At 62.9% G+C, this 111,732-nt stretch carries 102 protein-coding genes and 1 pseudogene (2 of these 103 cut by a window edge); 52 read left to right on the top strand and 51 right to left on the bottom strand.

Annotated elements, in window-relative coordinates:
• The 6 genes from ACZ9XP_RS09240 to aroG all read left to right on the top strand — a co-directional run.
• On the top strand, positions 1-503 hold the 3' portion of the coding sequence (locus ACZ9XP_RS09240; protein ID WP_147686355.1) for a YggS family pyridoxal phosphate-dependent enzyme. Its footprint begins 190 nt before the window's first position; the window shows 503 of its 693 coding nt (coding positions 191-693); its start codon lies off the left edge, out of view; it ends in the stop codon at positions 501-503.
• Positions 504-554: 51 nt separating this feature from the next.
• Positions 555-1,355, top strand: a complete 801-nt coding sequence (gene proC, locus ACZ9XP_RS09245) for a pyrroline-5-carboxylate reductase (protein ID WP_465188313.1) — start codon at positions 555-557, stop codon at positions 1,353-1,355.
• Between the two features lie 2 nt (positions 1,356-1,357).
• Positions 1,358-1,939, top strand: coding sequence for a YggT family protein (locus ACZ9XP_RS09250; RefSeq protein ID WP_147686351.1), 582 nt, complete (start codon positions 1,358-1,360; stop codon positions 1,937-1,939).
• A gap of 66 nt (positions 1,940-2,005) precedes the next feature.
• Positions 2,006-2,311, top strand: a complete 306-nt coding sequence (locus tag ACZ9XP_RS09255; RefSeq protein ID WP_147686349.1) for a c-type cytochrome — start codon at positions 2,006-2,008, stop codon at positions 2,309-2,311.
• A gap of 215 nt (positions 2,312-2,526) precedes the next feature.
• Positions 2,527-2,937, top strand: a complete 411-nt coding sequence (gene dksA / locus ACZ9XP_RS09260; RefSeq protein WP_026107763.1) for an RNA polymerase-binding protein DksA — start codon at positions 2,527-2,529, stop codon at positions 2,935-2,937.
• 132 nt (positions 2,938-3,069) lie between these two features.
• The gene (aroG, locus tag ACZ9XP_RS09265) at positions 3,070-4,143 is read left to right on the top strand and encodes a 3-deoxy-7-phosphoheptulonate synthase AroG (RefSeq protein ID WP_147686347.1); all 1,074 of its coding nucleotides are present in this window, start codon (positions 3,070-3,072) and stop codon (positions 4,141-4,143) included.
• A gap of 92 nt (positions 4,144-4,235) precedes the next feature.
• On the opposite strand, the gene ACZ9XP_RS09270 is transcribed toward aroG, so the two are convergent.
• The 9 genes from ACZ9XP_RS09270 to tkt all read right to left on the bottom strand — a co-directional run bounded on the left by ACZ9XP_RS09270 (position 4,236) and on the right by tkt (position 13,605).
• Positions 4,236-5,030, bottom strand: a complete 795-nt coding sequence (locus ACZ9XP_RS09270; RefSeq protein WP_147686345.1) for a TIGR00266 family protein — start codon at positions 5,028-5,030, stop codon at positions 4,236-4,238.
• Positions 5,031-5,086: 56 nt separating this feature from the next.
• The gene (locus ACZ9XP_RS09275) at positions 5,087-5,245 is read right to left on the bottom strand and encodes a hypothetical protein (RefSeq protein WP_170253684.1); all 159 of its coding nucleotides are present in this window, start codon (positions 5,243-5,245) and stop codon (positions 5,087-5,089) included.
• 84 nt (positions 5,246-5,329) lie between these two features.
• Positions 5,330-6,394 (bottom strand): class II fructose-bisphosphate aldolase, encoded by a 1,065-nt coding sequence (gene fba / locus ACZ9XP_RS09280; RefSeq protein WP_147686343.1) that lies wholly within the window; start codon positions 6,392-6,394, stop codon positions 5,330-5,332.
• Positions 6,395-6,475: 81 nt separating this feature from the next.
• Positions 6,476-7,108 (bottom strand): LysE family transporter, encoded by a 633-nt coding sequence (locus ACZ9XP_RS09285; RefSeq protein ID WP_147686340.1) that lies wholly within the window; start codon positions 7,106-7,108, stop codon positions 6,476-6,478.
• Between the two features lie 101 nt (positions 7,109-7,209).
• Positions 7,210-8,025: a hypothetical protein gene (locus ACZ9XP_RS09290; protein ID WP_465188314.1), complete on the bottom strand. Its 816-nt coding sequence runs from the start codon at positions 8,023-8,025 to the stop codon at positions 7,210-7,212.
• A gap of 13 nt (positions 8,026-8,038) precedes the next feature.
• Positions 8,039-8,854: a hypothetical protein gene (locus ACZ9XP_RS09295; RefSeq protein ID WP_147686336.1), complete on the bottom strand. Its 816-nt coding sequence runs from the start codon at positions 8,852-8,854 to the stop codon at positions 8,039-8,041.
• 188 nt (positions 8,855-9,042) lie between these two features.
• A complete protein-coding gene (locus ACZ9XP_RS09300; protein WP_147686334.1) occupies positions 9,043-10,215 on the bottom strand; it encodes a phosphoglycerate kinase in 1,173 nt (390 codons plus the stop codon).
• Positions 10,216-10,387: 172 nt separating this feature from the next.
• The gene (gene gap / locus ACZ9XP_RS09305; protein WP_147686332.1) at positions 10,388-11,401 is read right to left on the bottom strand and encodes a type I glyceraldehyde-3-phosphate dehydrogenase; all 1,014 of its coding nucleotides are present in this window, start codon (positions 11,399-11,401) and stop codon (positions 10,388-10,390) included.
• Positions 11,402-11,613: 212 nt separating this feature from the next.
• Entirely contained in the window at positions 11,614-13,605 is a 1,992-nt protein-coding gene (gene tkt / locus ACZ9XP_RS09310; RefSeq protein ID WP_465188315.1) for a transketolase, read from the bottom strand.
• A gap of 312 nt (positions 13,606-13,917) precedes the next feature.
• Here tkt and ACZ9XP_RS09315 point away from each other — a divergent pair, with 312 nt between their 5' ends.
• The gene (locus ACZ9XP_RS09315) at positions 13,918-14,652 is read left to right on the top strand and encodes a BPSS1780 family membrane protein (protein ID WP_438697880.1); all 735 of its coding nucleotides are present in this window, start codon (positions 13,918-13,920) and stop codon (positions 14,650-14,652) included.
• Between the two features lie 92 nt (positions 14,653-14,744).
• Here ACZ9XP_RS09315 and ACZ9XP_RS09320 read toward each other — a convergent pair whose 3' ends face one another.
• Positions 14,745-15,203 (bottom strand): GNAT family N-acetyltransferase, encoded by a 459-nt coding sequence (locus ACZ9XP_RS09320; RefSeq protein WP_465188316.1) that lies wholly within the window; start codon positions 15,201-15,203, stop codon positions 14,745-14,747.
• 130 nt (positions 15,204-15,333) lie between these two features.
• Between ACZ9XP_RS09320 and parC the strand changes: the two genes are divergently transcribed.
• From parC to ACZ9XP_RS09335, 3 genes are read left to right on the top strand one after another with little or no spacing between them, the layout of a single operon-like run.
• On the top strand, positions 15,334-17,628 hold the full coding sequence (gene parC / locus ACZ9XP_RS09325; protein WP_465188345.1) for a DNA topoisomerase IV subunit A: 2,295 nt from the start codon (positions 15,334-15,336) through the stop codon (positions 17,626-17,628).
• A 4-nt stretch (positions 17,629-17,632) separates the two neighbouring features.
• Positions 17,633-19,162 (top strand): ATP-binding protein, encoded by a 1,530-nt coding sequence (locus ACZ9XP_RS09330; RefSeq protein ID WP_240803447.1) that lies wholly within the window; start codon positions 17,633-17,635, stop codon positions 19,160-19,162.
• Entirely contained in the window at positions 19,159-20,490 is a 1,332-nt protein-coding gene (locus ACZ9XP_RS09335; RefSeq protein ID WP_465188317.1) for a sigma-54-dependent transcriptional regulator, read from the top strand. Before ACZ9XP_RS09330 ends, ACZ9XP_RS09335 begins: the two co-directional genes overlap by 4 nt.
• 77 nt (positions 20,491-20,567) lie before the next feature.
• Here the strand turns inward: ACZ9XP_RS09335 and ACZ9XP_RS09340 are convergent, their stop codons facing one another.
• Together ACZ9XP_RS09340 and ACZ9XP_RS09345 are read right to left on the bottom strand one after the other, a co-directional pair.
• Positions 20,568-22,604, bottom strand: a complete 2,037-nt coding sequence (locus ACZ9XP_RS09340; RefSeq protein WP_438696778.1) for a methyl-accepting chemotaxis protein — start codon at positions 22,602-22,604, stop codon at positions 20,568-20,570.
• Positions 22,605-22,808: 204 nt separating this feature from the next.
• Complete coding sequence (locus tag ACZ9XP_RS09345; protein ID WP_465188318.1) at positions 22,809-23,663, bottom strand: LysR family transcriptional regulator; 855 nt, start codon at positions 23,661-23,663, stop codon at positions 22,809-22,811.
• A gap of 99 nt (positions 23,664-23,762) precedes the next feature.
• Here ACZ9XP_RS09345 and ACZ9XP_RS09350 point away from each other — a divergent pair, with 99 nt between their 5' ends.
• Together ACZ9XP_RS09350 and ACZ9XP_RS09355 are read left to right on the top strand one after the other, a co-directional pair.
• The gene (locus ACZ9XP_RS09350; protein ID WP_465188319.1) at positions 23,763-24,677 is read left to right on the top strand and encodes a DMT family transporter; all 915 of its coding nucleotides are present in this window, start codon (positions 23,763-23,765) and stop codon (positions 24,675-24,677) included.
• 14 nt (positions 24,678-24,691) lie between these two features.
• Positions 24,692-24,895, top strand: a complete 204-nt coding sequence (locus tag ACZ9XP_RS09355) for a 2-hydroxymuconate tautomerase family protein (protein ID WP_147686315.1) — start codon at positions 24,692-24,694, stop codon at positions 24,893-24,895.
• A gap of 478 nt (positions 24,896-25,373) precedes the next feature.
• Here the strand turns inward: ACZ9XP_RS09355 and ACZ9XP_RS09360 are convergent, their stop codons facing one another.
• From ACZ9XP_RS09360 to ACZ9XP_RS09375, 4 genes are all read right to left on the bottom strand, one after another.
• A complete protein-coding gene (locus ACZ9XP_RS09360) occupies positions 25,374-25,634 on the bottom strand; it encodes a hypothetical protein (protein WP_147686312.1) in 261 nt (86 codons plus the stop codon).
• Positions 25,635-25,797: 163 nt separating this feature from the next.
• Positions 25,798-27,180, bottom strand: a complete 1,383-nt coding sequence (gene argH / locus ACZ9XP_RS09365; protein WP_147686310.1) for an argininosuccinate lyase — start codon at positions 27,178-27,180, stop codon at positions 25,798-25,800.
• A gap of 115 nt (positions 27,181-27,295) precedes the next feature.
• Positions 27,296-27,847 (bottom strand): YaeQ family protein, encoded by a 552-nt coding sequence (locus tag ACZ9XP_RS09370; RefSeq protein ID WP_147686308.1) that lies wholly within the window; start codon positions 27,845-27,847, stop codon positions 27,296-27,298.
• A 55-nt stretch (positions 27,848-27,902) separates the two neighbouring features.
• On the bottom strand, positions 27,903-28,526 hold the full coding sequence (locus tag ACZ9XP_RS09375; protein WP_465188320.1) for an FMN-binding negative transcriptional regulator: 624 nt from the start codon (positions 28,524-28,526) through the stop codon (positions 27,903-27,905).
• A gap of 173 nt (positions 28,527-28,699) precedes the next feature.
• Here ACZ9XP_RS09375 and ACZ9XP_RS09380 point away from each other — a divergent pair, with 173 nt between their 5' ends.
• Together ACZ9XP_RS09380 and ACZ9XP_RS09385 are read left to right on the top strand one after the other, a co-directional pair.
• Positions 28,700-29,482 carry a substrate-binding periplasmic protein gene (locus tag ACZ9XP_RS09380; RefSeq protein WP_465188321.1) on the top strand — a complete coding sequence of 261 codons (783 nt, stop codon included), beginning with the start codon at positions 28,700-28,702 and terminating at the stop codon, positions 29,480-29,482.
• 54 nt (positions 29,483-29,536) lie between these two features.
• Positions 29,537-30,856: an aminotransferase-like domain-containing protein gene (locus tag ACZ9XP_RS09385; protein WP_465188322.1), complete on the top strand. Its 1,320-nt coding sequence runs from the start codon at positions 29,537-29,539 to the stop codon at positions 30,854-30,856.
• Positions 30,857-30,868: 12 nt separating this feature from the next.
• On the opposite strand, the gene ccoG is transcribed toward ACZ9XP_RS09385, so the two are convergent.
• The 5 genes from ccoG to ACZ9XP_RS09410 all read right to left on the bottom strand — a co-directional run bounded on the left by ccoG (position 30,869) and on the right by ACZ9XP_RS09410 (position 38,022).
• Positions 30,869-32,224, bottom strand: coding sequence for a cytochrome c oxidase accessory protein CcoG (gene ccoG / locus ACZ9XP_RS09390; protein WP_465188323.1), 1,356 nt, complete (start codon positions 32,222-32,224; stop codon positions 30,869-30,871).
• 248 nt (positions 32,225-32,472) lie between these two features.
• Entirely contained in the window at positions 32,473-34,308 is a 1,836-nt protein-coding gene (locus tag ACZ9XP_RS09395; RefSeq protein WP_147686300.1) for a diguanylate cyclase, read from the bottom strand.
• A 137-nt stretch (positions 34,309-34,445) separates the two neighbouring features.
• The gene (locus ACZ9XP_RS09400; protein ID WP_465188324.1) at positions 34,446-35,081 is read right to left on the bottom strand and encodes a LysE family translocator; all 636 of its coding nucleotides are present in this window, start codon (positions 35,079-35,081) and stop codon (positions 34,446-34,448) included.
• A gap of 487 nt (positions 35,082-35,568) precedes the next feature.
• Positions 35,569-35,889, bottom strand: coding sequence for a hypothetical protein (locus ACZ9XP_RS09405; RefSeq protein WP_147686296.1), 321 nt, complete (start codon positions 35,887-35,889; stop codon positions 35,569-35,571).
• A gap of 525 nt (positions 35,890-36,414) precedes the next feature.
• Complete coding sequence (locus tag ACZ9XP_RS09410; protein WP_147686294.1) at positions 36,415-38,022, bottom strand: response regulator; 1,608 nt, start codon at positions 38,020-38,022, stop codon at positions 36,415-36,417.
• Positions 38,023-38,191: 169 nt separating this feature from the next.
• Here ACZ9XP_RS09410 and ACZ9XP_RS09415 point away from each other — a divergent pair, with 169 nt between their 5' ends.
• Positions 38,192-38,473 carry a hypothetical protein gene (locus ACZ9XP_RS09415; protein WP_147686292.1) on the top strand — a complete coding sequence of 94 codons (282 nt, stop codon included), beginning with the start codon at positions 38,192-38,194 and terminating at the stop codon, positions 38,471-38,473.
• Positions 38,474-38,511: 38 nt separating this feature from the next.
• On the opposite strand, the gene ACZ9XP_RS09420 is transcribed toward ACZ9XP_RS09415, so the two are convergent.
• The 3 genes from ACZ9XP_RS09420 to ACZ9XP_RS09430 form a co-directional block, all read right to left on the bottom strand.
• Positions 38,512-38,973, bottom strand: a complete 462-nt coding sequence (locus tag ACZ9XP_RS09420) for a hypothetical protein (protein WP_465188325.1) — start codon at positions 38,971-38,973, stop codon at positions 38,512-38,514.
• A gap of 36 nt (positions 38,974-39,009) precedes the next feature.
• Positions 39,010-39,363 carry a hypothetical protein gene (locus ACZ9XP_RS09425; protein WP_465188326.1) on the bottom strand — a complete coding sequence of 118 codons (354 nt, stop codon included), beginning with the start codon at positions 39,361-39,363 and terminating at the stop codon, positions 39,010-39,012.
• 117 nt (positions 39,364-39,480) lie between these two features.
• Complete coding sequence (locus tag ACZ9XP_RS09430) at positions 39,481-40,182, bottom strand: hypothetical protein (protein ID WP_147686286.1); 702 nt, start codon at positions 40,180-40,182, stop codon at positions 39,481-39,483.
• A 217-nt stretch (positions 40,183-40,399) separates the two neighbouring features.
• Between ACZ9XP_RS09430 and ompR the strand changes: the two genes are divergently transcribed.
• Both ompR and ACZ9XP_RS09440 read left to right on the top strand, forming a co-directional pair.
• Complete coding sequence (gene ompR, locus ACZ9XP_RS09435) at positions 40,400-41,131, top strand: osmolarity response regulator transcription factor OmpR (RefSeq protein WP_147686284.1); 732 nt, start codon at positions 40,400-40,402, stop codon at positions 41,129-41,131.
• The gene (locus ACZ9XP_RS09440; protein ID WP_240803446.1) at positions 41,128-42,435 is read left to right on the top strand and encodes an ATP-binding protein; all 1,308 of its coding nucleotides are present in this window, start codon (positions 41,128-41,130) and stop codon (positions 42,433-42,435) included. The genes ompR and ACZ9XP_RS09440 overlap by 4 nt, the downstream gene beginning before the upstream one ends.
• Positions 42,436-42,438: 3 nt before the next feature.
• Here ACZ9XP_RS09440 and ACZ9XP_RS09445 read toward each other — a convergent pair whose 3' ends face one another.
• The 3 genes from ACZ9XP_RS09445 to yihA form a co-directional block, all read right to left on the bottom strand.
• On the bottom strand, positions 42,439-43,227 hold the full coding sequence (locus tag ACZ9XP_RS09445; protein WP_147686282.1) for a hypothetical protein: 789 nt from the start codon (positions 43,225-43,227) through the stop codon (positions 42,439-42,441).
• Between the two features lie 38 nt (positions 43,228-43,265).
• Entirely contained in the window at positions 43,266-44,150 is an 885-nt protein-coding gene (locus ACZ9XP_RS09450) for a methylated-DNA--[protein]-cysteine S-methyltransferase (RefSeq protein WP_206211310.1), read from the bottom strand.
• A 182-nt stretch (positions 44,151-44,332) separates the two neighbouring features.
• A complete protein-coding gene (yihA, locus tag ACZ9XP_RS09455) occupies positions 44,333-44,974 on the bottom strand; it encodes a ribosome biogenesis GTP-binding protein YihA/YsxC (protein ID WP_147686280.1) in 642 nt (213 codons plus the stop codon).
• A gap of 91 nt (positions 44,975-45,065) precedes the next feature.
• Between yihA and ACZ9XP_RS09460 the strand changes: the two genes are divergently transcribed.
• The 5 genes from ACZ9XP_RS09460 to ACZ9XP_RS09480 all read left to right on the top strand — a co-directional run bounded on the left by ACZ9XP_RS09460 (position 45,066) and on the right by ACZ9XP_RS09480 (position 49,788).
• Positions 45,066-45,686, top strand: a complete 621-nt coding sequence (locus ACZ9XP_RS09460) for a c-type cytochrome (protein WP_147686278.1) — start codon at positions 45,066-45,068, stop codon at positions 45,684-45,686.
• A gap of 69 nt (positions 45,687-45,755) precedes the next feature.
• Complete coding sequence (locus tag ACZ9XP_RS09465; RefSeq protein WP_147686276.1) at positions 45,756-47,777, top strand: cytochrome c biogenesis protein ResB; 2,022 nt, start codon at positions 45,756-45,758, stop codon at positions 47,775-47,777.
• Positions 47,777-48,910 (top strand): c-type cytochrome biogenesis protein CcsB, encoded by a 1,134-nt coding sequence (ccsB, locus tag ACZ9XP_RS09470; RefSeq protein WP_147686499.1) that lies wholly within the window; start codon positions 47,777-47,779, stop codon positions 48,908-48,910. The genes ACZ9XP_RS09465 and ccsB overlap by 1 nt, the downstream gene beginning before the upstream one ends.
• Before the next feature lie 141 nt (positions 48,911-49,051).
• Positions 49,052-49,471 carry a 3-phosphoshikimate 1-carboxyvinyltransferase gene (locus ACZ9XP_RS09475; RefSeq protein WP_147686274.1) on the top strand — a complete coding sequence of 140 codons (420 nt, stop codon included), beginning with the start codon at positions 49,052-49,054 and terminating at the stop codon, positions 49,469-49,471.
• A gap of 101 nt (positions 49,472-49,572) precedes the next feature.
• Positions 49,573-49,788: a YdcH family protein gene (locus ACZ9XP_RS09480; RefSeq protein WP_147686272.1), complete on the top strand. Its 216-nt coding sequence runs from the start codon at positions 49,573-49,575 to the stop codon at positions 49,786-49,788.
• A 65-nt stretch (positions 49,789-49,853) separates the two neighbouring features.
• Here ACZ9XP_RS09480 and ACZ9XP_RS09485 read toward each other — a convergent pair whose 3' ends face one another.
• Positions 49,854-51,005 carry a GGDEF domain-containing protein gene (locus ACZ9XP_RS09485; RefSeq protein ID WP_147686270.1) on the bottom strand — a complete coding sequence of 384 codons (1,152 nt, stop codon included), beginning with the start codon at positions 51,003-51,005 and terminating at the stop codon, positions 49,854-49,856.
• 144 nt (positions 51,006-51,149) lie between these two features.
• On the opposite strand from ACZ9XP_RS09485, the gene ACZ9XP_RS09490 reads away from it, so the two are divergent.
• The gene (locus ACZ9XP_RS09490) at positions 51,150-51,869 is read left to right on the top strand and encodes a pseudouridine synthase (protein WP_147686268.1); all 720 of its coding nucleotides are present in this window, start codon (positions 51,150-51,152) and stop codon (positions 51,867-51,869) included.
• 65 nt (positions 51,870-51,934) lie between these two features.
• On the opposite strand, the gene ACZ9XP_RS09495 is transcribed toward ACZ9XP_RS09490, so the two are convergent.
• The 6 genes from ACZ9XP_RS09495 to ACZ9XP_RS09520 all read right to left on the bottom strand — a co-directional run bounded on the left by ACZ9XP_RS09495 (position 51,935) and on the right by ACZ9XP_RS09520 (position 57,362).
• The gene (locus ACZ9XP_RS09495; protein ID WP_147686266.1) at positions 51,935-52,303 is read right to left on the bottom strand and encodes a rhodanese-like domain-containing protein; all 369 of its coding nucleotides are present in this window, start codon (positions 52,301-52,303) and stop codon (positions 51,935-51,937) included.
• A 2-nt stretch (positions 52,304-52,305) separates the two neighbouring features.
• Entirely contained in the window at positions 52,306-53,514 is a 1,209-nt protein-coding gene (locus ACZ9XP_RS09500; RefSeq protein ID WP_147686264.1) for a heme biosynthesis HemY N-terminal domain-containing protein, read from the bottom strand.
• Between the two features lie 3 nt (positions 53,515-53,517).
• On the bottom strand, positions 53,518-54,543 hold the full coding sequence (locus tag ACZ9XP_RS09505) for a uroporphyrinogen-III C-methyltransferase (protein WP_147686262.1): 1,026 nt from the start codon (positions 54,541-54,543) through the stop codon (positions 53,518-53,520).
• A gap of 117 nt (positions 54,544-54,660) precedes the next feature.
• On the bottom strand, positions 54,661-55,389 hold the full coding sequence (locus ACZ9XP_RS09510; protein WP_147686260.1) for a uroporphyrinogen-III synthase: 729 nt from the start codon (positions 55,387-55,389) through the stop codon (positions 54,661-54,663).
• 3 nt (positions 55,390-55,392) lie between these two features.
• Positions 55,393-56,328 (bottom strand): hydroxymethylbilane synthase, encoded by a 936-nt coding sequence (gene hemC, locus ACZ9XP_RS09515; protein ID WP_147686257.1) that lies wholly within the window; start codon positions 56,326-56,328, stop codon positions 55,393-55,395.
• A 140-nt stretch (positions 56,329-56,468) separates the two neighbouring features.
• Positions 56,469-57,362 (bottom strand): AEC family transporter, encoded by an 894-nt coding sequence (locus tag ACZ9XP_RS09520; RefSeq protein ID WP_170253683.1) that lies wholly within the window; start codon positions 57,360-57,362, stop codon positions 56,469-56,471.
• 51 nt (positions 57,363-57,413) lie between these two features.
• Here ACZ9XP_RS09520 and ppc point away from each other — a divergent pair, with 51 nt between their 5' ends.
• Entirely contained in the window at positions 57,414-60,122 is a 2,709-nt protein-coding gene (ppc, locus tag ACZ9XP_RS09525; protein ID WP_147686253.1) for a phosphoenolpyruvate carboxylase, read from the top strand.
• Between the two features lie 89 nt (positions 60,123-60,211).
• Here the strand turns inward: ppc and ACZ9XP_RS09530 are convergent, their stop codons facing one another.
• On the bottom strand, positions 60,212-60,547 hold the full coding sequence (locus ACZ9XP_RS09530) for a DOPA 4,5-dioxygenase family protein (RefSeq protein ID WP_147686251.1): 336 nt from the start codon (positions 60,545-60,547) through the stop codon (positions 60,212-60,214).
• A 52-nt stretch (positions 60,548-60,599) separates the two neighbouring features.
• Positions 60,600-60,740, bottom strand: coding sequence for a hypothetical protein (locus ACZ9XP_RS09535; RefSeq protein WP_170253682.1), 141 nt, complete (start codon positions 60,738-60,740; stop codon positions 60,600-60,602).
• A gap of 94 nt (positions 60,741-60,834) precedes the next feature.
• Here ACZ9XP_RS09535 and ACZ9XP_RS09540 point away from each other — a divergent pair, with 94 nt between their 5' ends.
• The 3 genes from ACZ9XP_RS09540 (at position 60,835) to ACZ9XP_RS09550 (ending at position 63,234) form a co-directional block, all read left to right on the top strand.
• A complete protein-coding gene (locus ACZ9XP_RS09540) occupies positions 60,835-61,737 on the top strand; it encodes a LysR family transcriptional regulator (RefSeq protein WP_147686249.1) in 903 nt (300 codons plus the stop codon).
• Positions 61,738-61,798: 61 nt separating this feature from the next.
• Positions 61,799-62,719 carry an EamA family transporter RarD gene (gene rarD, locus ACZ9XP_RS09545; protein ID WP_147686247.1) on the top strand — a complete coding sequence of 307 codons (921 nt, stop codon included), beginning with the start codon at positions 61,799-61,801 and terminating at the stop codon, positions 62,717-62,719.
• A complete protein-coding gene (locus ACZ9XP_RS09550; RefSeq protein WP_147686245.1) occupies positions 62,716-63,234 on the top strand; it encodes a DUF7482 domain-containing protein in 519 nt (172 codons plus the stop codon). The genes rarD and ACZ9XP_RS09550 overlap by 4 nt, the downstream gene beginning before the upstream one ends.
• 23 nt (positions 63,235-63,257) lie before the next feature.
• On the opposite strand, the gene ACZ9XP_RS09555 is transcribed toward ACZ9XP_RS09550, so the two are convergent.
• The gene (locus ACZ9XP_RS09555; RefSeq protein WP_147686243.1) at positions 63,258-64,457 is read right to left on the bottom strand and encodes a winged helix-turn-helix domain-containing protein; all 1,200 of its coding nucleotides are present in this window, start codon (positions 64,455-64,457) and stop codon (positions 63,258-63,260) included.
• Between the two features lie 276 nt (positions 64,458-64,733).
• Here ACZ9XP_RS09555 and ACZ9XP_RS09560 point away from each other — a divergent pair, with 276 nt between their 5' ends.
• Complete coding sequence (locus ACZ9XP_RS09560) at positions 64,734-66,599, top strand: ABC transporter ATP-binding protein (RefSeq protein WP_147686241.1); 1,866 nt, start codon at positions 64,734-64,736, stop codon at positions 66,597-66,599.
• Between the two features lie 595 nt (positions 66,600-67,194).
• Complete coding sequence (locus ACZ9XP_RS09565) at positions 67,195-69,018, top strand: phosphoenolpyruvate carboxykinase (GTP) (protein WP_147686239.1); 1,824 nt, start codon at positions 67,195-67,197, stop codon at positions 69,016-69,018.
• Between the two features lie 513 nt (positions 69,019-69,531).
• On the opposite strand, the gene ACZ9XP_RS09570 is transcribed toward ACZ9XP_RS09565, so the two are convergent.
• On the bottom strand, positions 69,532-70,506 hold the full coding sequence (locus ACZ9XP_RS09570) for a quinone oxidoreductase family protein (RefSeq protein ID WP_147686237.1): 975 nt from the start codon (positions 70,504-70,506) through the stop codon (positions 69,532-69,534).
• Positions 70,507-70,618: 112 nt separating this feature from the next.
• On the opposite strand from ACZ9XP_RS09570, the gene ACZ9XP_RS09575 reads away from it, so the two are divergent.
• Both ACZ9XP_RS09575 and ACZ9XP_RS09580 read left to right on the top strand, forming a co-directional pair.
• Complete coding sequence (locus ACZ9XP_RS09575; protein ID WP_147686235.1) at positions 70,619-71,164, top strand: heme NO-binding domain-containing protein; 546 nt, start codon at positions 70,619-70,621, stop codon at positions 71,162-71,164.
• Positions 71,161-72,522, top strand: coding sequence for an ATP-binding protein (locus ACZ9XP_RS09580; protein ID WP_147686233.1), 1,362 nt, complete (start codon positions 71,161-71,163; stop codon positions 72,520-72,522). Before ACZ9XP_RS09575 ends, ACZ9XP_RS09580 begins: the two co-directional genes overlap by 4 nt.
• A 15-nt stretch (positions 72,523-72,537) precedes the next feature.
• Here the strand turns inward: ACZ9XP_RS09580 and ACZ9XP_RS09585 are convergent, their stop codons facing one another.
• Together ACZ9XP_RS09585 and ACZ9XP_RS09590 are read right to left on the bottom strand one after the other, a co-directional pair.
• The gene (locus ACZ9XP_RS09585) at positions 72,538-73,122 is read right to left on the bottom strand and encodes a YqiA/YcfP family alpha/beta fold hydrolase (protein WP_147686231.1); all 585 of its coding nucleotides are present in this window, start codon (positions 73,120-73,122) and stop codon (positions 72,538-72,540) included.
• A gap of 65 nt (positions 73,123-73,187) precedes the next feature.
• Positions 73,188-73,943 (bottom strand): type 2 periplasmic-binding domain-containing protein, encoded by a 756-nt coding sequence (locus ACZ9XP_RS09590; protein WP_147686229.1) that lies wholly within the window; start codon positions 73,941-73,943, stop codon positions 73,188-73,190.
• Positions 73,944-74,067: 124 nt separating this feature from the next.
• Here ACZ9XP_RS09590 and metH point away from each other — a divergent pair, with 124 nt between their 5' ends.
• The 10 genes from metH (at position 74,068) to gap (ACZ9XP_RS09640) (ending at position 89,183) form a co-directional block, all read left to right on the top strand.
• Complete coding sequence (gene metH, locus ACZ9XP_RS09595; RefSeq protein WP_465188327.1) at positions 74,068-77,796, top strand: methionine synthase; 3,729 nt, start codon at positions 74,068-74,070, stop codon at positions 77,794-77,796.
• Positions 77,797-78,004: 208 nt separating this feature from the next.
• Positions 78,005-78,640, top strand: a complete 636-nt coding sequence (locus ACZ9XP_RS09600; RefSeq protein ID WP_147686225.1) for a glycoside hydrolase family 75 protein — start codon at positions 78,005-78,007, stop codon at positions 78,638-78,640.
• Between the two features lie 114 nt (positions 78,641-78,754).
• Entirely contained in the window at positions 78,755-79,234 is a 480-nt protein-coding gene (locus ACZ9XP_RS09605; RefSeq protein WP_147686223.1) for a GNAT family N-acetyltransferase, read from the top strand.
• Between the two features lie 122 nt (positions 79,235-79,356).
• Entirely contained in the window at positions 79,357-80,238 is an 882-nt protein-coding gene (gene yedA / locus ACZ9XP_RS09610; protein ID WP_465188328.1) for a drug/metabolite exporter YedA, read from the top strand.
• A 296-nt stretch (positions 80,239-80,534) separates the two neighbouring features.
• On the top strand, positions 80,535-81,305 hold the full coding sequence (locus tag ACZ9XP_RS09615; protein WP_240801178.1) for a GntR family transcriptional regulator: 771 nt from the start codon (positions 80,535-80,537) through the stop codon (positions 81,303-81,305).
• A complete protein-coding gene (gene nagA, locus ACZ9XP_RS09620) occupies positions 81,302-82,423 on the top strand; it encodes an N-acetylglucosamine-6-phosphate deacetylase (protein ID WP_170253681.1) in 1,122 nt (373 codons plus the stop codon). The genes ACZ9XP_RS09615 and nagA overlap by 4 nt, the downstream gene beginning before the upstream one ends.
• A complete protein-coding gene (locus ACZ9XP_RS09625; protein WP_240803445.1) occupies positions 82,404-83,426 on the top strand; it encodes an SIS domain-containing protein in 1,023 nt (340 codons plus the stop codon). The genes nagA and ACZ9XP_RS09625 overlap by 20 nt, the downstream gene beginning before the upstream one ends.
• A gap of 149 nt (positions 83,427-83,575) precedes the next feature.
• Positions 83,576-86,077, top strand: coding sequence for a phosphoenolpyruvate--protein phosphotransferase (ptsP, locus tag ACZ9XP_RS09630; protein WP_465188329.1), 2,502 nt, complete (start codon positions 83,576-83,578; stop codon positions 86,075-86,077).
• A gap of 63 nt (positions 86,078-86,140) precedes the next feature.
• Positions 86,141-87,778 (top strand): N-acetylglucosamine-specific PTS transporter subunit IIBC, encoded by a 1,638-nt coding sequence (gene nagE / locus ACZ9XP_RS09635; RefSeq protein ID WP_147686217.1) that lies wholly within the window; start codon positions 86,141-86,143, stop codon positions 87,776-87,778.
• Positions 87,779-88,172: 394 nt separating this feature from the next.
• The gene (gene gap, locus ACZ9XP_RS09640; RefSeq protein ID WP_147686215.1) at positions 88,173-89,183 is read left to right on the top strand and encodes a type I glyceraldehyde-3-phosphate dehydrogenase; all 1,011 of its coding nucleotides are present in this window, start codon (positions 88,173-88,175) and stop codon (positions 89,181-89,183) included.
• A 276-nt stretch (positions 89,184-89,459) separates the two neighbouring features.
• On the opposite strand, the gene ACZ9XP_RS09645 is transcribed toward gap (ACZ9XP_RS09640), so the two are convergent.
• The 3 genes from ACZ9XP_RS09645 to ACZ9XP_RS09655 all read right to left on the bottom strand — a co-directional run bounded on the left by ACZ9XP_RS09645 (position 89,460) and on the right by ACZ9XP_RS09655 (position 91,749).
• Complete coding sequence (locus ACZ9XP_RS09645) at positions 89,460-90,389, bottom strand: alpha/beta hydrolase (RefSeq protein WP_465188330.1); 930 nt, start codon at positions 90,387-90,389, stop codon at positions 89,460-89,462.
• A 168-nt stretch (positions 90,390-90,557) separates the two neighbouring features.
• On the bottom strand, positions 90,558-91,001 hold the full coding sequence (locus ACZ9XP_RS09650) for an Lrp/AsnC family transcriptional regulator (protein ID WP_147686213.1): 444 nt from the start codon (positions 90,999-91,001) through the stop codon (positions 90,558-90,560).
• 319 nt (positions 91,002-91,320) lie between these two features.
• On the bottom strand, positions 91,321-91,749 hold the full coding sequence (locus ACZ9XP_RS09655) for an Lrp/AsnC family transcriptional regulator (RefSeq protein ID WP_147686211.1): 429 nt from the start codon (positions 91,747-91,749) through the stop codon (positions 91,321-91,323).
• Between the two features lie 118 nt (positions 91,750-91,867).
• Between ACZ9XP_RS09655 and ctlX the strand changes: the two genes are divergently transcribed.
• Positions 91,868-92,854 carry a citrulline utilization hydrolase CtlX gene (ctlX, locus tag ACZ9XP_RS09660; protein WP_465188331.1) on the top strand — a complete coding sequence of 329 codons (987 nt, stop codon included), beginning with the start codon at positions 91,868-91,870 and terminating at the stop codon, positions 92,852-92,854.
• Here ctlX and ACZ9XP_RS09665 read toward each other — a convergent pair.
• A complete protein-coding gene (locus ACZ9XP_RS09665; protein WP_465188332.1) occupies positions 92,793-94,790 on the bottom strand; it encodes a BCCT family transporter in 1,998 nt (665 codons plus the stop codon). The genes ctlX and ACZ9XP_RS09665 overlap by 62 nt on opposite strands.
• A gap of 371 nt (positions 94,791-95,161) precedes the next feature.
• On the opposite strand from ACZ9XP_RS09665, the gene phoB reads away from it, so the two are divergent.
• The 5 genes from phoB (at position 95,162) to ACZ9XP_RS09690 (ending at position 99,424) form a co-directional block, all read left to right on the top strand.
• The gene (gene phoB, locus ACZ9XP_RS09670; protein WP_017507884.1) at positions 95,162-95,851 is read left to right on the top strand and encodes a phosphate regulon transcriptional regulator PhoB; all 690 of its coding nucleotides are present in this window, start codon (positions 95,162-95,164) and stop codon (positions 95,849-95,851) included.
• Between the two features lie 3 nt (positions 95,852-95,854).
• Complete coding sequence (phoR, locus tag ACZ9XP_RS09675; protein ID WP_465188333.1) at positions 95,855-97,159, top strand: phosphate regulon sensor histidine kinase PhoR; 1,305 nt, start codon at positions 95,855-95,857, stop codon at positions 97,157-97,159.
• Complete coding sequence (locus ACZ9XP_RS09680) at positions 97,152-97,457, top strand: Dabb family protein (RefSeq protein ID WP_465188334.1); 306 nt, start codon at positions 97,152-97,154, stop codon at positions 97,455-97,457. The genes phoR and ACZ9XP_RS09680 overlap by 8 nt, the downstream gene beginning before the upstream one ends.
• Positions 97,458-97,700: 243 nt before the next feature.
• On the top strand, positions 97,701-98,762 hold the full coding sequence (gene tal, locus ACZ9XP_RS09685) for a transaldolase (protein ID WP_465188335.1): 1,062 nt from the start codon (positions 97,701-97,703) through the stop codon (positions 98,760-98,762).
• Positions 98,763-98,896: 134 nt separating this feature from the next.
• On the top strand, positions 98,897-99,424 hold the full coding sequence (locus ACZ9XP_RS09690; RefSeq protein ID WP_465188336.1) for a porin family protein: 528 nt from the start codon (positions 98,897-98,899) through the stop codon (positions 99,422-99,424).
• A 72-nt stretch (positions 99,425-99,496) separates the two neighbouring features.
• Here ACZ9XP_RS09690 and ACZ9XP_RS09695 read toward each other — a convergent pair whose 3' ends face one another.
• On the bottom strand, positions 99,497-100,036 hold the full coding sequence (locus tag ACZ9XP_RS09695) for a hemerythrin domain-containing protein (protein WP_465188337.1): 540 nt from the start codon (positions 100,034-100,036) through the stop codon (positions 99,497-99,499).
• 148 nt (positions 100,037-100,184) lie between these two features.
• Here ACZ9XP_RS09695 and ACZ9XP_RS09700 point away from each other — a divergent pair.
• From ACZ9XP_RS09700 to ACZ9XP_RS09715, 4 genes and pseudogenes are all read left to right on the top strand, one after another.
• Positions 100,185-100,613 (top strand): annotated as a pseudogene (locus ACZ9XP_RS09700) (GNAT family N-acetyltransferase); the annotation flags it as partial.
• A 48-nt stretch (positions 100,614-100,661) separates the two neighbouring features.
• Entirely contained in the window at positions 100,662-101,219 is a 558-nt protein-coding gene (gene ampD, locus ACZ9XP_RS09705; RefSeq protein ID WP_465188346.1) for a 1,6-anhydro-N-acetylmuramyl-L-alanine amidase AmpD, read from the top strand.
• A gap of 76 nt (positions 101,220-101,295) precedes the next feature.
• Positions 101,296-102,207: a bestrophin family protein gene (locus tag ACZ9XP_RS09710; protein ID WP_206211306.1), complete on the top strand. Its 912-nt coding sequence runs from the start codon at positions 101,296-101,298 to the stop codon at positions 102,205-102,207.
• A gap of 139 nt (positions 102,208-102,346) precedes the next feature.
• Positions 102,347-103,237, top strand: a complete 891-nt coding sequence (locus ACZ9XP_RS09715) for a DMT family transporter (RefSeq protein WP_147686192.1) — start codon at positions 102,347-102,349, stop codon at positions 103,235-103,237.
• Positions 103,238-103,294: 57 nt separating this feature from the next.
• On the opposite strand, the gene kup is transcribed toward ACZ9XP_RS09715, so the two are convergent.
• Positions 103,295-105,160, bottom strand: a complete 1,866-nt coding sequence (gene kup / locus ACZ9XP_RS09720; protein WP_147686190.1) for a low affinity potassium transporter Kup — start codon at positions 105,158-105,160, stop codon at positions 103,295-103,297.
• A 379-nt stretch (positions 105,161-105,539) separates the two neighbouring features.
• Between kup and ACZ9XP_RS09725 the strand changes: the two genes are divergently transcribed.
• On the top strand, positions 105,540-106,241 hold the full coding sequence (locus ACZ9XP_RS09725; RefSeq protein WP_147686188.1) for a type 2 periplasmic-binding domain-containing protein: 702 nt from the start codon (positions 105,540-105,542) through the stop codon (positions 106,239-106,241).
• On the opposite strand, the gene nagK is transcribed toward ACZ9XP_RS09725, so the two are convergent.
• The 5 genes from nagK to ACZ9XP_RS09750 all read right to left on the bottom strand — a co-directional run.
• On the bottom strand, positions 106,228-107,157 hold the full coding sequence (gene nagK, locus ACZ9XP_RS09730; RefSeq protein ID WP_147686186.1) for an N-acetylglucosamine kinase: 930 nt from the start codon (positions 107,155-107,157) through the stop codon (positions 106,228-106,230). The two genes, ACZ9XP_RS09725 and nagK, sit on opposite strands and share 14 nt — an antisense overlap.
• 227 nt (positions 107,158-107,384) lie before the next feature.
• Positions 107,385-108,413, bottom strand: a complete 1,029-nt coding sequence (locus ACZ9XP_RS09735; protein WP_147686184.1) for a porin — start codon at positions 108,411-108,413, stop codon at positions 107,385-107,387.
• 103 nt (positions 108,414-108,516) lie between these two features.
• Positions 108,517-109,602, bottom strand: coding sequence for a sn-glycerol-3-phosphate ABC transporter ATP-binding protein UgpC (locus ACZ9XP_RS09740; protein ID WP_147686181.1), 1,086 nt, complete (start codon positions 109,600-109,602; stop codon positions 108,517-108,519).
• Positions 109,603-109,622: 20 nt separating this feature from the next.
• Entirely contained in the window at positions 109,623-111,107 is a 1,485-nt protein-coding gene (gene nagZ, locus ACZ9XP_RS09745; RefSeq protein ID WP_147686179.1) for a beta-N-acetylhexosaminidase, read from the bottom strand.
• Positions 111,104-111,732: the 3' portion of a carbohydrate ABC transporter permease gene (locus ACZ9XP_RS09750; RefSeq protein WP_147686176.1), read on the bottom strand. The gene runs 238 nt beyond the window's last position; only the last 629 of its 867 coding nucleotides appear in the window; its start codon lies beyond the right edge, outside the window — the gene reads right to left on this strand; the stop codon is at positions 111,104-111,106. The genes nagZ and ACZ9XP_RS09750 overlap by 4 nt, the downstream gene beginning before the upstream one ends.

A 111,732-nucleotide genomic window follows, 5' to 3' on the forward strand; every position in this document is an offset into this window, starting at 1 on the left:
CCAAGGCCGCCGAGCTGGCTGACCTGGCCATTACATGGCACTTCATCGGCCCGCTGCAATCCAACAAGACACGCATCGTGGCGGAAACCGCCCACTGGGTACATTCCATCGAACGGCTGAAAATTGCCGAGCGGCTATCGGCCCAGCGCCCGGCACATTTGCCGCCGCTGAATGTCTGCGTGCAGGTCAATGTGTCGGGTGAAGACAGCAAGAGTGGCTGCGCGCCCGCCGACGCCCCTGCGCTGTTGCGGGCTGTGGCTGCCTTGCCACAGCTGCGGCTGCGCGGCCTGATGTGCATCCCGGAGCCCACGCCCGATGCGGCAACGTTGGCCGCACGTTTTGCCGTGCTGCGCCAGCTGCAGGCGCAGATGGCCGATGAGGGGCTGGCGCTGGATACGCTGTCCATGGGCATGTCGTCCGATATGGCGGCGGCCATTGCGGCGGGCAGCACCATGGTGCGTGTGGGCACGGCCATTTTCGGCGCCCGTCACTACCCGGCATAGGCTAATATCGTGGTGCAGCACGTGCTGTATACAATCTACAAAGAGAGAAACATGAACATTACCTTCATTGGCGGCGGCAATATGGCTACGGCCATCATTGGTGGTCTGACAGGCGGTGCACACCAGATCCAGGTGGTAGAACCGGGTAGCGAAAAACGCGCACAGCTGGTGGCGGACTTTGGTGTCAATGCCTTGCCAGCGTTGCCTGCGGCGTTTGGCGCAGAAGACATCATCGTGCTGGCAGTGAAGCCGCAGGTATTGCGCGAGGTGTGCCAGCAGTTGGCGCCCGCACTGGGCGGTGCGCTGGTGATTTCCATTGCAGCCGGCATCGGCATTACCGCGATGGCGAGCTGGCTGGGTAGCGAGCGCATTGTGCGTGTGATGCCCAACACCCCGGCCATGGTGGGCAAGGGGGTGTCGGGCTTGTACGCTGCGGCCAACGTGGCGCAGACAGATCGTGACAATGCCACGGCCATCATGGCCGCGGTGGGCACCACTACCTGGCTGGCGGCAGAAAGCGGTATCGACGATATCACCAGCGTGTCGGGCAGCGGTCCGGCCTATGTGTTTTACTTTATCGAAAGTATGATCGAGGGCGCAGTGCAGGCCGGCTTTGCCGAAGACGAAGCGCGCCGGCTGGTACTGGCCACGTTTGAGGGCGCGGTCGAGCTGGCACGCCAGAGCCCGCTGCCAGTGGCCACACTGCGCCAGAACGTGATGAGCAAGGGCGGCACGACAGAGCGTGCCATCCTGCGTTTCGAGGCAGAGGGCGTCAAGCAGGCAATCATTGCCGGCGCGCTGGACTGCCGTGCCCGCTCGGTAGAGCTGGGCATTGAACTTTCCAAGGACTAGGCATGCTGCTGCAGACCCTGCAATTTTTGCTGCAAACCGTAGGCGGGCTGTTCTCGCTGGTGTTACTGATGCGTTTTTACTTGCAGCTGGCGCGGGCGCCCCACAAACACCCGCTCAACCAGTTTGTGATGGCGGTCACCAACTTTGCCGTATTGCGCTTGCGCCGTCTGGTGCCTGCGTGGCACGGCTACGACAGCGCCTCGCTGTTGGCCGCCTTCCTGGTGACCCTTATCGTGAGCACCTTGGTTCTGGCCACCAGCCTGTTGCCCTACGACTTTGCTCACCCGCAAACCTGGCTGGGTCTGTGCCTGCTGTCTTTGCTGGAGCTGTTTCGGCAGTCGCTCAACCTGCTGGCCGGGGCCGTGATCGTGCAGGCCATCCTCAGCTGGGTCAGCCCTTATAACGCCATCACGCCCATTCTGGACGCATTGACCCGCCCGTACCTGAAGCCGTTTCGTGCGGCCAACGTAGGCGGTGTGGACCTGTCGCCGCTTATCGTTATCCTGATCATCCAGGTGATACAGATGCTGCCGCTGCGCGTGCTGGAGCAGCTATTCTTGATGCAACTCAAGATGGCCGTGTGAAAGAGCCAGTATTAACTACCCTGCATGCCGCCCCGACTGCGGCTTCAACCCTGTGGAGATGCTTCAATGAAAAAAATGCTGTTTGCCGCGCTGGCTATCAGCGCCTTTGCTGCCCCGGCTTTTGCCAACCTGCAGCTGGCACAAAAGAACAACTGCACTGCCTGTCATGCCGTTGACAAAAAGGTAGTGGGCCCGGCTTACAAGGATGTAGCCAAGAAATACGCTGGCGACAAGGGCGCAGAAGCCAAACTGGTGGCCAAGGTAAAAGCCGGTGGTGCCGGGGTATGGGGCGCGGTACCGATGCCGCCGAACCCGCAAGTGAGCGATGCCGACGTGAAAACCCTGGTGAAATGGGTCCTGTCGCAGAAGTAATGCGCCAGATGCCACACAGGCGGCCTGTGGGCCGCTTTTTTGTTTTTTCATCGAATACCGTGGTCATTGTTGCGTTGCCGCTTGTTATCTGTGTCGGCGGGCGCTATATACAAACATAAATCTCGCTTTGTGCAGCTGTGGCTGTTGCACTTTCCGTATGCCGTCGGTAATCTCTCACGCCTGTCTGCCACACTACCTTGCTGGAACACATCATCATGGCCAAGCTGACTGAACAAGACATCATCAACTGGTCCGGCGACGACTACATGAACGCCGACCACCTTGAGTTCTTCAAGGAGCGCTTGTTGCAGATGCAGCAGGAGCTGCTGAGCAACGCCACTGCCACCGCCAGCCACCTGCAAGAGCAGGAGGCCACACCGGACCCGGCTGACCGCGCCACACTGGAAGAAGAGTACGCCCTGGAGCTGCGTACCCGTGACCGTGAGCGCAAACTGCTGCAAAAAATCCAGTCCACCCTGCGTCTGATCGAAGATGGTAGCTACGGCTACTGTGAAGACACGGGTGAACCTATCGGCCTGAAACGCCTGCTGGCCCGCCCTACCGCTTCGCTGTCCGTGGAAGCCCAAGAGCGCCGCGAGCGCATGAAGCGCCAGTACGCCGACTGATCCTGGCCGGCTTGCTACACCACAAGGCACCCTGCGGGGTGCCTTTTGTTTTTGCACGCAAGGCTTGGCAGGCGGGGTGAGTCAGGTTAATGTTGCTGTGCAAACAAACAGATAAAGTGCAAGGACAAAGCAATGCATCGCCAGACCGACGACGTCAGAATCCGCGGCATCAAGGAACTGCTTCCCCCGATCGCCCACCTGTACGAGCTGCCGATCAACGAACCGGCCGCCGAACTCATCTACCATACCCGCCGTGATATCGCGCGCCTGTTGCGCTCGGAAGACGACCGCCTGCTGGTGGTCATCGGCCCCTGTTCCATTCACGACCCGGAAGCCGCCGAAGAGTACGCCCGCCGCCTGCTGCCGCTGCGCGAGAAATACGCTGGCGAGCTGCTGGTGGTCATGCGCGTGTACTTCGAAAAACCGCGTACCACCGTGGGCTGGAAGGGGCTGATCAACGACCCGCACCTGAACGAAACTTTCGATATCAATACCGGCCTGCGCATGGGCCGCCGCCTGCTGCTGAACCTCAACAGCATGGGCATGCCGGCCGCTACCGAATTCCTGGACATGATTACCCCGCAGTACCTGGCCGACCTGATCAGCTGGGGTGCCATCGGCGCGCGTACCACCGAGTCGCAAGTACACCGCGAGCTGGCCTCCGGCCTGTCTTGCCCGGTGGGCTTCAAGAACGGTACCGACGGCAACCTCAAGATCGCTGTGGATGCGATCCGCTCTGCCAGCGTGTCGCACCATTTCCTGTCGGTAACCAAAACCGGTCATTCCGCCATCGTGGAAACCGGCGGCAACCCGGACTGCCACGTGATCCTGCGTGGTGGCAAAGAGCCGAACTATGAAGCGCGTTTTGTGCAAGCCGCTGCCGCCGAGCTGGCCGCCGTGGGCTTGTCGCAAAAGCTGATGGTGGATTTCAGCCATGCCAACAGCCGCAAGGACTACCGTCGCCAGATGGAAGTATGCGACGACGTGGCGCAGCAAATGGCCGCCGGTGACACCCACATCTTTGGCGTGATGGTGGAAAGCCACCTGGTAGAAGGCCGTCAGGACCTGAAACCGGGCTGCGAGCTGACCTACGGCCAGAGCATTACCGACGCTTGCATCAGCTGGGACGATACGGAAAAGCTGCTGGAAACGCTGGCCAATGCCGTGAGCGCCCGCCGCCTGAAACAGGGCAGCGCTGGCAAATAAGCTGGCCACTGTTGCCTACCATGCAAAACCCCCGCGAGCGAGCGGGGGTTTTTATTTGCGGCCAACGTTGGCCGCAGCGGGGCGCGGATGGCTCAGTGCTTGCCGTCCAGGATATTGCCGATATTGCCCAGAATGGAGCCCTGCTCGCTGCTGCCACCGCCGGCACGCGGGCTGGCAGCCACGATGCGGTCGGCCAGGCGTGATAGTGGCAGCGACTGCAACCACACCTTGCCCGGGCCGGTCAGGCGGGCAAAGAACACGCCCTCGCCGCCAAACAGCGCGCTCTTGAGCTTGCCCACGTACTCGATATCAAAGTCTACCGTGGGCTGGTACGCCACCACGCAGCCGGTATCCACGCGCAGGATTTCACCCGGCTGCAGCTGGCGGCAAGACAGCGTGCCGCCCGCGTGCAGGAAGACGTAACCGTCGCCTTCCAGCTTTTGCATGATGAAACCTTCACCACCAAACAGGCCGGTGCCGATTTTCTTTTGCAGCGCCAGCCCCAGGCTCACGCCCTTGGCCCCGGCCAGAAAGCTGTCTTTCTGCGCATACAGCAAGCCGCCCAGCTCCAGCAGGTGTACCGGCACGATCTTGCCCGGATAGCTGGCGGCAAAGGCCACTTTGCGCTTTACCTGGCTCTGGTTGTAGTACACGGTGGTAAACAGCGATTCGCCGGTCACCAGGCGCTTGCCCGCGCCCAGCAGTTTGCCGAACAGTCCGCTTTCGCTCGCCGAACCATCGCCAAACACGGTATCCATGGTGATGCCGTCTTCCATGTAGTACAGCGCGCCGGCTTCGCCCACCGCCGCCTCGCCCGGGTCCAGCTCCACTTCAACGTACTGCATGTCGTCGCCAAATACTTCGTAATCGATTACATCCATTGCCATCGTGTTACTCCTCGGCTTAGGGGTGGGTCAATAACAGCATGGGTACTCAGACCATGCTAGCGTGGTTTAGTGTCCTGCGTTTGCCCATCGCCGCTGTCTTTGGGCGGGCGCAGCAGCATGATCCACAGGTGCAGCACGATGCCGGCCAGCGGCACCAGGCCCAGAATGATGACAAATACCCACTCTAGTGGGGTGAATAGCTCGCTGAGTGCCATAAATGCTCCTGACAAGGGCGTGAAAAAGGGCTGCCCGCAGACAGCCCCCTATCATAGGCGGCCAAGCCTGGCCGCCGCGGTGCCTTACTTCACGATCTGGGCCAGCTGGCCTTTCAGGTACAGGTTGGCCATGGCGTCCAGGCTCACCGGCTTGATCTTGCTGGCCATGCCGGCGGCGCCAAAGGCTTCGTAACGGGCAATCACGATGTCGCGCATGGCCACGGTGCTGGCGGCCAGGTATTTGCGCGGGTCGAACTCTTTCGGGTTCTGCGCCATGAAGCGGCGGATGGCACCGGTAGAGGCCAGACGCAGGTCGGTGTCGATGTTGACCTTGCGCACGCCGTGCTTGATGCCTTCCACGATTTCTTCTACCGGCACGCCGTAGGTCTCGCCCAGATCGCCGCCGAATTCGTTGATGATGGCCAGCCACTCTTGCGGCACGCTGGACGAGCCGTGCATCACCAGGTGGGTGTTAGGAATGCGCGCGTGGATTTCCTTGATGCGGTCGATACGCAGCACGTCGCCGGTAGGCTTCTTGGTGAACTTGTACGCGCCGTGGCTGGTGCCGATAGCGATCGCCAGCGCGTCCACGCCGGTGTCTTTCACGAACTGGGCGGCTTCTTCCGGGTCGGTCAGCAGCTGGCTGTGGTCCAGCACGCCTTCGGCGCCTACGCCGTCTTCTTCGCCGGCCATGCCGGTTTCCAGGCTACCCAGGCAGCCGATTTCGCCCTCTACCGATACGCCGCAGGCGTGGGCAAAGTTCACCACGGTGCGGGTGACGTCTACGTTGTAGGCGTAGTCGGCCGGGGTTTTGCCGTCGGACTTCAGCGAGCCGTCCATCATCACCGAGCTGAAACCCAGCTGGATGGAGCGCTGGCACACGTCCGGGCTGGTACCGTGGTCCTGGTGCATCACCACCGGGATATGCGGAAACTCTTCCACGGCAGCCAGGATCAGGTGGCGCAGGAACGGCGCGCCGGCGTATTTACGGGCACCAGCCGATGCCTGCACGATCACCGGGGCGTTAACCTTGTCGGCGGCTTCCATGATGGCGCGCATCTGTTCCAGGTTGTTCACGTTGAAGGCCGGCAGGCCGTAGCTGAATTCTGCTGCGTGGTCCAGCAGTTGACGCATCGAAACGAGTGCCATGTAAAAGTCTCCAGTATTGTGGTGCAGCCTGCTTGTGGCAGGCCACGGAAAAGGTTGGCCGCAGGGGCCGTATCGCGCGCTTTACGCGCGGCTTACCGTGCTGAGTGCTACCCCTGCCGCCATGAACGAGCCGCCGGCAAAGCGGTTCATCAGGCGCAGGCGGCGCGGGCTGGTCAGCCAGTGTTTCAGCCGAGCACCGCCAAAGGCGTAAACCAGCTGCCAGCTCACTTCAATCACGAAAAACGTGGCAGACAGCACCACCAGCTGCGGTAGCTGTGGCACGTCGGCACGCATGAACTGTGGAAACAGCGCGGTAAAAAACACAAAAGCTTTCGGGTTGCTCATGGCGACCAGAAAGCCGGTGCGGAAACGTTGGCCGCGGCTGCTCTCTCCTGCCACCACGGCGTCGTTTTCCTCGGTTTGCTCTGCCACTGGGGCCCGCCAGGCTTGATAGCCCAGCCACACCAGGTACGCCGCACCGGCGTACTTGACGATGGAAAACAGCAGTTCGGAGGTGGCCAGTACGGCACCCAGCCCGGCCACGGAACCGGCCATGATCAGCGCCAGCGCCACCAGCAGCCCCGCCAGCGTGGGCAGCGCACCGCCCAGGCCGTAACGAATGCCGTGGCTCATCGCCAGCAGCATATTGGGGCCGGGTGTGGCCGACACGAAAAACACCGTTACCACGAACAACAGCCAGGTTTGCATTGCCATGTGGGGGCTCCTCCAAGTCACGCTATTGTACTGGCCGCCCTGAATAAATAACAGCCGCCTGCAGTGGCCTGCGGGCGGCTGTTTGGTCTGGATTCATGGGCTTACATAATCAGCACACTTTGCCCCAGTAGTTTGATTTGTACCTTGCGCACAAAACTCGCGCGGTTGTTGCTGGCATCCATAGCCGAGAAGGTGAGCTGGTACTCGGCCAGCGGTATCCGCTGCAGGGTGATGATGTCACCGTCACGCATCGGTGTCGGGCTGGCCTGTACGACCTGGCCTGGCAACACGCGGCGGGTCATGGTGATGCGCTCCAACTGAACCTGCGGGTTGGGGTCGAGGTTGTCTTTTACCTCTACGCGCACGCGTAGTGTGGCGCGGTCACGCCAACGCAGCTGCGGGTCGTTGTCGGACAGATATATGTGCAAGCTGGGTGGTATCTTGTCTAAGACATTGACGGCTACCTTGTTACCGTTGACCCAAGCGTAGCCGCGGCTGAAGTAAGGCTTGGCTTGCGGGGCGGTAAAGCTGAAGGTGGCTTGCTGACCGGGTTGTAGGCAATCGCGACTATCCTTGTCCATATCGACATACCATCTGATGCCGTAAAGGTTAGATTCTTCAAGTCGTGGAGCCTCAAATATCCAGTTTAATGGTGTATTTCCTTTAATTAATGTGTTCTCAATTGGCCATGGCCCACTTGTAGGGCGGCCGGGGTTAAGAAATGTCGATTCATCAAGATCGTTATCTAGAGAGAAGGTACATATTGGAGTGCCATTGTTGTTTTTGATATTAATATCGTAGTTCGCAGTTTTCTTGCCGCTAATGATAGCGTGGCTTGCACTTTGTGTCAGGGTGTAGTTTTCTGAGGAGAAGGCAATTGATGAAAACAAAGCAAAGAGGAGCGTAAGTTTTTTCATGTCAACCTCGAATTTATTTAGCTATGAAATGAACACGGTCGTCGACTGGAAATGGTCGATAAAGCCCACATTTATTCGCTAATCCATCAATATCTTTCACGCTCCATGTCGCATCAAAGGCTTTGCCCGCTGTGTGCGGTGAGTTTATAGCGACTCGACCTTGTAGACCATGGCGGCGAAACTCCTGCTTGATCGCTTTCTTAATATCGGCGCATGCAGGGTTTGCAATCTTTTGTAATGCAATGTTTTTGGTAAAAATCTCACGCAGATGATCTTGGTAGAGCTGCGGCCGCCAAGCAGATGTAACAGTTAGCGTACCCTTTGCAGCAGTCACTTCTCTGCGTAGGCAAGCCAAGGCGGTCTTCATGCTGTCAGTGAGTTTATCTTCGATGACAGGATTTTCACCTCTTTCAAATTGTTGTGCGATGGGGTCGGTTATCGGCGTGAGTGGTGCGACCGGGCAAGTACGACTGCAACTGCGCTTATCCGGTGATAGCGTCCAGGATGTGTCGGGACAGGAGTAACTTGGTGCGCAGTATGAACTCAGTAACGGTACAGCAACGGATCCATCCTCACACTTAACCCCCTCTTGCATCCATATTCGGTTGTTATAGCCATTCAGGCATTGTCCGTGATTCAGGATATCCGAGTCTTGTACCCAGTTTCCTGGTATTAAGGCACATGCTGCTTTTGCTGTTTCAGCGCCGGTGCCATCCCAGCTGACAAGAAACCAGGGTGAGACGACTTTCCCAGGTTTTTCTATGGAAGGAATTGTCTCGCCGTGCGCCAAGCCGGTGATCAGTAAAATGAATAGCCATAAAAATCGCATGTCGCACTCCAAGTAGGGTTTGGATGCGATATGAATGCGCTTGATAGTGGGGTTGAAGCAATAGCGTAATTATTGCCATTCTATCGACATTTTTTTCGATAGGGCATGAAAACTACATTGACATATTGGAGTAATGAAAAACGGGACAGCCAGGCTGTCCCGTTGTGTATTTCACTTATGCCGCACCATCAGGCGCGTTCGCCCAGGATGGCGACCGCCGGCAGGGTTTTGCCTTCCAGGAACTCCAGGAACGCGCCGCCGCCGGTGGAGATGTAGCTGATCTTGTCGGTCAGCTCGTACTTGGCGATGGCGGCCAGGGTGTCGCCGCCGCCGGCGATGGAGAAGCCTTCTGCGTTGGCGATGGCTTCGCCCAGCACGCGGGTGCCTTCGGCAAACTGGGCAAACTCGAACACGCCTACCGGGCCGTTCCATACCACGGTACCGGCTTTGGCCACGATGGCGGCCAGCGCGCTGGCGGAGTCAGGGCCGATGTCCAGGATCATGTCGTCGGCGCCGACGTCGGCGACCGCTTTCAGGGTGGCGGTGGCGCTTTCGGCAAACTCGGTAGCGCAGACCACGTCGCTCGGCAGCGGTACGTCACCGCCACGGGCGCGGATTTTGGCGATGACGCGTTTGGCGTCTTCTACCAGTTCAGCTTCGGCCAGCGATTTGCCGATGGCGTGGCCTTCGGCCAGCAGGAAGGTGTTGGCAATGCCGCCGCCCACGATCAGCTGGTCTACTTTGTCGGCCAGGCTTTCCAGAATGGTGAGCTTGGTGGACACCTTGGAGCCAGCCACGATGGCCACCAGCGGGCGGGCCGGGGCCAGCAGGGCTTTGCCCAGTGCGTCCAGCTCGGCAGCCAGCAGGATGCCGGCGCAGGCTACCGGGGCGTACTGCGCCACGGCGTGGGTAGAGGCTTCGGCGCGGTGGGCGGTGCCGAACGCATCGTTGACGAATACGTCGCACAGGCTGGCGTACGCCTGGCCCAGTTCGGCGTTGTTCTTTTTCTCGCCTTTGTTCAGGCGCACGTTTTCCAGCATCACCACATCACCAGCGGCCAGGGTCAGGCCGGTTTGCCAGCTGTCGGTCACGGTGACGGTTTTGCCCAGCAGCTCGGACAGGCGCGCGGCAACCGGGGCCAGGCTGTCTTCCGGCTTGGGTTCGCCTTCGGTGGGGCGGCCCAGGTGGGTCATCAGGATCACGCTGGCGCCAGCTTGCAGGCAGTGCAGGATGGACGGCAGGCTGGCGCGGATACGGGTGTCGTCACCGATCACGCCGTTTTTCACCGGCACGTTCATGTCTACGCGGATCAGTACGCGTTGGCCTGCCAGGGCGAGGTCGGTCAGTTTCTTGAATTGCATGGTTGTGGCCTTCTAGAAGACAAGTAAAGAAACAGGCTGCTTGCTTGTGTGCAGGGCCGCCCGGTGGCCGCTAGGCGCCGGGCTGTGTTGTATTGCCAGGCCCGGTGGAGCGGGCCTGCACGCCTGGGCAAGCAGGCTGCGGCCAACGTTTGGGGTTGGCCGCATGGCTTGCTTACTTGGCGGCGAACATCGCGCGAGCGGTTTTCAGCATCTGCTGGCAGAAGCCCCACTCGTTGTCGTACCAGGCCAGCACTTTCACCATATTGCCGCCGGTTACCTTGGTGAGGGTGGCGTCGAAGAAGGAGCCTTCGGTGGTGTGGTTAAAGTCGCTGGAAACCAGCGGCAGGGTGTTGTAACCCAGGGTGCCCTTCATGCTGCCTTCGGACGCCTTTTTGACGATCTCGTTGATTTCGTCCTTGGTGGTGTCGCGCATGGCGGTGAAGGTGAGGTCGACCAGCGAGACGTTGATGGTCGGCACGCGCACGGCAAAGCCATCCAGCTTGCCTTTCAGCTCTGGCAGCACCAGACCGACTGCTTTGGCGGCGCCGGTCTTGGTGGGGATCATGTTGTCGGTGGCGGAGCGGGCGCGGCGCAGGTCTTTGTGACGTACGTCGGTCAGCACCTGGTCGTTGGTGAAGGCGTGGATGGTGGTCATCAGGCCTTTTTTGATGCCGATGGCGTCGTTCAGAGCCTTGGCCACCGGGGCCAGGCAGTTGGTGGTGCAGGAAGCGTTGGATACCACGGTCATGTCAGCCGTCAGGATGTCGTGGTTCACGCCGTACACGATGGTGGCGTCTACATCGTCACCGCCCGGGGCGGAGATCAGCACCTTTTTGGCGCCGGCATCCAGGTGCAGCTTGCACTTTTCCTTGGTGGTGAACGAGCCGGTGCATTCCAGCACCAGGTCTACATTCAGCGCAGCCCATGGCAGCTCGGCCGGGTTGCGGGTGCTGAAGAACGGGATGCGGTCGCCGTTAACGATCAGGGCTTCTTCATCGTGGCTGACATCGGCAGCAAAACGGCCGTGCACGGTATCGAACTTGGTCAGGTGTGCGTTGGTGGCCAGGTCGCCGGAGGCGTTCACGGCAACGATCTCGAAATCGCCACGCAGATTGTATTCGTAGATGGAACGCAGAGCCTGACGGCCGATACGGCCGTAGCCGTTGATTGCGATACGGATGGACATGGTTTTCTCTCCCAGAAATGAAAACCCGGCAAGCCGGATGCAGCCTGTGTGCGGCCAACGCTAGCGTGGGCGGGCTGTGGAACCCGCCGGGGCCGGACACCCTGCCGTACTTTTGTACTGTTCTGGGTGCGGGCGCATTGTCGTTTCAGGCTGTGCCCTGGCTTGCGGGCGAATAAAAAGCCGCCCCTCGTTGGCACGGGGGCGGCTAGTTGTTATGCGCGGATCACGCTCTTGGTCTTGGCAACCACGTTTTCCACGGTAAAGCCGAATTCCTTGAACAGCACGCCGGCCGGGGCGGATTCGCCAAAGTGGTCGATACCGATCACTTCGCCTTCCAGGCCCACGTACTTGCGCCAGCCGTCGGTCACGCCGGCTTCGATCGCCACGCGCGGCAGGCCTGCCGGCAGCACGCTGGCGATGTAGGCCTTGTCTTGCTGGTCGAAGGCGCGGGTGCACGGTACGGATACCACGCGTACGGCGATGCCTTCGGCAGCCAGGGCTTCCTGGGCTTTCAGCGCCAGCTCCACTTCGGAGCCGGTGGCCATCAGCACCGCCTGGGCGCCAGCGGCGTCACGCAGTACGTAGCCACCCTTCTTGATGCCGTCGATCTGCGCGGCATCACGCGCCACGAACGGCAGGTTCTGGCGGCTGAAGATCAGGCAGGACGGGTGGTCTTTGGCGGCCAGTGCCTCAGCCCAGGCCACCAGCGACTCAACGGTGTCGCACGGGCGCCATACGGCCATGTTCGGGATCAGGCGCAGGGTAGCGATCTGCTCTACCGGCTGGTGAGTCGGGCCGTCTTCGCCCAGGCCGATGGAGTCGTGGGTGAACACGAACACCGGGTTGATCTTCATCAGCGCGGCCATGCGCAGCGCGTTACGGGCGTATTCGCTGAACATCAGGAAGGTGGCGCCGAACGGCTTCACGCCGCCGTGCAGGGCCAGGCCGTTCATGATGGCAGCCATGCCGAATTCGCGTACGCCATAGTGCACGTAGTTGCCGCCGGTTTCACGTGAAACCGGGGTGCTGCCCGGCCAGTTGGTGAGGTTGGACGGGGTCAGGTCGGCGGAGCCGCCGACCAGTTCCGGCAATACCTCGGCCAGCGCGGCGATGGCGTTTTGCGAGGCCTTGCGGGTGGCAATGGTCTCGCCTTTTTCGTTCACGGCAGCGATCTTGGCGGCAACGTGGGCGTCCCAGTTGGCCGGCAGTTCGCCTGCCATGCGGCGGGTGTACTCGGCAGCCAGCTCAGGGTAGGCAGCGGCGTAGCCGGCAAACAGGGTGTCCCAGGCCGATTCGGCTGCGGCGCCTTTGGTTTTGCCGTCCCAGGCATCGTAGATGGCTTGCGGGATCACGAACGGCTCGTAGCCCCACTGCAGGCTGGCGCGGGCTGCTGCGATTTCGGCAGCGCCCAGCGGTGCGCCGTGCACATCGTGGCCGCCTTGCTTGTTAGGCGCGCCTTTGCCGATCACGGTTTTGCAGCAGATCAGTGTGGGGCGGGCGGTTTCTTTCTTGGCGGTATCGATGGCAATCTGCAACTCTTCGGCGTCGTGGCCGTCTACGTTGCGGATCACTTGCCAGCCGTAGGCTTCAAAGCGTGCCGGGGTGTCGTCGGTGAACCAGCCTTCTACATCGCCGTCGATGGAAATGCCGTTATCGTCGTAGAAGGCGATCAGCTTGGACAGGCCCCAGGTGCCGGCCAGGCTGCAGGCTTCGTGGCTGATGCCTTCCATCATGCAACCGTCGCCCAGGAAGGCGTAGGTGTAGTGGTTGACTACCGGGAAACCGTCGCGGTTGAATTCGGCGGCCAGGATTTTTTCAGCCAGTGCCATGCCTACCGCGTTGGTAATACCCTGGCCCAGCGGGCCGGTAGTGGTTTCAACGCCAGGTGCGTAGCCGTATTCCGGGTGGCCCGGGGTTTTGCTGTGCAGCTGACGGAAGTTTTTCAGGTCGTCGATCGAAAGGTCGTAGCCAGTGAGGTGCAGCAGGCTGTACAGCAGCATGGAGCCGTGCCCGTTGGACAGCACGAAGCGGTCGCGGTTGGACCAGGCCGGGTTGGCGGGATTATGCTGCAGGTGATCGCGCCACAGTACTTCGGCGATATCTGCCATGCCCATCGGGGCGCCGGGGTGACCGGATTTGGCCTTTTCCACGGCATCCATAGACAGGAAACGCACGGCATTGGCTAGCTCGGTTCGGGTGACCATTCGGGGAAAACCTCAACTTGTAGGGAACCGGAACAACGGTTGCACCATCGCTTTTGCCGACGGCCTAACCGTTGCGAAATCATGAAATTATCGCCGATTTTGCCGCACCGCGGCAACCGCGCTGCAATGCCAGGCCTTTGTTTTTACGCGTAATAAAATTACGTGCACCCGCTTGCCTTGCCCCCGTACCCTGTCGGGGCAAGCGGTGCGCCACCGATTCAAACAGATAAGGCTGCCGGCTCAACGACTTAAGCGGTTAGCCAGCGGCGCAGCAGCGCTGCTGCCTGATCGATACCCGAAAGAAGGAAGACGATGGAACAGCGACAAACCCAGGCCCCCCTGCCACGCAAAGTGCCTGCTGCACAGGGCTGGCAATGGATAAAGCAGGCATTTTTTCTGGTACGCGAGCAACCGCTGACCTGGGTACTGTTTGCCGTGTGCTACCTGCTGTTGCAAATGCTGCTGGGCAACCTGGGGCAGTTTGGCCAGCTGATAGGCATGGTCACCGTGCCGGTGTTTGCTGGCAGCTTTGTGCTGGCGGCGCAGCGGGCCGCACGGGGTGAAACCCTGCGCCCGCTGGATGTGTTTGCGGCGTTCTCCAGTCACTGGCGGCAGCTGGCGGGGCTGGGGCTGGCCTATTGCGGCCTGTTGGTAGCGGCCATGCTGCTGGTGGTGCTGGCTTTGCTGGCCCTGGCGGGCGGGCAGATTGGCGATGAGGCACTCACCGCCATGCCGTTGGGCAAGCAGATTGTTGGCCTGGTGCTGTTTGCGGCGGGCATGTTCATTGCGTCGCTGCTGTACTGGTTTGCACCGGCAGCAGTGGTGCTGGCCGCGTGCGATCCGCTGCCCGCCATGCGGCGCAGCCTGGCCGGCGGCTGGCTGAACTGGCCGGCAGTACTGGTGTGCGGGGTGATGCTGGCCGTGTTGCTGTTTCTGGCTATGCTGCCGTTTGGCCTGGGCTTGCTGCTGTGGCTGCCGGTGATGTTCGTGTCGGTATACGTGGCGTGGCAGGATGTGTTCGGGGACGGCTTGCCGCGGCGCGGTTAAGGTTCCGGCATGACAAGGCAGCAAGGCCCGCCGCATTCGCGGCGGGCCTTGCGCTTTTCGGGTCATGGCCAGGTTGGCCGCACGGGCGCGGCTTAGTCGCGGCGCATGTCTACATGTAGGATGCCGCCATCGTCGTAGGGCTGGGACACGCTGCGAAAGCCGAACTGCTCGTAAAAGCCCAGTTTGTCCTGCTGCGCCGACAGCATGATGGCGCACCCGGGGAACAGCTGCTCGCACTGCTGTACCGCCTGCTGCATCAGCGGCTTGGCCAGCCCGCTGCCACGCGCATACGGCGGGATCACCACACGGCCGATAGCGGTAGCGTCCGGGTATTTCACCCCCGGGGCCACCAGCCGGGCGTAGGCCACCAGGCGGCCGCTGGCATCCCGCGCCGACAGGTGCCAGCAATCCAGATCAATACCATCGATATCGCCGTAGATGGACTGCTGTTCCACCACGAACACCTGGTCGCGCAGTTGCAATACCTGATACAGGCCCTGCGGGGTAAAGTCGGTAAAACCGTGGCATTGCCACTGTAGCGGGTTGGGCATAGTACAATCCTTGCAATTTCACTCTTCGTGATCCGAACATAACACGCTGCACGGTCTGTGTAGCGTGTACTACCCCACTATGAGCCAGAACGATTTGTTTGCTGAAAGCGGCACCCCCGCCCAGCCCCCTGTGCCCGCTGCGGCCAACCTGCCAGATCAGGACGACGGCAGCCTGGCGCTGGACCTGTACGCCGAGCGCGCCTACCTGGAATACGCCATGAGCGTGGTGAAGGGCCGTGCCCTGCCCGAGGTGGCCGACGGCCAGAAGCCCGTGCAGCGCCGCATCCTGTACGCCATGCGCGACATGGGCCTGACCCACGGCGCCAAGCCAGTGAAATCCGCCCGCGTGGTGGGCGAAATCCTGGGTAAATACCACCCGCACGGCGACAGCTCCGCCTACGAAGCGCTGGTGCGCATGGCGCAGGACTTTACCCTGCGCTACCCGCTGATCGACGGCCAGGGCAACTTTGGCAGCCGCGATGGCGACGGCGCCGCCGCCATGCGTTACACCGAAGCACGCCTCACCCCCATCGCCGAGCTGCTGCTGTCCGAGATCGACATGGGCACGGTGGATTTCGTGCCCAACTACGACGGCGCGTTTGACGAGCCCGCCCTGCTGCCGGCACGCCTGCCCATGGTGCTGCTCAACGGCGCCTCCGGCATTGCCGTGGGCATGGCCACCGAGATCCCGCCGCACAACCTGTCCGAAGTGGCCGCCGCCTCGCTGGCGCTGCTGGCCAACCCGGACCTGACCACCGCCGAGCTGATGCAGCACGTGCCGGGGCCGGATTTCCCCGGCGGCGGCCAGATCATCACCCCGTACGAAGACATCCTGGCGGCCTACGAGGTTGGCCGCGGCAGCGTACGCGTACGCGCCAAGTGGGAAGTGGAAAAACTGGCGCGTGGCCAGTGGCGCGTGATTGTGTCCGAGCTGCCGCCCGGCTCCAGCGCGCAAAAAGTGCTGGCCGAGATCGAAGAAGCCACCAACCCCAAGGTGAAATCCGGCAAAAAGGCGCTGACACAAGACCAGCAAAACCTGAAGAGCCTGATGCTGTCCCTGCTGGATCGCGTGCGCGACGAATCCGATAGCGAGCAACCGGTACGCCTGGTATTCGAGCCCAAATCCAGCCGCCAGGACCCGGACGAGTTCATGAACATCCTGCTGGCGCAAACCAGCCTGGAAGGCAATGCCTCGCTGAACCTGGTGATGATCGGCATGGACGGCCGCCCGGCGCAAAAAGGCCTGAAAGCCATTCTGGCCGAGTGGCTGGCCTTCCGTCAGCACACCATTACCCGCCGGCTGAACCACCGCCTGGGCCAGGTAGACAAGCGCATCCATATTCTGGAAGGTCGCATGATTGCCTTCATCCATATCGATGAAGTCATCCGCGTCATCCGCGAATCGGACGAGCCCAAGCCAGACCTGATCAAGGCCTTTGGCTTGTCCGAGGCGCAAGCCGAAGACATTCTGGAAATCCGCCTGCGCCAGCTGGCGCGGCTGGAAGGCTTCAAGCTGGAAAAAGAGCTGGGCGAGCTGCGCAAAGAACGCGACAGCCTGCGCCACCTGCTGTCCAGCGAGGCCGCGCTGCGCGGCAAGATGGCCGAGGAAATCCGCGAGGACGCCACCAAATACGGCGACGCGCGCCGCAGCGAAATCAAGGCCGCCGAGCGCGCCGTGCTGACGCAAACCGTGGCCGACGAGCCGGTCACCATCATCCTGTCGCAAAAAGGCTGGGTACGCGCCCGCGTGGGCCACAACGTCGACCTGTCGGCGCTGGCCTTCAAGGACGGCGACGCGCTGCACACCGTGGTGGAAACCCGCACCGTGTGGTCGCTCATCGTGCTCGATAGCCGCGGCCGTGCCTACACGCTGGACCCGGCCGACGTACCCACCGGCCGTGGCGACGGCGTACCGGTGGCATCGCTGGTCGAGCTGCAGGACGGCGCCAAACCGGCGCAGATGATCTCCGGCCGCGACGACGCCCGCTATGTGGTCGCGGGCAGTGGCGGCTACGGCTTTATTGCCCGGATCAGCGACATGGCCGGCCGGGTCAAAGCCGGCAAGGCCTTCCTCACCCTGGATGCCGGCGAAACCGTGCTGGCCCCGGTGCCGGCTGCGGCCAACCTGGACGGCGTACGCCTGGTCGCCGCCAGCGACGGTGGCCGCCTGCTGGCCTTCCCGGCCAGCGAGCTGAAAGACCTGGCCAAGGGCCGTGGCCTGATGTTGATGGCACTGGACGACGGCGAAGCGCTCACCGCCATCGGCTTGGTAGCAGGTGACAAGGCGCTGCTGGCGACCGTGTCGGTACGCGGCAAAGTGGCCGACGAGAAGCTGGCGCTGGCCGAGTTTGACGGCAAGCGCGGCCGCAAAGGCAAGCTGATGCCGAAGAAGTGGACGGTTGGCCGCATCGGTAACCCGGACTAAGCCTGTGTCCAGCCTGGCCCTGCCTACGTCACCCCTCACCCCGTCGCGCGCGCTGCGCTACTACAATATTTTTCGTGTAGCCAGCGTCGCGGCGCTGCTGATCATGACGCAGTGGGCCATGCCGGCGCCGTTTCGCGGCAATGGCTGGCTCACCGGCTGGCTGCTGATGTACGGCGGCCTGGTGGTGCTGGGCGTGCTGCTGCCACGGCTGCGCATCCCGCTGGAGTGGGGCGTCACCGTGGGCCTGGCTGGCGACATCGCCCTGCTGGTGGTGTACATGCACGAGTACGGCGGCGTGCAAAGCGGCTTTGGCATGCTGCTGCTGCCTTTCCTGGCCGTGGCCGGCATGCTGGTTACCGGCCGTCTGGCGCTGTTCCACGCCGCCATGGCTACGTTGGCCGTGTTTGCCAGTGTGCTGGTGTATGCGCTGGATGGCCTGAGTGTGCCGCGCGAGCTGTTCCAGGCCGCCTTGCTGGCCATTGCCTGCTTTGTCACCAGTAGCACCACCTGGCTGCTGGCACGCAAGGCACGCGAATCCGAAAGGTTGGCCGCAGAGCGTGGCGGCCAGCTGGCCAGCTTGAACCGTGTCAACGCGCTGGTGTTGCAAGCCCTGCGCGAAGCCGTGGTGGTGCTGGATGGCCAGGGCGTGGTGCGCCACTACAACAGCCGTGCCGAGCGCCTGCTGGGCCGCATCCAGCGCGATGCCACTCTGCCCGAGCTGATGCCGGTGATACAACGCTGGCAGCGTGCTGGCTGCCAGCCTTACGCCCAGACCGTAGAAAGCAATGTGCGTGGCCAGCAGCTAATCGGCCGCATGGTGCCGCTGGAAGAAAACGGCGCACCGCTGCTGGTGCTGTTTCTGCAAAACGTAGCCGAGCTGGCCGCCGAGGCTCAGCAGCTCAAGCTCACCGCGCTGGGCCGCCTTACCGCCAATATCGCCCATGAAATCCGTAACCCGCTGGCCGCCATCAGCCACGCCAGCGAGCTGTTGGCCGAAGACGCCGCCGACCCGGCCACCCAGCGCCTGGCCGGCATGGTGCAAGCCAACACCCGCCGCATCAACCGCCTGGTAGAAGAAGTGCTGCAGTTGAACCGCCGCGACCGCGTGCGCAGCGAAATGCTGGAGCTCAGCCGCTTTCTGCCCGAGCTGATCGACAGCTTTGTGCTGGCTCACCCCGACACCGCCGGGCGCATCCTGACCCGCTACCTGGCGCCAGTGAGCGTGCGTTTTGACCGTGGTCACCTGCAGCAAATCCTGGGCAACTTGCTCAGCAATGGCTGGCGTCACAGCAGCGGTACCACCGGTGCGGTACGCATGGAAATAGACCACGACTGCATCCGCGTGATCGACGACGGCCCCGGCATTGCCCCCGACACGCAGAGCCACCTGTTTGAACCCTTTTTCACGACAGAAAGCAGCGGCACCGGCTTGGGCCTGTACATCGCCCGTGAGCTGGCCGAGGCCAACGGCGCCCGGCTGGACTACCAGCCGCCCGGTGGCTGCTTTCGCCTGAGCCTGCCCAAGGAACCATGAGCCGCGTACTGATCGTAGACGACGAACCTGATATCCGAGAACTGCTGCAACTCACCCTATTGAAGATGGGGCTGGAGGTCGACACCGCCGCCTCGGTAGGCGAAGCCTGCAACAAGCTGGCTCGCCAGCGTGTCGAGCTGGTGCTCACCGACATGCGCCTGCCCGACGGTGAAGGCCTGCAAGTGGTGGAATACATCGCCGCGCAGCAGCTGGATATCCCCGTGGCGGTGATTACCGCCTTTGGCAGTACCGAAAACGCTGTCGCCGCCATGAAAGCCGGCGCGTTCGACTACTTGGCCAAGCCGCTCAGCCTGGCGGCGCTGCGCGCGCTGGTGAAATCAGCCATCCGCCTGCCGGACAATGCGGCCAACCCTGCACTGGCCAGCGAACGCCTGCTGGGCGAGGCACCAGCCATGCAGGAGGTACGCAAGCTGATTGCCAAGCTGGCGCGCAGCCAGGCAGCGGTGCATATCAGCGGCGAGTCCGGTACCGGCAAAGAACAAGCCGCCCGCCAGATACACGAACAAAGCCCGCGTGCCGGCAAACCCTTTGTGGCGGTGAACTGTGGTGCCATCCCGGAAAACCTGATGGAAAGCGAGTTTTTCGGCAGCAAGAAAGGCGCCTTTACCGGCGCCGATGCCGACCGCGAGGGCTTCTTTCAGCAGGCGCATGGCGGCACGCTGTTTCTGGACGAGGTGGCCGACCTGCCCCTGGCCATGCAGGTCAAGCTGCTGCGCGTGATCCAGGAAAAAACCGTGCGTCGCCTGGGCGCCGCGCAAGAAGAAGCCATCGACGTGCGCATTCTGTCGGCCACGCACCGCAACCTGCCCCAGGCGGTTAGCGATGGCCTGTTTCGCCAGGATTTGTTCTACCGGCTGAACGTCATCAGCCTGGCCATGCCGGCGCTACGCGAGCTGCGCGACGATATCCCGCGCTTTGTCGGCGCCCTGCTCGACCGCTTTACCGGCAGCAGCGACGAGCGCCCGCGCCTGACCCCCGACGCCGTGAAAGCCCTGCTGGCCTACCATTACCCCGGTAATTTCCGCGAGCTGGAAAACATTCTGGAACGCGCCGTGGCGCTGTGCAGCGATAACCGCATCGAGCCGGAAGATCTGCAGCTGGGCGCTTGCCCGGATAGCCTGGCCGAGGGCGAGGCGCTGGCGCCCGGCGGCAGCGAAACCCTGCAAGACTATCTGGACCGCGTGGAGCGGGTGGCCATCGAAGCGGCCTTGCAGCAAAGTGAAGGCAACCGTACCCAGGCGGCCAAGCTCTTGGGCGTGAGCTTTCGTTCGCTGCGCTACCGGCTGGAGCGGCTGGGGATGAAGTAAAACGCGCAGGCGGACGGCTTACCCAAAACAAAACCCCGGTCCTTGGCAGGCCGGGGTTTTGTCTGACGGGAGGCGGCTCAGATTTTAAAGCGCGATACCGACTGGCGCAGCTGCTGCGCCATGGCGGTCATTTCGCAGGCAGCCAGCGAGGCATCGTGCGCCTTGTGGTGGTTCTGGTCGGCTTGCTGCGCCACGCGCTCCACATTGTGGGCGATGTCCATGCTGGCCGTGCTTTGCTCGCGCAGTGCGTCGGCAATACCCACCACCGATTCTTCTACCTTGCGCGCGCCGTCGCGGATGCTTTGCAGGCTGTCGCCCGCTTCGCTGGCCGACTTCACCCCCGCCTCTACCTGCAGCACGCCGCTATTCATGCTGTCCACCGCTTCGCGCGATTCGGCCTGGATGCGGCCAACTGTCTCGCTGATTTCCAGGGTGGATTGCGTGGTGCGCTCGGCCAGCTTGCGGACCTCGTCGGCTACCACGGCAAAACCGCGGCCCATTTCGCCGGCACGGGCCGCTTCAATGGCGGCATTCAGTGCCAGCAGGTTGGTCTGGTCGGCAATATCGCGGATCACGGTGACCACGCGGCTGATCTGCTCGGAGCGCTCGCCCAGCTGGGTCACGGTGGCGGCCGTGCTGCCGCTGGCGGCGGCAATTTCGCGCATGGTCTGCACGGTGCGGCCCACAATCACTTCGCCGGTTTTGGACACCTGGTCAGACTGGATGGCCAGCTCACGCGCATCGCTGGCGTACTGGCTGACCTGGCTGATGCTTTGCGTCATTTCTTCCACGCACGAGGCCATGGCCGACACCGCCGCGCTTTGCTCGCGCGAGCTGTTGGAGACGTCATCCGATAGCGCCGCCAGGCCCTGGGCGTTACGTGCCAGGCCATCCACGCTCTGGTTCACTTCGCTGATCAGTTGGCGCAGCTCGCGGCACATCAGGTTATTGGCTTGCAATACTTCGCCGATTTCATCGTGGCGGTCTACCACAATGCTCACGGTCAGGTCGCCAGCGGCTACGCGGCGGGTGGTATCCACCAGGCGTGCCAGCGGGGCGCTGACCCAGCGGCGCATGGCCACGAACACCAGGGCGACCAGCAAGACGATCACCAGCAGGGTGCCCAGCAGCATTTTGACCTGCATTTCGCGTGGCTCGCGCACCAGCTCGTCATGGTAGGCGCTGGTGGCCACCAGCCAGCCCCACTGCGGATAGGAGACAAAGGTGGCCAGCTTCAGGCGTGGCTTGGTGGCACCGGCGTCCAGCCAGTTGTAACGGATTTGCCCTTGCTGTTGTGACAGCATGGTCTTGATAAAGGGCTGGCCGTCGGCGTCGGTGCTATCCAGCAGATTCTTGCCTTCTTTGTTGGGGTGAATCAGCAGCTCGCCCGGCCGGGTTTTGGCGTCCAGCACGTACACATAGCCGGTGTCACCAATCTTGAGCGACAGGATCTTCTGCTTCAGCGCTTTCAGGCCGTCGGTGTAGTCGATACCTGCAAACACTACCGCCACCACCTGGCCGGCAGCATCTTTTAACGGGATGTAGTGCGTCATGTAGTCGCGGCCAAACAGGTTGGCCGGGCCGGTATAACGCTCGCCGCTTTTCAGCAGGTTATATGCCGGGTGGGCGTGGTCCAGCGTGGTCCCCACTGCGCGGGTGCCGTCTTCTTTTTTCAGCGACGAAGCCACACGGATGAAATCATCGCCCTGGCGTACAAACAGGGTGGCTACGCCGCGGGTGGCCTGGGTAAAGCGGTCTACCTGGGTTTCATTGCCATTGAGCAGCTGGTCGGCACTATAAAGCGCCGGTGCCGTGTGCCCGCTGAGGGTGACCGGGTTGGCCGCATCGGCCCGTATCGGGCTGGCCAAGCCTGCAGCCAGCTGCGCTGCACTGTTTTTGGCGCTGCTTTCCAGCACGCTGGCGTAGGCATCGATACTGTCGACGACTTGCTGGTTGGTTTGTTGCATGGTGTCTACCGCGCGCTGTTCTACGCGGTTGCCTAGCCACTGGCTAACGACCAGGCCGGCAATACCCAGGATGATGAACAGCGCGATGCTGAGCACCAGGCTGAGTTTTTGCGCCAATGACAGGCGCGAGATGGTGAGTTTGGACATGGCTCTTTTTACGCATAGGTGGGTGGTTTTACGCGTGTTTGATTTACATATTTATTAAATGAAAATGATTTTTTATATGAAAACACGCGTAGATATCGTATGTCCTAATGCGCACCATGCTGTTGATAATGGTCAAATCCTGTTGGCTAGGTGGCTGATTTTTCAAACGTTTCTACATTATATTCATTGAATACCTTTGGCATTTTATTGCCGAAATGTAAAAAGGCTTGCAGCAAATGCATCAATGGCCGGGGCGCGTACGCCGCGGCGGCGAATCAGCACGGTAGGGGCGTGGGCAAGCTGTGCGGGTAGCGGGTGGGTGGCTACATGGCCGGCGGCCGGCGTCAGCGCCAGCAGGGCTTCGGGTACCAGGGCGATGCCCATGCCGCTGGCGGCGCAGCTGATCATGGCGTGATAGGAGTCCAGCTCTACCAGCCGGTCTACCACACAGCCGCTTTGTTCCAGCCAGCGCTCCAGCCGCTGCCGGTAAGCGCAGCCGTGGTCAAAGGCCAGCAGGGTGTGCGGCCCGTGCTCCGGCCCGACCTGTGCGCCTAGTGCGCTGATCAGCAACAGGTTTTCGCTACAGAAAGGCTGGCTTTCCAGCCTGGGCTCGTTGACCGGCCCGCAGACCAGGGCGCAATCCAGCTCGCCGGCCAGCACCGCGCTGATCATCGTGGCCGTGGGGCCGGTGCGTAGCTCCAGGCGGACGTCGGGGTGTTGCTGGTGAAAGCTGGCCAGCAGCGGTGGCAGGCGCACGGCGGCGGTGTTTTCCATGGCGCCCAGGCGCAGGGTGCCGCGCGGGGTGTCGCTGGCCACGGCGGCGCGTGCCTCGTCGGCCAGCGCCAGCAGGCGCTCGCTATAGCCGGCCAGCACCCGGGCTGCGGCTGTCGGGCGTACGCCACGGCCATCGCGCTCGAACAGCGTGACACCCAGGCTGTCTTCCAGCTGCTTGATGCGGGTGGTGATATTGGACTGCACGCGGTGCAGGCGGCGGGCGGCGGCGGTAATGCCACCTTCTTGCAGTACCGCCTGGAAGATAGCCAGGTCACTCAGGTCCATATTGTTCTCAATTGTGGATGTTTCGCATCATTTTAATTCATTTTTCAGAATGCCATTGCCCGGGCATAGTGTGGCTATTCCACCTTGCAGGCCGCTGCCATGCCATTGATTGCTACCCGAAAGGGCTATGTTTATCTGTTTGCCTGTTTGTTGCTGTGGAGCAGTTTCATGCTGATGGCGCGCCTGGGCGGCAAAACGCCGTTAACGGCTTATGACCTGCTGGCGCTGCGTCTGGGCACCGCCAGTGCAGTGCTGTTGTGGCTGCCCCGCCCCGCATGGGCTGCCTGGCGTGATGCCCGGCTATGGCTACTGGCCCTGATCGGTTGCATCGGCTTTTGCCTGTTGTGTTACGGGGCGGTGCGCTGGGTGCCGGCGGCGCATGTGGCGCTGCTGGTGGCGGGTATACAGCCATTCCTGATGGCGCTGCTGCTGGTGCTGGCGGGCCAGGGTTGGCCGCAGCGTGCTGCCTGGCCGGGGTATGCGGTGATGGCGCTGGGCCTGGGGCTGCTGGCCTGGCCGCTGTTTGCCGGGCAGGCGCTGCCGGGGCAATGGCTGGGTGATGGCATGCTGTTGACGGCGGGTGTGCTCTGGGCGCTGTACGCGCTGCTGGCCAAGCGCTGGGGCTACGTGCCGTGGCTGCTTACCAGCTTTGTCACGCTGGCCTCTACCCTGCTCTACCTGCCGGTTTATCTATTGTGGCTGCCGAAAGGCCTGGCCCAGACGCCGTGGCCGATGATCGTCAGCCAGGCATTGTTTCACGGCATTAGCCCGGCGATTCTGGCCATGCTGTGCTATCTGCGCGCCGTTGCCCTGCTGGGCCCATCGCGGGTGGCGGCACTGATGGCGCTGATACCGGTAATGACCGGCCTGGCGGCGGTGCCGCTGCTGGACGAGCCGCTAACCGCTACGTTGGCCGCGGCGTTGCTGAGTGTCTCGCTGGGTGCCTGGTGGGTGTCCCGCCCGGTGCCCGCCCCTGCCCCTGCTGCCCGCCCGGCAGCGTGCGGCCAACCTTGAACCCCGGAGTGACCATGCCCTACGTCAATATCAAGATTACGCGCGAAGGCGCGACCGCCGAACAAAAAGCCGAGCTGATTGCCGGTGTGACCCAGCTGCTGCAGCAGGTGCTGAACAAGAACCCGGCTACCACGGTGGTGGTGATCGACGAGGTCGATACCGATAACTGGGGCATAGGCGGCGAAAGCGTCACCGTGCGCCGCGCTCGCGGCAGCTAGCGCCGTGGCCTTGCTGCGTAGCTGCTGGTGTCTGCTCTGGGGGCGTAGCAAGACAAAGCCCCGCACTGGGGGCAATGACAGTCTGTTAATGCTGACTGGTGTATTTTTGGTTAGGGGTTTGTTGCGTTCAGGAGTGCTAGTGTGTCCGCGATGCGGACGCATGTTTACATGCCGGTTCCGCCCGGCAGACGGGAAAGGGGGCGGATTGCCGCCCCCTTTTCATTCCCCCGCAACCCGGGGCTGCTCGAAACCCCTGCCAAAACGGCACGCCCCAGGCGCCTCCGAACTCGCCCCTCGCTAACGGCTCGGGGCTCAAACAAATCGGCGTCTTAAAACCTGGGGCGCACCCTTTTGACCGGCTCGCGCCAACGGGATGGGGCGCTTCAGTCACGCTCTCCCACTTGATGACCAAACATATTTGCCTAACTGAATGATATTTCGCACTGGGCGGGGCTTTGCCGTGACTGGCTGGTGGCGGTCAGGCGGCGCCAGCGTCCTTCAGGCATTTTTTCACAAAGCTGTTTTTGGCAGCGCCGGCCAGTTTCTTCTCGGCGGCCTTGGTATCGCAGCTGGCCTGCGCACCGGCGGCTTTGCTGTCTTTTTCGCACTTCTTCACAAAGCTGTTTTTGGCCGCGCCAGCCAGCTTTTTCTCGGTGGCTTTGGCTTCGCAGCTGGTATCAGCAGCGAAGGTGGCGGTGGAAACACAGGCTAGCAGGGCGATCGCGAGCAGTTTGCGCATGGTGTTGATCCTTTAGGTTGGCGATAAGGCGTTAGCAGTATTGCCCTGTGCCGCATGGGCTGGCAAGGGCTGCACGGTGGCAATCGGTAACAGTGTGTCATGACGGCATGACAATACAAAAACCCCCGGAAAATACCGGGGGTTTTTTATGGGTATTGCTTGATTATCCGGCCAGGCGAGCGCGGTGGCGGGCAATCTGGAAGCGTACCTGGTTGGGTGCGGTGCCGCCCACGTGGTCGCGTTGTGCCAGGCTGCCTTCCGGGGTCAGGACGCTGTAGACGTCCTGCTCGATCAGGGTGCTGAACTGGCGCAGCGTATCCAGGCTGAGGTCGGCAATGTCCACGCCCTGCTGCTCGGCGTGGCGTACGGTCAGTGCCACCACTTCGTGGCTGTCACGGAACGGCATGCCCTTTTTCACCAGGTAGTCGGCCAGGTCGGTGGCGGTGGCAAAGCCCTGCAGCACGGCCGCGCGCATGGCATCTGGTTTCACGGTGATGCCGCGCATCATGTCGGCGTAGATGCGCAGGGTGTCGATCAGCGTGTCGGCGGTGTCGAACAGCGGCTCTTTGTCTTCCTGGTTGTCCTTGTTGTAGGCCAGTGGTTGTGCCTTCATCAGGGTCACCAGCGCGATCAGGTGGCCGACGACACGGCCGGATTTGCCGCGTACCAGCTCGGGCACATCCGGGTTTTTCTTCTGCGGCATGATGGAGCTGCCGGTGCAGAAGCGGTCGGCGATATCGATAAAGCCGACGCGCGGGCTCATCCACAGGATCAGCTCTTCGGACAGGCGGCTCAGATGCACCATCACCAGGCTGGCGGCGGCGGTGAATTCGATGGCGAAGTCACGGTCGGATACGGCATCCAGCGAGTTGTGGCACACATCGTCAAAGCCCAGCAGCTGCGCGGTGTAGTGGCGGTCGATCGGGAAGGTGGTACCGGCCAGCGCGGCGGCGCCCAGCGGCAGGCGGTTCACGCGCTTGCGGCAGTCGGTCATGCGTTCGGCATCGCGGCCCAGCATTTCCACGTAGGCCAGCATGTGGTGGCCAAAGGTCACCGGCTGCGCTACCTGCAGATGGGTGAAGCCTGGCATCACGGTGTCGGCGTGCTGTTCGGCCAGGTCCAGCAGGCTGGTTTGCAGCTCGGCAATCAGCGCCACGATGGCGTCGATCTGCGCGCGCAGCCACAGGCGGATGTCGGTGGCCACCTGGTCGTTACGGCTGCGGCCGGTGTGCAGGCGCTTGCCGGCGTCGCCGATCTTGTCGGTGAGGCGGCGCTCCACGTTCATGTGCACGTCTTCCAGGTCCACGCTCCAGTCGAAGTTACCGGCGCGGATGTCGGCAATGATCTGCGCCATGCCGTCGCGGATGGCGGCTAGGTCGGCGTCACCCAGTACACCGGATTTGTGCAGCATGGTGGCGTGAGCCAGAGAGCCTTCGATATCGAACTCGGCCAGGCGTTTATCAAAAGTGACCGACGCGGTGTATTTCTTGACCAGTTCGGAAACGGGTTCGGAGAAGCGGCCGGACCAAGCGTGCGTATCTTGCATGGTGAAAATGTCCCAAGTCTGTAAATGTATGGCGATTATCGGCAAGGATTATAAGCCAGCCGCTACCGATAAGGCGCCGCCGTGGCCGAATTTTTAACCGGCATGCATGCCGTGCTTAGCGATCGGCGCTGCCGTACAGGCGGTGCGGGCTGACGGCTACGCTGCCTTGCTCGGACGACAGCCACAGCACGCCATCCTGCACGGTGGCGTTCAGCTGCATGCTGCGCTCGCACAGTGCGGCCAGCTCGGCCAGGGTGTCGGTGGCAATGCTGAAGATGTTCAGGTGCTCGAAGCGGCCAACCTTGCCGGCCATGCCTTCCCACCAGATATCCGCCGAGCGGCCGCCGTAGTTGTACAGCCATACCTGGCCGGCACGGCCGCAGGCTTTGCGCAGGCGCTTTTCGTCCGGCTCGCCCAGCTCGATCCACTGTTCGATCTCGTCGCTGAAATTCTTTTGCCACAGATCCGGCTCTTCGTCGTCGCTGATGCCACGGGTAAATGCCATGTATTCGCCCGCGTGCAGGGCAAACACGGCAATGCGCAGCATCATGCGCTCGATGGTTTCGGAAGGGTGCTGGGCGATGGTCAGACTGTGGCTGTCGTAGTAGCCACGGTCCATATCGGAAATCGTGAGGTCGGCTTTGTAAATGGTGGCTTTCAGTGCCATTGCAGGGCTTTCGCGTGGGGTACGTCAAGCCCTGCAGTGTAACGGGTTTTACCCCTTAGCTGGCGCTATCGCTATCCAGCGCGGCTTGCATGCAGGCGGCCAGCTGCTGGTCGTCAGGCCCGCCACTGGCGAGCGCGGCGATCACGCCATGGCGGTCGGCCAGGCTGCGGTTCTGGCTGAGTTTCTGTTTGCACTGCCACTGGGTTACGGGCAGGCGAAAGCCCACGATGGCGCGCTGCATGGCGGCCATGGCGTGCGCGGGGACGGCCTGTGGCGACCAGCCGTCCGGCCCTTCGAAGCGGGCGCTTAGCTGCGCCAGTAGCGTGTAGAGTTCGTCGCCACTTATCTGCTCTGCCGGGCTGCAGTGCGCATGCGCTACCCGGTAGTTCCACGTGGGTACCATGCCGCTGCTGTGGTACCAGCGTGGCGAAATATAGCCGTGCTCACCCTGGAAAATGGCCACACTGGGGGCGTGCAGCAGCGCCTGGCTATGGCCGTTGGCCGCGGCCAGGTGGCCTAGCAGGCAATCTGGCTGGCCGGGGTCGGGTAGCAATACCAGGTGGCTGATCCACGGCGTGTCGCCGCCAGGGGTGATCAGCGTGGCAAAGGGGTGCTGGCTGGCCAGTGTGCTGGCTGTGTCCGGCGGGCTGGTAAAAGCGGGGGGCTGATACAGTGGCATGCGGTTCTCCTTTGCCTGGATTCTGGCGCGCCATGCGCCAACTGCCCAGAGCCAGTTTGCCCGGCGTCGGCAGGGCCATGGTATGGACTGCTACGCTGGCGAAAATTCGATAATTTTCTTGGTGTATGGCACCCTCAGACCTAGGCTGAAAAGATCAAGTCAAGGAGTGCGTGATGTGGCGACGAGGCATAAGGTTGGCCGCATTGCTGCTGCCGCTGGCGGCACTAGGGGCGGAAGCACCGTTGAAAGTGCGTTTTTCCAACCAGGAATACGCGCCGTATATGGCCGAACACCTGCCATTCGGCGGTATTCTGACGCGGGTGGTAACCGAGGTTTTTCGCCGTGGCAATGTCAGCGTCAGGTATGGCTGGTACCCCAATAATCGCGCCATTCAGATGGCACGTACGGGCGATGTGGATGGCAGCCTGGGCTGGACGCCTAATGAAGAACGCCAGAAAGACCTGTTGTTCAGCGAAGAAGTGTTGCCGTTTCGTATGGTGCTGTTTCAGCGCCTGGGTGAAACCTATGCCTGGAAAACCCTGGAAGACCTGGCCCCCTACCGTTTTGGCATTACTGCCGGCAATTTCTACTCGGATACTTTTACCCGCTTGCAGCACAGCGGGGTACTGAAGGTGGATGTGGCTACCGATGATGTCAGCAATCTGCGCAAGTTGGCCGCAGGCCGCATCGACTTGTTCCCCATGGAAGGCGAGGCTGGCCAGCTGACCACCCGCTTGCAGCTGCCGCCTGCCATGGCGGCACGCATCGTGCCGCAAGCGCGAGAGTACTGGAGCACCCCGCTGTGCGTGGTGATCTGGCGCGGCCACCCGCAGGCGGGCGAGCTGGTGCGGCGTTTTAACCGCGAGCTGAAAAAGATGAAAGACAGTGGCGAGCTGGCGCTGCTGATCACCCAGACCCGCCACGCCATCTTTGCCCATATCGACAAGAAGCGCTGATCTTTGCCGCCACTGTGGGCATAATCGCCTTTTTTACCCTGCAGGCGGCCTGGTGTGAGCAAGTACGGAGAACTGGTTCAGCGCATTATCAGCAGCATCCGGCACGGCGATTACCAACGTGGCGATACCCTGCCCTCGCTGCGCCAGCTGGTGCAGCAATACGGCGTGGGGCTGAATACCGCGCGGCGCACTTACTACGAGCTGGAAAAGCTTGGCTACGTGGTGGCCCAGCCGCGCCGTGGCTATGTGGTAGCCGCCGACGCGGGCGGTGGCAGCGATAGCCTGGCCGCACCGCTGGGTGCCCCTTTCATCCACCCTGCGCTATACGATACCCGCCCGCTGACGCATGCTTTTGTCGGTGCCATGCGCCACTATGCCCAGGCCCTGGCCGAACCCGCGCTGGCGGGCATCCCGGCCCTGCGCCGCCAGATTGCCCAGCAAGCCTATGCGGAAGGCTGGCAGGTGCACGCCGACGAAGTGCTGATCACCTGCGGCGGCATGGAGGCGCTCTCGCTCGCCGTTGCCGCGGTCACGCATGGCGTGGCACAGCCGCAGGTGGCGGTGCTGCAGCCTGCTTTCCCCGGCCTGCTGGGGGGCCTGGCCGAGCAAGGCGTGGCCATCTTGCCGCTGGTGTTGGCCGCAGATGGCAGCGTGGATACCGCCGCGCTGCAGCAGGCGCTGTCACAGCGTGAGGTGCAAGCCATTGCGCTGATGAGCGCCTATTGCCACCCGCACGGGCGCAGCCTGCCGCCAGCCACACGCCAGCAGCTGCTGGGCCTGGCGCAGCGTTACGATGTGCCGGTAATCGAAGACGATGCCTACCGTTTGCTGGGGTTTGACGGCACAGTACCCTTGCCGATGAGGGCCGACGATCAGGATGGCCGCATCCTGCTGTGTGGCACGTTTTCCAAATCCATGGCGCCCGGCTACCGCGTGGGCTGGCTGCTACCCGGGCGTTATGGCGAGCTGGTGCGGCGGCTGAAGCTGTCGCAGACACTGGCCTCGCCGCTGCCCAACCAGCTGGCGCTGGCCGAGCTGTTATCTGGTGGCCGCTATCTGCCGGGGCTGCGCCGCTTGCGCCAGCAGCTGGCCGACAAGGTAGGCCAGCTGGAAACCCTGTTGCGGCCAACCCTGCCCGATGGCGCTACCCTGCAGCCCGCCCAGGGCGGCTATTTTGTCTGGCTGCGCGATATCCCGGCCGACTGTGTGCAGCTGGCTGCTGCCGCCCAGCGCCACGCCATCCAGCTGGCGCCGGGTACCCTGTGCCAGCCGGACGCCGCCGGGCGCCACGCCCTGCGGCTGAATGCCAGCTATTTTTCCCCCGACCAGCAGCCTGCGCTGGACTGGCTGGCCCGCGCCATGCGCCGCGTGTAGCCAGTACGTGGCTCAGGGCATCAGGATGCGTGACGTTTCCGTGACTTTGTCCTGTGGCGTGTGGCGGTCTTGCAGGGCAATGCTGATCGGGTGGCTGCCTTTGCCCAGTACGGCGGGGTCGGCCATGACATTGATGGTAAAGCTCAATTCACCATCGCCGGGCACCTGCAATAACTTGGGCAGGCGCTGGCCCACTACCCCTTCACCCGCTGCGGTCAGCGTGTAGGTGCGGGCGTCCGGGCGGGTGTTGAAGATGCGGACGGTGTAGGCGTTTTCGATATAACCGTCCGCCGTTTCGCGCGCCATCACGGCACGGTCGCGCAGGATTTCTACCCGGAAGGGCTCGCGTTGCCACAGGCCGACCGCCATCAGCAAGACGGTGCTGCCAATCAGGCTGGCGTAGATCACCGCCCGTGGGCGTTGCCAGAACGATGGCGGTGCGGCGCCTTGCTCCATGGCATTCTGGGTAGACAGGCGAATCAGGCCACGCGGTGCGGCCAACTTGTCCATGACTTCGTCACAGGCATCAATGCACACGCCACAGCCGATGCACTCGTACTGCAGCCCTTGGCGGATGTCGATACCGGCCGGGCACACCTGCACGCACAGCCCGCAATCCACACAGGCGCCTTGTGCCTGGTTACCGTCTTTGCGGCGCGCGCCGCGTGGCTCGCCGCGCTGCTCGTCGTAGGCCACGATCAGCGTATCGCGGTCGAACATTACCCCCTGAAAGCGGGCGTAAGGGCACATGTGCTTGCACACCTGTTCGCGCAGGTGGCCAGCCAGTAGCCAGGTGAAACCGGCATAGCTCAGGGCAAAAAAGGCTTCCCAAAAGCCGGTTTGCCCGGCCGGCAGCCCGGCAACCAGCTGGCGCATGGGGCTGAAGTAGCCCACCAGGGTCAGGCCGGTCCACAGGGAAAACAACAGCATGCTGCCCTGGCTGGCCGCTTTGCGTAGCAGCTTGTCGACGCTCCATGGTGCAGCATCGCGTTTGCGCCTGGCATTGGGTGGCCCCTCGAACAAGCGCTCTATCCACACCATGATTTCGGTGTAGACCGTTTGCGGGCAGGAAAAGCCACACCACAGCCGCCCGGCAATCATGGTCCACAGAAACAGCCCCAGCGCGCTGATGATCAGCATGGCTGCCAGGTAGATAAAGTCTTGTGGCAGCAGGGTAAGACCAAACAGGTACAGGCGCATGGTGTCGAAATCGAAACGCACCGCCTGCTGGCCGTGCCAGTTCAGCCAGGGTGTCAGAAAGTAGATGAGCTGGGTGGCGATGACAAAGCCGGTGCGCCAGTGGTTAAAGCGGCCGCGGCCTAGCTTGGGATAGAGTTTGCTGGAAACAAAATGGATGGGCGTTGCCATGGTGGTTGCTGCCTTGCAGTAAAACGATGCCGCAGCTTAGGCAGCGTGCAGGCAGGCAGACAGGCACAGATCGCCGGCATCGGCAGGGCACAGCAGGCGGGATGGCCTGTGCTTTGACGTGCATCATCCTGCAGGGGCATCTGGCGACCTCTGCCGCGCCATGGTTTTGCCTTGCATAAGATGAAAGACGCCAGTCAGTGGGCCTGACTGGCGTCTTGTAACGGCACGGCTGATGGAGGTATGGTCTGTTAGCCCGCGCGCACCTGGTTGCGGCCTTCCTGTTTGGCCAGGTACAGGGCGGCGTCGGCACGCGCCATCATCGGCGTGGCCGTTGCGTCGCCGGGGTACAGCTCGCTGATGCCAATGCTGACGGTAAAGTGCACCGGCTCACCGCCTTGCGGGTTCTCCAGCTGCAGTGCGGCCACAGCCTGGCGCACGCGTTCCATGATCTGGGTGGCCGTATAGCGGTCGGTATCGGGCAGCAGGATGGCGAACTCCTCGCCCCCCAGGCGGCCACAGACGTCTTCTATGCGCACGCTGCCCTGGCAGCAGCTGGCGAACGTACGCAGCACCTCGTCACCAAATGCATGGCCATGGCGGTCGTTCAGCAGCTTGAAGTGATCCAGGTCCAGCATGGCCAGCGATAGCGGGCGCTCCCAGCGTTGGCCGCGGGCAATTTCCTCGGTGCAGCGCTGCATGAACTGGCGGCGGTTATACAGGCTGGTCAGTTCGTCGGTATTGGCCAGCCGGATCAGGTCAGCCTGCAGCTTTTTGGCATCGCTGACGTCGTGTTTGATGGCCACCATGCGTAGCAGCCGCCCCTCTGCCGACATGACCGGGGCGACGGAGATGGTTTCAAAATACAGCTCGCCCTTGCGGTTGTGGCTGGACAGCTCGCCACGCCAGGTTTCGCCACCCAGAATGGTGGTTTGCAGCTCGGGCTTGAATTGCGGATGCTCGGATAGCAGGACGTCTTCCAGCTTGCGTTGGCCGCAGATTTCCTCGCTGCGGTAGCCTGTCATTTCGACAAAAGCCGGGTTCACGTATTCCACGTGTCCTTTGCCGTTGGCAATGATGATGGCTTCGGCGGCGTGGTCGATGGCCACGCTACGGGTGGCCAGGGCATCGGTTAGCTCGGTGTTGCGCTGGTAGCGCCGCACGCCCAGTGCCAGCAGCAGGGTGCAGATCAGCCAGCCGCCCAGCATCAGCCAGGCTTTATTGCGCCAGGGTGCCAGCAGGGTTTCTTTATCAATGCCTACCGTGACCAGCAGGGGCAGCCGCTCTACCTTGCGCATGGAGTGCAGGCGGGTGCGATGGTCCAGTGCGGAGGTGTATTCATAGCTGGCTTCGACATCGCCGCGCTGCAACATGCCCAGCGCTTCCGGGTCGTTTATCGGTGCAACGGGCATGGGCGAGATCAGGGGCTGACGGGCCAAGAGTTGCATGCGGGTGTCGGCAAAGGCCATGACGTCGTGGTGCCCGCCTACCAAGGTGCGGTCTATCAGCTGCTGGAAATGACTGGTGCGGATGACGGTACCCAGCAGGCCGATAACGCGGCCGTCTATGCCGCGCACCCTTTGGGTGGCCATCACCACCAGGTCGCCACTGGCGCCCTTGAAGCGTTCGCTGACAAAACGGTCTTCCTTGCTGGGGGACAGCATGGCTTTGCAGTAGCTGCGCTCGCGGGCGTCAAAGCCGGGGGAGACCTTGAACGACAGCACCAGCTGGCAATTCCGGTCCACCAGAATCATGTCGTAGGCCTGCGGTACGCCGCGCATGGCACGCACCAGACGGCTTTCCAGTGCCGTGCGTTCGGCCGGGGGCTGCGAGGCCTGGAAGTCGTTTTCTTCCAGCTGCTCGGCCACCATGTTTTGCAGTAGTTCAACCTCGCGGAAATCTTGCCGCATCCATTCGGAGAACAGCAGGCTTTCCATGCGTGCCTGGGCATGGCCTTGCGCGATGGTCGTCTGGTAGGAAGACCATAATTCGGCAACGCCGCTGAGCAGCAACAGCAGGCTGATCAGCGCACCGTATGTCAGTGCCTTGAAGTGGTTGTGCGAGGCGAGGTGCGAGACGTGAGGCATGATCCGCAAGTCATTCAGGAGTAAGCCATCATTCTTGCATGAAGTGCCGGCTTTTGCAGGTATCGATAGCTAAAGCGCAAGCGTTACTTGCGCGGTATGTGGTGGCTTTCCTATTGCCACGCTGGGGTTGATAGCGTTCAGGGCACCAATATCAGCTTCAGGCCTAGTAAGCCGAACAGTGTACCGGCCAGACGGTCCAGCAGCATGCTGCGCCGTGGCGACGTATTAAGCCAGTGCCCGGCATAGCCGGCAAAATAGCCCAGCAAGCCGAACACCACCGCGGCCTGCAGGGTGAATAACAACCCGAGCTGTGCCGTTTGCCAGCCAATATGCCCCTGCTGGCTGATGACGAACTGCGGCAGGAATGCCAGAAAAAACAGCACCACTTTCGGGTTGATCGCGTTGGCCAGCAAGCCTTTGATAAACAACTTGCCGGCACTTTCGCGCGGGTTTTGCTGCTGCCCCGCATTAAGCAGGCTGCCCTGGCTGCGCCAAGCCTGCCAGCCAAGCCAGATCAGATAGGCACCGCCAGCCATTTTGAGTGCAGAAAACGCCAGTGGCGAGGCTGCCAGCAGGGCGCTGATGCCCAGTGCCGCCAGCAGCGTGTGGCTCAGGCAGCCCAGTGCGCAACCCAGGCCGAACACCATTCCCTGCTTGCGGCCGCGAGCTACCCCGAGACTAAGTACCATCAGGTTGTCCGGACCGGGTGACAGCGTGATCAGTACCGCGGCAGCCAGGAAGCCAGCGGCTTGTTCTATTCCCAGCAACATCATGCCTCTCTTTGTGCGTCAGGTGTGTGAATCGCTGCGGCCAACGTAACGTGGTGCCTTCCCTATAGCAGGTTGCGTTTAGCCTGCTGCCAGTATCACAGGGTGCGCGCGGTCTTGTCCTGACGGATGGCCTCAGGCAGGTAAGTACTGCGCTGTAAGACGACATGCCCGAACAGCCCAGGCTGCGTCCATGTTAGTCAACGATGACACCCAGCAAGGTGTGTACATCGTATTGAGGCGCAGTTTCTAGCCAGTATTGCGGCGGCGCATTCCCTTGACGCAGGCCGATTGCCGTAGATCGTTACGATGGCGGTCGGATAGGCAGGCAGGTCAAGCGTATTTCTGGGCACGGCATCTGGGTGCCTTGCGGCATGAAACAGGTGTGCCTGCACGATGGCCATATTGTCATTGTCTGAAAATGTATTGTCATCATGGCCAGACGTAAAGTCAGACCTTGGTCGTGAGACAGGAGCGTTGGTTGAATGAGCCGTTAGGCCAACGTGGATACGTAGTCTGCTGCTGACTTGCTAAGGCTTGCGAATTCCGCTCTGTGCTGATGCTTGAGTGCGATCCATTCTTTCATTTCTCTGCCCTTTCCTGATGGGTCCCAGCGTGTCGCTTCAGAAAGGGCCAACGCGTTTGCATGTGCCTTGCCAGTCAGTTTGAACACGATGGTGTCTCGGTGTAGAGCGATAAACGCTTTTCCTCTGATTGTTAAGCACGGTTTGCCAAACATTTGCCCCGACGTAACCGACTCGTCCGTTGTGAAAGAAGCAATTAGGCGTTGGTATGCATCTTCTATGTCGGTCATATGGCAGTTCCCGGATTTGGTTTCTTAACAGTTTTCAACAGGTATCTCTTTGTGCGACTGGGCGAAATAGGCGCTGAGTTGCCAATAAAGTGTAAAAATATTACGAAATACATATGTTTATTACGTACATTTTTTTAGAAATGCACAAGGAGTGCATCGTAAGGGTGTGGATAGCTTTATCCACAGGCTGGTGTGAAGTAGACAGGCAAAATCATTGTGTGACGAGCTTTGTTGTCACGCAATATTTAATATGCTGATTTATATGGATATATTGCCACCGTGTGGCATGTGCACCCATGGCCGCTACAAGGTAAGCGTGCTGCTGCGGGTGGTGCATGGGGTGTATGGAAGGGCTAGAGGTTGGCCGCCGCCGGTAGGGCGGCTGTGGCAGGCTGACAGGGGGGCTGTTGTAAGGGCTGCATTGGCTGCGCCACGTGTACTGGCGTGTAGGGCAACGGTGCTGCTGGGGCAGGCAGCGCCACGGCACGCCCTGCCTCTGCGGCAAGCGGAAGGTCGTGCCGCGTGCTAGTCCGGCAGGATTTCCTGCTGGCTGGTGGCTTGGCGCAGCTTTTGCAGGGTGGCGACCAGGCCGTGTACCCGCTCGTGTTCAGCAGGCAGCCAGCCCAGCAGTTCCTTTGCCAGGCCTATGCTGTTTTCGTCAGCCAGCTGCAGCAGTAGCGCACAGGCGTTCATGCCCAGGCGGTCGTTGAGCGTGGCGCTGGCGGTGTCGTACAGCAGTTTGGCGGCGGCGTCCTTTTTCTTGTCTTTGGTCAGCGATACGGCTTCGTCGTTGGTGTTTTGCAGAAAACCGTAGGCATCGTGCACTGCACGGATCAGGCCGATGCTTTTTTTGGTCATGGCCGTGAGCTGTTCGACATCCTGGTGGGTGCGCACCAGACGCAGTGCCAGCTGTTTGACCCAGTCGTAACCGTTGTAGCCGTCGATATCGTCTGGCAGGCGGGCGACGGCTTCCAGAAAGCGTACGCCGCTACGCCAGCTCAGCTGCTTTTGCAGCAGCAGGGCGGCTGCTTGCTTGAGCGATTCCTGGGCATCCATCCAGGATTTGCGGCCCAGCAGGGTCATGGCGCGGCAAACGTGCAGCAGGAACACATTGTGTTCACCCTTCAGCATGCCATTGAGCTCGTTGGCGACCTGGTCCATCTTTTCGGCATTGCCCGCTTCGCTGTGTGCTTGCAGCAGGTCGATCAGCACGTCCGGGCCAAACGCGCTGTTGTTACGGCCGATACGTACGGCCTTTTCCAGATACAGCGCGGCTTTGGCCGGGTCGCCCGCATTCAGGGCACTTTCACCGGTAAGGCACAGGCGGCGAAAGTTGCGCGGCGATAGCGCCACGGCTTTCTCCAGCACATCAAGTGATTCGGCAAACTGGCCGCAGCGCGCCAGGTTGTGCGCCAGGGTGTCGTAGGCGTCGGTGTAGTGGGGGGCTTCGCGGATGATGTCGTTCAGCAGCTCACTGCTCTCTTCCACTTTGTCCTGTGCCTTGAAAATACGTGCCAGACCCATTTTGGCCCAGGGGATGACGCGCAGGTCCAGGATGTCCGAATAGCATTTGCTGGCTTCCTGATAATGCTCCAGCGCCAGGTGGGTTTCCGCCAGCAGGCGAAGGACATCCAGCTTTTGTACAGGGTTGGCGGCTTTGCTGACCAGCTCGTCCATGGTGGCGATGGCCAGGTCTTCGCGGCCATTCATCAGGTGCAGGTGTGCCGGTTTCAGGAAGTGCTTGCGCGTAAACGCCGACTGCATGCGGTCGAACAGCGCCTGGCTGGAGAACGGTTTGAGGATGTAATCGTCCGGGGCCACTTCGGCGGCGGCTACCACGCGTTCGTAGCTGCGTTCGCCGGTAATCATGATCCACACCGAGGTAAGCGGGTAGCTGCCGGTGCTGCGCAGCTGTTCCAGCATTTCCTGGCCGTTCATGCCTTCGCCCAGGTTGTAGTCGCACAGCACGACATCGAAGCTACGCTTTTGCAGGCGCATCAGGCCGTCGGCAGCGTTGGCCGCCGTTTCTGACCGGGTGACGCCTACATTGCTGAGCATGGCGCGAAGCGACTGGCGCACGGTAAGCGAGTCGTCAATGATCAGTACGGTGGTGGTATCGCTGAATACGTTCACGCCAGGGTTCTCTTGTCGTCGTTATGGGAAGCAGGCTGTGCGCTGGTGGGTATCAATATAATCTAGGTTGCTTGAAAATCCGAATATCGAAACGGCATGTCATGTTGAAAGTGGCAAAAACGGGCGTAATAAGCTTAGATAAGAAAACCACCCTACATGGAGCGTTGCCATGCAATACGAAGAGGTTGTGTCCCAGCATTTTCTGACCCTGCGGCGTACGCCGTTTCCGCATGTACTGATCGAGCAGGCTTTGCTGGAAATGGGTGGCAGCGGGCCCGAGGGCATGAGTTATCGCAAGAAAGTGCTGGCCGCCGCAGGTTGGCCGCACGATGGCCTGGTGCCGTTTGCCAAGTACCCGGACCAGGCGGCTGCCGCGTTCAATCGTGTCCGGCTGGCCTTGGCATCGCAGCCCGATACGGAGGGTTTGCTGGCATTACTGCAGGCCAAGTAGGGGTGGTTGCCTGCTGAGGCGGCGTGCCGGGGTAGAACCTAGCGATGGGCCGAGCCATCGTCCTGGCGCTTGCGCATTTCCAGGTGCAGGCATTGCCGGCGCTGGCTGCCAAACAGTGCGCCGCACTGTTGCATGGCGGCCTGCCTGGCCTGGCAGTGGCCTTTGGCTTGATTTGGCGGACAGGCTGGCGGGCTAAGCTGCTGGGCGACGCACTGGCGGCGGGCTGCACCGCTGGTGTCCTGACAAGTTTGCTGTGCGGCGGCGAGCTGTTCGCAGGCAGCACGGTCGCGTTCGCGCCGGCACAAGGCAGGCGGGGTGAATTGCTGCAGGCAGGCGGGCAGGTTGGCCGCATTCTGGTCCTGGCAGCTGGCTTGCCCGGCTTGCTGGTACTGGCAGGCTGGCAGGGGGCTGCCAGGCGGGCAGCGTGATGCGGTGCTCGCCCAGCAGGCGGTGCTGGCAAGCAGCCCCAGAACGAACAGGCCATGCCTCAGGCTAGTCATGATTGTCCCCTTTCGCCTGCCAGGGCGGGCGCTAACTTAGCTGTCCTGCCCGCTATCCGGCGGTGGTGCGTTAAGGCGGTCCTGCTTTTTGCGCCAGCGTTGCCAGGCTTTGGGCGGTGCTTCTTCTGCCGGCATGCTGGCTTGCCGGTCGGGGGGCAGGCGCAGGCGTATCGCGTCGTGACGGCGGTAAAACTGGCGCAGGCGGCGGGCTTCTTCTTCGCTGATTTCGCCCCGCACCACGGCTTCGCGCAAGCGTAGCTCGCGCAGGCGCAGCACATCTGCCCGTTCCAGCGGCGGGGTGTTGATCCCCGGTGGTGGCGGGCTGGCGTGGGCGGCGTTGCCTATGCCTATCATAACCCAGCATAGCAACATCGATAGCAGCGGCTTCATATTCTGATTCTATCCTGCGTCGTTTCGTGGCGCCATGGCAGGGCAGCGCCGTGGCGCTGAACGACATAAAGCCTGCCGGGCAGGGCCTGGCAGGCAGGAGGGCGGGGTCAGGCAGGTTTAGCGGCGATGGCCATGGCCATGATCGCCGCCCCACGGCACCAGCTCGTCTGGCCAGCTGGTGCGTGCCGGGCTACGGTCCTGGTTGTTGATCAGGGTTTTGGTCAGTGCCTGCAGCGGGGCCATGTCCGGGCGTTGTTTGTTCTGGCGGGCGCTGTCCATCAGCTTATTGCGTTCCTGTTTGAGCGTGGCCAGTTCCTGATCGGTCAGTGCGCCGGAAATCACGGCATCGCGGAACTGCTTCATGTCTTCGTGCGGCATGCCATGCGGGCCGTGGCCTTTGTCGTGCCCTGGCCTGCCGTCACGCATGCCTTTATGCATGCCATCGTGCATGCCGCCTTTCATGTGCATCTGCGCCAGTTCTGGTGGCAGTTTGTCACGCTTCTGGGTACGGTCGGCGTTGTCGATCAGCGCTTTGGTTTTGTCTTGCAGGGCCTGGTGCAGCTTTTTGGCCTGTTCGCGGTCGGCGCTGCTGAAGCTGCCGTCGTCGCGCAGTTTCTTGATGGCGGCTACGGTGGTGTCGCGCTCTTTTTTCAGCGTGGCCAGCTCGGCGTCGGTCAGCGCGCCGGACATGACTGCTTCGTGGAAGGCCTTGCGGTCGGCGCGGGGCATATTGTCACCCTGGCCAAAAGCCAGCGCCGAGGCGGACAGGGCAGCTAGCAGAGTGAGCGCCAGCGCGGTGGGGGCGAAACGTGTTTTCATTGCAAACTCCTTATGCCGTGTGGCCTTGGTTGATGCTGTCACTTTAGCGCCGGGGTTTTGCCGGAGTATGTGCCGCGCGGTGCGGAGTGTTAACGGGTGTTAAGGTTGGCCGCAGGCTTAATCTCTGTTCACACCGGGGCTGACGCTCTGCCAGCCAAGCGGTAGGCTTGCAGCATTAACTGGCAGGCAGCCCTGCCTGCACGAAGACGGGGTGTTTATGGAAAACCGCAAAATACTGGTAGTAGACGACGATGCGCGCCTGCGCGAGCTGCTGCAGCGCTACCTGACTCAGCAAGGCTATACGGTAGAAAGCTTGCCCGATGCGCGCGAGCTGGACCGCAAGCTGGCGCGTAACCGCCCGGATTTGCTGGTACTGGATGTGATGATGCCGGGCGAGGATGGCCTGGCTGTGGTGCGCCGCCTGCGCGCGCAGGGCGAGCCGATACCGGTGGTGATGCTGACGGCGCGTGGTGAAGATATCGATCGTATCCTGGGCCTGGAAATGGGCGCCGATGACTACCTGGCCAAACCGTTCAATCCGCGCGAACTGCTGGCGCGCATTAATGCTGTGCTGCGCCGCTACGAGCACACCCCGGCGGTTACCGCCAGCCACGAGGAAGCCGAAGCACTGCATTTTGGCCCCTGCACACTGAACCCCTCACGGCGCGAGCTGCTGCGTGACGGCCAGCCGGTGACGCTGACCACCGCCGAATACGCCGTGCTGTTGGCGCTGGCCACCCACCCGCGGCGGCCGCTTACCCGCGAGCAGCTGATGACGCTGGCCATGGGCAAAGGCGGCGGCGAGTCGCAAGACCGCAGCATTGACGTACACGTGTCGCGCCTGCGCAAAGCCATAGAAGATGCTGACGGCCCGCCACGCTACCTGCAAACGGTCTGGGGCTACGGCTATGTATTTGTGCCCGATGGCCGTGACAAGGACGCACCATGACCCTGCCCGTGTTGCGCGGCACCTTGTTTATCCGCCTGGCTGCCTTGGTGGTGATGGCCGTGCTGGCCAGCCAGGTGTTTACCCTGTGGCTGGGCGTAAAGCAAAAAAACACCCTGCTGGCGGACCAGCTGTACGCCCAGGTGGTGGACACGCTGGCCGATTACGAGGGCGCGCTGGCGCGCTTGCCCGCTGCGCAACGCGCTCCTTTCTTGCTGACCAACAACCACGTTGGCCTGCCGCGCCTGCTGCCGCTCAGTGCGGCGGAGCAGGTGCATTCCAGGGTGCCCCCGATGGGGCATGACCTGGCCGGCCAGCTATCCGATGCGCTGGGCGAGCCGGTACATGTGCAGTTCAGCCGTGGCGAGCGGCGCGAGCTGTGGCTGCGAGTGCCGGTGCTGGATAGCCATTATTGGCTGGTGATGCCGCTGACGCGCTTTCTGCCGCCTTCCTTGCGGCCAACCTTGCAAGCTGCCGGCTTGGTGGCGCTGCTGTCCTTGCTGGCGGCGTTTGCCCTGGCCTGGCGTACCACTCGGCCGCTATCGCAGCTGGTGGCAGCCACCCGGGAGCTGGAAGCCGGGCGTACACCGCCACCGGTGGTACCCAGTGGCCCGCGCGAGGTGCGCCTGCTGATCGAGCGTTTTAACGGCATGGCGCAGGCGCTGGACAAGGCCGCCAGCGAACGCCGCCTGATGCTGGCAGGGCTCTCGCATGACCTGCGCACGCCGCTGACCCGGCTGAAGCTGGCCGTGGAGATGCTGTCACCGGATGAAGATAGTGCCGGGATGCTGTCGGATATCGACGAGTTGTCGCACATTGTCAGTCAGTTCATCGATTTTGCCCGTAGCGAAGAAACCCGCCCGATGCAGGAGGTGGCGCTGGGGGGCGTGATCGACAGCGTGCTATCGCGCTTTGCCCGTGACGGCATGGCGGTGCACTGGCAGCGCTGCGATGCCAGCTTGCAGGGCGATGCCTTAAGCCTGCAGCGCCTGTTGTCCAACCTGCTGGAAAATGCGCGCCGTTACGGCCAGCCGCCGTTTGCCGTGAGCCTGCAGCCGGGGGCGGGTGAAGTGGTGCTGCGGGTGCGCGATAGCGGGGAGGGCATTGCGCCGGACTTGCAGCAGGCAGCGCTGGCGCCGTTTGAAAGGTTGGCCGCACACCGGGGAACCGATGGCGGCAGCGGGCTGGGGCTGGCCATTGTGCAGCGCATTGTGCAGCAGCATGGCGGGCGTTTGCAGTTTGCCCACCCCCCAGGCGGGGGCTTCGAGGTGGCGGTCTGGCTGCCTGCCACCCACCCGGCCAGCTGAGGCTCAGGGGGACTGCGGTGTCCGCGTGGCCGGGCAGTCGCTGGCTTGCACCACGCTAAAGCGGCCTTCCAGCCCCGGGCGCATGTGCCAGGCAGGCAGACCGTGGCGCTGTAGCAGGCTGGCGTACTGGCCGCTTTGCCATTGCTGCAGTAGCTGCTGGCGTAGCTGCTGTGCTAGCAGCAGGCCGCTATCGTTTGGCCGAAAGCTCAGTGCCGGCCACACCTCGCCCACGGCTTTGTTGCTGTCATAGCTGAAATGACGGTGGCTGCCTTGTGTGCGCATGGCGTCTTCACTGAGTGCCAGAAAACTGAAGAAATAGTTGGCGCGTCGCGCGCGCAGCATGTCCAGCGCTTTGTCTATGCTGCTGACCTCTTCCCAGCGCAGCATGGGGTTTTGCTGGACAAAAGCATGATTAAATCCCCGTACCACCAGCACGCGCTCCCCGGTGGGCGGCAGGCTGCCCGGGCCGGGTACCTTGTCGCCCTGGCGTGTGATGAATACCTCGTAGTCGCGCACGCCTAGCGTCAGAAAGTGGCTGTCGTGGCGGCGGCACAGCAGGTCGGCGGCAAACAGCTCGCCTTCACCGCCGCGGTAGTAGCGTTCTACCGCCCTTGCCGGTGGTAGCAGGCGCAGGTTGATGGCTTGTTGCTGCAGCTGCAGGCGCCCCAGCAGCTCGGGTATCCAGCCGTGGCCATTCCAGGCAAAGCCGGGCATGTCCAGAACCACAGCTGTGATGGCTTGGGCTGGCAGGTGTAGCGCAGCGAGCAGCAGGGTGGTGGGCAAGCGGTACATGGCAATGTCCCGAGGGGGAAAGTGCCAGTGTAGGTGGCTTAGTGTGGTTGCTCGATATTTCTATAATTTCCAGCCGCTGCTTGTTGTGCGGCCTCCCAGCCTAATAGCGACAGTTTGCAGTTTTCTCCCCAACGATAACCGCCTAGTGCCCCGCTGGCGCGGATCACACGGTGGCAGGGGATAAGCCAGGCGATCGGGTTGGCCCCCACGGCGCTGCCCACGGCGCGCGCTGCGCCCGGCCTGCCGAGTGCTTGTGCCAGCTGGCCATAGCTGCACAGGCTGCCATACGGGATGGTCAGCAGCGCGCGCCAGACCTGGATCTGGAAATTGCTACCGTGTACATGCAGTGCCAGAGGCGGGCTGTCGTGCAGGCCCTGTGGCTGAAACAGCCGTGCCACCAGCGCCTGATGGCTGCCTGGCTGGTGTTTCAGCTGCGCGTGCGGCCAACGTTGCTGCAGCAGCATGTGTGCGGATGCATGATCCGCCAGGGGCAGGAAATGCAGCAGGCACAGCCCGCGTGGCGTGCTGGCGGCCAGCAGCGGGCCAAAGCGGCTGGGTTCGATGCTCCAGTGCAGCGGCAAGCTGGCGCCACCCGCGCGCCACTCGCCGGGCGTCATGGCTTCCAGCGTGACAAACAGGTCGTGCAGGCGGCTGCTGCCGGACAAGCCCAGCTGGTGGGATAGTGGCAGCAGCGCCGTGCCTTGCTGCAAGCCTGCCTTGGCTGCCTCTAGCGTGATCTGCTGTAAAAAGCGTTTGGGGCTGATGCCGGCCCATTGGGTAAACAGGCGCTGCAGATGGTATTCGGACAGGTTCAGCGTGTTGGCCAGCTGCGCCAGCGTGGGCTGGCTATGGGCGTGTTGTATCAGGTAGCGGATCGCCTGGGTGATGCGCTCTTCATCGCGGGGTGGGTGTGCACTGTGCATGCCGGCCTCCTGGGTCATGCTGGCAGTGTAGTGAGCCATGTCAGCCTGGGCGACCCGATTCTTGCCATGTTGGCCGCAGGCAAGAAAAAACCCCGGTTCGTAAACCGGGGCCAATGCCTTGGCAGGCTCCCGCTCAGGGAGGTGAAGCGGGAAGGAGCGTGGCTCCTGTTTGCTTTGACGCCTCAATCGGGGAAAGTTTCATCGATATCGTCAAATTGTTCCTCTTGCGGCATCGGGCAGGCGGCAAACCAGCTCTCCACAATGCCTGCTACTTCTTCGGTACCGGTCTTTTTGGAGCTGGAAAACAGCTGCAGGGTGATATTGGGGTAGTCAGCCAGCTGTTTCTTGACCGAGGACAGAACCTTCTGTTGTTCCTGGCGCGACAATTTGTCGGCTTTGGACAACAGAATGTGTACCGGGCGCTGGGTAACGGTAAAGAACTCGATCATCTTCCAGTCCAGCTCCTTGAGCGGGTGGCGCGAGTCCATGATCAGCAGCAGGCCCACGATGCTGTCGCGCGTTTGCAGGTACTGGCCCAGCAGGGCTACCCAGTGTACGCGAATGGCCTCGGGCACTTCGGCGTAGCCGTAGCCGGGCAAATCCACCAGGAAACGCTCCTGGCCGAGGTCGAAAAAGTTGATGTGCTGCGTGCGGCCAGGGGTTTTGGATACGTAGGCCAGGCGGGTACGATTGCACAGGGTATTGATAGCGCTGGACTTGCCGGCGTTAGAGCGGCCAACAAAGGCCACCTCGCAACGCGTGGGTGGCAAATCCTTGAGGTGGTTTACGGTTGTGAAAAACCGTGCATTCTGAAAGATCGACATAGTAGTAAGGGCAAAGTCAATTGATATAGAATAGCAGGTTTGAAATTGCCACCTTTACAGATATTTACGCTATCTCTCATTAGGAGCGACCATGAAACGTAACATGCTGTTGGCTATCGCTGCTGCTACCTTTGCAGCCAGTGCTATGGCCTCCACCCCGGCAGCGCCTGCCAAAGGCGACCCGGTCAAGGGCAAAGCCATCGTTGACCAGGTATGTGCTGCCTGTCACGGTGCGGACGGCAACAGCGTGGCTTCTGCCAACCCGACGCTGGCCGGCCAGCACGCCAAATATATCGAAAACCAGCTGAAGGCTTTCAAATCCGGCGAGCGCAAAAACCCGGTCATGATGGGGATGGCCACACCGCTGACCCCGGCCGATATGGCTAACGTGGCTGCGTATTTCAGCAGCCAGAAGGTAAAACCGCGTGAAGCGGCCGACAAGAGCCAGATGCCACTGGGCAAGAAGATCTACACCGCAGGCAACCCGGCGACCAAAGTACCGGCCTGTATGGCTTGCCACGGCCCGGCAGGTAAAGGCTACCCTGACCAGTACCCGGCACTGGGCAGCCAGCACTCGGCCTACGTGGCCAAACAGCTGGCAGACTTCAAGGCTGGCACTGATCGCAAGAATGCGGTGATGCACGATATCGCCATGCGTCTGACCGACGCGGAAATGAAAGCGGTATCCGAGTACATTTCCGGTCTCCGTTAAGCGCAACTTTTTCGCGCAGATACGTTCCAAAGGGGGCTTTGCGCCCCCTTTGTCGCGTTTGAAACCAAAATGAAAAGCCAAAAAAAACCCGCGTCACCCGGCTATCGCCTGTACGAGCTGCTCAGCTCCATGCGGTTTGCCATTGGTCTGCTGACCATCCTTTCCATCGCATCGGTCATCGGTACCGTACTCAAGCAGAACGAGCCCTACCCTAACTATGCCTTCGAGTTTGGCCAGTTCTGGTTCAAGGCATTCGAATACCTGGGCTTGTACGACGTTTACCATTCGGCCTGGTTTCTCACCATTCTGGCCTTTCTGGTGATCTCTACCACGCTGTGCATCGTGCGAAATGGCCCGGCTTTCCTGCGCGACATGAAGGGCTTCCGCGAAAAAGCGGCGGAAGGCTCGCTCAAGGCCATGAAGCACAGCCGCGAGTTGGCCGTGTCGCTGGACGAAGCCCAGGCGGTGGCGCTGATCCAGCAGCGAGGCATGCGCTACAAACGCAGCGAGCGTGACGATGGCAGCATCGTACTGGCTGCCAAAAAGGGTAGCGGCAGCAAGCTGGGTTACTTCTTTGCCCACATTGCCATGGTGGTGATCTGTATCGGTGGCCTGATGGATGGCAACCTGCCGCTGAAAATCGGCGAGCTCACCGGCAGTATCGTGCCGGAAACCCGCGAGCTGCCGCAGGGGCAGATACCGGCACAAAGCCGGCTGGGGGCCAATAACCTGTCCTTCCGTGGCAGCGTGACCGTGGTGGAAAACAAAAGCGCCGACGTGATCTTCCTGAACAGCGGCAAGGGTTACCTGGTGCAGGAGCTGCCCTTTATCGTGACGCTGAAGAAGTTTCATGTGGACTACTACAGCAACGGCATGCCCAAGCTGTTTGCCAGCGATATCGTGGTGACCGACAAGGCCAGCGGCAAGGAAACCCCGGCTACCGTGAAGGTGAACCACCCCATGATCGTGGATGGCGTGGCCATCTACCAGGCCAGCTTTGGCGACGGCGGCTCGCCGCTGGAGCTGAAAGCCTGGAACCTGGCCCAGCCGCAAAGCCCCGCCAGCGAAATAAAAGGTGTATCGCTGAACAGCCAGCCGCTGCGCGTGAATGGCCAGGATTACCAGCTGGAGTTTGGCGACCTGCGTGTGTTCAACATCGAAAACATGGGCAAGCGCGAGGCCGATGGCAAAACCCTGCAGCAGCGCATGCACGACGTGCGCGAAGTGAAGCAGGACACCAAAAACCTGAAAAACGTCGGCCCGTCCATTACCTACAAGCTGCGTGACAGCCATGGCCAGGCGCGCGAGTTCCACCACTATATGGCGCCGATGGAGCAAGAAGGCGCGCTGTACCAGATTGCCGGTGTGCGCAGCGAAGTGGCGCAGCCATTCCAGTACCTGCGCATCCCGCTGGATGACGAGCTGAAGATCGACAGCTTCATGCGCCTGCAGGCTGCGCTGAAAAACCCGGCGCTGTACGACGAAATTGCCCGCCGTACCACCGCCAAGGCCATGCAGGGCGCGGCGATCAGCCCGGCCATGGAAAAACAGTTTGGCGATAGCGTGAAGTGGATTCTGGCGCGCTTTGGCGAGGGTGGCTTTGTGGCGCTGGAAAAATTCCTGGACGACAAGGTGCCCGCCGACAAACGCCAGGCGATTGCGCAGACCTATATCAAGATCCTGCAAGGCGCGGTGATCGACGTGATGGCAGTTGCGCAGGAAAAAGCCGGCCTGAAACCGTGGCCGCAGGACGAGAAGCACTATCGCTTCTTGCTGGATAGCCTGGTCACCGTCAGCGCCTTCAATGACTACAGTGCGCCGCTGTACCTGGAGCTGCAGGGCTTTGATCAGGTACAGTCGTCCGGCCTGCAGATGACGCGCTCGCCGGGGAAAAACCTGGTGTATCTGGGCTCGCTGATGCTGGTTATCGGCATCATCCTGATGTTCTATGTGCGTGAAGTGCGGCTGTGGCTGGTACTGCGTGCCGGTAGCGTGCGTGTGGCCATGAGCTCTAACCGCCACAACCGCGACCTGGATGAAGATTTCGATAAAATTGTGGGTGCCCTGAGCCCGCGAGCAGGAGAGGTATGATGGAGCTGCTAATGCAACAACCGTTCTATAAGCGACTGAACCTGGCTGACTGGCTGTTTGCCCTGTTCATTGCCGTGGTGACAGGCTACACCTTCAGCCTGTACGGCAGCAGGATGGACATCTACGAAGACCTGATCCTGCTGGGTAGCGGTGCAGGGATCGTGGCGCTGGGCTGGTTCTGGGGCAGCTGGCGCTGGTTCTTCCCGTTGGCCGGTGCCATGTCGCTGCTGGCCATCGAGCTGTACGACCATAACCTGGCCCGAGCCGGTGAGAGCTTTGGTCTGAAATACCTGTTCTCCAGCCAGTCGTCGTTCATGTGGATGTGCACGCTGTTCTTCCTGGCAACGGCCATTTACTGGGCGGGCCTGCTGTCGCGTTCTGCCTTGCTGAACCGTATCGGTAGCGGTCTCACCTGGGCTGCCTCGGCTTTTGCGCTGGCAGGCCTGTTTACCCGTTGGTACGAAAGCTACCTGATTGCGCCGGACGTTGGCCGCATCCCGGTATCCAACCTGTACGAAGTGTTCATCCTGTTCTGTCTGATCACCGCGCTGATGTACCTGTACTACGAGGCCAAGTTTGCTGCCCGCCAGCTGGGTGCTTTCGTCCTGCTGGTGATCTCGGCCGCGGTAGGTTTCATCCTGTGGTACACCTTCGACCGCCAGGCGCACACCATCCAGCCGCTGATCCCGGCACTGCAATCGTGGTGGATGAAGATTCATGTGCCGGCCAACTTTGTAGGCTACGGCGCGTTTGCCTTGTCGGCCATGCTGGGCGTGGCGCAGCTGCTGTCGCGCCGCGGTATCCTGACCGACAAGCTGCCTAAGGCCGACGTGATCGACGAGATGATGTACAAGGCCATTTCGGTAGGCTTCCTGTTCTTCACCATCGCCACCATCCTGGGCGCGATGTGGGCAGCGGATGCCTGGGGCGGCTACTGGAGCTGGGACCCGAAAGAAACCTGGGCGCTGATCGTGTGGCTGAACTACGCCGCCTGGCTGCACGTGCGGCTGGTAAAAGGCTGGCGCGGCGAGCCGCTGGCGTGGTGGGCGGTCATCGGCTTGCTGGTCACCACCTTTGCCTTCATCGGCGTGAACATGTTCCTGTCCGGCCTGCATTCCTACGGCTCGCTGTAAGCTGGCCAGCACCAAACAAGCCCTGTTTGCGTTGCCAACAGGGCTTGTTATTGATCTCAAAAACCGGGGCGGTGCCCCGGTTTTTGTTTATGGGGTTGCCTATGGTATATCTAACGCATCCCGCCCCTATCGTATGCCACCATGCCGACACCTACCCCTCTGCCGCCCAGCGACATCCGGCGCGACCCGTCTATACAGCACTTGCTTGGCCGTATGCCGCAGGAGATTGCCGATACGTTTACCGAGGCGCAGCTGGCCAGCCTCAGGCTAGCCCTGGGCGCGCGTAGCTGGGGCCGCCATGCGGTAGATATCCGCGGTACGGTGGTGTTCTGGCGTTGGCGCTACTACTACGTATTCCTGTTAGGCAGAAACCGGCGCGAATTGACCCGGCGGGAAAAGCAGCTGTCCTTGCTGCTGCAAGCGGTGTTTTTGTCTGTCCTGCTCTTGCTGTCCACCCTGCTAGGCTTGCTGGTGCTGTATCTGGTGAAGTCGGCGCTGGGGATCGACCTGTTCCCGGGGTTTTCGCTGGGCATCTGGAGTTGGTTCAAGCAGCAGTTTTAGCGACGCGGTTTGTGTGCTAGATCAAATGGCTTTTTCCGTGATGGGCATAGCATGGTCCTGTCGCCGCGCCGCTAGTGCGGTACCCCACCAAGGAGAAAGCCATGTTCCCGGAATTTCGTGATCTGATCAGCAAACTGAAAACCGAAGACGCACACTTTACCCGTCTGTTCGACAAGCACAATGAGCTGGACCAACAAATCAAGAATATCGAAAACCGCATCGAGTCGGGTTCTGCGGTAGATATCGAAAACCTGAAAAAAGAAAAACTGAAGCTCAAAGACGAGCTGTATGTGATCCTGAAAGCCAAAGCCGCCTGAGTCATACAGGCGCCTGGCCCATAAAAAAAGCCCGCTGGCCATGCCTGCGGGCTTTTGACTATTGGCTAGCCTATCCAGACCAGCTGGTTACGCCCGGCCGATTTGGCACGGTAGAGCCGGCTGTCGGCCAGCTCGAACAGCTCGCGCCAGTCGTCCACATGCCGTGGTACCAGGCTGGCGACGCCAATGCTGGCACTCAGCGCACTACTGGCCTTGCCAGGCTCCAGCAAAATGGTATTGATCTGCTGGCATAGCTTGCTGGCTACCTCGCGGGCGCCATGAACATGGGTGTCCGGCAGTAGCAGGCAAAACTCCTCGCCGCCAAAACGGCCAAAAATATCGGCGGTGCGTACGTGCTCGGGAATCAGTTCCGCCAGCGCCTTGAGCGCCATATCGCCGCGGCTGTGGCCATAGGTATCGTTGATGCGCTTGAAATGGTCCAGGTCGATCATCAGCAAGGCCAGCGGGCGTTGTTGGCGGGCGTGCTGTGCACAAGCCTTGCGCGCCAGCTCCTCGAAACTGCGGCGGTTGAAAATGCCGGTCAGCGGGTCCAGCGTGGCCAGGGTGCGCAGCACCGCCAGCTCCTGCTCTTTGCCGATAGCGGTAAAGCACTGTGCCAGCAGCGGGGTGGCCACCAGTACCGGCAGCAGTAGCAGCGGGCCGATCTCGTACACGATGAAAGCCGGGTCGCTGGCTCCCAGGTGCAGGGCATATAGCAGCATATAGGTCGTGGCCAAAGCGCACAGGCCACCGGCCAGCTTGATCGGCAAAGGCCGCTCTGCTTGCTGCAGTAGCAGCGCCGCCAGGCTGCCCAGATACAGGGCGGCCACACCCAGTGCCATGGCCAGGTGCACGTAGTAGACATGCGGTGGCATGGCCAGCAGCAAGCAGCTTAATACCAGCATCAAACCCGCGCCAAAGCGCCACCGGCCTTGCAGCGGAATCGGCGTGCGTAGCAAGCGGGCAAAGCTGCCCAGCAGCCAGCTGCCTTTGAGTAGCAGTAACAGGCAGGCCAGCAGCGCTGTGTAGAGTGACGGCAGATAGGGCGAGTACAGCAGTGTCAGATAAAGCCCCGCTCCTGCCAGGTGCGCCCCTGCCCAGCGATCGTAGATGCCTTTGCGGCTATGCGGGCCGCGCAGCAGCCAGACGGTGACGCCGCAAACCAGATAAATCAGCAGCAGGCACAGCTGGAGCGTGGCTGAGTGAACGATTTCCATCGAGTACTAGGTTGTTTAAGAAATACTTACTAATAAGCAGGTGAAATAGTAACACGCTCTGCAGGATAAATGTTGCAGGGGGCGTATGCCATGTTATTGAATTTCAAGGAAAGTCTGCAGGGCAGGCAGTGATAGAATACGCGCATGGAACTCTATCGCTTACTGCAACAACAAGGCTTTGGCAGCCGTAAGGAATGCCGCAAGCTGGTCGAATACGGCCTGGTAGACCTGAACGGGGAAACCGAATACAACTGGCGCCGCGAGCTGGCCCCTGCCGACATCCACTCGCTGCAGGTAGACGGCACGCCGTGGACGCTGCTGCCCGAACCCTTTTACCTGCTGCTGCACAAGCCGGCAGGCTATGAAACCTCGCACAAGCCCATTCATAACCCCAGTGTGTACCGCCTGCTGCCCCAGCAGATGGTCAACCTGGGGGTGTCGGCGGTAGGCCGGCTGGATGTGGATACCACCGGCCTGCTGCTGTTTTCTACCGATGGCCAGTTCGTGCACGCGCTGACCTCGCCGAAAAAAGATGTCCCCAAACACTACCGCGTTACCACCAAGCACCCGGTTAGCGCTGAGCTGCTGCAGCGCTTGCGCGCGGGCGTGCTGCTGCACGACGAGCAGGAAACCTTGGCCGCAGACAGCGCCGAGCAGGTGGGCGAATACCTGCTGGACATGGCCATTACCCAGGGCAAGTACCACCAGGTAAAGCGCATGGTGGCCGCAGCAGGCAACCGCGTAGAGCAGCTGCATCGCCTGGCGCTGGGCAGCCTGGCACTGGGTGATCTGCCCGAAGGCGCGTGGCGCTTGCTGGCTGCCGACGAGTTAGCCGCATTGGGCTTTGCCAGTCCGCAGGTATAAGCGGGCACGATCTGATCATGAAAAAACCGCCGTGAGGCGGTTTTTTCATGGGTGCTTCGATAGGCCTAGCGCACGATGGGGCGCTGGCTGCTGTGGCTGGCGTCTTCCAGCCCACCCAGGTTTTGCAGGCGGGTGTAGCCCAGTGCTTTCAGCGTGTCCAGTGCCTGTGCCGAACGGCGGCCGCTGCGGCAATACAGCTGGATAGGCGTGTGCTTATCCGGCACCCGCGCGGCAATGTCCTGCGCAATGCGGTCTACCGGTAACAGCTGCGCGCCCTGCAGGTGGCCGTCGGCAAACTCTTCCGGCGTACGCACGTCGATCACCACCAGCTGCTGGCTGGCCGCCGCTTGCGCTGCGGGCTTGGCCGGGCTGGCGGCATAAACGTTGGCCGCAGTGGCCAGCGCCAGCGTGGTGGCAAGGAGCAGGGTTCTCATGCTTAGCAGCCTTGTTGCAGGGCGATTTTCAGCGCCAGCGCCTGGTGCTGCGCTGCTTTGTCATCCTTGCCCAGGGTGGCAAACAGCTTGGATAGCTCGGCATGGGCGCACAGGGTGGGCTGCATGGAAACGCTGGCTTCCAGGTAGCTTTGCGCCTTGCCCCACAGCTGCTCGGCCAGTGCCAGGCGGCCCAGTGCCAGTAGCAGCATGTGGTCGCGCGGGCGCGATTTCAGCCAGTTTTCCGCGTCGCGCATCAGCGTCAGGCGGCGCTGGCTGTCGATGTGCTCGGCCAGCATGCCCAGCTCGCGAGCCAGCTCGGGGGTGGCTTGCTCTTCGTCCGACAGCGCGGTGGCAATCAGCTCGGCGGCCAGCGGGTAGGTGTCCAGCGCTATCAGGTGGCGCGAAATGTCTACCACCAGATCCGGGTTCTGTTTTTCTACGCCGGGAATGCGCTTGAGCCAGTCGCGTACCTCGCGTTCGCTGCCCAGGCCTACCAGCTGCTGGCGATAGGCTGCCAGGCGGTAGCGGCGGGCTTGCTCGGCTTCCAGCGCGTCGGCTTTCAGCAGTTTCTCGGTAATCTGTAGTACCTGTTCCGGCTGCTTCAGCAGCATGCGGATTTTCAGCTCCAGGCGCAGGGCCGAGGTGAGGTTGCTGCTGATGGCGCGGGCGCGTTCGATGGCGGCCAGTGCTTCCAGCGGCTGTTTGGCGTCCATGCGGATCTGCGCTTCTACCATGTGGCGTGCCAGCTGGATGCGTTGCGGCATGCTTTCCAGGCGGCTCAGGTAGCCATCGCGCTTGGCGTTGTCGCCCACGCTGGCGGCCGAGCGTGCGGCAATCATCAGGGCCAGGGCGCGGTTTTCTTCCGCGTATTCGTCGTCGATGGATTTCAGCGCTTCGCGTTCGGCGCGCTGGTAGCGGCCCTCGAACAGCGAAATAGCGGCTTCACGCAGCGCATGGCGCGAGGCGCGCAGCTTTTTCTGGCGCTGGAACGTACGTACTTCCTGCGGCAGGTTGGCCGCCAGGCCCAGCAAACGCAGCACGGCATACGCTACCAGTACCAATACCACCACGGCGATGATCAGCAGATTGAACGACACTTCCATGCGGTACGGCGGCACAAACAGGATGGCGTAGCCGGTATTCAGCGTAGAGGCCAGGCCAATCAGTACCGCCAGGGCAAACAGTCCGACAATCCAGAACACAAATCTCACGGCTTACTCCACGGTATTGCCCTGCGCATCGCGCACGGCTTTCAGGCTGGCAGACAGGTCGGGCAGGGTCACGTTCAGGCGGGCGGCGGCCAGCTCGGCCAGCGTGGCCTGCCATTTTTGCGTGGCCGGGGCATCGCGGTCGAAGTAGCGTGCACCGTACTGGGCAGCAGCGGCCAGGTCGGCCTGGTAGGTAGCCCCGTCGCGCTGGGTCAGCGCCAGGCGGGCGTCCAGCAGGCGCAGCTTGATGTTCTCGCGCAGGAAGAAGGCCTGTTCTGGCGACAGCAGCAGCGCTTCGGGTTTGTCCATGCGGCGGATACGTACCATCTCGCCCAGGCTTTGCGTGACGTCAGCCAGCAGGCGTTCCCACCACGGGGCGTTGGCGGGCAGCGCCGGGCGGGCGGTGGCGGTGGCCAGGCGGTGGTGGTCGATCACCAGCGGCAGGGTTTCCGCCCCCAGCATCAGGGTGTCCAGTTTGACTGTCAGGCCCACGCTATCCAGGTAGGGCAGGGCTTTCAGGGTTTCCAGGTCTTTGGAAACGGCTTTTTTCACCGGAATCAGCGCCGGGTTGTCGAAACGGGCCAGGCGGTTGTCTACCATTTCCAGCGCGGTAATGGCGCCACTGACGTTACCGGCCAGCTGTAGCTGCTGGCTGGCAATGCCCAGGGTGTGCTCTACCTCGGACAGCAGCCAGTCGCTGCGGTTTTTGGTGAGTTCCTGGTACATGGCACCCAGCGTGGCGTACTGGCCGGCCGATTCGTTGACGCGGGCCTCTAGCAGCACCAGCTTGGCTTCGGCGGCGCGGGTGGCGGCCAGGGCTTGCTCGGTTTGTGTCTGGATGGCTTTGGTGTTGCCGCCGCTTTCGGCCAGGCGGCTGGCCAGCGCTTGCTTGGCTTCGTTCAGCTGCTGGCGGCTGTCCAGGTATTGCCAGCCGGTAACACCCAGCGCAATCAGGGAAACAATCAGCGCGAGGTTGACGGTTTTCTTGGCTGGCAGCGCGCTGCCGGTTTCTACTGGGGTGGCTTCGCTCATGGGATCTCGTGGTGACCGCAAGGTAGCCGCGCTAGGCGGCAGGGTTGCTGGATCCGGCGCGGGGCGCCGTATGACTGCAGGGCATTGTAACGCTGCCTTGGTGGGGCTGCCAGCCGCTTAGCGACCCAGCATGGCGGCCAGTGCGCTGGCACTGCCGTCGCATAGTGAGATATCGCTCACGCCGTACTGGCGCAAACGCAGGGCAATACGCGGGTGCAGGGTATAAAACGGCAGCGTGCACAGCAGGGCGCGCTGTGCTGCCTGGGCCTGGCCGAACAGCGCGTCGGCAATTTCGCTGGACGTCACCAGCAGGCCGGCCAGCTGGCCGGCGGTGTGCAAGGCGGCCAACCTGGCCCAGTCCGGCGGGGTGACCTCGCGCTGGTAGATGTCGGCATGGCGTACCAGCGCACCGCGTGCGGCAAGGGTTTCCCCGAGCTGGGCGCGCCCGCCGTGGCCACGCACAATCAGCACACGCTGGCCGGCAAGCTGCTGCATGGCGGGGTGCGCCAGCAGGGCGTCGCTGTCGTTGCCGGTTTCGGGGTACAGCACCGGGCGCTGGCTTTGCTGCATCAGCTTGTCGGCGCTGGCGCGGCCAACGCAGGCCAGCTTTACGCTGGCGGGCAGCTTGGCGGCCACGGCTGGCCAGCCGATATCGATGGCAGACGGGCTGACAAAAACCAGCCAGTGGCTCACGCGTGCCAGCGCTGGCAGGGTGGCCAGCGCGGCGTCGTCCGCTACCGTGTCCAGCACGCTGAACGGCTGCGCGGCCACGCCCAGCGAAGCCAGCGCAGCTTGCAGGCGGGCGGCCTGGGCCGGGGGGCGCACCAGCAGCAGCGTGCCGGCCATGGCTTATTTGCCGGCCTGTTCGGCGATGACGGCTTCGATCAGCGGCGCGGCGTCCTGGTCCAGCAGCTTTTTGGCTACCGCGCGGCCCAGCGCGTCGGCGTAGTGACGCGGGGCGCTGGCGCTGGCGGTAAGCATCACCGAGCCATCCGGGTGCGCCACAAAGCCGCCCAGGGTGATGAGGTCGTCGGTGATGGTGGCAAAGCCGCCGATCGGGATCTGGCAGCTGCCGCCCAGCACGCGCGAGAAAGCGCGTTCGGCGGTGACGCAGGCGTGGGTATCGGCGTGGTTCAGCGGTGCCAGCAGGGCGACCAGGTCTTCACGGTCGGCGCGGATTTCAATACCCAGCGCGCCCTGGCCCACAGCCGGCAGGCTTTCCGACGGTGCCAGCTCCTGGCGGATGCGCTCGCTCAGCGCCAGGCGTTTCAGGCCGGCGGCGGCCAGGATGATGGCGTCGAATTCGCCGTCGTCCAGCTTGCGCAGACGGGTTTGCACATTGCCGCGCAGCGGTTTGATCACCAGGTGCGGGAAGCGGGCGCGCAGCTGCGATTCGCGGCGCAGGCTGGAGGTGCCCACCACGGCGCCGTGCGGCAGCTCGTGCAGGCTGGTGTAGCGGTTGGACACCAGTGCGTCGCGCGGGTCTTCGCGTTCGCAGATGGCGGCCAGGGCAAAGCCTTCCGGCAGGTTCATCGGCACGTCCTTGATGGAGTGCACGGCAATATCGGCGCGGCCTTCTTGCAGGGCCAGCTCCAGCTCTTTCACAAACAGGCCTTTACCGCCGATCTTGGACAGGGTTTTGTCCAGGATCTGGTCGCCCTGGGTGGTCATGCCCAGAATCTCTACCGTAAGCTGCGGGTACAGCGCTTCCAGGCGGGCTTTGATATGTTCGGCCTGCCACATGGCGAGTTTGCTTTCGCGGCTGGCGATGACGAGCTTGTTCATGAACGGCGGTCCTGCGCTAAGAAAAGGATGGCCGGCATTCTAGCACGCGCACGGCGGCCAACCTTGATGCAGGGCAGGGTGTGTGTAGCTGCAACATTACCTGTAGTTTAACTACACGCTGCGCCGCTTTTACGGCAGGATTACAGCAATAAGGCCAGCATCAGCGGCATGGTGAGCATGGCGGCCAGCGTAGAGGTGGTGACCACCGCCGCCGCCAGCTCGCCATCACCCTGCATGCGTACGGCCAGGATATAGGCCGAGGTCGCGGTGGGCAGCATGCTCATCACCAGCGCCGCCTGACGGTACAGGCCGCTGACGCCCAAGAGGCCGGTGGCCAGCACGGCGATGGCGGGTAGCAACAGCAGCTTGATGGCGTTCCAGTACAGCAAGGGGCCGGCGTGGCGGCGCAGTGCGGCAAAGCGCAGCCCGGCCCCCACGGTAATCAGCCCCAGCGGCAGCGCCGCGGCGGCCAGGTGGTCGATGGCGGCAAACAGCGGCGCCGGCACCGCCAGGCCTGACAGGTTGGCCGCCAGCCCGCTTGTAATGCCCCAGATGATGGGGTTGCGGGCCAGCTCGTGCAGCATGCCGCGCTCGCTGCCGTGCGCCAGCTGCCACACCGCCATCACGTTGACCACCGGCACCATGCTGCCGCAGAGCAGCGCGATGGTGGCAATGCCCTGCTGGCCAGCCAGTGTGCCCATGACGGCAAAGCCGACATAGGTATTAAAGCGGTAAGCGCCCTGGTTGCCGGCGGCAAAGCTGCTCTGCGGCAGCCGGAACAGCGGCTTGGCCGCGCTGCCCAGCGCAAAGGCGCAGGCGGTAAACAGCAGGCCTGCGGCCAACATGGGCAGGCTGGCGGCCAGGTCCAGCTGCGCCCGCGCCAGTGCGCGGAACAGCAGCGGCGGGAACAGCACGAAGTACACGAATTTCTCGGCTTCCGCCCAGAAAGCAGGCGCCAGCCAGCCGCTGCGCCGCAGGGCAAAGCCGAACAGGATAAGCAGGAAATCGGGAATGAGGATCAGGGCGGTATCCATGCCGGCCATCTTCGCAGTGTTTGTCACAATAAAATATTAGGGAAATAGAGTATGCACGATCAGGACAAGGATTTACCGCTACGCGAAGACCTGGCACGGCTGAACCGCCTGCTGGAAGCGCTGCTGCTGGAACAGGAAGGCGCCGAGGTGGTGGACGAGATCCGCGCCATTCCCAGCGGTGCGCAGCGCCACGACGCCGAGGCCGACGCGCTGGTAGAGCGCCTGTCGCCCGCCACCACCACCGCGCTGGTGCGCGCCTGTGGCCTGTATTCGCAGCTGTTCAATATTGCCGAAGACCTGCACCACGCCCGCCGCCGCCGCGCCCACCAGCGCGCTGGTAGCGCGCCGCAGCGCGGCAGCCTGTCGCGTGCGCTCGTTAGCCTGCACGAAAGCGGCGTGGATTTTGCCCGCCTCAACGCTGCGCTGCAGGAAGCCAGCGTCAGTGCCGTGCTCACCGCCCACCCCACCGAAGTACAGCGCCAGAGCGTGCTGGACGGCCACCGCGCCGTGCGCAAGTTCCTGCAGCAGCTGTCGTCGCCGGACATCACGCCAGAAGAAGAAACCGAGGTCGAAGCCAAGCTGCAGCGCGTGATCCACACGCTGTGGCAGACCACCGAAATCCGCCCGTTCAAAATGACCGTGGCCGACGAAATCGAAAACGGCGTGGCCTACCACCCGCTGTCGTTCTTCCAGGCCATCCCCGCGTTGTACGAGCGCCTGGGCCGCCAGATGCGCGAGCTGTGGGGCCAGGACGCGGCCATCCCGTCTTTCCTGCGCGTGGGCAGCTGGATCGGTGGCGACCGTGACGGCAACCCCAACGTGGACGCCAGCGTATTGCGCCACGCCGTCACCCGTCAGGCCGAGGTCGCGTTCAAGCACTATTTCTACGAGCTGGCCGGCCTGTACCGCGAGCTGTCGCTGTCGGCGCGCCATGTGAGCGTGTCGCCTGCCATTGCCGCGCTGGCCGCCGCCTCGCCCGATGCGGCCATCAGCCGCCGCGAAGAACCATACCGCCTGGCGCTGGCCACCATCGAAGGCCGTCTGTCGGCCACCGCGGCCAACCTTGGCCTGCCGCTGCGTGGCCGCTGGACTGCCGGTGAAGCCTACCCCGACACCGCCGCGCTGCAGGCCGACCTGGCCGCGCTGCGCGACTCGCTGGCCGCCAATGGCAGCGCGCTGCTGGTGTACGGCCGCCTGGGCAAGCTGGTGCGCGCCGTGGACGTATTCGGCTTCTACCTGATGCCGCTGGACCTGCGCCAGCACGCCGAAAAACACGCCGGCGTGGTGGGCGAGCTGTTTGCCCACGCCAACCTGGAGCACTACGCCGCGCTGGACGAAGCCGCCCGCGTGCGCGTGCTGCTGCGCGAGCTGGCCACGCCGCGCCTGTTGTACTCGCCCTTCCTCAGCTACAGCGCCGACAGCGAAAAAGAGCTGGCCATCTTCCGCGAAGCGGCCCTGGTGCAGCAGCAGTTTGGCCAGGGCGCCATTGCCCAATGCATCATTTCCAACTGTGCCAGCGTGTCCGACATCCTGGCGCTGGCCTTGCTTGCCAAGGAAAGCGGCCTGCTGCGCCTGGATGGCGGCGTGCCGAGCATCAGCCTGAACCTGGTGCCGCTGTTTGAAACCATTGCCGACCTGGACGCCTCGGCCGCCATCATGCAGCAGCTGTTTGCGCTGCCGTGGTACCAGCAGCTGCTGAAGAGCCGTGGCGGTGTACAGGAAGTGATGCTGGGCTATTCCGACAGTAACAAGGACGGCGGCTACCTCACCAGCCAGTGGGAGCTGTACCAGGCCGAGCAGCGCCTGGTGCGCGTGTTCGACGCCGCCGGTGTGAAAATGCGCCTGTTCCACGGCCGCGGCGGCTCGGTCGGCCGTGGTGGTGGCCCCGCTTACGAGGCCATCATGGCGCAGCCGGCCGGTACCGTGGTTGGCCGCATCCGCATTACCGAGCAGGGCGAGATCATCACCGCCAAGTTTGCCGACCCGGACAACGCCACCCGCAACCTGGAAGCACTGGTCGCCGCCACGCTGGAAGCCACGCTGAGCCAAGGCAGCCAGCAGGACACCGACGAAAGCGTACTGGCCGAGCTGTCCGGCCACGCCTACCGCACCTACCGCGCGCTGGTGGAATCGGACGGCTTCATGCAGTACTTCATGGAAGCCACGCCGATCAGCGCCATTGCCAAGCTCAATATCGGCAGCCGCCCGGCCTCGCGCAAGGCGCTGGCCAGCATCAAGGACCTGCGCGCCATTCCGTGGGTGTTCTCGTGGTCGCAGTCGCGGGTGATGCTGCCCGGCTGGTACGGTTTTGGAAGCGCGGTGAAAGCCTTCCTGGCCGCCCACGGCGACGAAGCCGGCCTGGCACAGCTGCAGGCGCTGTACCGTCAGTCGCCGTTTTTCCAGGTGATTTTGTCCAATATGGAGCAGGTACTGGCCAAGGCCGATTTGCAGATTGCGCGCCGCTACGCTGCGCTGGTGGGCGACGCCGCGTTGGCCGACCGCCTGTTTGGCGGCCTGCAAGCCGAGTTCGACAAGACCCTGGCCGTGTTCTTTGCCATTACCGGCCAGGACAAGCTGCTGCAGGGTAACCCCACGCTGGCGCGCAGTCTGGATACCCGCCTGCCCTACCTGGACGCGCTGAACCTGCTGCAGGTAAAACTGTTGCAGCGCCTGCGCCAGGAGCCGGACGACGAGGCCGCGCTGTACGCCATCCACCTCACCATCAACGGCATCTCCGCCGGTCTGCGCAACAGCGGCTAAGGTTGGCCGCAGGGCAGCAAAAAGCCAGTCTGTGTTTGCAGACTGGCTTTTTTCGTTTATCGCCTGAGCACCGATGGTGGCCGGTCGTCTCAACTGCCGCGCAGCGTGTGCAGCTTTAGCGGCAGCACCTCGCCCAGCCAGCGCGCGGCGCTGGTGTGGCCGGTTACCTCGTTGTCCAGCTCCGGGTGCAGCAGCACCGGCAGGCCGTCGCGGTACTGCTCCAGCAGCGCGGTCACGGCCGGTAGCAGCGGCTCGGCAAAGTTGATTTCGAACATTGGCCGCGTGTGCGGGCCCACTTCGTACTCGATCAGCCGCCCCAGCCAGCAGCCGGCCGGCAAGCAGCTGGCCAGCGTGGCGTGCAGGGTGGTGGCTTGCGCGGTTTGTTCCGGCAGAAAATAAACGTGGGCGTGATAGGTAGTGGCCATTGTGTGCGTGTGCTGTGTGTCTGGTGCAATGTTATTGCATGCTGGCTGCTATTTATAGCGGGGTGCGGCGCACGCGTTCGCGGGCGTCGTCCAGCAGGCGTTGCTGGCGGCAGCCCAGGCTGTCGCCGTGGCAGCACAGCGTGCGATAGACCGGGGTAAAGCAATAGGCGAGTAGGCGGCGCAGTAGTTTCATGGCATGCTCATTGTTGAACGATTGGCGATGAACACAGCTTAATCAGCCTGTTACTGCCGATAAACCCGTGCCTGCTCACCATATTGTCAAGCAAATGAAAACAATGCCGCTGCCGGATGATGTACTGGTATTCGAGGCCATTGCCCGCTTGGGTAGCCTGACCGCCGCTGCCGACGCGCTGGGCTGCACCCGCAGCCTGGTCAGCCTGCGGCTCAAAGCGCTGGAAAAGCAGCTGGGTGCGGTGCTGGTGTTGCGCACCACGCGGCGGCTGGCGCTGACCGAGGCCGGCCAGCAGCTGCTGCCGCACGCCCAGGTCATGCGCCAGGCGCTGGAGCGCATGCAGCACGCGGTAGATAGCGCCCAATGCGGGGTGGACGGGCCGTTGGCGCTGTCTACCTCGGTATCACTGGCACCCATGCTGGCGCCACTGTTGGGCGAGCTGGGGCAGCAGCAGCCCGGCTTGCAGCTACGGCTGGACGTGGACAACCGCGTGCAAGACCCCATCGCCGACGTGCTGGATTTCTGCCTGCGCATGCGCAAGGTGCACGACGACTCGCTGGTGGCGCGGCCTGCCGGCTGGGTGGAAGAGGGCCTGTACGCCAGCCCGGCCTTTCTGCAGCAACATGGTTGGCCGCAACACCCGGACCAGCTGCTGCAGTATGGCTTGCTCAGCCATGAAGATGGCGAACAGCTGACGCTGGTGCGTGGTGACGATACCTGTGTATTGCAGCCAGGCCCGGCACGTACCCATTCCGGTGCGTATATTGCCGCCCTCAGCCTGTGCGTGGCCGGTTACGGTATCAGCGTGCTGCCGCATTACATGGCGGCGCCGGCCTGCCGTCGTGGCGAGCTGCAGCGCGTGCTGCCCGACTGGCAGGGCGAGCGCTGGCCGGTGTTTCTGGTCTACCCCTACCGCCAGCCGATGCCGCGCAAGTACACGGTGCTGATCGATTTCCTGCTGCCGCGCATCGCCGCCGCACTGGCCGACCAGGCCTGAGGCCGCTGGCCGCCAGCCGCCATTTGCGGCACTATCACCGGGTATTCACTCGGGATTCGATATGACCACCCCCCACGCGCCGTCCGGGCGCGGCATTGCGCTGTCGATCAGCGCCTCGCTGCTGTTTTCGCTGTTGCCCGCCTACGTGACCCAGCTGCGGCCACTGGATGGCTTGGGCATTTTTGCCTGGCGCATCTTGTGTACGCTGCCCGGCGTGTTGCTGATTGTGCTGCTCACCGGCAAGCGCCAGGCGTTTGCCGACAGCTGGCAGCGCATGTGGCGCCAGCCGGCGCTGCTGGCCGCCGTGGCCGGCATGGCCGTGCTGATGGGCGTGCAGCTGTGGCTGTTTCTGTGGGCACCGCTGCACGGCCAGGTGATGGCAGTGTCGATGGGTTATTTTCTGGCACCGCTGGTGATGGTACTGGTGGGGCGGCTGTTGTACGGCGAGCGGCTGTACCGCCTGCAGGCCATGGCCGTGGTGCTGGCGCTGCTGGGCGTGCTGCACGAGCTGTGGCTGACGCGGGCCATCGCCTGGCCCACGCTGCTGGTGGTGCTGGGCTACCCGCCGTATTTTGTGCTGCGCCGCAAGAGCGGCCTGGACCCGGTGTGCGGCTTTGCGCTGGAAATGGCGCTGATGTTCCCGGTGGCGCTAGCCATGCTACTGTGGCTGGGCCCGGCTGGCTGGGGCGTGCTGGACGAGGCGCGTTTCTGGTGGCTGCTGCCGGGGCTGGGCATCCTCAGCTCCATCGCCCTGTTGTGCAATATCGCCGCCAGCCACCTGCTGCCCATGGGCTTGTGGGGGCTGCTGGGCTATGTGGAGCCGGCGCTGCTGTTTGTGCTGGCCATTGCGTTTCTGGGCGAGCCGCTGGGTGCCGACGGTTTGCTCACCTACGGGCCGATCTGGGGCGCGATTTTGCTGATTGCCATTCATACCCTGCGCCAGCAACGCAAGCTGGCGCTTTCACGGCGGAGCCCCGCATGAAAAACCTGTTGTTAGCCGGCCTGCTGGCCTTGTGCAGTAGCTGGGCGGCTGCCCAGCCCACCTTGGCCGTACCGGTGCGCCAGGGTTGGTTTGACGGCCAGCCGGTGTGGTACCTCACCACCGACGCCTCGCGTGCCGATGCCGCCATCGATAATGCGGCCAACCTGGTACCACGGCTGGCCAATGCGTTACCGCTGAGCCGCCACGAGCCGAACCCGCGTTCGGTGCTGGACCGCATTTACAAGTTTGCCGCCCAGCCCAGCGTGTTGCCGTCCATTCCGCAGCCCTTGGGTGCGGCCAACCGTGACCGCGCCTACTCGCCGCTGTGGGACGTTATCATGGTGCACTGGCAGCCCGGCCGCACCGTGCGCGAGCTGCGTTCGGTGGACGAGGTGCTGGCGGCGGAAGACGCCGGCGACGTGCGGCTGGAGCCGCTGGAGCTGGTGGTGAACTGCCCTGTGCTGCAGGTAGGCCGCCAGGCGCTGCCGGGCATTACGCCGCTGCCATTGCCATAACAAGCCATGCCTGGTGGCGGGTATCAGGCCTGCCAGCCATCCGGTACCTGGCCAAAGCTTAGCTGTGGCGTGCCGTGCCAGTCGGCACACTGCTGTAGCGCTTTCAGGATGTCCTGCTGCAGGCGTTTGCCCGGTTTGATGCCGGGTTCCAGGTATAGGGCTTTGACCTCGAACACGCCCTGCGCGCGGTGCGCCTTGGCGTCCAGCCGGCCCACCAGTTGGCCGCGCACCAGTAGCGGCAGCACAAAGTAGCCGTACTGGCGTTTGGGCGCCGGGGTGTAGCACTCGATGCGGTAGTCGAAGCCAAACAGCTGGCTGGCGCGCGCGCGGTGCCATACCACCGGGTCGAACGGCGACAGCACGGTGCAGGCGCTGGCTTTCAGCGCGCCGTCTGCGGCCAACCTTAGTGTGTCTTGCAGGCTGTGGTGTACATAGCTGTCGCCCTTCAGCCCTTCCACCTGTACCGGCAGCAGCTCGCCGCTGTCGATCAGCGGGGCCAGCTCGGCGGCGCTGACTTTGCCGCGCAGGCGGTAGTAGTCGCCCACCCAGCCGGCCTGCACCAGGCCCAGGGCGCGGCAGCTGGCGCGGATCATGTCGTGGCGGGCGCTGGCCGGGGTGGGCAGGTGTTGTGCGTCGTTCCAGTGTGGCAGCACGCGCTCGGCCAGGTCGTACACGCGCTGGAAGTTTTCGCGCTGGCGCACCATCAGCTGGCCGCTGGTAAACAGCACCTCCAGATGGCGTTTTTCCGGCTTCCAGTCCCACCAGCCATTGCCTTTGCCGCCCTGGCGGGCGAAATCGCGCGAGCGTACCGGGCCGTGCTGGCGGATGTGCGCCAGCAGCTGCTCGATGTCGCTGCGGTGTTTGTCCATCCAGCTGACCGAGTATTTCCAGCCCATGGCGGCCGGGTCCAGCATGCGGTGGCGCAGCAGGCGGTAGTCTTCCACCGGCACGAAACAGGCTTCGTGCGCCCAGTACTCGAACAGCGCGCCGTCGGCCAGCAGGCTGTCCAGCCAGGCCGGGTCGTAGTGGCCCAGGCGGCTGTACAGCACCAGGTAGGGGCTGCGCGCCACTACGCTGATAGTGTCGATCTGCAGCAGCGCCATGCGGCGTATGGCGGCCAGCACGTCGGCACGGGTGGCTTTGCGCCGGGGTGCGGCCAGCAGGCCCTGCGCGGCCAGGTGCAGGGCGCGGGCGGCGGGGAGCGACAGGTGGACAGTAGACATGGCAATAAAATGACAGGATGAACAGTGTGTACAGCATAGCCGTTCGCCAGCGGCGGCGGGCAGCGGGTAGAATGCTGGCGGCCTGTCACCACGGGCAGTTTCCCGCATGGCATGACTGTGCCAAGCTACGGGGGGCTGCGCGTACTGGCAGCGTCTTTTGTTCTTTGAGTGCGCTACTGCGCCGGCATACCTGCCGGGCGTGGCGCTACGTGGGCCTGTGGGCCTGACCCAACCTGAACCGCGGCGGCCACCCCGCTACGGCAAGGAGCGATCTTTATGTTGTTTTCCTGGTTTGAACGCCGGGTAGATGCCTACCCGGATACCCCCCCTCCGCAACCCCCTAAAGGGTTCTTCCCGTTTGTCTGGTCGGCCACCGCTGGCATGCGCGGCCTGATTCTGGGCATGGCGCTGCTGACGGCCGCCATTGGTGCCTTCGAAGCGTTGCTGTTTTCCATGCTGGGCTCGATTGTGGACTGGCTCAGCCATGTGCCGCCGGCGCAGCTATGGGACAAAGAGCGCGACAACCTGCTGCTCTTGGCCGCCATCCTGCTGGCCAGCCCGCTGCTGATTGCGCTGCAGGCCATGGCCAAGTATCAGGGCCTGTTCGGTAATTTCCCCATGCGCCTGCGCTGGCATTTCCACCGCCACCTGCTGAACCAGAGCATGGCGTTTTACCAGGACGAGTTTGCCGGCCGTGTGTCGGCCAAGGTGATGCAGACGGCGCTGGCGGTGCGTGACACCGTGCTGATCATTACCGACATCATGGTGTTCGTGGTGATCTACTTCATCACCATGGTGGCGGTAGTGGGCAGCTTCGACGCGGTGCTGCTGTGGCCCTTTCTGGCCTGGCTGGCGCTGTACGTGCTGACGCTGGGCTTCTTTGTGCCGCGCCTGGGCCGCGCCGCCAGCCAGCAGGCAGACGCCCGCAGCCTGATGACCGGCCGCATTACCGACGCCTATACCAATATCGCTACGGTAAAGCTGTTTTCGCAGGGTAACCACGAGGCACGCTTTGCCAAGGGCGCGATGCAGGAGTTCATGCACACCGCCTACCGCCAGATGCGGCTGGTGAGCGGCTTCGAGATCGTCAACCACATCCTCAGCATGGGGCTGATTGCCAGCACCGCCGGTGCCACGCTGTGGCTGTGGAGCCGTGGCGAAGTGGGTGTGGGGGCGGTGGCAGCCGCCACCGCCATGGCGCTGCGCCTGAACGGCGTGTCGCACTGGATCATGTGGGAGATGTCCAGCCTGTTCGAGAACATCGGCACGGTGCAAGACGGCATTACCACGCTGTCGCGCCCCATCGCCATCCACGATGCGCCGGACGCCCGCCCGCTGCAGGTTGGCCGCGGCGAGCTGCGTTTTGACAACGTGCGCTTCAGCTACGGTGGCGAAAAAGTAGTGATCGACGGCCTGAACCTGACCATTCGCCCCGGCGAGAAGATCGGCCTGGTTGGCCGCAGTGGCGCGGGCAAGTCCACCATCGTCAACCTGCTGCTGCGCTTTTACGAGCTGGAAAGCGGCCGCATCCTGATCGATGGCCAGGATATTTGCCAGGTCACGCAGGACAGCCTGCGCGCCCAGGTGGGCATGGTGACGCAAGACACCTCGCTGCTGCACCGCTCGGTACGCGACAACCTGTGCTACGGCCGCATGCAGGCCAGCGACGAGGAGATGATTGCGGCGGCGCAAAAGGCCGAGGCGCACGAGTTCATCCTGCAGCTGACCGACCCCAAAGGCCGCCGCGGCTACGATGCCCACGTGGGCGAGCGCGGCGTCAAGCTGTCTGGCGGCCAGCGTCAGCGCGTGGCCATCGCTCGCGTGATGCTGAAGGACGCGCCGATTCTGCTGCTGGACGAAGCCACCAGCGCGCTGGATTCCGAGGTCGAAGCGGCCATCCAGAGCAGCCTGTACCGGCTGATGGAAGGCAAGACCGTGGTGGCCATCGCGCACCGCCTGTCCACCATCGCCGCCATGGACCGGCTGATCGTGCTGGATAAAGGCCGCGTGGTAGAAGAGGGTAGCCACGAGCAGCTGCTGGCCAAAGGCGGCCTGTACGCGCGGCTGTGGGCGCACCAGAGTGGCGGCTTCCTGGGCGAGGAAATCGACCCGGAAGAAGAAGTGGCGCTGGCCAGCAGCTAAGGCTGGCCGCAGGCTCGATAAGGCAGGGGAGTGGCTAGCCTGCCCAATCGCTAGAATACTTGTGAGGCACCCTATCCCGTTGGCGCGAGCCGGGCAAAACGGTTTGCCCCAGGTTTTAAGACGCCGATTTGTTTGAGCCGCGTGACGTTAGCACGCGGCGAGTTCGGCGGCGCCTGGGGCATGCCTTTTTGCCCGGGGTTTCGAGCAGCCCCGGGGCGCGGGGGAATGAAAAGGGGGCGGCGATCCGCCCCCTTTCCCGTTTGCCGGGCGGAACCGGCATCTTCAAACACTATCCGCGTAGCGGATTCAAATGACCTAGCGCTCCATAAACTGGCTGGCAATAAAGTAGCCACCGCACTACGCCTTGCTATCGATCAGCCAGCTGTTTGCGCTTTTTACGCAACAAAAAGGCGCGCCACCCTGGGAAATTACGCTGGCAGTTGAGTTAAAACAGACAGGGTTGTACCTCATTGACTACAGCTGGTGGATAATGCCGCAGCCCCCCTAACAGGGCGGCCTACCAGACCCGCCCGGCTCAACCGGAGAATGGGCGGGTTTCGTCGGCTGCTCTGCCCTTTTTCAAGCAGAGGTACACATGTCCTTGCAAGCCCCGAGCTTTGTACGCCACCAGCAACTGATCAACTGGGTCGCCGAAGTGGCCGCCCTCACCAAACCGGCTGCCATCCACTGGGTAGACGGTTCCGAAGCGGAAAACCAGCAGCTGCTGGCCAAGATGGTAGCCGCCGGCACTCTCACCCCGCTGAACCCGGCCAAACGCCCCGATTCCTACGCTGCGTTTTCCGACCCGTCCGACGTGGCGCGTGTGGAAGACCGCACCTATGTGTGCAGCGCCCGCCGCGAAGACGCCGGCCCCAATAACAACTGGATGGACCCGGCCCAGATGCGCAGCACGCTGAACGGCCTGTTCGATGGCTGTATGGCTGGCCGCACCCTGTACGTGATTCCGTTCAGCATGGGCCCGCTGGGTTCGCCCATTGCTCACGTGGGCATCGAGCTGACCGACTCGCCCTACGTGGTAGCGTCGATGCGCATCATGACCCGCATGGGCCGCAATGTGTACGAAGTGCTGGGCGAAGACGGCCCCTTCGTGCCCTGCGTGCACAGCGTGGGTGCACCGTTGGCCGCAGGCCAGGCCGACAAGCCATGGCCGTGCAACCCGGACACCAAGTACATCGTGCATTACCCGGAAACCCGCGAGATCTGGTCGTACGGCTCCGGTTACGGCGGCAACGCGCTGCTGGGCAAAAAGTGCTTTGCGCTGCGCATCGCCTCCACCATGGGCCGCGACCAGGGCTGGCTGGCCGAGCACATGCTGATCCTGGGCGTGGAAAACCCGCAGGGCGACAAGCGCTACGTCGCGGCTGCCTTCCCTAGCGCCTGCGGCAAGACCAACTTTGCCATGCTGATTCCGCCCAAAACCTACGACGGCTGGAAAGTGACCACCGTGGGCGACGACATTGCCTGGATCAAGCCAGCGGCGGATGGCCAGCTGTACGCCATCAACCCGGAAAACGGCTACTTTGGCGTGGCACCGGGCACCTCGGTCAAATCCAACCCCAACGCCATGGCCATGCTGAACGAAGGCGTGATCTTCACCAACGTGGCGCTCACCGACGACGGCGACGTGTGGTGGGAAGGCATGAGCAAGGATATTCCGGCACACCTGACCGACTGGCAGGGCAAAGACTGGACACCGGAAATCGCCAAAGAGACCGGCCGCAAGGCCGCGCACCCGAACGCGCGCTTTACCGTACCGGCCGCCAAGTGCCCGTCGCTGGACCCGGCGTGGAACGACCCGGCCGGCGTGCCGATCTCGGCCTTCATCTTTGGCGGCCGCCGCTCGTCCACCGTGCCGCTGGTGTTTGAAGCGGCCAGCTGGGAAGACGGTGTGTACATGGCCGCCACCATGGGCTCGGAAACCACTGCTGCCGCCTTTGGCGCACAGGGTGTTACCCGCCGCGACCCGTTTGCCATGCTGCCGTTCTGTGGCTACCACATGGGCGATTACTTCCAGCACTGGCTGGATATGGCAGGCAAGGTCAGCAAGCTGCCGCGCATCTTCTGCGTGAACTGGTTCCGCACCGACGCCGACGGCAAGTTCATCTGGCCAGGCTTTGGCGACAATATGCGCGTGCTGGAGTGGATCGTTGGCCGCGTGCAGGGCACCGCCCATGCCGAAGACAGCCCGCTGGGCAAGGTGCCAGCCTACGCCGACCTGAACTGGGCAGGGCTGGATGGCTTTACCGAGCAGCACTTCCAGCAGCTGATGGTGCTGGACGAAGCCGCCTGGCGCCACGAACTGGCCGCCCACGACGAGTGGTTTGCCAAGCTGGCCGACGCGCTGCCGGCCAGCCTGGCCGCCCGCCGCAGTAAGCTGGCGGCAGCACTAGGCGTGTAAAACGATGCCTAGCTAAAAAAGCCTACCATGCCGCTCACTTACGCAAGTGGGCGGTTTTTTTGAAACTAGCGTTGTGGAAGAGGGTATGCATTGAATCCGCTACGCGGATGATGCTTGAAGTTGCCGGTTCCGCCCGGCATACGGGCAAAGGGGGCGGGTCGCCGCCCCCTTTGCAATCCCCGCCGACCCGGGGCTGCTCGAAACCCCATCCAAAATGGCACACCTCAGGCGCCGCCGAACTCGCATCGCTGAGCAAATCAAAGATTTGCACGCAGATCTCTAACGGCTCGGGGCTCAAACAAATCGGCGTCTTGCGCGTGCGAATCTCCGATTCGCTCAGCACAACCCTGGTGCGCACCATTTTGACCGGCTCGCGCCAACGGGATGGGGCGCGTCACGCATACTCTACCGCTTGACGGTGATGTATATTCGCTTAGCCGAATGGCATCCTGCCGCATGGCAGGCTTTTTTCATGCGGCGTGCGGCCAACCTGGCAAGGTTGGCCGCATGCTTTTACGGCAGCAGGATCAGCGAGCCGGTGGTACGGCGTGCTTCCAGGTCGCGGTGCGCCTGGGCGGCGTCGGCCAGCGCGTAGCGTGCCGATGGCTGTACTTTTACCGTGCCGCGGGCCACTTGCTCGAATACGGCGCCGGCCAGTGCTTCCAGCTCGGCGCGGGTGGCGATGTAGTCGTGCAGACGCGGGCGGGTGAAGAACAGCGAGCCTTTTTGTGCCAGCAACAGCGGTGAAAAGTCCGCTACGGCACCGCTGGCGTTGCCAAAGCTGACAAACATGCCGCGCGGCGCCAGGCTGTTCAGCGACATCTCGAAAGTATCCTTGCCCACACTGTCGTACACCACCGGCACGCCGGCGCCGCCGGTCAGTTCACGCACGCGTGCCGGCACATCCTCCTCGCGGTAGTTGATGACGTGGGCGCAGCCCAGCGCCCGCGCCAGCGCGGCTTTGTCAGCGCTGCCCACGGTGCCGATGACCGTCACGCCCATGGCCGATAGCCACTGCACGGCAATCTGGCCCACACCGCCCGCTGCGGCGTGCCACAGCACGGTTTGCCCCGGTTGGACGCGGTAGGTATGCAAAATCAGGTAGGCCACGGTCATGCCCTGCAGCATCAGGCAGGCGGCGGTGTCGTCGCTGACGCTGTCCGGCAGTTTGACCAGATGCTGGGCCGGCATCACGCGTTGCTGGCTGTAGGCACCCAGTGGGCCACCGGCGTACGCCACACGGTCGCCTGGCGCGACATGGCTCAAACCTGCGCCCACGGCCAGCACTTTGCCCGCGGCTTCGCTGCCCAGCCCGGACGGTAGCGGTAGTGGGTAGAGCCCGCTACGATGATAGGTATCGATAAAATTGACGCCGATAGCGGTGTGTTGCAACAGCACCTCGCCGGGGCCGGGTTGGCCGCAGTCGAAGTGTTCGGTTTGCAATACTTCCGGGCCGCCGCTAATGTCAAAACGGATACGCTGGCTCATGGGCTTCCTTATCGAATAGAGTGGGTGGCTACGCTATAGCGTAGATAGTGCACGAAAGCATAACTTGGCAGGTTAAACAGATTGTTCAGCGCGGTTCCGGGAAGGGGGGCGTATGAAAGGTGTGGTGTTTACCGAGTTTCTGGGCTTGGTGGAGCAAAAGTTCTCTGCGGATATGGTGGATGACATCATTGATGATGCCAATCTGCCGCACGGCGGTGCCTATACCGCCGTGGGTACGTATCCTTTCCCCGAGATGGTGGCGCTGATCGTGGCGTTGTCCAAGCGCACCGGGCTGGACGTGCCGGTGCTGATACATGCTTTTGGCCAGTACCTGTTCGGGCGCTTTTTTGTGCTGTATCCGGCATTCATCAACGCGTGCAGTAGCACCATCGAGCTGGTGAGCCATATCGAGCAGGTGATTCACACCGAGGTACGCAAGCTGTACCCCGATGCCGAGCTGCCGTCGTTTGAGGTGGAATCGCATACCGCGCAGCGCCTGAGCGTGGTGTACCGTTCGCCGCGCTGCCTGGCCGACCTGGCTGTGGGCCTGATAGACGGGGCGGTAGCGCATTACGGCGAGCAGGGCCACCTGCACCTGCAGCGGGAAGCGCTGGATGCCGACGGTACGGCGGTGCGCTTTATCCTGGAAAAAACATGAGTGACGCGGACATTATCCAGCGCCTGGAAAAACGGCTGGCACGCGAACACGCGGCCCGCCTGGAGGCCGAGCGCTTGCTGGAGGCCAAAAGCCTGGCGCTGTATACGGCCAACTGCGAGCTGGCCGAGGCAGCGCACCAGCTGGAAGAAAAGGTGGCAGAACGCACGCTGGAGCTGAGCCAGGCACTGGCGCTGGCCGAGGCCGGCGTGCGGGCCAAAACCGAGTTTCTGGCGGTGATGAGCCACGAGCTGCGCACGCCCATGAACGGGGTGATGGGCATGGCCGAATTGTTGGCCGGCACGCCGCTGTCGCCGGCTCAACGCGAGCTGCTGCATACCTTGCAGGAAAGCGCCGAGGCCCAGATGGTGCTGATCAGCGATATTCTGGATTTGTCCTCTATCGAGAATGGCAACCTTACCCTGCGGCGCGACCCGGTAGACATGCCCGCGCTGCTGGACGGCCTGTTGGCGCAGTATCGCATCAGTGCCAATGCCAAAGGCCTGAGCCTGTGGCTGGAACGCCCGGACAGCCTGCCCTGGCTGAAAGGGGACGGCGACCGTTTGCGCCAGGTGCTGGGCAACCTGCTGTCCAATGCATTGAAATTTACCGCCGAAGGCCAGATCAGCCTGCGCGTCACGCTGGATAAACAGCCGGACGGCTACGGTTACTGGCACGTGGCGGTGAGCGATACCGGCATCGGTATGAGCCCCCAGCTGATTGGCCGCCTGTTCCGCACCTTTGAAATGGCCGATAGCTCGCCCACACGGCGTTATGGTGGTACGGGTGTGGGGCTGGCCATTAGCCGCCGCCTGGCGCAGGCGATGCAGGGCGATATCACCGTGAGCAGCCAGGTGGGGGAGGGGAGTTGTTTTACTTTCAGCTGGCGCGCCGAGACGGTGGCCGCGCCGGTGCTGGCCCCCAGCAGCACGCTGTCGGCCATCGAGCTGCCCGGCCCCGCGCGGGAGCTGCGGGTACTGGTGGCCGAAGACAACGCCATCAACCAGAAACTGATCGTGAAAATGCTGGAGCGCCTGGGCTTAAGCTGCATCACCCTGGCTGATGACGGCCTGCAGGCGGTGGCCGTGGTGGAAACCGGTAATGTGGACCTGGTGCTGATGGACATGCAGATGCCCAATATGAGCGGGGTAGAGGCCACCGTGGCCATCCGTACCCAGGACCTGCCGGTACAGCCGGATATTGTGGCACTGACCGCCAATGCCTTCGAAGAAGACCGCCAGGCCTGCATGCGGGCCGGCATGGATGATTTTTTGACCAAGCCGCTCAAACTGGACCTGCTGGCCAGCGTGCTGTGCCACGCCGCCCGCGGCGACTACGCCAACCAGCGCGACGGTGGCTAAGGCGCCGCCGGGCCGCTAGTGGTTTGGCCGGGGCAGCTTGCCTTCCATGCCCAGCAGGCCGGGCAGGCATTGCGGCCAACCTTGCAGGCGATGATCGTCGCCATTCAATACCGTGGTGCGGGCGCCAGCGTAGTAGCGCACGGCGTCACGCCAATCCAACACTTCATCTGCCGTGCCCAGTACCAGCCAGTAGTTGGCCGCATGCAGCCGTGGCGGGCGCAGGGCAATCAGCTCATCCATATGCTGTGGACCCAGCGTGTAGTGTTCGCCGGTATACGGGTTGTGCAGCGGGCCCATGAAGCGCGCCAGCTCGGCCTCGGGGCGGATAGCCGGGTTGATCAGCACCGCAGGCAGGTCAAAGCGTTCGGCCAGCCAGGTAGTGTAATAGCCGCCCAGCGAGCTGCCTATCAGCACCACGGGTTGCTGCAGGCTGGCAATCAGCGCTTCGGTTTGCGCGATGGCCTGTGCCGGGTAGGGCGAGAGCTGCGGGCTGCTAAAGCTGGCCTCGGGGGCGATGGCGTGCAGATAGGCCTGGGTTTCGCGCGCTTTGAGCGACTGCGGGCCAGACTGGAAACCGTGCAAGTACAGATAGTGGGTCATGGTCAGTAGCCGTTGGGGTGGCAAGCCATCAGCATAGCTGGCTGCGTGCCAGCGTCAACCGCTGGCTAGCTGGTTTTCCAGCTATAGCCTTGTATGATGCGCCTGGTTTTACCCTGCTTTTCCAGCAGGCTGATGGCTTGGTTCAGCTGCGCGACCGTGTAGCGGCTGAGCGGGGCCACAGCGCAGCGCGTTTGCAGTACCGACACCACCCAAGGCTGCAGGCGTAGCCGCTTGCCAGGCTGTGGGTTGCGCTTTACCCAGGCGGCCAGCTCCAGCTCCGAGCTGACTACCGCGTCGATCATGCCCATTTGCAGGGCTTTCAGGCTGGAGTCCAGCTGCGGGTGGTCTACCCGTGTGGCGCCGCCGTTCTGCCACAGCGGTACCAGTGCCGGGTAGTGATAGCCGCGTATCACGCCCACGCGCTGCGCGGCCAGGTCCTGGATGCCCTGAATGGTGCGCAGGTGGCTAGCCAGGGTCGCTACCCGCTCGATCTGGGGGTAGAAGTCTTGTGTCCAGCCCAGTTTGTCGGCATTGCCGAACCAGGCCGGGTTGGCATTGCACACCACATCCACCTTGCTTTGTTCCAGTGCCGATTCGATACGGTTGCGCGACAGCACGCTAAAGCGCGCACTGCTACCCAGCGCCTGCGCCAGGGCCAGCCCCAGGTCCTTGGAGAGGCCGCTGTCCAGCTGGCGCTGCGCGTTCAGTACCACAATCGGCGCGGCGTCGGATTCTGCGACACCAATGTGCAGCGGCGGGGCGGCCTGGGCCGAGGCCGCGGCCAGCAATAGCCACGCCGGGCGGCTGAAAAACGTAGACATATACGGCTCTCTTGGCATTGTTATGCTCTCTTGTTCTATAGGATGACCCGCTCGGGCCAAAATGCAATGATAAGATTAAGCTCTTGTGTCTACGTAGTTTTACTTAATTAAAGCCGCCTTTGCCATGTCAAAACTGTTATCGCACCCCGTTTACGACCTGCTTTCCCGCCGCATCCTGATTTTGGACGGTGGTATGGGCACCATGATTCAGCAATACAAGCTGACCGAGGCCCAGTATCGCGGGGAGCGGTTTGCCGACTGGCCGGTAGACGTAAAAGGCAATAACGACCTGCTGGTGCTGACCCAGCCGCAGATCATTGCCGAGATTCACCAAGCCTATCTGGATGCGGGCGCGGACATTATCGAGACCAACAGTTTCAACGCCACCGCCATCGCCATGGCCGACTACGACATGCAGTCGCTGGTGTGGGAGCTGAACCACGCTGCGGCCAAGCTGGTAAAAGACCTGTGTGTGGCGCAAACCGCCGCCACGCCAGACAAGCCACGTTTCTGCGCTGGCGTACTGGGCCCCACCAGCCGCACCTGTAGCATCAGCCCGGACGTTAATGACCCGGGTTACCGCAATGTCACCTTTGACGAACTGGTAGACACCTACACCACCGCCATCGACGGCCTGGTAAAAGGCGGGGCGGACTTCCTGCTGGTAGAAACCATTTTCGACACGCTGAACGCCAAGGCGGCGGTGTTTGCCATCCACAAGTACTTCGACGAGCACCCCGAGGCCACGCGCCTGCCCATCATGATCTCGGGCACCATTACCGACCAGTCCGGCCGTACGCTCACCGGCCAGACCACCGAAGCCTTCTACAACAGCCTGTCGCACGCCGACGCGCTGAGCTTTGGCCTGAACTGCGCACTGGGGCCGGACCTGCTACGCCCGTATGTAGAGGAAATGTCGCGCATTGCGAATACCTTCGTGTCGGTGCACGCCAACGCCGGCCTGCCCAACCCGCTGGCCCCTACCGGCTACGACCTGCTACCGGAAGACATGGCACCACAGATTCGCGAGTGGGCCGAGTCTGGCCTGGTGAACATTATTGGCGGCTGCTGCGGCACCACGCCCGGCCACATCAAGGCCATTTACGAGGCGGTGAAAGACCTGCCGCCGCGCCCGCTGCCGCAGATCGAGCCCAAGTGCCGCCTGTCCGGCCTGGAGCCGTTCAATATCGGCGACAAAGACCTGTTTGTGAACGTGGGCGAGCGTACCAACGTGACCGGCTCCAAAGCCTTTGCCAAGCTCATCCTCAACGGTGACTACGCCACGGCGCTGGACGTGGCGCGCCAGCAGGTGGAAAACGGCGCGCAGGTGATCGACATCAATATGGACGAGGGCATGCTGGACGCCCACGCCGCCATGGTGCGCTTTCTGAACCTGATTGCCGCCGAGCCGGACATCGCCCGCGTGCCCATCATGATCGACAGCTCCAAGTGGGACGTGATCGAAGCCGGCCTCAAGTGCATCCAGGGCAAGGGCATCGTCAACTCCATCTCGCTGAAAGAGGGCAAGGACAAGTTTGTCGAGCAGGCGCGGCTGCTGCGCCGCTACGGCGCGGCGGTGATCGTGATGGCCTTCGACGAAGTGGGCCAGGCCGACACCTACGCCCGCAAGGTGGAAATCTGCGAAAAGAGCTACCGCATCCTGGTGGACGAAGTGGGCTTCCCGCCGGAAGACATCATCTTCGACCCCAATATCTTTGCCGTAGCCACCGGTATCGAAGAACACGCCCGCTACGGCCTGGACTTCATCGAGGCCACCGGCTGGATCAAGCAGAATCTGCCGCACGCCAAGATTTCCGGCGGCGTGTCCAACGTGTCGTTCAGCTTCCGCGGCAATAACAAGGTGCGCGAGGCCATTCACGCCGTATTCCTGTATCACGCTATTCAGCGCGGCATGACCATGGGTATCGTGAACGCCGGCGCGCTGGAAGTGTACGACGAGGTGGACCCGGTGCTGCGCGAGCGTATCGAAGACGTGGTGCTGATGCGCGGCGACGACATCATGGCGGTGACCGAGGCGCTGATCAGCCTGGCCGAAAGCTTCCGTGGCGACGCCAAAGAGGCCAAGGGTGAAGACCTGGCCTGGCGCAGCCTGCCGGTAGAAAAACGCCTGGAACACGCGCTGATCAAGGGTATTACCACCTATATCGTGGAAGATACCGAGGAAGTGCGCCTGAAGTGCGAGCGCCCTATCCACGTGATCGAAGGCCCGCTGATGGACGGCATGAACGTGGTGGGCGACCTGTTTGGCGCCGGCAAGATGTTCCTGCCGCAGGTGGTGAAATCCGCCCGCGTGATGAAAGCCGCCGTGGCGCACCTGGAGCCGTTCATCGAGGAAGAAAAAATCCGCATGGGCCTGCAGGACGCGCCAGCCAAGGGCGTGATCATCATGGCCACGGTGAAGGGCGACGTACACGATATCGGCAAGAACATCGTCGGCGTGGTGCTGCGCTGTAACAACTACAAGGTGATCGACCTAGGCGTGATGGTGCCGTGCCAGACCATTCTGGACGCCGCGCGCGAGCACAAGGCCGACATTATCGGCCTGTCCGGCCTGATTACCCCTAGCCTGGAAGAAATGGCGCACGTGGCAAAAGAAATGCAGCGCCAGGGTTTTGACATCCCGCTGCTGATTGGCGGTGCCACCACCAGCCGCGTGCACACTGCGGTAAAAATCGCCCCGCATTACAGCGGCCCGGTGATCTACGTACCGGATGCCAGCCGGGCCGTGGGCGTGTGCTCCAACCTGCTGTCCGACACCCTGCGTGATAATTTTGTGCAGGAAGTGGCCGACGACTACGCCAAGGCACGTGCCATTTTCGAAGGCCGTGGCGACGCCAAGCTGCTGCCGCTGGCACAGGCGCGCGAGGCGCGCCACCGTATCGATTGGGCCGGCTATGTGCCGCCCGCGCCAAAATGGCTGGGCGTGCGCCGCTTCGAGCGCTACGACCTGGCCGAGATCGCGCGCTTTATCGACTGGACGCCGTTCTTCCAGAGCTGGGAGCTGGCCGGCCGCTTCCCCGCCATTCTGGACGACGACATCGTGGGCGAATCCGCCCGTAGCCTGTGGGCCGACGCCCAGGCCATGCTGCAGCAGATCATCAGCGAGCAATGGCTGCAGGCCAATGCGGTGATCGGCCTGTTCCCGGCGCGCAGCGTGGACGTGGACGATATCGAGATCCTCGACCCCGACACCCGCGCACCGCTGATGACCTGGGTCGGCCTGCGCCAGCAGCTGGTCAAAGCCACCAAGGACGGCTCTGCGGCCAACCCTGACTGGGCGCTGGCCGATTTCATCGCCCCCGCCGACAGCGGTGTGCAGGACTATATCGGCACCTTCGCCGTGACCGGCGGCCTGGGTATCGACCCGCATGTCGCGCGTTTCGAAGCGGCTAACGACGACTACAGCGCCATCTTGCTCAAAGCGCTGGCCGACCGCTTTGCCGAGGCCTTTGCCGAGCTGATGCACCACCGCGTGCGCACCGAGTTCTGGGGCTACGCGGCGGGTGAAAGCCTGGATAACGAGGCGCTGATCGACGAGAAATACGTGGGTATCCGCCCGGCGCCAGGCTACCCGGCCTGCCCGGACCACACGGTGAAACGCGAGCTGTTCGAGCTGCTGAACGCGCCGGCTATCGGCATGACGCTGACTGAAGGCTACGCCATGCTGCCTACCGCCGCGGTATCCGGCTTCTATTTCAGCCACCCCGACAGCCGCTACTTTGGCGTGGGCAAGATCGCCCGCGACCAGGTGGAAAGCTACGCTACCCGCCGTGGCGTGAGCGTGGCGCAGGCCGAGCGCGACCTGGCACCCAACCTGGGTTACAACGCGTAAGGCATGCGGCCAACGTTGGCCGCAGAGGAAGGCAATCAGGGCAGGCCGCGCGGCCTGCCCTTTTCATATCTATCGAGTCTGATTTTGTTTTTACATTTCAAGATACTTTGTTGCGCTAGCGTTGCCTTTCCCTTGTATAGAACACCTGCCAACGTGCCATCCCGAAAACAGTAGCCCCGCCGGGGCTGCCTGTTAACGGGAGACGGTCATGGACGAATTGCTGGGCGTGATTACAGGCGAAGGTGACGCGTGCAAGATCTGGCAAGATGCCAGCGGGCGGGTGTATTTCATGGCCGACGCCGATATTGACGCCGATGGCGCCAACGGCCAGCACGGCGCCCCGGCAGCGTACCGTGAGGATGATCAGGGGCTGGAATCGCTGGCTAATGGTGGCATGCGCCGGGTGAACGGCAAGGTGGTGTGCCTGCACGACTGGGCGCGCAATATTGTCATTCTCGATACCGACAACGAACCCAAGGTGTTTCCCGGTGGTGTCATCGCCTCCACGACCTGGTATCGCCACCCCGGCATGCCGGCGGACGACCCGGCGGCGTATGTCGATTCGGCGACCGAGCCCTATATTGTGGTGCCACCGTTGGTGGTACAGCACACGCGGGGCATTGTGCGTGGCTGCCTGGCGCGGGTGAGTTACCAGGGTAAAAGCGTGGACTGTGTGGTGGCTGACCGTGGCCCCAGAAACCTGGCGGGCGAGCTGAGCATTGCCGCGGCCATGATGCTGGGCATACCGGCCAGCCCCAGGCGTGGCGGCCTGGACAAGGTCCAAGTGCTTTATGAGTTATGGCCGGGCATTGCTGCGCCGGGCTACGTGTTGCAGCCAGCCTGACGACGCGGGTAACGATAATATTGAATTTATTAATGCCCATGACATTTAATAATTTGTAATTTTTATAAGCAGTGGTATAAGCTTTTTTAGTTAACACCCTGCTAATGGCCCCGCATGCTTTCCTTACGCCCACTGCTTGATTCTGACCAAGAGCAGCTGCACCGCTGGCTGCAGTTGGCCGCATGGACTGCGCCAACTGCAGCACAGCCGGACACGGCACATCATCATGAACCTGCTGTGGTGGAGAGTTGCATTGACTGGGGCTCCCCTTTTGACCTGGGCTTGGTGGCACGCTTGGCGTCGCGGGATGTCGGTGCGTGCTGGTTGCGCCTGTTGCCGGAAGATGTCGGCCTGGGGTACGTGGATATTTTTACGCCGCAGCTGGGCATGGCGCTGGAGCCGGAGTTTCGCCAGCGTGGCTACGGGCGGCAAATGTTGTCGGCGCTGCTGCATCAGGCGGCCTGCCGCGGCTATGCCCAGGTTTCGCTTAGCGTGCATCCTGATAACCCTGCGCTGCGCTTTTACCAGAAGGCGGGTTTTAATACGGTGACGCTGCGCCAGTATTGCCATGTGATGGTTACCAAACTGTTCTGACGCCAGCCATCAGGCCATGCGTGCCAAAAGCCTTGCCCCGTCCAGAACAGGCTTTTCAGTTTTCATCTCTTGTAATCGTCATGTACAGCAGGCATGTTGCGGGTCTACACAGGAAACCTGCCATGACGCTCAGTACCCACCAGCTCAAGCTGCTCGCCGCTTTTTTTGCCCTCTATGTCATCTGGGGCTCGACCTATTTTGCTATCCGTATCGGTGTGGAGTACTGGCCACCGTTCATGATGGCCGGCGTGCGCTTCACGGTGGCGGGGGCGCTGATGTACGCCTGGCTGCGCTGGCGTGGCGAGGCCAACCCGACCTGGCAGGAGCTGCGTGGCGGCGCCATTCTGGGGGTGCTGATGCCGGCGATCGGTAATGGCTTTGTGACACTGGCAGAGAAGGACGTGTCGTCCGGCGTGGCGGCGCTGGTGGTGGCCACCGTGCCGCTGTTTGCCACCCTGTTTGCCCGTTTCTTTGGCCACGTGCCGCGCAAGATGGAAGTGGCCGGCATCCTGCTGGGCATTGCCGGCATGGTGGTGTTGAATATGGGCGCCAACCTGCAGGCCTCGCCGGCGGGCGCCGCCGCGCTATTGTTTGCCTCGGCGGGCTGGGCTTTTGGCTCGGCCTGGAGCAAGCATCTGGTGCAGCCCAAGGGTTTGATGTCCAGTGCGGTGATGATGCTGTCTGGCGGCCTGGCACTGCTGCTGGGCAGTGTGGCCACCGGTGAGCAGCTGCTGGCTACGCCACCGCTGGCCGGCTGGCTGGCCGTGGCCTATCTGGCGTTTTTTGGCTCCATGGTGGCGTACACCGCTTACTTGTTCCTGCTCAAAACGGTGAGCCCGGCGGCGGCCACCAGCTATGCCTACGTGAACCCGGTGATTGCCGTTTTGCTGGGGGTGTGGCTGCTGGACGAGCACGTGGGCGTACATGAAATGGGCGCCATGGGCATTATCGTGCTGGCGGTGGTGCTGATCGGTTGGCGCCCCAAGCCACGTGCCGATGACTGATATCTGTCGCGCTTCTGCCAAAGTCTGCTGATTGCAGGCTTTTTTTTATTGCCTTTTTAAGGAACCAGATTGATACCACTTTGTGGTCATAAAAATGCCAATTTTTTGCAAACAGATGGCATTTTGCACTGCAGCGAGAAGTGTGCTGCGACAAAGCAAGACATTTCAGGGTGTTGCATTTCTTGCAGTTGTGCGACAAATGGCTAGATTGGTATTGACGTGGTGTTGTAGTGGTATTACTTTTGCGCCTGTGGAACGGCCTGTTGTGCTTCGGCAGGAAAACACAGGGTTCTACAATGGCACCTTTGAATGACCACTTGCAGGGTAGCCATATGGATAGCCGCTGGAATGCATTAAAGCCGGAAGAGACTTCCACTACGCCTTTGTACTTGCAGTTTTCACGCAAGCTGGCCGAAGCCATACACGCCGGCTGGTGGCAGGCGGATGAAGCACTGCCTTCGGAGCGCACCTTTTCCGAAGAGCTGGGCATCTCGCGTGTGACCGCGCGCAAGGCGCTGGATGTGTTGCTGGAGCAAGGCCTGATTCGCCGCCGCCATGGCTCGGGTACCTTTATTACCCCGCGCCTGGAGCAGCCGCTGTCGCGCCTGACCAGTTTTACCGAAATGTTGAAGATGAAGGGTTTCGAGCCTTCATCGGTGTGGCTGTCGCGTGGTATTGCCACGCCCACGCACGAAGAAGTGATCAAGCTGGGTTTGTCGCCTAATGCCCAAGTGGCCAGGCTGAAGCGCCAGCGCCTGGCAGACGGTGTGGTGATGGCCATCGAGCAAAGCTCGCTGCCCCTGACCTATCTGCCAGACCCGCAGGCGGTGGGTAGCTCGCTGTATGCCTACTTGGATACCGTGGGCCACCCGATAGTGCGGGCGCTGCAGCATATCCGTGCGGTGAATGCGAACCCGGATATTGCTGCCATTGCCGGTATCAAGCCGGGCGAGGCCATGCTGCTGATTACCCGTATCGGCTACACGGCAGATAACGTAGCCATCGAGCTGACTGACACCTGGTGTCGTAACGATTACTACGACTTTGTGGCTGAACTGAGACGATGAACGCAACACGAGTTTTACAAGGCCGCATGCTGACCAGCGCAGGCTGGATGGACGGCGAGCTGCAGATAGGTGACGACGGCAAGATTGCCGCCATACAAGGCAGCTTGGCCGCAGCCGGCCAGGCCGAGCGCTATATCCTGCCGGGTTTTATCGACCTGCACGTGCATGGCGGTGGCGGGGTAGACATCATGGAAGCAGGGCGTGCCGCCCAGCATGTAGCCAGTACCCATGCGCGTTTTGGCACCACCTCGCTGCTGGCGACCACCATGACCGCGCCGCGCGAAGCCCTGGCCGCTGTGCTGTCGGCCCTGGGCGACGCCAGCCGCAGCCGCCAGCCCGGCAGCGCACGCATTCTGGGTGTGCATCTGGAAGGCCCTTACATCAACAAGGGCAAGCTCGGTGCGCAGCCGGACAACGCGGTGGAAGCCGCAATGGAAGAGATTAACCATTACCGTTCGCTGGCCCCCATCAGCCTGGTAACCCTCGCGCCCGAAGTGGCCGGTCACATGGAAGTGATCCGCGAGCTAAGCCGCCAGGGGGTACGCGTACAGCTGGGCCATACGCTAGGCAGCTACGAAGACGGTGTGAAGGCGCTGGAACACGGCGCCAGTGGTTTTACCCATTTATTTAACGCGATGACCGGCCTGCACCACCGCGAGCCGGGCATGGTAGGGGCCGCGCTGGCGCATGCCGAGTACGCCGAGCTGATACCGGACCTGCTGCACGTGCACCCCGGTGCCATGCACGCCGCCATGCGGGCGATACCGCGGCTGTTCTGTGTGACCGACTCCACGGCCGCAGCGGGCATGCCGGATGGCCAGTACAAGCTGGGCTCGCAAACGGTGACCAAGTGCCTGGGCGGTGTACGCCTGGCCGACGGTACGCTGGCAGGCAGCACCCTGACCATGGATCAGGCGCTGCGCAACCTGGTAGAGATCGGTGTGCCGCTGGCCAGTGCCAGCAACCGGCTCTCGCTGTACCCCGCCGACTATCTGGGCGTACACGACCGGGGCAGGCTGCAAGAGGGCGCGTGGGCCGACATCGTGGTGATGGATTCAAACCTGCAGTTGCAACGCGTATTCGTAGAAGGAGAGTGTCTTGAGCTCGTTAATGCTTGATGAAGCCCTGTTTGCCGCCCAGGCGGTAGCTGCCCAGCATATGTATGCCGATGAAGGGCTGGCTGTCCTGGCGCGCGAACTGGCCATAGCGCCGCCACAGCTGGCACTGACTGTGGCGCGCGGCAGCTCGGACCATGCGGCCAACTATTTCGCCTACCTGGCGATGCAGCGCACCGGCACGCCGGTGGTATCGCTGCCCATGTCGCTGCTCACGCTGCATCAAGCACCGCTCAATGTAAAAGGCCAGCTGGCCGTGGCCCTGTCGCAATCCGGCCGCAGCCCTGACCTGATCGACACCATGACCGCCCTGGGCCAGGCCGGTGCCCGTACCGTGGCGCTGGTCAACAAGCCCGATTCCCCGCTGGCTGCAGCCTGCGAATGGTCGGTGCCGCTGTGCGCCGGCGAAGAAAAAAGCGTGGCCGCTACCAAAAGCTATATTGCCACCCTGTCTGCGGTAGCCCGCCTGGTGGCGCACTGGCAGCAGGACACCGCCCTGCTGGCCGCGCTGAACGACCTGCCCGAGCACCTGACCGATGCCACCCGCCAGGACTGGAGCAGCGCGCTGGACGTACTGGTACCGGCTGAACGCATCATGGTTGTAGGCCGTGGCCTGGGCTTTGCCGTGGCGCTGGAAGCTGCGCTGAAGTTCAAGGAAACCTGCGTTATCCAGGCAGAAGCCTTCTCTGGTGCCGAAATCAAGCACGGCCCGATGGCGCTGGTGGACGATGGCTACCCACTGCTGATTTTCGCCCCGCGTGGCCCCGAGCAAGCCGGCCTGGTGGCCCTGGCCGACGACATGCGCGGCCGTGGTGCCAATGTACTGTTGGCCGCACCGGCTAACGTGGCCAGCCGCAACCTCACCCTGGCCACCGCCGGTGACGAAGCGCTGGACCCACTGCTGGCCATCCAGAGCTTCTACCTGATGGCCGCCCGTTTGTCGGTAGCGCGCGGTCTGAATCCGGACACGCCGCGCCACCTGAAAAAAGAAACCCTTACGGTATAAACCGTGCCAGCCGGGCGGCCGCCCGGCCGGTTTGGCCACACCCATAACACGATCCCGATGCCGGGGCCATGACCCGCGGCACGTATACAGCATGACTTACGCGCATGGCTGCGGGGCAGCGTGCGCGCTTTCAGAGAGAAGGAAACCCGATGTCTGCAACCGTTACCCTGCAAGCGCCGCTGTCCGGCGTGGTTTTGCCGCTGTCCGCAGTACCCGACCCGGTGTTTGCCGGTGGCCTGATGGGCCAGGGCCTGGCCATTGAACCGCTGTCTTCCACCCTGCTGGCGCCGTGCGATGGCGACATCAGCCAGGTATCCAGTACCGGCCACGCCGTTACCGTGCGTGCGGCCAACGGTGCCGAGGTGCTGATGCATATCGGCATCGACACCGTGAAACTGGGCGGCAGCGGTTTTGTTACCCGCGTGCAAAAAGGCCAGCAGGTGCGCGCTGGCCAGCCGTTGGTAGAGATCGACATCGATAGCGTGGCCCGCCGCGCGCCTTCGCTGATTACCGTCGTGGTGGTTACCAACAGCGACGACATGGCTCTCTCCCTCGACGCATCCGGACTTGTGGAAGCCGGCGCGTCGTGTTTTCTGACCGTGACGGCTCAGGGTGCTCTCTCCCGCCCTGACGCCGTCCACGGCGCAGAACTATCCGTAACCGCCGTGGTAGCGCACGAAGGCGGCCTGCATGCCCGCCCGTGTGCGCTGGTGCAGTCGGTCGCCCGCCGCTATCTGAGCCATCTCGAGATCGGCTTTGCCGGCCAGCGCGCCAATGCACGCAGTGTGGTCAGCATGATGGGTCTGGGGGTGGGCGAACACGATACGGTGACCCTGTATGCCAAAGGTGACGATGCCGACACAGCCCTGGCCGCCCTGGTCGAGGCGCTGCAAACGCATACGCACGCCGGGCACGCACCGGCGCCTGCTGCGGTAGTGGCTACCCGCGACGACGGCAAGCTGGGCGGCGTGTGCGCCGCACCCGGCCTAGCAGTCGGTACGCTGGTATTGCTGGCCGAGCAGGCGCGCCCGGTGCCCGAGCGCGGCCATGGTGTAGAGCCAGAGTTGGCCGCACTGAACGCCGCCCTGCAAAAAGTGCGCACTGCCGTGGCCACCGATGTGGCCCAGGCTGACAAGCGCGGCGCGCACGCCGAAAGCGAGATCTTTGGCGCCCACCTGGCGCTGCTGGACGACCCCGAGCTGGCGCAGGCCGCCGAACGCTACATTCTGGACGGCCGCAGCGCCGCCTACGCCTACCGTAGCGCCATCAGCGCGCAAAGCGACGTGCTGCTGGGCCTGGGCAATGCCCTGCTGGCCGAGCGCGTGGCCGACCTGAAAGACCTGGAGCGCCGCGTGCTGGACGTGCTGCTGGGCGGTGAGCAAGCCGCCCCCGAACTGCCGCCGCACGCCATCGTGGTAGCCGACGACCTGACCCCGTCGCAGCTTACCCGCCTGCCGCGCGAGCAGCTGGCCGGTGTGGTGCTGGCCCGTGGTGGCGCCACCAACCACGTGGCCATCCTGTGTCGTGCACTGGCCATCCCCGCGCTGGTCGCCTGCGGCCCGGCCGCGCTGGCGTTGGCCGCTGGTAGCGAGGCACTGCTGAACGCCGGTGAAGGCTGGCTGGACGGCGCAGCCGATGCCGCCGCACTGGACGCTGCCCGCCAGGATATCGCCCAGCGCGAACAGCGCCGCCGCACCTTGCGCGAGCAGTCTGCCGGCCAGGCTCGTACCCGTGATGGTGTGGCGATCGAGGTGGCGGCCAACATCGCCAACGCTGTCGAAGCGCGTGACGCGGTGCTGAACGGTGCCGACGGCGTGGGCCTGCTGCGTACCGAATTCCTCTTCATCGACCGGCACGACGCCCCCAGCGAAGACGAACAGCGTGCCGCCTGCCAGGACGTGCTGGACGCGCTGGAAGGCCGCCCGGCCATCATCCGCACGCTGGACGCCGGTGGCGACAAGGACGTGCCCTACCTGCCGCTGCCTGCCGAGGACAACCCGGCGCTGGGCTTGCGCGGTATCCGTACCGGTTTTGCCATGCCCGAGGTGCTGGATACCCAGCTGCGCGCCCTGCTGCAAGTGAAGCCGCTGTCGCGCCTGCGCATCCTGCTGCCCATGGTGGCCGACCTGGCCGACCTGCAGCGCGTGCGCCAGCGCCTGGACGAGCTGGCCGCCGAGCTAGGCGTGGCCGAGCGCCCGCAGCTGGGCGTGATGATCGAGGTGCCGTCGGCCGCTTTACTGGCCGACCAGCTGGCCCAGCACGCCGATTTTCTGTCCATCGGTACCAACGACCTCACCCAGTACACCCTGGCCATGGACCGCTGCCACCCGGCACTGGCGGCCAACCTTGACGCCCTGCATCCGGCGCTGCTGCGCCTGATCGCGCTTACCGTGCACGGCGCGGCCAAGCACGGCAAGTGGGTAGGCGTGTGCGGTGCGCTGGCGTCCGACCCGCAGGCCACGCCGGTACTGGTGGGCCTGGGCGTGACTGAGCTGTCGGTGAGCCCGCAGCTGGTACCGGAAATCAAGGACGCGGTACGCCGCCTGGACAGCACCGCCTGCCAGCAGCTGGCGCTGGACCTGCAGGCGCTGAATTCGGCGCAACAAGTGCGGGCGCGGTTACAAGCCGACGCCGCCGCCTTGCTGCGCTGACCTGGTCAGGCCGCCGCATCCTCCCACCTGGCGGCCTGCATTAAAACGAAGAGGAGAAACACAGTGAGTACTTCAAGCAAGTTTGCCGGCGTACAGCAGCTGGGCCGCGCCCTGATGCTGCCGATCGCCGTCCTGCCGGTGGCAGGTCTGCTACTGCGCCTGGGTCAGCCCGACCTGATGGGCATACCCGTGATGGCGCAGGCCGGGGATGCCATTTTCGGTAACCTGGCACTGCTGTTCGCCATCGGGGTAGCCGTAGGGTTTGCCAAAGATAATAACGGCGCCTCCGGCCTGGCCGGTGCCATTGGCTACCTGGTGCTGACCGCGGTGCTGAAAGTGATCGACGCCAAGATCAATATGGGCGTGCTGGCGGGCATCACCGCCGGTATCAGCGCCGGCCTGCTGTACAACCGCTACAAGGACATCGCGCTGCCGTCTTATCTGGCCTTTTTTGGCGGGCGCCGCTTTGTGCCGATCGTCACCGGCTTTGCCATGCTGCTGGCCGGCGTGGTGCTGGGCTATATCTGGCCACCTATCCAGCAGGGCATCGACGCGGTAGGCCACTGGGTAATCGGCGCGGGCGAGTTTGGCCTGTTTGTATACGGCGTGCTGAACCGCATCCTGATCGTCACCGGCCTGCACCACATCATCAATACCTTTGCCTGGTTCCAGCTGGGCGACTTTACCGATGCCGCCGGCAAGGTGGTACACGGTGACCTGACCCGCTTCTTTGCCGGTGACAAAACCGCCGGCATGTTCATGTCCGGCTTCTTCCCGGTGATGATGTTCGGCCTGCCGGCTGCTTGCCTGGCCATGTACCGCGCCGCACGCCCGGAAAACAAGGCTGCCGTGGGTGGCGTGCTGCTGTCCATGGGCCTGACCGCCGCGCTGACCGGTGTCACCGAGCCGGTAGAGTTTGCCTTCATGTTCCTGGCCCCGGCGCTGTACGCCATCCACGCGGTGCTGACCGGCATCTCGATGGCGCTGATGCACACCCTGGGCGTGAAGCTGGGCTTTGGCTTCTCGGCTGGTTTGTTCGACTACGTGCTGAACTTCGGTATCGCGCAGAAACCGCTGCTGCTGATCCCCATCGGCCTGGCGTACTTTGCCGTGTACTACGCGCTGTTCACTTTCTTCATCAAGAAATTCAACCTGATGACCATGGGCCGCGAAGAAGCGGTAGCCGGTGCCCCCGCCGCTGCCAGCCTGGGGGGCAAAGGTAGCGACCGTGCACGTGGCTTTATCGGCGCGCTGGGCGGTGCGGCCAACCTGAAAAGCGTCGACGCGTGCACCACCCGCCTGCGCCTGCAGGTTGTCAGCAACGACGCCGTAGACGAAGCCGCGCTGAAAGCGCTGGGTTCGCGCGGCATGATCAAACCTGCCGCCGGTAGCGTACAAGTGGTGCTGGGGCCGGAAGCCGAGCTGGTAGCGGACGAGATCCGCGCCGCGCTGGCTAACCCGCAAGCGGTGGCTGCCGATGGCGGCGCATTGAAAGCTGCGCTGGGCGGTGCGGCCAACATTCGTGCCGTGGAAGTGGTTGCCGGCAGCCGCCTGCGTGTAGAGCTGGCCGACGCCAGCCGCGTGAACGAAGGTAGCCTGAAAGCCCTGGGCGTGAGCGGCATCATGGCCATGCCAGGCAACCTGGTACACCTGGTAGTAGAAGGCGGCGACCCCGCCGCGCTGGCCAGCCAGCTGCAGTAAGCAGCCCGCCCCGGTGCCTGCATGGTGCAGTACGCCGGGGCATGACAAGACAGGCAGGCGTTTGCCGCCCAGCGGCAGGCGCCGCCCCGTGGTAAGCCTGGGCATCCTGACCTGTGGCTTTGCTCTCCTTCCACCCCGGCACCGCCGGGGTGTTTTTTTGCGCTATAGTGAAATCGATTCCAGTTGGCGGTGGCGGTAGCTTATGCTGCAACGCAAGGCAAGCCATGTTGGCCGCAAGTCGCGTGCGACAAGGCATGCCGGGCAGCAAAGTGTTGGTAGTACGCCCACTACAGAATTGTAAGGGATTGAGTACAAGCCCGATTGGGACAAGGATGTACCCATAGCAAGCGTGCAGCTGGCACGCAGGATTCACCCGATAATCAGGAGACACAACATGGCACTGAAACTCGCCATCAACGGGTACGGCCGTATCGGCCGCATGGTATTGCGCGCCTGGCAAGAACGTTTTGCCGATAAAGATATTGAAATCGTTGCCATCAACGATCTGGGCAACCCTGAACTGCACGCCCACCTGACCAAATACGACTCTATCCACGGCCCTTTCCCAGGCACCGTAGCGCTGGAAGGCGACAAGCTGGTGATCAACGGCAAGCCGATCCAGCTGCTGTCGGTACGCAACCCGGCCGAGCTGCCGTGGGGCGACATGGGCGTGGACATCGTGCTGGAATGTACCGGCATCTTTACCAAACGCGACAAAGCCGGCCTGCACCTGCAAGCCGGTGCCAAGAAGGTGCTGATCTCTGCCCCGGCAGACGACGCCGACGCCACCATCGTGTACGGCGTGAACCACGACACCCTGCGCGCTGACATGACGATCGTGTCCAACGCCAGCTGCACCACCAACTGCCTGGCCCCGCTGGTCAAGCCACTGAATGACGCCATCGGCGTAGCGCACGGCCTGATGACCACCGTGCACTCCTACACCAACGACCAGGTGCTGCTGGACACCGAGCACAGCGACCTGCGCCGTGCCCGCTCCGCCGCGCTGTCGATGATCCCGACCAAAACCGGCGCCGCCGCTGCCGTGGGCTTGGTGCTGCCAGAGCTGAAAGGCAAGCTGGACGGCTTTGCCGTGCGCGTGCCAACCGCCAACGTGTCGCTGGTAGACCTCACCTTTACCGCCCAGCGTGATACCACCGTGGCCGAAGTGAACGAGCTGGTGACCGCTGCGGCCAACGGCGCGCTGCAAGGCGTACTGGCGGTGAATACCCTGCCGCTGGTGTCCATCGACTTCATGCACAACCCGGCGTCCAGCGTGTTTGATGCCACCCTGACCCGCGTGATCGAAGGCCGCCAGGTGAAAGTGCTGTCGTGGTACGACAACGAGTGGGGCTTCTCCAACCGTATGCTGGATACCGCCCAGGCCTGGGTGGCTGCCAAGTAAAAGCCAGCAAGAACCGGCTGGCGGTCTGCTGATCGTGAACCGGTTCTGAAGGCTGCGGCGGCATGGCCCGCCGCACCGCTTGCCCGGTGCCCGTGTGGAGACGGGTGCCTTGTTCTTTAGGTGTATTCTGTTGCTTCTTTGTGCATAGTTCCGGCCTGCCCCTGCAAGGGCAGGCTTTTTTTTGCCTGTCACGCGGTAAGGTTGGCCGCAGCGGGCCGTGTTGATCTGTATCAGGTAAGGGGCGGCTACATCGCACAGGGCGATGTAGCGCCGGTACTACACGCGAGGCAAATGCGTGGCGATGAACGCTGCCATTAGCGCCAGGGCTTGGTCTGCCGCCTGTAGCAGGCCGGTGGCATTGGGGAAGACATGCGGCATGCCGTCCCACACGTGCAGCGCCACCGCCACGCCGGCGGCGTCGGCGCGCTCGGCATAGTGCAGGCTGTCGTCCAGCAGGATTTCGTCGCGGCCAACGTGCAGCTGCAGCGGCGGCAGGCCGTGCAGGCTGGCGTAGAGCGGCGAGGCACCGGGGTCCTGCGCGCTCGTGTGGCCCAGATACAGGGCGGCGCAGGCATCCACCATGCTTTTACTCAGGTACACCTCTGCATCGTGCCGTGTCTGGTGGCTGTGGCTACGATTGCCCAGGTCGGTCCACGGCGACAGGGCGATGGCGGCTACCGGCTGGGTGGTACCGGCCATGGCTTGCAGCCGTGACAGCAGCGATAGTGTCAGGCCGCCACCGGCCGAGTCCCCAATCAGCAACACGCGCTGCCGGCCACTGGCCAGCAGGCCTTGATACACCGCCACGGCATCGTCCAGTGCGGCCGGGTAGGGGTGTTCCGGTGCCAGCCGGTAGTCGGCCACAAACACCGCCTGGCCGCTCAGGCGGGCAAAGTGGCCGGCAAAATGGCAGTAGGCTTTGGCCGAGCCCATTACATAGCCACCGCCGTGCAAAAACAGCAAGGCGCTGTCTGTGTCCGGCTGTGCCGGCAGGCACCAGTAGCCGCTGACACCGCCGATCGTATCGGCTTGGTAGCGAACGCTGTCCGGTGCCGCCACGGCTTGCATGATGTCATCGTAGGGCGCGCGGCCTGCGGGGCCGAATATGGCACCTTTAAACGGCGCGGTTTGCGCACGCAGCGTGGTCATGGTGGCGGCATCGTGCGGCGAGAGGGCGTGCGAGAGGGTATGGGTAGCGGGGGGCATATCGGGCTCCTGTGGCTGCCACCGGTTGGGTGGTTGGCCGCAGCTTAGCCAAAGCTTGCCGGGGCTGGCGTTGCTACCCAGCCGGGCCGTGGTGGCCAGCATAAAATGCTGCCGATGAATGCCGGGCAATGGCTATCGAACACGTGGCATTTCTGCCACGGCGCACGCTCAGTCTTCTTCTGGTAGTGGCGGCAAACGGTGGGTGATGGGGGTGTCGATCACCATGGAGGTCTTGGTGTCGCCGTACTGCATCAGGCGGGCAATCAGCGCCTGCAGCGTGCCCATGCTGTCTACTGCCACACGGATCATCAGCCCGCTGCTGCCGGTGATGGAGTCGCAGTGCACGATTTCCGGCATCTGTTTCAGTAGCTCCAGTACGGTGTAGTACTCCTGGTTTTTCACTGTGAGCTCGATAAGGCATTGTATCGGGCAACCTAGCGCTTCCGGGCGGATGATTGCGCGATAACCGGCTATCACGCCGGATCGTTCCAGCTTTTCCACGCGGTCGGCAACGGCGGGGGCGGACAGGTTCACGCGGCGAGCCAGCTCGGCAAAGCTCAGACGGCCATTTTCGTGCAGTGCAGCGATGATCTTGCGGTCAAACTTGTCCATTTTTCGATTCGAAGGTCAAAGAGTCGTAAATACATTGTATACAAAGTTATGCTGGTTTATAAGCTTCGAATGCCTATTAATAAGCCCCGATAACCCCCGTACAATTCGCCCCGTGTTGAAGCAGCCGGGTCCGCGCCCGGCAGCTTTGACTTCTGGATCCGTTATGAGGGTGCCTGAGCAATCGGCATCTTTGGAACTGTTCTGGTGATCTCTTTGTCCCTGGTCTTAAGCGTTCTTGGCCCCCATGTGTGGCCGGGAACCGACCCTTAGTGGCCTGTCCCCAACCGGACAGGCCTTTTTTTTGCGCGTTTTTCGCGGCTTACACCTTGTGGGTGGACAGCAGCAGGCTGGTTTCGCTGGCGGTAATGCCGGGTATCAGGCGGATGCGGCCCAGCACGCGATCAAACTGCTCCAGCGAGTCGGCGCGCAGCTCGGTGACGATATCCCAGCGGCCGTTGGTGGAGTGCAGCGCGTACACATGCGGCTCGCCACGTAAGGCTTGCAGTACAGCCGGCGTTTTGTTGCCCTCTACCGCAATGCCCATCCAGGCCCGGATGCGCTGGGCCTCGGCCTGCGGTTTCAGCCGTACGGTATAGCCGATGATGACGCCGGCTTGCTCCAGCTTGTTGATGTGTTTTTGCACAGTGGCGCGCGAGACGCGCAGGCGGGTGGCCAGCTCGGTTACCGGGGTGCGCGCGTTGTCGCGTAGCAGGGCAATGAGCTGCAGGTCGGTGTCGTCAAGTTGCATGGTGCTAGCCTGAGTGATCAATATGTGCAGTCTAGCGATAAAACTGCACAGGGTGCCAACTACAAAGTGGCACGCCAGGCCGCCACAATTTCTCCTGCCACACCACCCGGGAGAAACCATGTCACAGCCTGCCTCGCACATCTTGATGGTGCGCCCTGCGCGTTTTCACGCCAACCCGCAAACCCGCGCCAGCAACCATTTCCAGCAGCCTGCGGCCAACGCTGGCGCCAGCGCCACACTGGCCGCGCAGCGCGAATTTGACAGCTACGCTGCCGCCTTACAGGCCGCCGGGGTGCAGGTACAGGTGTTCCGCCAGCCTGCGGGGCTGGATACCCCGGACGCGCTATTCCCCAATAACTGGTTTTCTACCCACGCCGACGGCACGCTGGTGCTGTACCCGATGGCCGCGGCCAACCGCAGGCTGGAGCGCCGCGCCGATATCGTGGCGTGGCTGCAGCAGCAGTTTGCTGTGCGCGCGCTGCTGGACCTGAGCCCGCACGAGGCGCAGGGGCAGTATCTGGAAGGCACCGGCGCCATCGTGTTCGACCACACGGCACGGCGTGCCTGGCTGTGCCGCTCTGGCCGCAGCCAGCCGGCGCTGCTGGCCCCGCTGGCGGCCCGGCTGGGTTACAGCATGCAGGTGTTCGACGCGGTGGATGGGGCGGGGCGGGCGATTTACCACAGCAATGTGATGATGGCGATCGGCCCGCGCTTTGCAGTGATCTGCCTGCCGGCCATCCGCGATGTGGGCGAGCGCCAGCGGGTGCAGGCGCAGCTGCGGCGCGATGGCAAACAGGTGATCAGTATCAGCCTGGCGCAAATGGCCAGCTTCTGCGGCAATCTTATCGCCCTGCAAAGCACGGCAGGCGAGGCGATTATTGCGCTGTCCAGCCGTGCCTGGGCGGCCTTCAGCCCGCAGCAGCAGGCCATGTTGGCCGCACACGGGCGCATCGTGCACGCCCCGCTGGATACCATCGAAACCCTGGGCGGCGGCGGGGCGCGCTGCATGGTGGCCGAGCTGTATTTGCCCAGGCCTGTTAACGCTATGCTTGATGCCCCGGCGCACGGCTTAATAGCTGGCCACGCTGTTGCAGCTGCAGGCTGAGGTAGCGTTCGTACTGCCTGAGCACGTCGGCAATGATCTCGCTCTGGCGCAGGTAGCGGATATCGTAGCCTTCGCGGCCATCGGCAAAGCCGGTTTGCGCCAGGTACTGCATGTCGGCATCGCCACGGCTGGCGGGCAGAAACGCCGGCAGCGGCTTGCCGTGGCACTGCACGCTGTAGACAAAGTCGCGCTGCTCAGACTGGTCTATGCGCAGCGTGACTGCACCGTCTTCGCTACGCTTCACGTCGGTGGCGACACCGTTCTGGCGCAGCTCGGCGGCCACGGTAGCCAGCGCTGGCTGTACCTCGGTATCGATAAAGTGCTGCACGTTGGCCGCACTCGGGCGCTGTACCAGCTGGCGCAGGCGCTGCTGCCAGTGCTGGCCGCTCCAGAACTGCGTAGCGGGTGCTGGTTGCTGCGCCTGGTGGCACTGGTCGGACTGCAGCCCGCGCCACAGGCTGTAGCACAGCAGCAGCATGATGGCGGTGAAGGGCAGGGCGCTGAGCAGTGTCATGGCTTGCAGCGCTTTCAGGCCGCCGGCGCTTAGCAGCGCGGCAGCGGTGACGCCCAGCAATACCGCCCAGAACAGGCGCTGCCACAGCGGCGAGTCGGCCGCCCCCACGCTGGCTATGCTGTCCAGCACCATGGCGCCAGAGTCCGCCGAGGTAACAAAAAACACGGCGATCAGCAGGATGGCTACGCCGCTGGTGAGCTGCGATAGCGGCAGGTAGTCAAAAAAGCGGAACAGCAGGCTGTCTACATTGGCCGCGGTCGCGCCCAGTGCACCGCCAGCCACGTGCAGGTCCAGCCAGATGGCGCTATTGCCGAATACCGTCATCCACAGCAGGTTGAACAGGGTAGGGGCCAACAGCACGCCCACGATGAATTCGCGAATGGTGCGCCCGCGCGAAATGCGCGCAATGAACAGGCCGACAAACGGCGACCACGATACCCACCAGGCCCAGTACAGCAGCGTCCAGCCGCCCAGCCAGTCTTGCTGCGCCGGTGTGCCGTAGCTAAAGGTGCGGAAGGTCATGGCCACCATACCGGACAGATAGCCGCCCAGGTTGTCGCTAAATGCCAGCAGCAGGTACACGGTTGGGCCGGCCAGCAGCACAAACAGCAGCAGCGCCAGTGCCAGCCCCAGGTTCAGTTCGCTGAGGCGGCGCACGCCTTTGTCCAGCCCGGTGGCGGCAGATAGCCCGGCCAGGCCCATCACCACGGCAATCAGCCCCAGCTTGAAGCCGCTAGCGCTGGTGTCGATACCGGCTACCTGCTGCAGGCCGGCGGCCAGCTGCATCACGCCGTAGCCCAGGGTGGTGGCGATACCGAATACGGTAGAGACCAAGGCAAACACATCCACCGCATGCCCCCATGGCCCGTGGATGCGCTCGCCCAGTATCGGGTACAGCCCGGCGCGCAGGCTGAGCGGTAGCTGGTAGCGAAAGCCGAAATACGCCAGCACCAGCCCCACCACGCCATAGATGGCCCAAGCGTGCAGGCCCCAGTGGTGGAAGGTCAGGTTCATGGCCTGCTGCGCGGCCGCCTGCGGGTTGGCCGCCGCCAGTTGCGGGGTCAGGTAATGTTGCAGCGGCTCGCCCACGCCAAAGTACATCAGCCCGATGCCCATGCCGGCGGCAAACAGCATGGCTAGCCACGAGGGCAGGCTGAACGCGGGCTGGGCATCGTCCGGCCCCAGTTTGATGTCGCCGTAGCGGCTGGCGGCAATGCCCAGCAGGCTGATCAGAAACACCGCCACGGCCAGAATGTAAAACCAGCCAAACTGTTGGCCGATGGTGCGTTGGGCGCTGCCTAGCAGGGTTTCGGCCGAGGCGGGCGCCAGCCTGGCCCAGCCCAGAATGGCGGCTATCAGTAGCAGGCCAGGCAAAAACACTGGCCAGACCAAGGTGGTGCGGAAGGTACGGACGGGTTCCATGCTTTCCCTTTCATGTCTGAAGGTGGCAGGCGTTCCGGGGCTGGGCGGGGGAGGCCGAATGCAGGGCGGCAGGTGGGGCAGGAAAAGGTTGGCCGCAGCAAGCAGGCCCGGAACAGAGACGGCAAGTATACCCGAAAATACTTTTGTATAAAAATAAAAGACAAATGCAATAAACGGTAACAAAGCACTCTGGCCGTCAGAAAACGCAAAATGCTTGTACACTGCGGCCATCATTTTTGGCATAAAGCACCTGTGGCGCTACAACGCCGTACTATTTTGGCTATCTTTATCGAAAGCCGCGTGAAGTGTCATATTTCTGTAACCGCTTTTTTCTATCCTTGCCATAATCGTACATGGAAGGATTCCGTCACATGCCCGCCAATATTCTGCTTGTAGAAGACGAACCAGCTATCCAAGAGCTGATTGCGTTCAATCTGGTCCAGGCCGGACACCATGTGCTGCGTGCCAGCACCGCCGAAGTGGCGCTGACACTGGTGAAAAATGCCCTGCCGGACCTGGTCCTGCTGGACTGGATGCTGCCCGGCGCGTCCGGCGTGGAAATCGCGCGCAAGCTGCGCGCCGACGAACGCACGCGCCAGATCCCCATCATCATGCTGACCGCCCGCTCCGAAGAGCAGGACAAGGTACAGGGCCTGGAAGCCGGCGCTGACGACTACATCACCAAACCGTTCTCGCCGCGCGAGCTGCTGGCGCGCATCAAGGCCGTACTGCGCCGCCGCGCCCCGCAAATGACCGACGACGCGGTAGAAGTAAAAGGCCTGCGCTTGGACCCGGTGACCCACCGCGTACAGGGCAACGGCGAAACCGTGGACCTGGGACCTACCGAATTCCGCCTGCTGCATTTCTTCATGACCCACGCCGAGCGCGTGCACTCGCGCACCCAGCTGCTGGACCAGGTATGGGGCGACCACGTATTTGTGGAAGAGCGCACTGTAGACGTGCACATCCGCCGCCTGCGCAGTGCCCTGGAACCCACCGGCCACGATGGCCTGATCCAGACCGTGCGCGGTACCGGCTACCGTTTCTCCGCCCAGGGGTAGGTCTTGGCAGAATTTCTCAAGCGTACGCTGGGCTGGCTGATTGCCATGATGGTGGTCAGCATGGCCTTTGGCCTGGTGTTCGGCCTGGTGACCGGGCTGGCATTAATGCTGGGTCTGTTGCTGTTATGGCTGGCCTTTCACCTGTATCACATTGCCTTGCTGCTGCGCTGGCTGGGTCACCCGGTTCCCGGCCGCGTGCCGGACGGCTTTGGCTCCTGGCACGGCATTTTCATGACCCTGTACCGCCAGGCGCGCAAGCAAAAGCAAAGCAAGAAACGCCTGGCCGGCGTGCTGGACCGCTTTGTGAATGCCGGCGAAGCCATGCCGGATGGCGTGGTGGTGCTGGACGAATACGACCACATCGAGTGGATCAACCCCATGGCCGTAGAGCACCTGGGGCTGAACCGCAAAACCGACGTAGGCAGCCAGATACTGAACCTGGTACGCCAGCCGGCGTTTCACGACTACATGGCGGCGCAGAGCTATAGCCAGCCGCTGATCCTGCACAGCGGTACCGGCAGCGAGCTGGTGTTATCCATCCAGCTGGTACCGTTCGACACCACGCGCAAGCTGCTGCTGTCGCGCGACATCACCCAGCTGGAGCGTGTGCAAACCGTGCACCGCGACTTTGTGGCCAACGTATCGCACGAGCTGCGTACCCCGCTGACGGTGGTAGGCGGCTTCCTGGAAACCTTGTCCGAAATGCCGCAGGTAGAAGACGCCACCCTGCGCCAGTTCCTGCCCATGATGCTGGAGCAGTCGCGCCGCATGCACAGCCTGGTAGAAGACCTGCTCACCCTGTCGCGTATAGAAAACGGCCCGCGCACCATGCTGCAAGACCGCGTGCACATGGCCGCGCTGCTGGACACCATGGTGGTGGAAGCCGAAGGCCTGTCGCAGGGGCGGCACCGTATCGTGGTCAAGAACACCTGCCCGCACGACCTGTGGGGCAATGCGCAGGAACTGCACTCGGCCTTTGGCAACCTGGTGTCCAACGCCGTGCGCTATACGCCGGAGGGCGGCAGCATCTACCTGCGCTGGACGCAGGACGACGAAGGCCGCGTGGCCTTTACCGTTGCCGATACCGGTATCGGCATCCCGCGCGAGCACCTGCCACGCCTCACCGAACGTTTCTACCGCGTAGACCGTGGCCGCTCGCGCGGCAATGGCGGCACCGGCCTGGGCCTGGCCATCGTCAAACACGTGCTGGCACGCCACCACGCCAAGCTGGAGATCCAGAGCGAGCCGGACAAGGGCAGCGTGTTCAGTGTGGTTTTCAACGCCGAGCAGGTCGCACAGAATGATTGAGCACATCGTACTGTTCCGTTTCGCCCCCCACGCCAGCCGCGCCGATACCGACGCCGCGCTGGCGGCCTTTGCCGCCCTGCCAGCGGCCATCCCGCAGGTACGCGGCTTTCGTGCCGGTACCGACATCAGCCCGGAAAACCTGGCCCAGGGCTATACCCACGGCTGGCTGCTGCGCTTTGACGACGCCGCCGCGCTGCAACACTACCTGGATCACCCGGCGCACCAGGCGTTTGTGGCGCAGGTTCAGCCCTTGCTGGCGCAGGCGCTGGTGTTTGATTTCGACAGCGGCCAACCCTGATTTCCACCATGCAGATGTGCTGTGCTGAGTGCTGCTGTCGGGCACGCTTGTGCCATTTTTCCGTACTTGGTGCTGTGCTCATGCCAGCTATGCGGCCATGCTGGGTGATTTGTATCGTTTAATGGCCACCCGCCCCATGCTGTAATGGCTTTGCTACAGACGGTGGGCAAGGTAGCATGTGCCGTACTACACAAGTGCTGCAGCCAGTCTGCGTTGCCCCACAACATAAAGAGCAATACGCCCATGAACCGACTACAAGCCATCCGCCCGTTCGGCCAGCGCATCTGGCTGGATAACCTGTCCCGTGAACTGCTGCAAACTGGCGAGCTTGCCCGCTTGCTGGCCGATGACGGTATTGCCGGTGTGACCTCCAACCCCGCCATCTTCCATAAAGCCATCAGTACCGACCCGCGCTATCAGGCAGAGTTGGCCGCACTGAAAACCGACGCCAGCCTTAGCGCCGAGCAGCGCTACGAAACGCTGGTGATTGCCGATATCCAGGCCGCCTGCGACCTGACCCTGCCGCAATACCAGGCTACCGCTGGCGACGACGGCTACGTATCGCTGGAAGTATCGCCGGCGCTGTCGCGTGACGAAGCCGGTACCCTGGCCGCCGCGCGCCGCCTGTGGGCCGCCATTAACCGCCCCAACGCCATGATCAAGATTCCGGCCACGCCGGAAGGCATTGCCGCCTTTGGCCAGCTGACTGCCGAGGGTATCAACGTCAACATCACGCTGCTGTTCTCGCTGCCACAGGTTGAAGCCGTATGGGATGCCTACATCGCCGGCCTCACCGCACGCCATGCTGCCGGCCAGCCGCTGCAGCACGTGAAGGCCGTAGCCAGCTTCTTCCTGTCGCGCGTGGATAGCCTGCTGGATGCGCAGCTGCCCGCCGAGCTGCAAGGCAAGGTAGCGGTATCGCTGTCCAAGGTGGCCTACCAGCGCTATCTGGCGCGCTTCCACGGTGAAGAATTCGCCGCACTGAAAGCCGCCGGTGCCCGCCCGCAGTTCCTGCTGTGGGCGTCTACCGGTACCAAGAACAAGGCCTACTCCGACGTGCTGTACGTGGAAAGCCTGATTGGTGATGAAACCGTCAACACCGTACCGGACGCCACGCTGGCGCTGTTCCGCGACCACGGCAACGCCGCCGCCACCCTGGCCCAAGGCGCAGACGAAGCGCGTGCGGTGTTGGAAGCAGCGGCCGCTGCTGGTGTTGATGTCAACGCTGCCGGCGAACAGCTGCAGCACGACGGCCTGGTGCTGTTCGAGAAAGCCTTTGCCGAGCTGTTGGTATTGACGGCCTGATCGCCAAACTGGCCAATGCAAAAAGCGCCCTGCGGGGCGCTTTTTGTATTAGCCGGAATCCAAAATAAATATTGATATGAATAAAAAATGCCATTAAAATTTACATCCATTTCATAAAAAAATGTTTCATTGTCATGAAAAAAATTGCATTTGCAGCGCTGATTGCCTCCTTGTCTTCCATCGCCTGTGCTGCCGACATGTACGTTGGTGCCGGTTTGAACCAGCTTGATATGAGCATTGATGGTGAGCCATCCCTCAATCCGACTGCGCTGAACGTAACACTCGGCACCGAAATTACCCCCAATTTTGCCGTCGAGGCACGTCTGTACACCAAGCTGACCGATGACAGCGTTCGTGTGAACAACACCACTTCCGTTGATATTGGTCTGGACCATGCAGAAGGTGTTTACGCCAAAGGCATTCTGCCGATCAACGAGCAGTTTTCCGCCTACGGTTTGGTGGGTTATACCAATGGTGCACTGAAAGCCAGCGCTGGTAATGTGAGCGTGACTTCCGATGATGACTCGGACTTCAGCTACGGCGCTGGTGCCACTTTCAAAGTGAACAAGCAGGTGGGTATCAATCTGGAATACGCTCGTCTGTTCAGCGGTTCTGACTACCACATCGACAACATCGGTGCCTCGCTGACTTATCGTTTCTGATATTTACTGCGTCAGGCATGAAAAAAGCGCCCCACGGGGCGCTTTTTTATTGCTGCGGCCAACCTTGCCTGTCTAGGCGGCCGGTTTCAGCGTGCGGCGGGCGGCCATGCGCTGGCCGGCCTGTGCCAGCTCGTTGTCGTTGATCAGTGCCGCAGCGGTGGGGAACAGCCATTGTTCTTCGCGCGCGGCGTGTTCGCGGTACAGGCGAGCAAACTCGTGTACTTCGTCGGCGCTGATCTCGTCCAGCTTGGCGGCGTTATAGGCCAGCAGGTCGTCGCGGATGGCGTTCCAGCGCGAGTGCAGGTAGCCGTGCTCGCCCAGCAGCTGCTCGATCTTGGGGGCGGCGTCCGGCTGGCGCGCCAGAATCAGCGGAAACAGCTCGTCTTCTTCATCCTGATGGTGGGCGGGCCCGGCCAGGTCGAAGTAGCGCACGATACCGGCGATGGTGTTGATCACCGCCTGGTTGCGGCCGTGCTCGTCGATATACGCCGGTAGCGCATCCAGCTGGTCGCAGAAGCGGCGCACCTTGTCATGGCACGCGTACAGCATGTCCAGCGGCTCGTCGAACGAGGGGGCGGCTGCCGAAGCAGTCAGGGCGTCTAGGCTAAGCATGGCCATCTCCTGGGTAAGGGTTGTGGGCAGTATGGGTGGCTTTGCTGCATTTGCACATGATGTTGCTCAAGCGCCTGCCAGATAGGGCACTCGCAGCAGGCCGCCGCCATGCGGTAAAGTGACGCACCCCTGTTTGCCGGAGCACGCCATGCCTGTGCCGTTTTGCGTATCCCCCCTGCCGCACGATGCGGCCAACCTGGCTGCCGCGCTGGCGCTGCACGACGCGGCCCACGCGCTGGAGGTCGGCTGGCTGGACGGCTACCGCCTGCCGCGGCTGTGGCGCAGCGTAGACGACATCAAGACCAGCCCCTTGCAGATTCTGGCGGCGTGGGACGAGGCCGGTACGCTATGCGGCCTGCTGACGCTGGGGCGCTACAAGGATGGCCGTGCCGAGATCGCCCGTACCCTGGTACACCCGCAGCGCCTGGGCGAGGGCTGGGCCGGGCGGCTGCTGACGGTAGCGCTGCAGCACGAGCAAGGCGCCACGGTCATGACGGCCGCGGCCAACCAGGCCGCCGTGCGCTGCTACCAGAAGGCCGGTTTTGTCGAGAACAAACGCTTTGCCGCGCCGGATGGCCTGCCGCTGCTGCGCCTGTCGTGGGCTCGCGACGACAGCCCGTTGACGCTGAGCCTGGGCAGCGATGGCTGGGTGGACCAGGCGCAGCAGATCGCCTCGCCCAACTGTGACGATTACCCCGAACCCGCCGCCACGCCGCTGCTGGTGGTGCACAACATCAGCCTGCCACCGTACCGTTATGGTGGCAGCGGCGTGGCTGAGCTGTTTACCAATACGCTGGACCCAGCGGCGCACCCGTTTTACGCCGAGATCGCCCACCTGCGCGTGTCTTGCCATTTCTTTATCCGCCGTGACGGCAGCCTGCTGCAGTTTGTGCCGGTGCACCGCCGTGCCTGGCACGCCGGGGTATCGCAGTGGCAGGGGCGCGAGCGTTGTAACGACTTTGCGCTGGGGGTAGAGCTGGAAGGCTGCGATGTCGAGCCGTTTGCCCACGCGCAATACCGTACGCTGACCGCGCTGGCGCAGCTGCTGCAGGCGCGCTGCGGCGTGCAGGCCATTACCGGCCACGAGCACATTGCACCGGGCCGCAAAACCGACCCCGGCCCGTATTTTGACTGGGCGCGGCTATCTGCCACCCTGGGCCGCCGCCTGCCCGACCCGGCCTGACCGGGGCGGCCCCGCATTGCCAGCCCGGGGCTGCCTTCTTATGATGGTGGCCCCGCGCTCCTTTTGGCCCTGCCCGATGATTGTTCTCCCCCGCTATAACTGGCTGCGCCTGCTGTTTGTCTGGCATGGCTCGGTATTGCCGCGCATCGTGTCGCGCCTGGCGATTGTGTTTGCCCTGTCGCTGCTGTCCGCGGTGCTGGACGGCTGGTGGCTGAGCCAGCATGCGGATTCGGCGCTGAATGTCAGCATCTTTACCCTGATGGGGGTGTCGCTGGCCATCTTTCTGGGCTTTCGCAACTCGGCCAGTTACGAGCGCTTCTGGGAAGCACGCAAATTGTGGGGCGGCCTGCTCATCGTGAGCCGTTCGCTCACCGGCAAGCTGCAGCCGGTAGCCGCGCCGCAGGGTCGGCCCATGCTGTACGCCGTGTGTGCGCTGACCTACGCGCTGAAAGGCCAGCTGCGCGACGACGATATTCACCCGCACCTGGTGCGCCTGCTACCGGCTGACTTGGCCGAACAGCTGCGTAGCGGCCGCAATAGACCGGCGCGCATTCTGGGCTGGCTGCATGCACAAAACTACCAGCTGCTGCGCGACGGGCACCTTAGCGAGCAGCAGTGGCTGTCGGTAGACCGCAACCTGGACACCCTGGGCGAGGTCATTGGCGGCTGCGAGCGTATCCGTAACACGCCTATCCCGTTTACCTACCGTGTGCTGCTGAACCGTACCGTGACCGGCTACTGCCTGCTGCTGCCTCTGGGCCTGGTCACGACCATCGGCTGGCTCACGCCCATCATCGCCGTGTTCATTGCCTACACCTATCTGGCGCTGGACAGCCTGGGCGACGAGCTGGAAGAGCCGTTTGGCAAGGAAGGCAACGACCTGCCGCTGTCGGCGCTGTGCTATGGCATAGAGCAGTCGGTACGCGACATGCTGGGTGAGGCCATGCCCATCGAGCCACCGCCACGGCAGGGCATTTACCAGTTCTAAGCGCCTGCCCAAACGCGTTTCACGGCTGTTGTTGCGACAAGCGCCAGAACAGGCGCTCAGCGCGTACCGGCGCAAGAATCGGGTTGCCGCGCTCGCGGCCAACCCGCATGCTGGGGTCTTATCCATACCGGGGTCTGCCATGGCAATGCCTTCGCTGCTTCGTCTGATTCTGCTGGCTGCCATCTGGGGCAGCAGCTTTTTGTTCATGCGCGTGCTGTCGCCGGTGCTGGGTGCCCTGCCGGTGGCAACGGGGCGCGTGGCCTTTGCCAGCCTGGGCTTGTGGCTGCTATTGCGCTGGTGGCGCTTGGCCATCCCCGCCGGCCCGCGCTGGCGTGCGGCGCTGTGGCTGGGCGTGATCAGCTCGGCCGTGCCTTTTCTGATGTATTCCCTGGCCGCCAGGGTGCTGCCTGCCGGCTATAGCGCCATGTTCAATGCCACCACGCCGCTGATGGCGGTGGTGGTCGGCGGGCTGGCGTTTGGCGAGCGCCTGGCACCGGCACGGCTGGCGGGGCTGATGCTGGGGCTGGCCGGGGTGGCGGTGCTGTTGCAAACCGGCCCCGTGGCGCTGACGCCGGCCGTGCTGCTGGGCGGCGGCATGTGTTTGCTGGCTACCACCTGTTATGCCTTGTCCGGCTACCTGACCCGGCGCTGGATAGGCGAGCAGGGCGGCATGGATAGCCGCCTGGTGGCGCTGGGCAGCCAGCTGGGTGCATCGGCTGCCTTACTGCCGCTACTGCTAGCGAGCCTGGCGTGGCAGCCCTTGCCGCTGGCCGCGCTGGACGCCGGCCATTGGCTAGCGTGGCTGGCGCTGGGGCTGTTGTGTACTGCCGCGGCCTATGTGCTGTATTTCCGGCTGATTGCCGACGAGGGGCCGCTGAAGGCGATGAGCGTGACCTTTGTCATTCCGGTGTTTGGCGTGCTGTGGGGCGTGCTGTTTCTGCACGAGACGCTCACTAGTGCGCATCTGGCGGGTGGCGTACTGATTGCGCTGGCGCTGTGGCTGGTGGTGCGCCAGCCGGTCGCAAAATGAAAAAAGGTTGGCCGCGGCCAACCTTTTTTGTCTCGATACTGCCCCTGCAGGGCGGGGTTACAGCTCGACCTGGGCGCCCATTTCCACCACGCGGTTGGACGGAATCTGGAAGAAGTCGGTGGCGCGCAGCGCGTTGCGGCTCATCCACACAAACAGCTTTTCACGCCACGGCGACAGGCCTTCGCGGTCGGTCTGGATCAGCGTTTCGCGCGACAGGAAGAACGAGGTATCCATCAGCTCGAACTGCATGCCCTGCGCCTCGCACAGGTCCAGCACCTCTTGCACGCTAGGCGTTTCCTTGAAGCCGTAGTAAGCCATGACACGCCAGAAGCTGTTGGACAGCTGCTCGATCTCGATGCGCTTTTCCGCTTCGATATACGGTACTTCTTCGCTGCGGATAGTCATCAGCACGATGCGCTCGTGCAGCACCTTGTTGTGTTTCAGGTTATGCAGCAACGCGTGCGGTACGCCGTGGGTGGAGTTGGTCAGGAACACGGCGGTGCCCTGCACGCGGTCTGGCGAATACGATTCCATGTTCTCGATGAACCCGTCCAGCGGGATGGCCATTTCGTTCAGGCGGCTCATCAGCAGCTTGCGGCCCTGGCGCCAGGTGCTCATCAGGATAAAGGCGATGACACCGATCAGCAGCGGTAGCCAGCCACCGGCAAAGATCTTTACCACGTTGGCCGCAAACAGCGGGATATCTACGCACAGCAGCGCCACCAGCAGTGGTGCCACCACCCATACCGGCCATTTCCACTGTTTCAGCGCCACGGTGCAGGCCAGGATGGACGTAATCACCATGGTGCCGGTCACGGCAATACCGTAAGCACCGGCCAGCGCGCTGGAGGTCTGGAACATGACGACCACGGCAATCACCGCAAACAGCAGGCCCCAGTTCACCAGCGGGATATAAATCTGGCCGATTTCCTTGTCCGAGGTATGGGTGATTTCCATGCGCGGCAAATAGCCCAGCTGCACTGCCTGGCGGGTCAGCGAGAACACGCCGGAAATCACGGCTTGCGACGCAATGACCGTGGCCGCGGTAGACAGGATCACCATGGGCATCAGCGCCCAGTCAGGTGCCAGATGGAAGAAAGGGTTGGCGCGCGCGGCCGGGTCGGCCAGGATTTCGGCGCCCTGGCCAAAGTAGTTCAGCATCAGCGCGGGCAGCACATAAAAGAACCACGCCAGACGGATGGGTTTGGGGCCGAAATGGCCCATGTCGGCGTACAGGGCTTCGGCACCGGTCAGCGCCAGTACTACCGAGCCCAGCGCCAGAAAGCCCACGGCCTGGTGTTCCAGCATGAAGGCAATGCCCCAGGCCGGGTTCAGCGCGGCCAGCACCGCCGGGTTGCCCAGGATGCCGTGCACACCCAGCGCAGCCAGCGCGGCAAACCATAGCATCATCACCGGGCCAAACAGCTTGCCCACGCTGGCGGTGCCGTGTTTCTGGATGACAAACAGCCCTACCAGTACCGCAATGGCGATCGGCAGCACATAGGGTTTGAAGCTGGGGGTAATCACCTCCAGGCCTTCCAGTGCCGATAGCACTGATACCGCCGGGGTAATCACCACCTCGCCATAGAAAAAGCCGCCACCCATCAGGCCCAACGCGGCCAGCAGCCAGCCTTTGTTGCCGATGGCGCGCCGTGCCAGTGCCATCAGGGTCAGAATACCGCCCTCGCCGCGGTTATCGGCGCGCAGGACGAAGGCCAAGTATTTCAGCGATACCACCAGAATCAGCCCCCAGACAATCAGGGACAGAATACCCAGTACGTTTGCTTCGTTGGGTGCCAGGCCCAGGTGCGGGCTGAAGCATTCTTTCAGTGTGTAGAGCGGGCTGGTACCGATGTCGCCATAGACCACGCCCAGGGCGGCCAGGGTAATGCCCGCCAGTGCTTGTTTGTTATGCGCTTGCATGATGCTTTGTATTGTTGTTAGAGGGTTTTGCGCAGCCATTTTGCTGCATTGCAAAAGTAAGGCACAGGTGAGCGCGCAGATTACTCTGCTGGCCGCCAAAAGACCATGCGGCCAACCCGGCTTGTTGCGCTTTATGCGTATCGTGTAGGTGCTTTGCCACAATCACTCTCAGGTGTGGTGTTTCTGCCGTGCCAGCTGCGACCAGCAGGGCATTTATCGCGAGAAACTCAGAATTTCGATAATTTAACTTGCATATATGCCGGCATTTTTTTAGCGTCATGCTAACGAATCGCGGTAGGACTGCCGTGCACTGGCCAGATTGACACAAACCCCGTGCGGTAGCGAGCAGTGAGATCAATCACCAGACAAGAGGCAGGGTATGCGTAGAGGGCTGCTATGGGTAGTGGGCTGCTGGGCGGTATGGGTGCAGGCCGCCCAACCGCTGCACTTGCTGACGCAAGAGCAAGCCCCCTACGCCATGCAGCTGGCCGATGGTGGCCAGGTTGGCTTGGCAATGGACACGGTGCGCTGTGCATTCCAACGGCTGGTTCAGCCGGCCGAGATAAAATTCGTGGCCTGGACACGCGCGCAGCGCCGCGTGGAAAGTGGCGAGGGCGACGGTTATTTCCCGGCATCACGCAATACCCAGCGCGACGCGCTATCGCAATGGTTTGGCCCGGTAGCACCGCAGCAATGGCGCTGGTATCTGCGCCGTGACAGCCGGCTGGACCCGTTATCGCCAGGTTTTCGCCAGTACGCACGTGTCGGTGCGTATGCCGGTTCCAATATGCTGCACTGGCTGCAGGAGCAGCATTATCAGGTCACCGTATCGCCACCCGAGCACGACCAGATACTGGATGTGCTGCTGGCTGGCCGGGCCGATGCGGTACTGGCGGCCAACTTGGCCATGGACAAACTGCTGATGCAGCGCGGGGCGGCAAGCCAGGTGCGCTCGGTGCTGGCGCAGGACAAACCCCTGGGCTTGTACCTGTCGCACCGTTATCTGGCACAACAGCCAGCGGCTTTTGCCGGCAAACTGCAGCAGGCGCTGGCGCGCTGCCAGCCGGCTACGCCGCCTTGATGCCGGCCTGCAGGCCCAAGGGCAGGAAGGCGGCGCCGCGTACCCCACCATCGTCGCCGTGGCGGGCTTTTTCGATGCGCGGTACGCGGGCAAATTTCAGCATGTAGCGCGGCAGGCGTTTGGGCAGCTCGCGGTACAGCTCGTCAAAATTGGACAGCCCGCCGCCCAGGACGATCAGCTCCGGGTCCAGGATGGCCAGATAGCCGGCAAAGCAGCAGGCGGTCAGCTCGAAAAACTGCTCCACAAACACCACTGTCGCCGGGTGGCCCTCACGGTAGCGCTGGATGATGTCCTGTGCGGCCAACCTTTCGCTGAAACGGTGAAAAAACAGCTGCTCGAAGCCGCGGCCGGACAGGTAGTTGTCGATGCAGCCACGTTGGCCGCAGCCGCAGGAAAACACGGGCAAGTCGCCACCAAAGGCCTGTAGCGCATCGATAGGCAGGCGCATGTGGCCCAGCTCGCCGGCCACGTGGTTCAGGCCATTGTGGATCTGGCCGCGAAAAATCATGCCGGACCCCACGCCGGTACCCAGGATCACGCCCAGCACCGAGGCCAGATGCTGGTTGGCCGCATCCATGGCTTCGGACAGTGCAAAGCAGTTGGCGTCGTTATCGATATATACCGGGCGGCCCAGGCGCTCTTGCAGGTCTTCCTGCAGGCGGCGGCCATTGGCAGCGGGTACATTGGCGGTGAGCAGGCTGCCGCTGATGCTGTCGATAATACCGGGGATACCCAGCCCCACGCTGCCCTGGCAGCCAAGCTCACTGTCCGCCTGCCGCACGGTAGCGCACAGCTCGTCCAGCAGGGTGGCGTAATCTTTGGGGGTAGCAAAGCGGTGCTGGCGTACGCGGCTAAGCGTGGCGTCGAAGGCGCCGAACGCGATTTTGGTACCGCCGATGTCAAATCCGTAAAGCATGGTGAAGTCAGTCTTGGCTAGGAGGCCTGGCGTGCCTGTGGTTGGTGTCCGGGGTACCGGGCAAAGTAATGGCGAAGCAAAAAAGTGCCGTTGCCGGTATGTCTGCGCAAGGCGCTACAGGCAACGGCCAAGCTCTGCATGACCTCTCCAGAGGTTGGCAAGGCAGAATTCTACCTTACCCGCCCTGAAAACCGGGCTTGCGCCCGGGTACTACCAATCGGTCTGGTTTAGAAACCGATCCACACGCCAGTCAGGAACTGGTTGGTGTCTTTTGCGCCGCTGGCTTTCGGGGCCACCTTGGTCAGGCGGGCATACCACTCGGCACCGCCGCCGATATCACGGCCGTACTGCACGGCAAAGCGGCTGTAGTCGTCGGCCACGCCGGTGTTGTTCTGGTTCATGTACGCCGCCTTGATGTAACCGGCCTTGCCCAGGGTGTAAGTCAGGCCCAGCGAGGTTTCGCTGCCCTTGTTGGTTTGCTTGCCGGCTTTTTCCTGCTTGTAGGACTGCACCATGGCGCGCAGGGTCAGGTCGTCGCTCACGCCGACCGACGCCGCCAGATATTGCTGGCTGTTTTCGGTGTCGTTAGTGACGGTAGTGGTTTCAGTGACTACGCCGGTACCCAGATCCGCCTTGGATTCCTTGGTTTTGGTGGCAGGTTTGCCGCCCAGTACACCGGCGTAGATCGTGGCTTTACCCACGGCCAGGGTAGCGGCCAGGTCGTAGACGCTGTCTTTGTTGTGCTTCTCGTTGCCCCAGCCGTGCTGTGCGCTAAAGCTGAAGTTGCCCAGCGCTGGCGACTGGTAGCTCAGGGTGTTCGGCAGGTACACCTTGCTGGTCACCTTGCCGGCGCCGCCTTCGGCGACAGGCCAGAAGCCGACTTGGCCAAATGGCCAGTCCAGGGTCAGGTAGCTGTTGATGAAGGCGCGGCCGGCCTTCACGGTACCAAAGTCGCCAGACAGGGTGACATACGCTTCGCGGCTGCCGATGCCCACTTTGTTTTCCACGGTTTCACCGGTGGCGATCTTTTGCGAGATACGTGCGCCCAGCTTGTTACCGCCGGCGATTTCCTTGCTGGCGTCAATATTCAGCAGCAGGGCACGGTCCAGCTCGCTGGTGGTGGTTTTACCGTTGTCGGTCACGATGTAGTTGGCTTCGGCCGAGCCGCTCAGTTTGAATACATCCGTCCAGCCATCGGCAAAAACCGGGGTGGAGACGAGCGAGGCGATGATCAGTGCCAGGGTTTTGCGTTGCATGTGAAGTTCTCCGTTTGCTGTGTTGGTGCTGCCTGCTCAATGCCTATGTCATTTAAGGTGGGCGTGACACGGCATTTCTCTGTTGAGCGTGATTTTTCGCCCGTTAAAACGAGTGTTCTGTGCGGCGTATGGCCTGGCCGTCCGGGCCAAACAAATGACACTGCGCGGTATCGATTGCCAGCCAGGCGCGGCTGCCGCTCGCCGGCGCAGGGCTGTCGCTGCCCAGCTTCACGGCCAGTGGTTCGCTTTGGCCGGCGGCGCGGGCGTACACGATCTGCACATCGCCCAGGTGCTCTACCAGCTCTACCGTCACCGGTACGCCGTGCTCGGCAAAACGCAGGTGTTCTGCGCGTATGCCCAGCGTCAGCTCTCCTTCTGCGCGGGCACCCAGCAGGGTGAGCAGCTCGCCGCCTGGCAGCCGGATGCTGGTGCTGTGGCCAAAAATGCTGGCGCTCACCGGCAGGAAGTTCATCTTCGGGCTGCCCAGAAAGCCCGCCACAAACAGGTTGGCCGGGTGCTGGTACAGCGCCAGCGGGGTGCCGACCTGTTCGATGCGGCCAGCGTTGAACACGGCGATGCGGTCGCCCATGGTCATGGCTTCTACCTGGTCGTGCGTCACGTAGATCATGGTGCTGCCCAGGTCCTGGTGCAGGCGGGTCAGCTCGATGCGCATCTGCACGCGCAGTGCGGCGTCCAGGTTGGACAGCGGTTCGTCAAACAGGAAAACGTCGGGCTTGCGCACGATGGCGCGGCCAATGGCCACGCGCTGGCGCTGGCCGCCGGATAGCGCCTTGGGTTTGCGCTCCAGCAGGTGGCCGATTTGCAGGATGTCGGACGCGCGGGTGACGGCGTCGTCGATGTCCTTTTTGCTTTTGCCCGCCAGCTTCAGGCCGAAAGCCATGTTTTCGCGCACGGTCATGTGCGGGTACAAGGCGTAGCTCTGGAACACCATGGCCACGCTGCGTTTGGCTGGCGGTACATCGTTGGCCAGCGTGTCGCCGATCCACACTTCGCCTGCGCTGATGTCTTCCAGGCCGGCAATCATGCGCATCATGGTGGACTTGCCACAGCCGGACGGGCCGACAAACACCATGAATTCGCCATCGCGGATATCCAGGTCCACGCCGTGAATCACGGTGGGGCCTTCGTCGTAGGTTTTCTTGATTTGCTTCAGTTTCAGTTCAGCCATGTTCTTTTCCTTGGTGCGGCTCAGGCCAGGCGGGCCGGCATGCGGCCATGGGCGTCCAGCGTGCCCAGCAGCCAGTCGGCTACCGCGTGCAGGGCAGCGTCGGCAAAACCGTAGGTCAGCAGGGCGGGGGCGTTCAGGTCGGCGGCGGCGTAGGGGTTCCACAGCGCCAGGTGCAGGTCGGGCTGCCAGCTGGCGGCCTCGCGCGCGCCGTAGCGTTCGCGGGTAGTCGATGCCAGTACGGTGTAGCGGCCATCCTGCGGCAGCGTGGCCCAGTCCAGCGCCTGGCGGCTGGCAAAGGTCACCACGTCCAGCTCGAAGTGCTGGCGTAGCACGCTCACCAGCGTATCGGCCGACAGGCCGGCTTCGGAAACGCCGTCGGACGGTGCTTGCTGCTGCAGGACCAGGCGCAGCTGGCGCGATGTTGGCCGCAGCGGCTGGCCGTGGGCGGTGAGCGCGCGGCGCCAGGCGTGGGCAAACAGTGCCACGTCGGCGGCTTCTTGCGCCGGGCTGTAGCTGCGGGTGCGGCTGGGGTGGCGTGCTACCAGGGCGTTAACGCGCTGCTCGGCCTCGGCCAGGCGCGCCGTGCCCAGGCTGCCGTCGTGTACGGCGTCTACCAGTGCCTGGCGGCTGGCGGCCATTTCATCGACAAACTGCAGCACCAGCGACAGGTCGGCACCGGCGCGCAGCGCCTGCGCGGTACCGGCGGCCTGGCCCCAGCGTTCGCGGATGGCTTTCATGTTCATGCCGTCGGTAATGGCCACGCCCTGGTAGCCCCATTGCTGGCGCAGCAGGGTGCCGAGGATGGCCGGCGACAGCGTGGCCGGCCACGCTTCGTCCAGCTGCGGAAACAGGATGTGCGCGCTCATCAGCGCGGCGCTGTGCGGCAGCAGGGCGCGGAATGGCGCCAGCTCGTAGTCGTCCAGCGCGGCGCGGCTTTTGTCTACCACCGGCAGGTCCAGGTGCGAGTCGGTATGGGTGTCGCCGTGACCGGGGAAGTGCTTCACGCAGCAGGCAATGTTTTCCTGCTGGTGGCCGCGCATCCAGGCTGCGGCCAACCTCACCGCGCTTTCCGGGTGTTCGCCAAAGCTGCGTTCGCCGATCACCGGGTTTTGCGGGTTGTTGTTCAGGTCCAGCACCGGGCCGTAGTTCAGGTTGATGCCCAGCGAGGCCAGGCCACGCGCCAGCGCAGCGCCTACGTCTTGCGCCAGCGCCTCGTCGCCCACCGCACCCAGCGCCATCGCCGACGGCGCTTGCGGCAGGAACAGCGTGCGCATTACGGCGCCGCCTTCCTGGTCAATGCCGATCAGCACATCGTCGCCGCAAGCATCGCGCAGCTGCTGTACCAGCGCACGGGTCTGGGCCGCATCCTGCACATTGCGGCGGAACAGGCAGATGGCGCGGATATGGTTGTCGCGCAGAAAGGTTTTTTCGCTGTCGCTCAGCGTGGTGCCGGCCACATCCACCATCAGGGCTCGGCCGGCAAGGCGGTTCAGGTCTGGGTTCATTTCACTGCTCCGTCAAAGCCGCGCAGGAAGTAGCGCTGGGTAAACAGAAACACCATCAGAATGGGCAGCACGGTCAGTACAGCCCCGGCGGCTACGACGCGAATCTTGAAACTGAAGGCACCGGACAGGTACAGCACGCCCACCGACAGCGGGAACTTGTCCGGGCTGGCCATCACGATGGACGGCCAGATGTACTGGTTCCACGCCGCCACCAGGGTCAGGATGGTGAGGGCGGCCAGCGCCGGGCGCGCCAGCGGCAGCATGATGTGCCAGAAGATTTGCCACTCGGTGGCGCCGTCTACGCGGGCGGCGTCTACCAGGTCGTTCGGTACTGCCTCGAAAGCCTGCTTCATCAGGAAAATGCCCACCGCACCCGCCAGGCCCGGCAATACCACGCCGGTATAGGTGTCGCCCATGCCCAGCTTGGACACGGTGATGAAGTTCACCAGGAAGTTCACCTCCGACGGCAGGATCATGGTGGCCAGAATCGCGCCGAACACGATGTTGCGGCCAGGGAACTGCATGCGCGCCAGCGGGTAGGCCGCCATGCTGCATACCAGCAGCGTACCGGCCACGGTCAGCACCGAAATGATGATGGAGTTCTTGTAGAACGCGATCACATCAA

This window comes from Vogesella perlucida (assembly GCF_979366545.1).

Excerpts from the sequence above, each read along its gene's own strand:
- proC (WP_465188313.1), top strand. The coding sequence starts at position 555 with ATGAACATTACCTTCATTGGCGGCGGCAATATGGCTACGGCCATCATT.
- ACZ9XP_RS09250 (WP_147686351.1), top strand. The coding sequence starts at position 1,358 with ATGCTGCTGCAGACCCTGCAATTTTTGCTGCAAACCGTAGGCGGGCTG.
- ACZ9XP_RS09255 (WP_147686349.1), top strand. The coding sequence starts at position 2,006 with ATGAAAAAAATGCTGTTTGCCGCGCTGGCTATCAGCGCCTTTGCTGCC.
- dksA (WP_026107763.1), top strand. The coding sequence starts at position 2,527 with ATGGCCAAGCTGACTGAACAAGACATCATCAACTGGTCCGGCGACGAC.
- aroG (WP_147686347.1), top strand. The coding sequence starts at position 3,070 with ATGCATCGCCAGACCGACGACGTCAGAATCCGCGGCATCAAGGAACTG.
- ACZ9XP_RS09270 (WP_147686345.1), bottom strand. The coding sequence starts at position 5,030 with ATGGCAATGGATGTAATCGATTACGAAGTATTTGGCGACGACATGCAG.
- ACZ9XP_RS09275 (WP_170253684.1), bottom strand. The coding sequence starts at position 5,245 with ATGGCACTCAGCGAGCTATTCACCCCACTAGAGTGGGTATTTGTCATC.
- fba (WP_147686343.1), bottom strand. The coding sequence starts at position 6,394 with ATGGCACTCGTTTCGATGCGTCAACTGCTGGACCACGCAGCAGAATTC.
- ACZ9XP_RS09285 (WP_147686340.1), bottom strand. The coding sequence starts at position 7,108 with ATGGCAATGCAAACCTGGCTGTTGTTCGTGGTAACGGTGTTTTTCGTG.
- ACZ9XP_RS09290 (WP_465188314.1), bottom strand. The coding sequence starts at position 8,025 with ATGAAAAAACTTACGCTCCTCTTTGCTTTGTTTTCATCAATTGCCTTC.
- ACZ9XP_RS09295 (WP_147686336.1), bottom strand. The coding sequence starts at position 8,854 with ATGCGATTTTTATGGCTATTCATTTTACTGATCACCGGCTTGGCGCAC.
- ACZ9XP_RS09300 (WP_147686334.1), bottom strand. The coding sequence starts at position 10,215 with ATGCAATTCAAGAAACTGACCGACCTCGCCCTGGCAGGCCAACGCGTA.
- gap (WP_147686332.1), bottom strand. The coding sequence starts at position 11,401 with ATGTCCATCCGTATCGCAATCAACGGCTACGGCCGTATCGGCCGTCAG.
- tkt (WP_465188315.1), bottom strand. The coding sequence starts at position 13,605 with ATGGTCACCCGAACCGAGCTAGCCAATGCCGTGCGTTTCCTGTCTATG.
- ACZ9XP_RS09315 (WP_438697880.1), top strand. The coding sequence starts at position 13,918 with ATGGAACAGCGACAAACCCAGGCCCCCCTGCCACGCAAAGTGCCTGCT.
- ACZ9XP_RS09320 (WP_465188316.1), bottom strand. The coding sequence starts at position 15,203 with ATGCCCAACCCGCTACAGTGGCAATGCCACGGTTTTACCGACTTTACC.
- ACZ9XP_RS09335 (WP_465188317.1), top strand. The coding sequence starts at position 19,159 with ATGAGCCGCGTACTGATCGTAGACGACGAACCTGATATCCGAGAACTG.
- ACZ9XP_RS09340 (WP_438696778.1), bottom strand. The coding sequence starts at position 22,604 with ATGTCCAAACTCACCATCTCGCGCCTGTCATTGGCGCAAAAACTCAGC.
- ACZ9XP_RS09345 (WP_465188318.1), bottom strand. The coding sequence starts at position 23,663 with ATGGACCTGAGTGACCTGGCTATCTTCCAGGCGGTACTGCAAGAAGGT.
- ACZ9XP_RS09350 (WP_465188319.1), top strand. The coding sequence starts at position 23,763 with ATGCCATTGATTGCTACCCGAAAGGGCTATGTTTATCTGTTTGCCTGT.
- ACZ9XP_RS09355 (WP_147686315.1), top strand. The coding sequence starts at position 24,692 with ATGCCCTACGTCAATATCAAGATTACGCGCGAAGGCGCGACCGCCGAA.
- ACZ9XP_RS09360 (WP_147686312.1), bottom strand. The coding sequence starts at position 25,634 with ATGCGCAAACTGCTCGCGATCGCCCTGCTAGCCTGTGTTTCCACCGCC.
- argH (WP_147686310.1), bottom strand. The coding sequence starts at position 27,180 with ATGCAAGATACGCACGCTTGGTCCGGCCGCTTCTCCGAACCCGTTTCC.
- ACZ9XP_RS09370 (WP_147686308.1), bottom strand. The coding sequence starts at position 27,847 with ATGGCACTGAAAGCCACCATTTACAAAGCCGACCTCACGATTTCCGAT.
- ACZ9XP_RS09375 (WP_465188320.1), bottom strand. The coding sequence starts at position 28,526 with ATGCCACTGTATCAGCCCCCCGCTTTTACCAGCCCGCCGGACACAGCC.
- ACZ9XP_RS09380 (WP_465188321.1), top strand. The coding sequence starts at position 28,700 with ATGTGGCGACGAGGCATAAGGTTGGCCGCATTGCTGCTGCCGCTGGCG.
- ccoG (WP_465188323.1), bottom strand. The coding sequence starts at position 32,224 with ATGGCAACGCCCATCCATTTTGTTTCCAGCAAACTCTATCCCAAGCTA.
- ACZ9XP_RS09395 (WP_147686300.1), bottom strand. The coding sequence starts at position 34,308 with ATGCCTCACGTCTCGCACCTCGCCTCGCACAACCACTTCAAGGCACTG.
- ACZ9XP_RS09400 (WP_465188324.1), bottom strand. The coding sequence starts at position 35,081 with ATGATGTTGCTGGGAATAGAACAAGCCGCTGGCTTCCTGGCTGCCGCG.
- ACZ9XP_RS09405 (WP_147686296.1), bottom strand. The coding sequence starts at position 35,889 with ATGACCGACATAGAAGATGCATACCAACGCCTAATTGCTTCTTTCACA.
- ACZ9XP_RS09415 (WP_147686292.1), top strand. The coding sequence starts at position 38,192 with ATGCAATACGAAGAGGTTGTGTCCCAGCATTTTCTGACCCTGCGGCGT.
- ACZ9XP_RS09420 (WP_465188325.1), bottom strand. The coding sequence starts at position 38,973 with ATGACTAGCCTGAGGCATGGCCTGTTCGTTCTGGGGCTGCTTGCCAGC.
- ACZ9XP_RS09425 (WP_465188326.1), bottom strand. The coding sequence starts at position 39,363 with ATGAAGCCGCTGCTATCGATGTTGCTATGCTGGGTTATGATAGGCATA.
- ACZ9XP_RS09430 (WP_147686286.1), bottom strand. The coding sequence starts at position 40,182 with ATGAAAACACGTTTCGCCCCCACCGCGCTGGCGCTCACTCTGCTAGCT.
- ompR (WP_147686284.1), top strand. The coding sequence starts at position 40,400 with ATGGAAAACCGCAAAATACTGGTAGTAGACGACGATGCGCGCCTGCGC.
- ACZ9XP_RS09440 (WP_240803446.1), top strand. The coding sequence starts at position 41,128 with ATGACCCTGCCCGTGTTGCGCGGCACCTTGTTTATCCGCCTGGCTGCC.
- ACZ9XP_RS09445 (WP_147686282.1), bottom strand. The coding sequence starts at position 43,227 with ATGTACCGCTTGCCCACCACCCTGCTGCTCGCTGCGCTACACCTGCCA.
- ACZ9XP_RS09450 (WP_206211310.1), bottom strand. The coding sequence starts at position 44,150 with ATGCACAGTGCACACCCACCCCGCGATGAAGAGCGCATCACCCAGGCG.
- yihA (WP_147686280.1), bottom strand. The coding sequence starts at position 44,974 with ATGTCGATCTTTCAGAATGCACGGTTTTTCACAACCGTAAACCACCTC.
- ACZ9XP_RS09460 (WP_147686278.1), top strand. The coding sequence starts at position 45,066 with ATGAAACGTAACATGCTGTTGGCTATCGCTGCTGCTACCTTTGCAGCC.
- ACZ9XP_RS09465 (WP_147686276.1), top strand. The coding sequence starts at position 45,756 with ATGAAAAGCCAAAAAAAACCCGCGTCACCCGGCTATCGCCTGTACGAG.
- ccsB (WP_147686499.1), top strand. The coding sequence starts at position 47,777 with ATGGAGCTGCTAATGCAACAACCGTTCTATAAGCGACTGAACCTGGCT.
- ACZ9XP_RS09475 (WP_147686274.1), top strand. The coding sequence starts at position 49,052 with ATGCCGACACCTACCCCTCTGCCGCCCAGCGACATCCGGCGCGACCCG.
- ACZ9XP_RS09480 (WP_147686272.1), top strand. The coding sequence starts at position 49,573 with ATGTTCCCGGAATTTCGTGATCTGATCAGCAAACTGAAAACCGAAGAC.
- ACZ9XP_RS09485 (WP_147686270.1), bottom strand. The coding sequence starts at position 51,005 with ATGGAAATCGTTCACTCAGCCACGCTCCAGCTGTGCCTGCTGCTGATT.
- ACZ9XP_RS09490 (WP_147686268.1), top strand. The coding sequence starts at position 51,150 with ATGGAACTCTATCGCTTACTGCAACAACAAGGCTTTGGCAGCCGTAAG.
- ACZ9XP_RS09495 (WP_147686266.1), bottom strand. The coding sequence starts at position 52,303 with ATGAGAACCCTGCTCCTTGCCACCACGCTGGCGCTGGCCACTGCGGCC.
- ACZ9XP_RS09505 (WP_147686262.1), bottom strand. The coding sequence starts at position 54,543 with ATGAGCGAAGCCACCCCAGTAGAAACCGGCAGCGCGCTGCCAGCCAAG.
- ACZ9XP_RS09510 (WP_147686260.1), bottom strand. The coding sequence starts at position 55,389 with ATGGCCGGCACGCTGCTGCTGGTGCGCCCCCCGGCCCAGGCCGCCCGC.
- hemC (WP_147686257.1), bottom strand. The coding sequence starts at position 56,328 with ATGAACAAGCTCGTCATCGCCAGCCGCGAAAGCAAACTCGCCATGTGG.
- ACZ9XP_RS09520 (WP_170253683.1), bottom strand. The coding sequence starts at position 57,362 with ATGGATACCGCCCTGATCCTCATTCCCGATTTCCTGCTTATCCTGTTC.
- ppc (WP_147686253.1), top strand. The coding sequence starts at position 57,414 with ATGCACGATCAGGACAAGGATTTACCGCTACGCGAAGACCTGGCACGG.
- ACZ9XP_RS09530 (WP_147686251.1), bottom strand. The coding sequence starts at position 60,547 with ATGGCCACTACCTATCACGCCCACGTTTATTTTCTGCCGGAACAAACC.
- ACZ9XP_RS09535 (WP_170253682.1), bottom strand. The coding sequence starts at position 60,740 with ATGAAACTACTGCGCCGCCTACTCGCCTATTGCTTTACCCCGGTCTAT.
- ACZ9XP_RS09540 (WP_147686249.1), top strand. The coding sequence starts at position 60,835 with ATGAAAACAATGCCGCTGCCGGATGATGTACTGGTATTCGAGGCCATT.
- rarD (WP_147686247.1), top strand. The coding sequence starts at position 61,799 with ATGACCACCCCCCACGCGCCGTCCGGGCGCGGCATTGCGCTGTCGATC.
- ACZ9XP_RS09550 (WP_147686245.1), top strand. The coding sequence starts at position 62,716 with ATGAAAAACCTGTTGTTAGCCGGCCTGCTGGCCTTGTGCAGTAGCTGG.
- ACZ9XP_RS09555 (WP_147686243.1), bottom strand. The coding sequence starts at position 64,457 with ATGTCTACTGTCCACCTGTCGCTCCCCGCCGCCCGCGCCCTGCACCTG.
- ACZ9XP_RS09560 (WP_147686241.1), top strand. The coding sequence starts at position 64,734 with ATGTTGTTTTCCTGGTTTGAACGCCGGGTAGATGCCTACCCGGATACC.
- ACZ9XP_RS09565 (WP_147686239.1), top strand. The coding sequence starts at position 67,195 with ATGTCCTTGCAAGCCCCGAGCTTTGTACGCCACCAGCAACTGATCAAC.
- ACZ9XP_RS09570 (WP_147686237.1), bottom strand. The coding sequence starts at position 70,506 with ATGAGCCAGCGTATCCGTTTTGACATTAGCGGCGGCCCGGAAGTATTG.
- ACZ9XP_RS09575 (WP_147686235.1), top strand. The coding sequence starts at position 70,619 with ATGAAAGGTGTGGTGTTTACCGAGTTTCTGGGCTTGGTGGAGCAAAAG.
- ACZ9XP_RS09580 (WP_147686233.1), top strand. The coding sequence starts at position 71,161 with ATGAGTGACGCGGACATTATCCAGCGCCTGGAAAAACGGCTGGCACGC.
- ACZ9XP_RS09585 (WP_147686231.1), bottom strand. The coding sequence starts at position 73,122 with ATGACCCACTATCTGTACTTGCACGGTTTCCAGTCTGGCCCGCAGTCG.
- ACZ9XP_RS09590 (WP_147686229.1), bottom strand. The coding sequence starts at position 73,943 with ATGTCTACGTTTTTCAGCCGCCCGGCGTGGCTATTGCTGGCCGCGGCC.
- metH (WP_465188327.1), top strand. The coding sequence starts at position 74,068 with ATGTCAAAACTGTTATCGCACCCCGTTTACGACCTGCTTTCCCGCCGC.
- ACZ9XP_RS09600 (WP_147686225.1), top strand. The coding sequence starts at position 78,005 with ATGGACGAATTGCTGGGCGTGATTACAGGCGAAGGTGACGCGTGCAAG.
- ACZ9XP_RS09605 (WP_147686223.1), top strand. The coding sequence starts at position 78,755 with ATGCTTTCCTTACGCCCACTGCTTGATTCTGACCAAGAGCAGCTGCAC.
- yedA (WP_465188328.1), top strand. The coding sequence starts at position 79,357 with ATGACGCTCAGTACCCACCAGCTCAAGCTGCTCGCCGCTTTTTTTGCC.
- ACZ9XP_RS09615 (WP_240801178.1), top strand. The coding sequence starts at position 80,535 with ATGGCACCTTTGAATGACCACTTGCAGGGTAGCCATATGGATAGCCGC.
- nagA (WP_170253681.1), top strand. The coding sequence starts at position 81,302 with ATGAACGCAACACGAGTTTTACAAGGCCGCATGCTGACCAGCGCAGGC.
- ptsP (WP_465188329.1), top strand. The coding sequence starts at position 83,576 with ATGTCTGCAACCGTTACCCTGCAAGCGCCGCTGTCCGGCGTGGTTTTG.
- gap (WP_147686215.1), top strand. The coding sequence starts at position 88,173 with ATGGCACTGAAACTCGCCATCAACGGGTACGGCCGTATCGGCCGCATG.
- ACZ9XP_RS09645 (WP_465188330.1), bottom strand. The coding sequence starts at position 90,389 with ATGCCCCCCGCTACCCATACCCTCTCGCACGCCCTCTCGCCGCACGAT.
- ACZ9XP_RS09650 (WP_147686213.1), bottom strand. The coding sequence starts at position 91,001 with ATGGACAAGTTTGACCGCAAGATCATCGCTGCACTGCACGAAAATGGC.
- ACZ9XP_RS09655 (WP_147686211.1), bottom strand. The coding sequence starts at position 91,749 with ATGCAACTTGACGACACCGACCTGCAGCTCATTGCCCTGCTACGCGAC.
- ctlX (WP_465188331.1), top strand. The coding sequence starts at position 91,868 with ATGTCACAGCCTGCCTCGCACATCTTGATGGTGCGCCCTGCGCGTTTT.
- ACZ9XP_RS09665 (WP_465188332.1), bottom strand. The coding sequence starts at position 94,790 with ATGGAACCCGTCCGTACCTTCCGCACCACCTTGGTCTGGCCAGTGTTT.
- phoB (WP_017507884.1), top strand. The coding sequence starts at position 95,162 with ATGCCCGCCAATATTCTGCTTGTAGAAGACGAACCAGCTATCCAAGAG.
- ACZ9XP_RS09680 (WP_465188334.1), top strand. The coding sequence starts at position 97,152 with ATGATTGAGCACATCGTACTGTTCCGTTTCGCCCCCCACGCCAGCCGC.
- tal (WP_465188335.1), top strand. The coding sequence starts at position 97,701 with ATGAACCGACTACAAGCCATCCGCCCGTTCGGCCAGCGCATCTGGCTG.
- ACZ9XP_RS09690 (WP_465188336.1), top strand. The coding sequence starts at position 98,897 with ATGAAAAAAATTGCATTTGCAGCGCTGATTGCCTCCTTGTCTTCCATC.
- ACZ9XP_RS09695 (WP_465188337.1), bottom strand. The coding sequence starts at position 100,036 with ATGCTTAGCCTAGACGCCCTGACTGCTTCGGCAGCCGCCCCCTCGTTC.
- ACZ9XP_RS09710 (WP_206211306.1), top strand. The coding sequence starts at position 101,296 with ATGATTGTTCTCCCCCGCTATAACTGGCTGCGCCTGCTGTTTGTCTGG.
- ACZ9XP_RS09715 (WP_147686192.1), top strand. The coding sequence starts at position 102,347 with ATGGCAATGCCTTCGCTGCTTCGTCTGATTCTGCTGGCTGCCATCTGG.
- kup (WP_147686190.1), bottom strand. The coding sequence starts at position 105,160 with ATGCAAGCGCATAACAAACAAGCACTGGCGGGCATTACCCTGGCCGCC.
- ACZ9XP_RS09725 (WP_147686188.1), top strand. The coding sequence starts at position 105,540 with ATGCGTAGAGGGCTGCTATGGGTAGTGGGCTGCTGGGCGGTATGGGTG.
- nagK (WP_147686186.1), bottom strand. The coding sequence starts at position 107,157 with ATGCTTTACGGATTTGACATCGGCGGTACCAAAATCGCGTTCGGCGCC.
- ACZ9XP_RS09735 (WP_147686184.1), bottom strand. The coding sequence starts at position 108,413 with ATGCAACGCAAAACCCTGGCACTGATCATCGCCTCGCTCGTCTCCACC.
- ACZ9XP_RS09740 (WP_147686181.1), bottom strand. The coding sequence starts at position 109,602 with ATGGCTGAACTGAAACTGAAGCAAATCAAGAAAACCTACGACGAAGGC.
- nagZ (WP_147686179.1), bottom strand. The coding sequence starts at position 111,107 with ATGAACCCAGACCTGAACCGCCTTGCCGGCCGAGCCCTGATGGTGGAT.